Source organism: Phyllobacterium sp. TAF24 (genome assembly GCF_052113785.1).
Classification (GTDB): domain Bacteria; phylum Pseudomonadota; class Alphaproteobacteria; order Rhizobiales; family Rhizobiaceae; genus Phyllobacterium.
In genome coordinates this window covers 1-115,343 of sequence record NZ_JBFRDN010000013.1, presented here as the reverse complement: position 1 = coordinate 115,343, position 115,343 = coordinate 1, and the positions used below count along the sequence as shown (strand labels likewise).

The 115,343-nt window shown below is 54.0% G+C and carries 85 protein-coding genes and 5 pseudogenes (1 of these 90 running past the window's edge); 43 read left to right on the top strand and 47 right to left on the bottom strand.

What is annotated here, in order from left to right; all coding sequences use genetic code 11:
- Positions 1–675 carry the 5' portion of an alpha/beta hydrolase gene (locus AB4Y96_RS13375; protein WP_441917963.1) on the bottom strand. The gene continues 84 nt to the left of window position 1, outside the view, so 675 of the gene's 759 nt are visible here — the first part of the coding sequence; it begins with the start codon at positions 673–675; the stop codon falls past the left edge of the window.
- Between the two features lie 150 nt (positions 676–825).
- Between AB4Y96_RS13375 and AB4Y96_RS13370 the strand changes: the two genes are divergently transcribed.
- From AB4Y96_RS13370 to AB4Y96_RS13360, 3 genes and pseudogenes are all read left to right on the top strand, one after another.
- Positions 826–1,269 (top strand): MarR family winged helix-turn-helix transcriptional regulator, encoded by a 444-nt coding sequence (locus tag AB4Y96_RS13370; RefSeq protein WP_441917961.1) that lies wholly within the window; start codon positions 826–828, stop codon positions 1,267–1,269.
- Between the two features lie 238 nt (positions 1,270–1,507).
- Complete coding sequence (locus AB4Y96_RS13365; protein ID WP_441917959.1) at positions 1,508–2,572, top strand: porin; 1,065 nt, start codon at positions 1,508–1,510, stop codon at positions 2,570–2,572.
- Positions 2,573–2,647: 75 nt separating this feature from the next.
- A pseudogene (locus AB4Y96_RS13360) lies at positions 2,648–2,959 on the top strand (DNA-binding response regulator); the annotation flags it as partial.
- Positions 2,960–3,211: 252 nt separating this feature from the next.
- Here AB4Y96_RS13360 and AB4Y96_RS13355 read toward each other — a convergent pair.
- Positions 3,212–4,114, bottom strand: a complete 903-nt coding sequence (locus tag AB4Y96_RS13355) for a LysR family transcriptional regulator (RefSeq protein ID WP_441917958.1) — start codon at positions 4,112–4,114, stop codon at positions 3,212–3,214.
- A 135-nt stretch (positions 4,115–4,249) separates the two neighbouring features.
- Here AB4Y96_RS13355 and AB4Y96_RS13350 point away from each other — a divergent pair, with 135 nt between their 5' ends.
- The 4 genes and pseudogenes from AB4Y96_RS13350 (at position 4,250) to AB4Y96_RS13335 (ending at position 6,194) form a co-directional block, all read left to right on the top strand.
- Entirely contained in the window at positions 4,250–4,678 is a 429-nt protein-coding gene (locus AB4Y96_RS13350; RefSeq protein ID WP_441917956.1) for a YybH family protein, read from the top strand.
- A gap of 177 nt (positions 4,679–4,855) precedes the next feature.
- On the top strand, positions 4,856–5,797 hold the full coding sequence (locus tag AB4Y96_RS13345; protein ID WP_441917954.1) for an alpha/beta hydrolase: 942 nt from the start codon (positions 4,856–4,858) through the stop codon (positions 5,795–5,797).
- A 21-nt stretch (positions 5,798–5,818) separates the two neighbouring features.
- A pseudogene (locus AB4Y96_RS13340) lies at positions 5,819–5,989 on the top strand (WGR domain-containing protein); the annotation flags it as partial.
- Between the two features lie 25 nt (positions 5,990–6,014).
- Positions 6,015–6,194 (top strand): hypothetical protein, encoded by a 180-nt coding sequence (locus AB4Y96_RS13335; RefSeq protein ID WP_441918001.1) that lies wholly within the window; start codon positions 6,015–6,017, stop codon positions 6,192–6,194.
- A gap of 191 nt (positions 6,195–6,385) precedes the next feature.
- Here the strand turns inward: AB4Y96_RS13335 and AB4Y96_RS13330 are convergent, their stop codons facing one another.
- From AB4Y96_RS13330 to AB4Y96_RS13290, 9 genes are all read right to left on the bottom strand, one after another.
- On the bottom strand, positions 6,386–6,805 hold the full coding sequence (locus AB4Y96_RS13330; protein ID WP_441917952.1) for a hypothetical protein: 420 nt from the start codon (positions 6,803–6,805) through the stop codon (positions 6,386–6,388).
- Between the two features lie 29 nt (positions 6,806–6,834).
- Entirely contained in the window at positions 6,835–7,671 is an 837-nt protein-coding gene (locus AB4Y96_RS13325) for an SDR family oxidoreductase (protein WP_441917950.1), read from the bottom strand.
- A 53-nt stretch (positions 7,672–7,724) separates the two neighbouring features.
- Positions 7,725–8,954 (bottom strand): alanine racemase, encoded by a 1,230-nt coding sequence (locus tag AB4Y96_RS13320; RefSeq protein WP_441917948.1) that lies wholly within the window; start codon positions 8,952–8,954, stop codon positions 7,725–7,727.
- The gene (locus AB4Y96_RS13315) at positions 8,944–10,230 is read right to left on the bottom strand and encodes a D-arabinono-1,4-lactone oxidase (protein WP_441917999.1); all 1,287 of its coding nucleotides are present in this window, start codon (positions 10,228–10,230) and stop codon (positions 8,944–8,946) included. The genes AB4Y96_RS13320 and AB4Y96_RS13315 overlap by 11 nt, the downstream gene beginning before the upstream one ends.
- A gap of 80 nt (positions 10,231–10,310) precedes the next feature.
- A complete protein-coding gene (locus AB4Y96_RS13310) occupies positions 10,311–11,507 on the bottom strand; it encodes an MFS transporter (protein ID WP_441917947.1) in 1,197 nt (398 codons plus the stop codon).
- 98 nt (positions 11,508–11,605) lie between these two features.
- On the bottom strand, positions 11,606–13,360 hold the full coding sequence (locus tag AB4Y96_RS13305; RefSeq protein WP_441917945.1) for an aldehyde dehydrogenase family protein: 1,755 nt from the start codon (positions 13,358–13,360) through the stop codon (positions 11,606–11,608).
- A gap of 268 nt (positions 13,361–13,628) precedes the next feature.
- On the bottom strand, positions 13,629–14,399 hold the full coding sequence (locus AB4Y96_RS13300) for a class II aldolase/adducin family protein (RefSeq protein WP_441917943.1): 771 nt from the start codon (positions 14,397–14,399) through the stop codon (positions 13,629–13,631).
- A 116-nt stretch (positions 14,400–14,515) separates the two neighbouring features.
- Positions 14,516–16,006, bottom strand: a complete 1,491-nt coding sequence (locus tag AB4Y96_RS13295) for an amidase family protein (protein ID WP_441917941.1) — start codon at positions 16,004–16,006, stop codon at positions 14,516–14,518.
- A 35-nt stretch (positions 16,007–16,041) separates the two neighbouring features.
- On the bottom strand, positions 16,042–17,268 hold the full coding sequence (locus AB4Y96_RS13290; protein ID WP_441917939.1) for an OmpP1/FadL family transporter: 1,227 nt from the start codon (positions 17,266–17,268) through the stop codon (positions 16,042–16,044).
- Here AB4Y96_RS13290 and AB4Y96_RS13285 point away from each other — a divergent pair.
- The 4 genes from AB4Y96_RS13285 to AB4Y96_RS13270 all read left to right on the top strand — a co-directional run bounded on the left by AB4Y96_RS13285 (position 17,246) and on the right by AB4Y96_RS13270 (position 22,016).
- Positions 17,246–17,911 carry a TetR family transcriptional regulator gene (locus AB4Y96_RS13285; RefSeq protein WP_441917937.1) on the top strand — a complete coding sequence of 222 codons (666 nt, stop codon included), beginning with the start codon at positions 17,246–17,248 and terminating at the stop codon, positions 17,909–17,911. The two genes, AB4Y96_RS13290 and AB4Y96_RS13285, sit on opposite strands and share 23 nt — an antisense overlap.
- Before the next feature lie 28 nt (positions 17,912–17,939).
- Positions 17,940–18,311 (top strand): A1S_2505 family phage non-structural protein, encoded by a 372-nt coding sequence (locus AB4Y96_RS13280; RefSeq protein ID WP_441917935.1) that lies wholly within the window; start codon positions 17,940–17,942, stop codon positions 18,309–18,311.
- A gap of 125 nt (positions 18,312–18,436) precedes the next feature.
- Positions 18,437–21,316 (top strand): autotransporter family protein, encoded by a 2,880-nt coding sequence (locus AB4Y96_RS13275; RefSeq protein ID WP_441917933.1) that lies wholly within the window; start codon positions 18,437–18,439, stop codon positions 21,314–21,316.
- 427 nt (positions 21,317–21,743) lie between these two features.
- Positions 21,744–22,016, top strand: coding sequence for a helix-turn-helix domain-containing protein (locus AB4Y96_RS13270; protein ID WP_441917931.1), 273 nt, complete (start codon positions 21,744–21,746; stop codon positions 22,014–22,016).
- A gap of 163 nt (positions 22,017–22,179) precedes the next feature.
- Here the strand turns inward: AB4Y96_RS13270 and AB4Y96_RS13265 are convergent, their stop codons facing one another.
- The 3 genes from AB4Y96_RS13265 to AB4Y96_RS13255 all read right to left on the bottom strand — a co-directional run bounded on the left by AB4Y96_RS13265 (position 22,180) and on the right by AB4Y96_RS13255 (position 26,727).
- A complete protein-coding gene (locus tag AB4Y96_RS13265) occupies positions 22,180–23,484 on the bottom strand; it encodes an MFS transporter (protein ID WP_441917929.1) in 1,305 nt (434 codons plus the stop codon).
- 158 nt (positions 23,485–23,642) lie between these two features.
- Positions 23,643–24,800, bottom strand: coding sequence for a porin (locus tag AB4Y96_RS13260; RefSeq protein WP_441917928.1), 1,158 nt, complete (start codon positions 24,798–24,800; stop codon positions 23,643–23,645).
- A gap of 445 nt (positions 24,801–25,245) precedes the next feature.
- The gene (locus tag AB4Y96_RS13255) at positions 25,246–26,727 is read right to left on the bottom strand and encodes an amidase family protein (RefSeq protein WP_441917926.1); all 1,482 of its coding nucleotides are present in this window, start codon (positions 26,725–26,727) and stop codon (positions 25,246–25,248) included.
- A gap of 601 nt (positions 26,728–27,328) precedes the next feature.
- Between AB4Y96_RS13255 and AB4Y96_RS13250 the strand changes: the two genes are divergently transcribed.
- The 6 genes from AB4Y96_RS13250 (at position 27,329) to AB4Y96_RS13225 (ending at position 36,599) form a co-directional block, all read left to right on the top strand.
- Complete coding sequence (locus tag AB4Y96_RS13250) at positions 27,329–29,026, top strand: AMP-binding protein (protein WP_441917924.1); 1,698 nt, start codon at positions 27,329–27,331, stop codon at positions 29,024–29,026.
- 86 nt (positions 29,027–29,112) lie between these two features.
- Positions 29,113–32,331, top strand: a complete 3,219-nt coding sequence (locus tag AB4Y96_RS13245) for an autotransporter domain-containing protein (protein ID WP_441917922.1) — start codon at positions 29,113–29,115, stop codon at positions 32,329–32,331.
- 72 nt (positions 32,332–32,403) lie between these two features.
- Entirely contained in the window at positions 32,404–32,751 is a 348-nt protein-coding gene (locus tag AB4Y96_RS13240) for a DUF2147 domain-containing protein (RefSeq protein WP_441917921.1), read from the top strand.
- A gap of 40 nt (positions 32,752–32,791) precedes the next feature.
- On the top strand, positions 32,792–33,973 hold the full coding sequence (locus tag AB4Y96_RS13235) for a lactate 2-monooxygenase (RefSeq protein WP_441917919.1): 1,182 nt from the start codon (positions 32,792–32,794) through the stop codon (positions 33,971–33,973).
- 144 nt (positions 33,974–34,117) lie between these two features.
- Positions 34,118–35,425: a spinster family MFS transporter gene (locus AB4Y96_RS13230; protein WP_441917917.1), complete on the top strand. Its 1,308-nt coding sequence runs from the start codon at positions 34,118–34,120 to the stop codon at positions 35,423–35,425.
- 286 nt (positions 35,426–35,711) lie between these two features.
- Positions 35,712–36,599 carry an alpha/beta hydrolase gene (locus tag AB4Y96_RS13225; protein ID WP_441917915.1) on the top strand — a complete coding sequence of 296 codons (888 nt, stop codon included), beginning with the start codon at positions 35,712–35,714 and terminating at the stop codon, positions 36,597–36,599.
- 68 nt (positions 36,600–36,667) lie between these two features.
- Here the strand turns inward: AB4Y96_RS13225 and AB4Y96_RS13220 are convergent, their stop codons facing one another.
- From AB4Y96_RS13220 to AB4Y96_RS13190, 7 genes and pseudogenes are all read right to left on the bottom strand, one after another.
- The gene (locus tag AB4Y96_RS13220) at positions 36,668–37,096 is read right to left on the bottom strand and encodes a hypothetical protein (protein ID WP_441917913.1); all 429 of its coding nucleotides are present in this window, start codon (positions 37,094–37,096) and stop codon (positions 36,668–36,670) included.
- 55 nt (positions 37,097–37,151) lie between these two features.
- Positions 37,152–40,481: a mechanosensitive ion channel domain-containing protein gene (locus AB4Y96_RS13215; protein ID WP_441917911.1), complete on the bottom strand. Its 3,330-nt coding sequence runs from the start codon at positions 40,479–40,481 to the stop codon at positions 37,152–37,154.
- Between the two features lie 94 nt (positions 40,482–40,575).
- A complete protein-coding gene (locus AB4Y96_RS13210) occupies positions 40,576–41,913 on the bottom strand; it encodes an aspartyl protease family protein (protein WP_441917910.1) in 1,338 nt (445 codons plus the stop codon).
- Between the two features lie 108 nt (positions 41,914–42,021).
- Positions 42,022–42,687, bottom strand: a complete 666-nt coding sequence (locus AB4Y96_RS13205) for a hypothetical protein (protein ID WP_441917908.1) — start codon at positions 42,685–42,687, stop codon at positions 42,022–42,024.
- A gap of 18 nt (positions 42,688–42,705) precedes the next feature.
- The gene (locus tag AB4Y96_RS13200) at positions 42,706–45,342 is read right to left on the bottom strand and encodes a hypothetical protein (protein ID WP_441917906.1); all 2,637 of its coding nucleotides are present in this window, start codon (positions 45,340–45,342) and stop codon (positions 42,706–42,708) included.
- A 465-nt stretch (positions 45,343–45,807) separates the two neighbouring features.
- Positions 45,808–47,175 (bottom strand): alpha/beta hydrolase family protein, encoded by a 1,368-nt coding sequence (locus AB4Y96_RS13195; protein ID WP_441917904.1) that lies wholly within the window; start codon positions 47,173–47,175, stop codon positions 45,808–45,810.
- A gap of 260 nt (positions 47,176–47,435) precedes the next feature.
- Positions 47,436–48,243 (bottom strand): annotated as a pseudogene (locus AB4Y96_RS13190) (ISKra4 family transposase); the annotation flags it as partial.
- Positions 48,244–48,653: 410 nt separating this feature from the next.
- Here AB4Y96_RS13190 and AB4Y96_RS13185 point away from each other — a divergent pair.
- On the top strand, positions 48,654–49,073 hold the full coding sequence (locus AB4Y96_RS13185; protein WP_441917902.1) for a GNAT family N-acetyltransferase: 420 nt from the start codon (positions 48,654–48,656) through the stop codon (positions 49,071–49,073).
- Between the two features lie 454 nt (positions 49,074–49,527).
- On the opposite strand, the gene AB4Y96_RS13180 is transcribed toward AB4Y96_RS13185, so the two are convergent.
- Positions 49,528–49,995: a hypothetical protein gene (locus tag AB4Y96_RS13180; protein WP_175540637.1), complete on the bottom strand. Its 468-nt coding sequence runs from the start codon at positions 49,993–49,995 to the stop codon at positions 49,528–49,530.
- 545 nt (positions 49,996–50,540) lie between these two features.
- On the opposite strand from AB4Y96_RS13180, the gene AB4Y96_RS13175 reads away from it, so the two are divergent.
- The 5 genes from AB4Y96_RS13175 to AB4Y96_RS13155 are packed head-to-tail and all read left to right on the top strand — an operon-like array spanning position 50,541 to position 59,641.
- Positions 50,541–52,943 carry a type VI secretion system Vgr family protein gene (locus AB4Y96_RS13175; RefSeq protein ID WP_441917900.1) on the top strand — a complete coding sequence of 801 codons (2,403 nt, stop codon included), beginning with the start codon at positions 50,541–50,543 and terminating at the stop codon, positions 52,941–52,943.
- Positions 52,944–52,951: 8 nt separating this feature from the next.
- Positions 52,952–54,082: a DUF2169 family type VI secretion system accessory protein gene (locus AB4Y96_RS13170; protein ID WP_441917899.1), complete on the top strand. Its 1,131-nt coding sequence runs from the start codon at positions 52,952–52,954 to the stop codon at positions 54,080–54,082.
- Between the two features lie 11 nt (positions 54,083–54,093).
- On the top strand, positions 54,094–54,498 hold the full coding sequence (locus AB4Y96_RS13165; protein ID WP_441917897.1) for a PAAR-like domain-containing protein: 405 nt from the start codon (positions 54,094–54,096) through the stop codon (positions 54,496–54,498).
- Positions 54,499–54,521: 23 nt separating this feature from the next.
- Positions 54,522–59,027, top strand: a complete 4,506-nt coding sequence (locus tag AB4Y96_RS13160; protein WP_441917895.1) for an RHS repeat-associated core domain-containing protein — start codon at positions 54,522–54,524, stop codon at positions 59,025–59,027.
- 8 nt (positions 59,028–59,035) lie between these two features.
- Positions 59,036–59,641: a hypothetical protein gene (locus AB4Y96_RS13155; protein WP_441917894.1), complete on the top strand. Its 606-nt coding sequence runs from the start codon at positions 59,036–59,038 to the stop codon at positions 59,639–59,641.
- A gap of 528 nt (positions 59,642–60,169) precedes the next feature.
- Here AB4Y96_RS13155 and AB4Y96_RS13150 read toward each other — a convergent pair.
- The 3 genes from AB4Y96_RS13150 to AB4Y96_RS13140 all read right to left on the bottom strand — a co-directional run bounded on the left by AB4Y96_RS13150 (position 60,170) and on the right by AB4Y96_RS13140 (position 75,723).
- The gene (locus AB4Y96_RS13150; RefSeq protein ID WP_441917893.1) at positions 60,170–63,997 is read right to left on the bottom strand and encodes a TonB-dependent receptor; all 3,828 of its coding nucleotides are present in this window, start codon (positions 63,995–63,997) and stop codon (positions 60,170–60,172) included.
- On the bottom strand, positions 63,994–74,733 hold the full coding sequence (locus tag AB4Y96_RS13145) for a beta strand repeat-containing protein (protein WP_441917891.1): 10,740 nt from the start codon (positions 74,731–74,733) through the stop codon (positions 63,994–63,996). Before AB4Y96_RS13145 ends, AB4Y96_RS13150 begins: the two co-directional genes overlap by 4 nt.
- 765 nt (positions 74,734–75,498) lie before the next feature.
- Positions 75,499–75,723 (bottom strand): hypothetical protein, encoded by a 225-nt coding sequence (locus AB4Y96_RS13140; RefSeq protein ID WP_441917890.1) that lies wholly within the window; start codon positions 75,721–75,723, stop codon positions 75,499–75,501.
- A gap of 1,051 nt (positions 75,724–76,774) precedes the next feature.
- Here AB4Y96_RS13140 and AB4Y96_RS13135 point away from each other — a divergent pair.
- The 4 genes from AB4Y96_RS13135 to AB4Y96_RS13120 all read left to right on the top strand — a co-directional run bounded on the left by AB4Y96_RS13135 (position 76,775) and on the right by AB4Y96_RS13120 (position 77,903).
- On the top strand, positions 76,775–76,999 hold the full coding sequence (locus tag AB4Y96_RS13135) for a hypothetical protein (RefSeq protein ID WP_441917889.1): 225 nt from the start codon (positions 76,775–76,777) through the stop codon (positions 76,997–76,999).
- Between the two features lie 70 nt (positions 77,000–77,069).
- A complete protein-coding gene (locus AB4Y96_RS13130) occupies positions 77,070–77,294 on the top strand; it encodes a DUF2312 domain-containing protein (RefSeq protein WP_441917887.1) in 225 nt (74 codons plus the stop codon).
- A complete protein-coding gene (locus AB4Y96_RS13125) occupies positions 77,294–77,500 on the top strand; it encodes a hypothetical protein (RefSeq protein WP_441917885.1) in 207 nt (68 codons plus the stop codon). Before AB4Y96_RS13130 ends, AB4Y96_RS13125 begins: the two co-directional genes overlap by 1 nt.
- 1 nt (position 77,501) lies before the next feature.
- Positions 77,502–77,903: a hypothetical protein gene (locus AB4Y96_RS13120; RefSeq protein WP_441917883.1), complete on the top strand. Its 402-nt coding sequence runs from the start codon at positions 77,502–77,504 to the stop codon at positions 77,901–77,903.
- 138 nt (positions 77,904–78,041) lie between these two features.
- Here the strand turns inward: AB4Y96_RS13120 and AB4Y96_RS13115 are convergent, their stop codons facing one another.
- Positions 78,042–78,401: an HVO_A0114 family putative DNA-binding protein gene (locus tag AB4Y96_RS13115; protein WP_441917881.1), complete on the bottom strand. Its 360-nt coding sequence runs from the start codon at positions 78,399–78,401 to the stop codon at positions 78,042–78,044.
- Positions 78,398–78,547: pseudogene (locus AB4Y96_RS13110) on the bottom strand (toxin-antitoxin system TumE family protein); the annotation flags it as partial. The pseudogene AB4Y96_RS13110 and the gene AB4Y96_RS13115, both read right to left, overlap by 4 nt.
- Before the next feature lie 8 nt (positions 78,548–78,555).
- On the opposite strand from AB4Y96_RS13110, the gene AB4Y96_RS13105 reads away from it, so the two are divergent.
- Both AB4Y96_RS13105 and AB4Y96_RS13100 read left to right on the top strand, forming a co-directional pair.
- A complete protein-coding gene (locus AB4Y96_RS13105; protein WP_441917880.1) occupies positions 78,556–78,720 on the top strand; it encodes a hypothetical protein in 165 nt (54 codons plus the stop codon).
- Positions 78,721–78,869: 149 nt separating this feature from the next.
- Positions 78,870–79,142 (top strand): hypothetical protein, encoded by a 273-nt coding sequence (locus tag AB4Y96_RS13100; protein WP_441917878.1) that lies wholly within the window; start codon positions 78,870–78,872, stop codon positions 79,140–79,142.
- On the opposite strand, the gene AB4Y96_RS13095 is transcribed toward AB4Y96_RS13100, so the two are convergent.
- Positions 79,125–79,592: a hypothetical protein gene (locus AB4Y96_RS13095; RefSeq protein WP_441917876.1), complete on the bottom strand. Its 468-nt coding sequence runs from the start codon at positions 79,590–79,592 to the stop codon at positions 79,125–79,127. The genes AB4Y96_RS13100 and AB4Y96_RS13095 overlap by 18 nt on opposite strands.
- Before the next feature lie 91 nt (positions 79,593–79,683).
- Between AB4Y96_RS13095 and AB4Y96_RS13090 the strand changes: the two are divergent.
- Positions 79,684–79,905 (top strand): annotated as a pseudogene (locus tag AB4Y96_RS13090) (ISKra4 family transposase); the annotation flags it as partial.
- Between the two features lie 102 nt (positions 79,906–80,007).
- On the opposite strand, the gene AB4Y96_RS13085 reads toward AB4Y96_RS13090, so the two are convergent.
- Entirely contained in the window at positions 80,008–80,751 is a 744-nt protein-coding gene (locus AB4Y96_RS13085; RefSeq protein WP_441917875.1) for an aspartate/glutamate racemase family protein, read from the bottom strand.
- A 22-nt stretch (positions 80,752–80,773) separates the two neighbouring features.
- Positions 80,774–81,403: a flavin reductase family protein gene (locus tag AB4Y96_RS13080; RefSeq protein WP_441917874.1), complete on the bottom strand. Its 630-nt coding sequence runs from the start codon at positions 81,401–81,403 to the stop codon at positions 80,774–80,776.
- A gap of 125 nt (positions 81,404–81,528) precedes the next feature.
- Between AB4Y96_RS13080 and AB4Y96_RS13075 the strand changes: the two genes are divergently transcribed.
- A complete protein-coding gene (locus AB4Y96_RS13075; RefSeq protein ID WP_441917873.1) occupies positions 81,529–82,206 on the top strand; it encodes a GntR family transcriptional regulator in 678 nt (225 codons plus the stop codon).
- 11 nt (positions 82,207–82,217) lie between these two features.
- Here AB4Y96_RS13075 and AB4Y96_RS13070 read toward each other — a convergent pair whose 3' ends face one another.
- The 8 genes from AB4Y96_RS13070 to AB4Y96_RS13035 all read right to left on the bottom strand — a co-directional run bounded on the left by AB4Y96_RS13070 (position 82,218) and on the right by AB4Y96_RS13035 (position 92,105).
- Positions 82,218–83,213 (bottom strand): ABC transporter ATP-binding protein, encoded by a 996-nt coding sequence (locus AB4Y96_RS13070; RefSeq protein WP_091882191.1) that lies wholly within the window; start codon positions 83,211–83,213, stop codon positions 82,218–82,220.
- Positions 83,210–84,196, bottom strand: coding sequence for an ABC transporter ATP-binding protein (locus tag AB4Y96_RS13065; protein WP_441917871.1), 987 nt, complete (start codon positions 84,194–84,196; stop codon positions 83,210–83,212). The genes AB4Y96_RS13070 and AB4Y96_RS13065 overlap by 4 nt, the downstream gene beginning before the upstream one ends.
- Positions 84,189–85,685, bottom strand: coding sequence for an amidohydrolase family protein (locus AB4Y96_RS13060; RefSeq protein ID WP_441917869.1), 1,497 nt, complete (start codon positions 85,683–85,685; stop codon positions 84,189–84,191). The genes AB4Y96_RS13065 and AB4Y96_RS13060 overlap by 8 nt, the downstream gene beginning before the upstream one ends.
- Positions 85,682–86,875 (bottom strand): amidohydrolase family protein, encoded by a 1,194-nt coding sequence (locus tag AB4Y96_RS13055; RefSeq protein ID WP_441917867.1) that lies wholly within the window; start codon positions 86,873–86,875, stop codon positions 85,682–85,684. Before AB4Y96_RS13055 ends, AB4Y96_RS13060 begins: the two co-directional genes overlap by 4 nt.
- Positions 86,876–86,882: 7 nt before the next feature.
- A complete protein-coding gene (locus AB4Y96_RS13050; protein ID WP_441917865.1) occupies positions 86,883–87,842 on the bottom strand; it encodes an ABC transporter permease in 960 nt (319 codons plus the stop codon).
- A gap of 23 nt (positions 87,843–87,865) precedes the next feature.
- Complete coding sequence (locus AB4Y96_RS13045; protein WP_091882203.1) at positions 87,866–88,834, bottom strand: ABC transporter permease; 969 nt, start codon at positions 88,832–88,834, stop codon at positions 87,866–87,868.
- Between the two features lie 55 nt (positions 88,835–88,889).
- Positions 88,890–90,449, bottom strand: coding sequence for an ABC transporter substrate-binding protein (locus AB4Y96_RS13040; protein WP_441917863.1), 1,560 nt, complete (start codon positions 90,447–90,449; stop codon positions 88,890–88,892).
- Between the two features lie 87 nt (positions 90,450–90,536).
- Positions 90,537–92,105 carry an ABC transporter substrate-binding protein gene (locus AB4Y96_RS13035; protein WP_441917861.1) on the bottom strand — a complete coding sequence of 523 codons (1,569 nt, stop codon included), beginning with the start codon at positions 92,103–92,105 and terminating at the stop codon, positions 90,537–90,539.
- Positions 92,106–92,717: 612 nt separating this feature from the next.
- Between AB4Y96_RS13035 and AB4Y96_RS13030 the strand changes: the two genes are divergently transcribed.
- Positions 92,718–93,080: a hypothetical protein gene (locus AB4Y96_RS13030; protein WP_441917860.1), complete on the top strand. Its 363-nt coding sequence runs from the start codon at positions 92,718–92,720 to the stop codon at positions 93,078–93,080.
- Positions 93,081–93,240: 160 nt separating this feature from the next.
- Here AB4Y96_RS13030 and AB4Y96_RS13025 read toward each other — a convergent pair whose 3' ends face one another.
- On the bottom strand, positions 93,241–94,146 hold the full coding sequence (locus AB4Y96_RS13025; protein WP_441917858.1) for a LysR family transcriptional regulator: 906 nt from the start codon (positions 94,144–94,146) through the stop codon (positions 93,241–93,243).
- Positions 94,147–94,265: 119 nt separating this feature from the next.
- Between AB4Y96_RS13025 and AB4Y96_RS13020 the strand changes: the two genes are divergently transcribed.
- Positions 94,266–94,688, top strand: coding sequence for a DoxX family protein (locus AB4Y96_RS13020; protein WP_441917856.1), 423 nt, complete (start codon positions 94,266–94,268; stop codon positions 94,686–94,688).
- Between the two features lie 45 nt (positions 94,689–94,733).
- Positions 94,734–95,606, top strand: coding sequence for an NmrA family NAD(P)-binding protein (locus tag AB4Y96_RS13015; RefSeq protein ID WP_441917854.1), 873 nt, complete (start codon positions 94,734–94,736; stop codon positions 95,604–95,606).
- Positions 95,607–95,963: 357 nt separating this feature from the next.
- On the opposite strand, the gene AB4Y96_RS13010 is transcribed toward AB4Y96_RS13015, so the two are convergent.
- The 3 genes from AB4Y96_RS13010 to AB4Y96_RS13000 all read right to left on the bottom strand — a co-directional run bounded on the left by AB4Y96_RS13010 (position 95,964) and on the right by AB4Y96_RS13000 (position 98,441).
- Entirely contained in the window at positions 95,964–96,653 is a 690-nt protein-coding gene (locus AB4Y96_RS13010; protein ID WP_441917852.1) for an alpha/beta hydrolase, read from the bottom strand.
- 89 nt (positions 96,654–96,742) lie between these two features.
- Positions 96,743–97,516 carry an SDR family oxidoreductase gene (locus AB4Y96_RS13005; protein ID WP_441917850.1) on the bottom strand — a complete coding sequence of 258 codons (774 nt, stop codon included), beginning with the start codon at positions 97,514–97,516 and terminating at the stop codon, positions 96,743–96,745.
- A 61-nt stretch (positions 97,517–97,577) separates the two neighbouring features.
- Positions 97,578–98,441, bottom strand: a complete 864-nt coding sequence (locus AB4Y96_RS13000; RefSeq protein WP_441917849.1) for a LysR family transcriptional regulator — start codon at positions 98,439–98,441, stop codon at positions 97,578–97,580.
- Between the two features lie 322 nt (positions 98,442–98,763).
- Between AB4Y96_RS13000 and AB4Y96_RS12995 the strand changes: the two genes are divergently transcribed.
- The 7 genes from AB4Y96_RS12995 (at position 98,764) to AB4Y96_RS12965 (ending at position 106,569) form a co-directional block, all read left to right on the top strand.
- Positions 98,764–99,744, top strand: a complete 981-nt coding sequence (locus tag AB4Y96_RS12995; RefSeq protein ID WP_441917847.1) for a 3-hydroxyacyl-CoA dehydrogenase NAD-binding domain-containing protein — start codon at positions 98,764–98,766, stop codon at positions 99,742–99,744.
- Between the two features lie 88 nt (positions 99,745–99,832).
- Positions 99,833–101,335 (top strand): CoA transferase, encoded by a 1,503-nt coding sequence (locus AB4Y96_RS12990; RefSeq protein ID WP_441917846.1) that lies wholly within the window; start codon positions 99,833–99,835, stop codon positions 101,333–101,335.
- Positions 101,336–101,339: 4 nt separating this feature from the next.
- A complete protein-coding gene (locus AB4Y96_RS12985; protein WP_441917845.1) occupies positions 101,340–102,257 on the top strand; it encodes a 3-hydroxyacyl-CoA dehydrogenase in 918 nt (305 codons plus the stop codon).
- Between the two features lie 137 nt (positions 102,258–102,394).
- Complete coding sequence (locus AB4Y96_RS12980; RefSeq protein WP_441917843.1) at positions 102,395–103,393, top strand: HlyD family secretion protein; 999 nt, start codon at positions 102,395–102,397, stop codon at positions 103,391–103,393.
- 1 nt (position 103,394) lies between these two features.
- The gene (locus AB4Y96_RS12975) at positions 103,395–104,609 is read left to right on the top strand and encodes an ABC transporter permease (protein WP_441917841.1); all 1,215 of its coding nucleotides are present in this window, start codon (positions 103,395–103,397) and stop codon (positions 104,607–104,609) included.
- The gene (locus AB4Y96_RS12970) at positions 104,606–105,763 is read left to right on the top strand and encodes an ABC transporter permease (RefSeq protein WP_441917839.1); all 1,158 of its coding nucleotides are present in this window, start codon (positions 104,606–104,608) and stop codon (positions 105,761–105,763) included. The genes AB4Y96_RS12975 and AB4Y96_RS12970 overlap by 4 nt, the downstream gene beginning before the upstream one ends.
- Before the next feature lie 254 nt (positions 105,764–106,017).
- Positions 106,018–106,569, top strand: coding sequence for a hypothetical protein (locus AB4Y96_RS12965; RefSeq protein ID WP_441917837.1), 552 nt, complete (start codon positions 106,018–106,020; stop codon positions 106,567–106,569).
- Between the two features lie 512 nt (positions 106,570–107,081).
- On the opposite strand, the gene AB4Y96_RS12960 is transcribed toward AB4Y96_RS12965, so the two are convergent.
- The 5 genes from AB4Y96_RS12960 to AB4Y96_RS12940 all read right to left on the bottom strand — a co-directional run bounded on the left by AB4Y96_RS12960 (position 107,082) and on the right by AB4Y96_RS12940 (position 112,459).
- Entirely contained in the window at positions 107,082–107,996 is a 915-nt protein-coding gene (locus tag AB4Y96_RS12960; protein ID WP_441917997.1) for an SMP-30/gluconolactonase/LRE family protein, read from the bottom strand.
- 17 nt (positions 107,997–108,013) lie between these two features.
- A complete protein-coding gene (locus AB4Y96_RS12955; protein WP_441917835.1) occupies positions 108,014–108,964 on the bottom strand; it encodes an ABC transporter permease in 951 nt (316 codons plus the stop codon).
- Positions 108,961–109,908 (bottom strand): ABC transporter permease, encoded by a 948-nt coding sequence (locus tag AB4Y96_RS12950; RefSeq protein ID WP_441917833.1) that lies wholly within the window; start codon positions 109,906–109,908, stop codon positions 108,961–108,963. The genes AB4Y96_RS12955 and AB4Y96_RS12950 overlap by 4 nt, the downstream gene beginning before the upstream one ends.
- Positions 109,905–111,365, bottom strand: a complete 1,461-nt coding sequence (locus tag AB4Y96_RS12945; protein WP_441917831.1) for a sugar ABC transporter ATP-binding protein — start codon at positions 111,363–111,365, stop codon at positions 109,905–109,907. Before AB4Y96_RS12945 ends, AB4Y96_RS12950 begins: the two co-directional genes overlap by 4 nt.
- Positions 111,366–111,442: 77 nt before the next feature.
- Positions 111,443–112,459, bottom strand: a complete 1,017-nt coding sequence (locus AB4Y96_RS12940; RefSeq protein WP_441917829.1) for an ABC transporter substrate-binding protein — start codon at positions 112,457–112,459, stop codon at positions 111,443–111,445.
- Between the two features lie 283 nt (positions 112,460–112,742).
- On the opposite strand from AB4Y96_RS12940, the gene AB4Y96_RS12935 reads away from it, so the two are divergent.
- The gene (locus AB4Y96_RS12935) at positions 112,743–113,972 is read left to right on the top strand and encodes a sensor histidine kinase (RefSeq protein WP_441917827.1); all 1,230 of its coding nucleotides are present in this window, start codon (positions 112,743–112,745) and stop codon (positions 113,970–113,972) included.
- Positions 113,973–113,982: 10 nt separating this feature from the next.
- A complete protein-coding gene (locus AB4Y96_RS12930) occupies positions 113,983–114,702 on the top strand; it encodes a response regulator (RefSeq protein WP_441917825.1) in 720 nt (239 codons plus the stop codon).
- Positions 114,703–115,343: the final 641 nt, after the last annotated feature.

Sequence of the window (115,343 nt, the reverse complement as noted above, 5' to 3'; positions counted from 1 at the left end):
GACGACTGTGGCCTTGGCACGTTCGGCCATCATGCGCTGGGCAGGTGGCGGGATCATGTGATCGTCAGTGGCAACCAGATAGAAGCTTGGCTTGCTCTTCCATGCGGGTTCGCTCACAGCACCGGCCAATGCTTCGACGCCCCATGGAACCTGTGAGTCAGCCATGAATGCAGCGGTTGTAGCATCCACGTCAGCGGCGAACGAGGCAGCAAATTTGGCCTTGTCAAGGAACAGGTAGCCATCAACGGGCGGCAGGATCGGCGGTACCGGCGCACCTGCAGGCGCATTGGCGATCAGTGATGATACGGACTCGCCTTTGTCAGGCGCGAACGCTGCGATGTAGACGACAGCTTTCACCTTCTCGTCGGTGCCGGCTTCACTGACAACGACGCCGCCATAGGAATGGCCAACCAGAATCACAGGACCGTCCTGCTGCGCAATGGTCCGCTTGGTAACAGCCACATCATCGGCAAGCGAGATGGTCGGGTTCTGCACAATGCTGACATTGTAGCCATCGTTTTTCAGGATGTTGTAAACGCCCTGCCAGCCGGAACCATCGACGAAACCGCCGTGGACAAGGACAATGTTCTTGGCACCAGCAGGTGCAGCGTGCGCGGGGGTGAAAGCGGTGGCGGCCATGGCGAGGGTAGCGGCTGCGGTCAGGATCTTGCTCATATGCGTATCTCCTTCGTTGTTTTGTTCGCAATAATCTTTATCGCGATAAAGACTATATAAACGACCGCCGAAATCTTGTAAAGCGATTTCTTTATCGCGATATCATTATTTGTGATAAAGGTTATAAACATCGCCGAACAGGAGACGACAATGACCGATGCCCCCACTCTGCCGCTCGACAGCCAGCTGTGTTTTTCAATCTACTCGGCGTCGATTGCCATTCACCGCGTGTACAAGCCCATGCTGGATGAACTGGGTGTCACCTATACGCAGTATCTCGTCCTCAGTGCTCTTTGGGAACAGGATGGTCTGACCATTACGGTCATCGGCGACAGGCTGGCGCTGGAGCCAAGCACCATTACCCCCGCCGTCAAGCGGCTGGAAAGTGCCGGCTTTCTCACGCGTCGCCGCAGTGTCACCGACGAACGGCTGGTCGAGGTCCATCYGACTCCCAAAGGCGCTGACCTGCACGCCAAGACCGGATGCCTGACCGCAACACTGCTGCAACGCTCCGGCTTCACAATACCCCAGATGATTGATCTCAACCAAAAGGTCCAGCAATTGCGCGACGGTATGACCAAAGCGCCGACATGAGCGTGGTAATATTTCGGGGGGTGGATTTCAGGGCATCTGCAAGTTCGCGCTGGGTGACGGATTCGCGATGTGAGATTTCCCAAAGCGCTTTTGCACGCGGCAACGTAAGGCCAATCGCCCTCATTCCGGAGCGAGAGTGTTTCCACAAGCACCATCGCCTAAAATCCACTGCCATCGAACTGTAATATAAACCTGCCAACATCAAACCAAAATCATTACTCATTTTTGGAGATCGGGCATGGGTATCAAGACATTTCTGATTGGCTCATCTGCGGTCATTTTTAGTGCGTCTTCCGCCCACGCCGCTGACGCAGTCGTCGTGGCAGAACCAGAACCGGTGGAATATGTTCGCGTGTGCGATACCTACGGCGCCGGGTTCTTCTATATTCCCGGTACGGAAACATGCCTGAAGATTGGCGGATATCTGCGTTATGATGTGCGCGGCGGCGATGACCCACTGACAGGTGTCAAGCGGGACAGCTGGTACAAACGCACGAGGGCTTCGCTGCGTTTCGATGCCCGTTCGGAAACGGAGTTGGGTACACTTCGCTCTTACATCGAAACCTATTTCCAGTATACCAATGGCAGCAACAACGCCTATATCCCCAAAGCATATATTGAGCTTGGCGGCTTTCGCGTCGGCGCTGTCGATTCACAGTTCACCTCATGGACCAACTACGCCGGCGACATCATCAACGACAATGTCATTGCCTACGGGCCCGACAAAGATACTGCCACGAACCAGATCAGCTATACGTTTAAAGGCGGCAATGGATTTTCCGCAATGCTTGGCTTTGAACAAGGCAGCACCAGTGATTTCGGTTACAATGATCAAGGCCACACCAAAAACTACCTCATTGACGATTACACGCCGCATATTGTTGGTGGTCTGAAATTCGAACAGGGCTGGGGTAAGCTGTCTGGCGTAGTCGGCTATGACGCCCTTGATGAGGTCTGGGCCGGTAAGGTGCGGCTTGACGTAAAATTCAGCAACACTGTTTCTGCTTTCCTCATGGGCGGCTATCAGTCCGACTGGGACAAATCTACGGGCGTCAATAATTATTATGCCAATTGGGAGGGCGACTACGCCATTTGGGCGGGGCTTTCTGCCAAATTGTCAGATAAGGCCACGTTGAATGGGCAAGTTGCCTATGAGGAATACGGCAACGTATCAGCCGCTCTGAATGTCCGATACAAGCTGGTACCGGGCTTTGATATTATTCCAGAGGTAACGTACACCAGCTACGACGATAATCGCGGTGATCCCGTTGAGGGCCGGTTGCGCCTCCAGCGCAACTTCTGAGATTTCGTCACTAAAACCGACAGATTACGGTTTTAATTGCGTTTGACCGCGCTTTATATCTGCCCCTGCATTCTTCTGCCGCAAAAGAGCCTTGCGCCACTAAAAGGTGTCAAAGAAATCGAGTACGAAATCCTCGTCGACGTCGCCCTTGGATTGACCGATCGGGCCATTGCCGACCGCCGTAACCTTTCCTTGCGCAGTGTCCAGAATCGGCTTCAGCAGTTATATGAGAAACTTGACGTCTATCAAATGTCACGGGACGATCATGACGGACGATTCAACCTTCGTGCCCGAGCCGTTGCAGTTGCCTTCATGCGCAAACTGATCAATTTCCATGGATTGGAGCGTTCCGAAATTGAGTTGAACGAGTGGCTTGATTCACACTGACCGTCAGCATGACGCGGCCACGATGCTTTGCTGATCCACCCGCATCTTTGTTCGGGCGACACTTTCATCAATATTATTTCGCAGGATCGATAAATAGCCCGTATGGGAGATGCGGCCTGGACCATCTGTATCAGGAACACTCCGCACCCATTTGGAACCGACCACGACGACAATGTGACAATTGGCGCGATCAGGTCGGCCGAGATAGACGATATCTGTCGATACGTTTCGCACCCTCACGCAGATACCCCTCTATAAGGCGAGAGACGGCTCCTCAGCGAATATCTCGGTAAGGAAATCGATGAAGACCCGGACCTTGCTGGCAAGGAACCGACCTGACGGCCGAACGGCACTGATCGCAAGCTTGGCAGGCTCATAGTCTGTAAGAACGGGCAGGACAGTGCCTGAGGCGATCTCTGACGCGAAGAGCCAGCCCGGTGTATGGGCGATACCGAGGTTTGCCAACACAGCAGTTCGAATTTGTTCGGCGTCGTTGGTACGAAAAGCCCCTTTGGGCTGATGGGTGATCGGGCCGAAACGGCCGTGAAAACTCCATATGCGCGGTGCGCCTTGCGGAGCGTAGATGATGCAGGAATGCCGCTCGAGATCAGACGGTATCGCGGGTTCGCCATGAGCCATCAGGTAGGCAGGAGTAGCAACGGTAACGATCGGCGTTTGCGCGATCTTGCTGACAATCAGGCTAGAGTCCGATAGCTCGCCATTGTGCACGCCTAGATCGATGCCCTCCTCGACCAGATTCATGAGACGGTCAGCGACGACCAGTTCGACCGCAACCTCGGGATACCGGAGGAAGAACTCATGCAATCGTGGYACCACATAAAGTCGGCCGAAAACCGGCGCCACGGTGGCGCGCACCAGGCCCGAGGGTGTGATCCGGCCACGTCCGATACGCGACTCCGCTGCTTCGAGATCACCCAAAAGGCGCACACCGGACTCGTAGAAGTCACGGCCAGCCTCTGTGAGGGTCAGGCTGCGCGAGGTCCGTTGTAACAGCTGAGCACCCAGATGTATTTCGAGGGCAGCGATCTGCTTGCTGATGGCTGGCTGACCGACGCCAAGCGTCCGGGCGACAGCAGAAAAGCTGCCGCTGTCGACCACCCGGACAAATAGACTGATGGCACCCATACGGTCCATTTAGACACCCATTCATTCCATATTGGGAATTGATCCTATTCCGAATACCTTTCTACTCTCACTTTTCAGGAAGGGGTAGGTATTTGTCGTTGGGAACGGAAACAGAGCCCTGACGCAATCGAAAAGGAAATCACCATGAAGAACACCAACGACAATCGGCAGCGCGACAAGGAGGTTCTGACTTCCATCGTCAAGGAGATGGCCGAGTCCATGACGGGTGCGCAGAGCACAAGACATTGGGCCGAAGACGCTCTTTGGTTCGATATCCCTGCTTTTGCCTCAAGAGGCATTCAGCCGGCATTGAAGATGTTCGATAGCGTATTCAAGGGTTTCCGTTCTTGTAACATCGAAGTTCTTGAAGAGGCTGTCACGATAAACGGCGATATGGGGATCGTCTGCACAATTCAGAAAGTCCATATCGTGCTTAAGAACGGTGATACCAAGCGCGCATTGGTGCGTCAGACCGATTGCTTTGAACGGCGGGGCGGTGAGTGGAAACTAATCCACGAACATGCCTCTTTCCCCGCGGGCGGGGATTGGGATGGCAAAATTGTAACGGCTTGATTCCACGGCGGTGTTCTCAACTCCGAGGCCATTACTCACCTCGCTATCACCCTCAACAGCATCGTCGCACCGCCTCGCTAGCGGGCTTATCCTGTCCCTTCAACTTCTGCGGATAGTCTCCAATCCCGAAGGTCATCGTGAGCGTGGGGATCGTCGTGCCTTTTTTGGAAAATTCTCATGCCCTATGCCCTTGATCCTGAACTTGCGGGTGCGCTGGCCGTTCTTCCTCCGCCCACCTCACCGCCGCCGGCGCGCGGTGACTGGCAGGCCATACGTGCCATCGGCAATGCCGGTTGGGCGGCCTGGTCCGCCGCGGCCCCTACCTACCCGGATGTGCATACAACATCGTTTTTTGCCGAAACGGTCGATGGCGCAAAAATCGAACTACGTTGGTTCGTTCGGGAAGGATCGAGCCCCGGCTCCGCCGTGGTTTATGCGCATGGTGGCGGCATGATTTTGGCGAGTGTTGATCTCTATGCCTTCGTCATCGCCGAGTATGTGGCCAAGTCCGGCGTGCCATTCCTTGCGGTTGAGTACCGATTGGCGCCCCAAGGCACCGACACCATGCTGGCGGAAGACGTGCTCACTGGCCTAACCTGGCTCACGGCGCATGCCGATGAACTCGGCATCGATCCGAGCCGTATCGCCCTGATGGGCGATAGCGGTGGCGGCTGTCCGGCGGCCGGCGCGGCAATCCTTGCGCGCGACCACGGCATCGCGGTTGCAAAGCAGATCCTCATCTATCCGATGCTTGATGATCAGAACCTCGTTCCCGATCCACGTCTCCTGCCGTTCGCGACCTGGACTTATGACCACAATTTCACCGGCTGGAGTGCGCTGCTGGGTGAACGGCTTTGCGACGTGACTGTCTCTCCGGCAGCGGTGCCGGCACGTTTGAAGGACGCGGCGGGTCTCGCCCCAGTCTACATCGAGGTTGGTGAACTTGACATCTTCCGGGACGAGGACATCCGTTACGCCCAAAAACTCGCTGTGGCAGGCGTACCGATCGAACTGCRCGTGCATTCCGGTGCGAACCACGGTTTCGATCGGCTCGCCCCGAAATCGAAACTGGCGCTGCGGGCGATGCAAGACCGCCTGCGTGTGATCGGAACGATTTAACCTACTTGAGGGGAGCATAACTTGGCGCGGTATTATAGCCTGACGATGCAACCAACCCTGTTTGGTGAGATATCGCTCGTGCGCAACTGGGGGAGAATTGGCACAACAGGACAACAGAAGGTCGACACGTTTCCCCACTATACTGAATTAGAGAGAGCCTATGAAGAGCTCTCTCGACAGAAACGCCGTAAGGGTTACAGATGTACCGCAGATCTAGATGCCTTCCAAAAATGCCCCTACACTGATGCGAGGCTGGTCGCAAAACGAACAGGTGGGCGCTGTGCTCGGGAAGTTCCTCAAAGACAATTCCGACAGGCTCAAGGAAGGTTCATACCGTTCATTTTTCAAAAAGATTGCCTGCATGTACGACTATCTCGCCTTTGGCTTCGACGTATAAGGGGGGCATCAACAGCAATCACTGTCAATTGCTTGAGACCTTGGCGGCTATTGGCGGTCAGGTTACCAACCTAAATCGGGTGGGGCGCGCTTCTGCTGCTGGATGGTGGGTTCTGCGCGAATAACCCGACACTTTACTCGATCGCAGATGCCGTCCGCGCGTATAAGGTGCGGCGCCTCCTCTGCCTCACGTCACTTGTTGTACGTATATAATGCACACATTGTGTCGTCGCCTGTAGGCGCTTTGTCATCCGTGAAAACAGCCAGTGCCAATGATGTTTCAGCAATCCATGTGGCGACATAGGTCACTTTTTTACCGCAAAGTATGTTGCCGCCTTTCAATTTGGGGTCAGATGGTGTTTTGACCTTGTAAATCGAGGCATCAACATGTTCGCCACCCCAACTAAAATCGCCAGTTGTACGCGATGAGAACGCGAGCGTTTTACCATTGGCGAATTTGATGCCGTTGTCATCGATCGAGATGTCACCGGTGATGGCTGACGAGGTTGGGCCATTGGCTTTGTATTTGCGTTCTGCGGCATGTGCCTGAACATTGCCAACGGCAAGCGCGAGGATTGCAAGCATTGGGAGGCTGATAATTTTGTAGTTCATAATATCTCTCCAGGCTCGGGTTAAAGCTTCTAAGCGATCTTGTAATACTTCATGATGAACAGCTGAAACAGCTTTTGCGGCAGCAGTTTCTTGAAGATGGAAACCGAGAGTTTTTGGACCGTTGGCCCGACCATGTACCGCAATTTTGGTGATCGCATATTGACGATCCGCTCAATCATCCTGGCGATGGGTTCGGGGGTAGAACCGCCAAGCTCATCCGCTTCCATGACCTTGAGTGCGGCCTCGCAATGTTTGGAGTATATCGTTGGCTTTAGCGCGTTTGCCACGATCCGCCGTTCAGCCGAGAAACCAGTGCGAAAATCACCCGGCTCGACAAGCACGACATTCACACCCTGTGGTTTAACTTCCGCAGCGAGAACTTCGCTCATGCCTTCAATGGCAAACTTGCTGGCGCTGTAAAGGCCCTGAAACGGGATGCCGATGATACCACCAATAGAGCTGATATTGATCAGATATGAACGTTTCTGGCGACGAAGCAACGGCAAGACATTGCGGCAGACACGAAGTGCTCCGAAAAAGTTGGTATCGAGCTGCGCCTGAGCTTCCGCTATCGTCGTGTCCTCAATGGCTCCCGCAATGCCATTGCCCGCATTGTTGATGACAATATCAATCCGGCCTTCGCGAGCCATGATGAATTCGAGGGCGCTTACGATTGACTGTTCCGAGGTAACGTCCATGGGAATGAGCGTGAAACCGTTTTCGTTGGATCCCGCCACGACCGCACGTCTGCTGGTTCCATAAACACGGTAGCCCCGGCTATGGAGATGCGCGGCACACATCTTTCCGATTCCAGAAGAGGCGCCTGTTATCAAGACAACGCGCGTTTCTTTTCCTGAGTTACTCATCATTTTCCTCCTCGGACCAACGCTGACAGGCCTCGCTCCAGCAAAATATACACTCAGACAAGAGCGGGTCTGGCTTGAGAATGGGCCTTGATATCAGTGCGTTCCTCGATGAAATCCCCAAACGGAATCGTCGGCCACCGATCAATGATTTGATTGCCGGAAAAAACGGCGATCGAACCAAATTGCTGCATGACGAATTCACTTTGCGTTGGCCGGAAGAAGGCGAAGTCATCGGGGGCGATGGTGGAATCGTCAGGCAAGGCCATGAATTGCTGGTTTGTGGAATACCCCATGATCTTGTTGACCTTCATTCCCGTGGGATAGGCGGGTTCGGCCATCCACTTGCCGCCATAGATAAAACAGCCACGGCGCGGAAACAGTCCGAGCATTTGCAGGAACCAGGTTTTGTCATCCAAGCCCGGCATTTTTGCATCAACGACTTTCAGGACAGGTGTGCCGATAAACATTGCGGGCTGCAGATCGGACAGGCTGGGAACATCAAAATCAACAGGGAGGACAAACGCTGATCCCATCGAGGCTTCGTTTGCCGCGATCCATTTGTCGTAGAGTAGCGATGTCGAGCTGCCACCCGTGTTGATGATCTTGCGTTGATCTGCCCCGAGACAGGCCGCGAACTGCCGCAGCAAACTTGTCGACTTTGCCTGTGCTTTCCTGCCACCACCCAAAAATGTTGGCACATGGGTGATATGCGCTTCGTAGGACATGATCCCTTCACAGATCAGCCCCGGAAACTGTTTGAGCATGGCCAACGCTTGTTCGAGAGCCGCTGGCGTTGGATAGCCGCCGCGATGCAAACCGATGTCGACTTCAAAACAGAAGCGCAATTGTATCCCAAGCTCTGCCGCCAGCGCACCGTAGGCGGCCAGCCGCTCATTCGTATCGATCAGCCAAACAATACGTTTGCTTGCCGGTTTATTGCCCGCCAGCACGCCTTCGGTGATTGCATGCCCGACCGCCGCAACCGGCATGGGCTTACCCAGGAGAAGCTCTGCGTCGGGGAAGGCATGCAATACTTCTGCGCTGATTGGCAGGTGAAACGTCATGAACCTGTTGGTCTTGAAGGCGTCACGCACCCGTTCGAGCAGCGGTATGCACGGCAGCGACTTGTCGACAATACGCAGGGCCATGCTGTCAGACAGGCCACGCTTGATCTTCGTGATGTTTCCCGAAAGCCTGTCCAGATCAAGGACTAGGCTCGGTTGATATATGCCCGCGTCGGACAGGGCTTTCGACAGTCTTGGGAAATAGCGATCATCTGGCATTTTCAATTCCAAGCAGGCGAGCAATATAGGGGGACACGAACCGGTTTTGAGGGTCTATGTCGCGGCGGACTTCCATGGCATCATCCCAGCGCGGATAGATGCCTTTCAGATCCTTGGCAGCGAGATTGTGCATTTTGCCCCAGTGCGGACGGCCGCCATAAATGCGGAAGATCGATTCCGCCGCCGCGAAAAATGGCAGCGGGTCCTCGGCGGCGTCGTGATGAACGGCAATGGAACAGGTCCGTCGCTTATAAAACGGGCTGAGCCAGACGTCGTCGGCGGCAACGACCCGTACCTCGATCGGGAAATACACCTCGGGGAATCTCGTCTCAAGCAAGGTAATGATGTCGCGAAGCGCCTTGGCACCCTCTTCGAATGGCAGGTGATATTCCATTTCATTGAACTTGGTCTTGCGATCACTGGGATACACATTCAGCCAATGTTCGACATAGTCTTCGTCGGGTAGTTTGGCGATAGCCGTGCCGATCAGGCGGCGGCGCAACCACGGAAACCATCCTATATAGTTTCGAAGGGTTTTAAGCGTGGCCACTGCGTCGTCGTCACTATCGTGTGGCCGGACACCTGGTTCACCCTCGGAAATATCACTCGCCAGCATCAGCGCCCGACCCGAAAACGGGATGTAGAAGAATTCGGCAGAGCGATGCGCACTCATGACCTGTTCAAATTGGTCAAGCACCTCAGCGACAGGTGCTGTCCAGCGGCGGCGATGCAATTTGTAATCGGCAACATTGCGTATTGTCACTTCCGTGATTGCGCCGAAAGCGCCCAGAGACACACCCATTGCATTGATCACGTCACCGTCTGTTTTCTTGTCATATTCCCTGACAGCACCAAGGCCATCAACGAGCTGGATTGCTTCGAGCTGTGTATGGTAAGCACCGAGCTTAATGCCCGATCCGTGCGTTGCGGTTCCAAGGCCGCCACCAAACGCCTGCCGGTCAATATCGCCCATGTTGGGCAGTGCCTGACCAACGCCGTGCAAGAGCTTGGCAAGGGTTCCAATTTGCGTGCCTGCGCCCACACGTGCCAGCAACTCTTCCGTTTGGTGCGATTTCAGGCCAGAGAATTTTTCGAGCGACACGATCGTGCCCTCGCTTTTGACCAGAGGCGTAAAGGAATGGCCGGCACCGGCGATCCGGATTGGGCCCGGTGCGTTTTTAACGACCATGGCAAGTGCATCCAGATCATCAGGAGCCACGCGCATTTGCGGGTTGGCAGTGACGAAGCCTGACCAGTTTTGCCACTTCGGTTTGATGGTTTCACTCATGGCATTGGCCTGTCCGGGTCGGTTTGCTGCAATCAAGGTTTGGGAGGATGATTTGCTGGTCATTTGCTTCAGGTCCTCAGCGTGACTGGCCTGCGACGCGCTATCAGTATGAACACCATCAGCAGAACCATGCTGCCAAGGGCGACGGAGCTGCTGAAGGGCAGGACCGGACCGACATTTCCATCAACGATAAACACCGAAGCCGCCAAAGGGCCCATCGCTGCACCTGTCAGAGTAGCGGCTGGAACGAGGAGAACCGTGTCCCGCTTGGGGTCTGCATCAAGCGTGAGCGCGACGAAGAATGGAACAATGAATGTCCATATCGAACCAAGAAGGATGACAGCGACCCAACACACGGCAAGTGACGGCTTTTGGCTCAGAACTGCCGCCGACCCGATAACGATCAGTCCACAACCCGCAAGCGCTGCCCGATAATTGAGGCGTTGAGCAACTGATGTTGCCACAAGCGCGGCAACAACCTGAACAGCAAGCGAAGCGGACAACATCACACCCACGGTCTTGCCATCGATGCCATTCTGAGCACCGATCGGTTCGAGAAACGCCCAGATGGCACCCAGACCCATGATCAGAAGAACGATGACAAGCAAAGAGATTATGGCTTTGAGTGAGAGAACGCCGCCTGCTGACCCCGCTTGTTTTGGAAGATCGCCATAATACGACGGCACAAGGGCGGCCAGCGCAAGCGACGCGATGCCAACGATGGCGAGGGCGGAAAAACCTCCATTTGAGCCAAAGTGCGGTATGACCCATAGGGCAAACAGAAGGGCAAGGAGACTCTGCGCTACCGTTTGCAGAGTGACAAAAAGGCCCCCTACGAATTCAGCATGGCGCGACCTTGCGATAAGTTCCATGGCAACGGCGACAGCTCCTCCCTCAATCAACCCTGTCACTGCTCTAATCCCCAGAATTTCGTGGGGCGTATGTGCGTAAAACATCGATTGATTGAGACCAGCGATGAGCAACATCATTACGGCCGATTTGAGCTTCAAATGACGTGTGGATAGAGCCAGCCCGAAAACAACCGAACCTATTCCGATAGTGATGAGCTCAGCGGTCGCGACGAGTGCAAGCTCATCCAGATTGAGACGCGCTTCAGTGAACATCGCGCCCAGCAAGATTGGCTGTAGGCCAAGGATCAACAGACCTATGGACCCCATCCACAATGCGGCCGCCACCTGAACTTTCGTGGGGCTGCCAACAAGCCAATTCGGGTGGCTATTGTGTTGCGACTGAGTATTGATCACGCGTTATTCCCCTCATTTTTCTTTTGATTGCTTATGTTCCCTGAGAGTCATGTGGACGGTAGCACCCGTGCGGCATGCTCTTTGGTATGTCCTCACCACTAGCCACGCAGCGCGTTCAAAAAAATGCGTGGAAGCTTGACGAAACTTGGCCTGTATTCAAATGCGGTCAGCAGCTTGCCGAGAACCCGCGCCTTGCGATTGGTGATGAACCACGGTGGCCGCGGCAGCAGCGACAGATCAAAGCTCAGGAGGTTGCGCGGATGGGGTTGAAACGGTGCTTCGACCACCGTGCGCTCCGGCTTATCGAACATGAAGCTGTTGTGTACAAAGCCGCTGCCGCTCTGGATGTCATCAAGCGTATGCCCCGGAAATGCGCCCCATGGGGTCTGCACGAGCAGAAACCCGAGTGCGGACCATGCGTTGATGGCTATGCCTCCATAGCGCAGCTCGGCAATCAGGGCATCGAAACGATCACGGCCAATCGCCTTGATCGTACGGGGATGAATGAGGATGTTCGCACCAAGCGTGCCATGCAATTTCTCGTTGGCGTATTCAATCGCGGATTTAAGGTAGGTTTCAGCATCGCCGCCAGCCAAGCGCAGAACACTCATTGCCGGAGCGAAAACTTCCGTCTTCTCGAGGTAATCGTCTTGCCCCTGAACAAAGGGAACGATGACACAGGCAGGTGAATTCGGCCGTTCAAAATCAAGGCTCGCTTCCGCGTGACCGGCAAACTCAGCCATACGGTTCTCGGCACCGGGATAGTAGGCAGGACGCCCGGGTGCAGCACCCATAACGGTCTCTATTGCCTTGAGCAGGTCGTCAGATTTGTCCCAGCTTTGCGGAAGGATCAGCATCTGGCATGCAACACAGTTGAACCCCGAATTTTGCAATTTCTGGGTGGCTATGTTCTCAGCCTGAAAGGTAATGTCCGCAGCGGTCCATGGCCCGGGGACAACGATGGTTGGACACACCGCTCCGAGCTCAGATGTAATCCGCCGTCTGTTCTTCGGCGTGCCGTTCGCCTTGTTGCGCTTGCCCTCGTCACCAGCGCCCCAGACAATGACATCATGCGATGCTTCAGATCCGGTAATGTGGATCTCTTCGATCAATCGGTGGTTGCAGAGATACGACCCGACATCGGCTCCTCCCCTAACGATACGCAATGCCCCGAACTCAATCAACGGACGTAGCGCAGGCGTCAAAAACTCGATCAGGTAATCGTTGACCGGGTTCATCTTCAGGATGACGACCTGATGCTCGACAAAGAGCTTTTGGAAACAATCCAGCGGCGCTATGGCCGCGACATTCCCCGCTCCGAGAACAAGCGAGATTGCGCCCGTCCGAAACACGCGCGGTGAATCGTAGCTGGATGCCGTGTGTTGAGCGAGGTTTGATCTGGTGACGCCCTTTTGCATCCAGACTTCGGCCTTCACACCTGAAAGAAGCAAATGATCCCATTTGGTGTGGGGAAGCACGCGGGCTGCAATCTGGCCATTTGGCAGATCACGTATGGGAATATGTTTGAGGAACGTTTTCCCGTTGAGTTGCGAAAGCGTGCGGATGAACACATTGCAAGCGGACATCAGCGCATAAGGTCCGCCGAGCCATTCCTCGCCTTCCAGCGGCGATCCTTCCGGAATTCCTTTTTTGCGGCAGGCCGTTTTGACCCAATCTTCGGCGACGCCGAGAAGATGTGTCTTGATTTCCTCCAGGATCGATATCCGCATGGAAACGGAGGTTCCCGCCCATGCATCTTTCCTCCGGTCTAACTCAAGAAGCGCAACGTCAAGTTCGTCTGTCCACGCTTCAGTTTTGTCCGCGCCAACGGCGCTCAATACTGCCTTCCTCACCTTGTTCTCCCCGCGTTTTTACGACCAGTCGAACCAGAGCAGTCCAACATGATATATGATCATATTATTATCTGATACTTAATCATGTTTTGAGTCAAGCGATGATTTCAAGCAGCGATAGATGCGATGAATAAGATTGCGAAAACAGACTGGTGTACCTACTTCGTCTGCCCAGGAAACGAAGCCTGCCGGGTGTATTCAAAACTGATCATCCAGACCCTGAAACAATAAAGCCGGTATTGATTGGTTCAACACCGGCTTTCATTTGCTACTGCCGGAAACCCGGGTTCACACGATCGAGCTTTCGCAACACTGCTGGCCAGACAAGTTGATTGGCAAGCTTCGTAAAGCCCTCTGATCTACCGAGTTCCGCGTTGCTCTCGATCACAGGTTTTTCTGTTGGATGTTGTTCACCGCCCTGCATGAGCGTGCGAACCTGCATGGTGCACGCACGCTCCAGATAGTACATGCGGGTGAATGCTTCTGCTGCGGTGCGCCCAACTGCCAAAGTACCGTGGTTGTGCAACAACATGAGATTTTTGGTGCCAAGATCATTCTGAATACGCGGCCGCTCATCATGATCCAAAGCGACACCCTCATAGTCATGATACGCGAGATCACCGAGAATAAGTTGCGCTGTCTGATTGAGCGGCAAGAGACGGCCCTCATAGGTTGAAACCGCTGTACCATCAGGCGTGTGAAGATGAATGACACATCCCGCATCTTCACGAACCTCATGCACCGCCGAATGGATGGTAAACCCGGCAGGGTTGACTGGAAATGCGGATTTCGTCACGGGATTACCATCCATATCCACTTTGACCAGGCTGCCAGCCGTGATCTCCTCAAACATCATTCCATAGGGATTGATCAGGAAATGGTGTTCCGGGCCGGGCACGCGGGCTGAAATATGGGTGAAGATAAGATCATCCCATCCATATAGGGCAACGGCACGATAGGCCGCAGCAAGGTTGACGCGCACCTCCCACTCCTCATCGGAAATCGAGTTGCGCACTGAAACATCGGCTTTATTTGACATGTTTTCCTCCATTTAACCTAACAAGCGAATGATGAATTCTTTCGACTGCTGGTCGCCGAAACGACCAATATGCGGGCGACACCCGGAAGCAAGATCGGGTGCCATCGTGAACCACCTCACCCCTGCCTGAAAACATTGACGGGTGGTGCACGAAGAGCCCACGGCCGGGCATCTTCGAGTTCATAGGCAATCTCGAACAATGTCCGCTCATCGCCCTTTCGCGCTGAAAAATGCATACCGACCGGAAGACCGGCTTCGGTCCAATGAAGCGGAACGCTCATGGCTGGATTACCAAGCATGTTATCAATCGCGGTATACATCGCGTAATCCAACAGCCGCTCCCAAAGAACTTCGAACGGAAGATTACCCGCGATGTGGCCCGTTTTAACCGGCGGCGTGCGCAGAACGGGAGACAGGATCAAGTCATAGGACTCGAACCATTGATTATGGAGGCCTTCGACCTGTCTGATGTGATCTTTTATCCGCTTTGATTCTCCCCGTGGAAATGCAGCAGCGTTCTTAGCCATGGCCAAAGTGAACTCTTCCACCATTGTCGTGTCTGGCATGGGGCCGATACCGGCAGGTGCCAGACCAGAGACCTGTAGCAGTAGCGACATGAGACCCAACGGCTTTGGGGCGAGCGCTGCCCGTGCCATACCAATAACTTGCTGAGCACCCAACATGAAGAGGTGGGAGAAGCTCACCATTAGAGCAGCACTGTCGAAAGGCCAGCGCGTCAGCTCAACGGTATGTCCGAGACTCTCCAGGAGTCTGACCGTTTTCTCAACGCCGGCCTGCACCTCTGGATCAGGTGCACGGCCGTTACAGTCGTTCTCCATATACCCGATGCGCAAACGTCGCTTTGAAGCACCTGTAACTGATCCTACAAATGGCATTGCGCCTGTCTTGTCAGTCTGTTCCATCAAGGCAAACAGCGCCGCGGAATCACGAACCGTCCGCGATACGCAGTGCTCTGCAGTCAAAAGCACGCCACCGGCCGGTAGGTTTTCTCCAATCAGCCGCTGACGCGACGGCTTTAATCCGAACAGACCGCAGGCGGATGCAGGGATTCGGATCGATCCACCGCCATCGAAGGCGTCTGCCATCGGCAGAATTCCGGCAGCAACGGCCGCTGCCGCACCACCAGATGACCCACCCGGACTATGTTCGATATCCCATGGATTATTTGTTGGACCGAATTCCACCGGCTCTGTCGTCGGCAAAAAGCCTATCTCACTTAAGGTCGTCTTGCCGATCATGACCAAACCGGTCGCCTCCAGAGCCTGCACCTGCTGACTATTTTTAGTTGCAACAGGCAATCTGGCGGTGAAACGTGAGCCCCATCCCGTGCGGGTACCTTTCACATCTGTCATATCCTTCATCATATAGGGCACACCCGCAAACGGGCCAATCAAACTGGTTGATTTTGCTCTTTCACGCGCCTGCTCAAACAGGGACGTTACCATGAAATTCAAAGTCGGCTGCAAAGCTTCAGCGCGAGCAATTGCCTCGTCCACGGCTTCAAGCGCTGTAATATCCTTGCGCCGGATCATTGCGGCAGTCTCTGTCGCGTCTGCGAGTGGCCAGGTTTCCGTTGTTGCAGACATGGATAGGTCCTCTCGAGATTGCAATTGCATCGTCATCACCATTTGGTTTTATAGGACGCTTGGAAGGCATAACCCCAATCGTTATTCAGCGACGCGTTCATCGGACCGTGCTCGGTTTCTTCAAGTGAAGAGAGATAAAGCAGCCCAACGCCCGCACGCAGTTCACCACCCCGCTTGTCAGTGTAGGAAACCTGCGTCTGTAAAATATAAGATTCGCTGCCCGAGAGTTCCCAGCCCGTGGATGTGGCTCTGTCCCAAGTCAGCGCTACGGCGCCGGCAATACTCGGAGTGAACTGATGACCGACGCCGCCGGTAATAGTCCAGCCGTCACGCCAGTGATAGGGATCAGCGGAATCGCCCAGCGGAGATTTGACGCGCAATGCGTCGAACGAACTCCAGCCAGACCAATTCACCGCTCCATAGGCCAGCCAACCGGGCGCTATGCCTGTCTGAACTGTAAAATCAACCTGCTGGGGGAAGGATGCTTCGGCACTTCCCGGTACCGTTGCCGTCGCCGCCGGACTACCCAGCAAAAATCCAGGTACCGTAAAAACTCCGTCGGCGTTGTACTTTGTACCCGAGCGATACATCAGTGAGGTACGAAAAGCGATCTCGGGAATATCGTAAGCTGCACCAAGACGATAGCCGAATTCCTCGCCATTCAAAGTGAGATCAGTGGTGACGCCGGGCATAATATCGGCCCGATTCTCGTATTTGAGATTCTCCCGAAACCCACCACCGAGCAAATAGAAATTGCCCTTTCCAGTGGGAAATTTGAGCGCGCATGTCAGACCAAACTCATCAATCGTAAAATCAGTGTTCCGGGTTCCGTCCAGTTTTGGTATGGGGAAGCTGCCTGCCCCGCCATAGGGCTGAGTATATGTTCCCGCACATGTCAACCGATCGACGATCTTCATTTTCATGGCAAAGGACGGCATCATAAAAGCCGGCGACCAGTTATATCCGACAAGGCCGGGAACCGGATTGGTCTTATATGTGCGCGGCGCATTGACGTAGGTTGCGCCCATACGCAAATTCATATTCCCCTCCTCATAGAGAATATCAATATCTGCATTGCTGCGCGCAAAACCACCGGCTTGCGCTGCAGTGGTGCCTAGCAATAATGTGGCGACGACAAATTTTATTCTTCTTGCATTCATGTCTTGCTTTCCCCAATATGACATGTAATCACATCGTAAACATGATACATATTCAGATTTGGAGTCAAGAGTAAAAACCATGAAGCCGAAAGAGCAAGTCATTCTGCCGTTTCCGGAATCGACAGACGATGACGCGGAAACACGGCGTCGGCCGCAGCAAAAGCGCAGCAAACAGCGTGTTGATGCCATTCTTGAAGCTACCTTCTCCCTCATCGGCGAGAAGGGCATCGACGCTGTTACGATGAAGGAAATTGCAACGAGGATCGGCAGCCCGATCTCGACGCTCTATCAATATTTTCCGAACAAATCGGCGATTCTGGCATCGCTTTATCAGAATTATGCCGTAGAAACGCGCGAAACAATTCTGAACGCGGTCCGGGATTTCAAGAATTTCGATGATATGATGAATATCATTTATGATCTTCTCGATCGGTACTACGAGCGGGTACGGAACAACCCTGCAATTCAGGATTTGCTGAATGCCGTTGTGGCAGACAAAACGTTACACCACATTGATATCGCAGATAGCCGGGACAATGCTGAAATCATTGCCAAGGCATGCGCCGGGATCGTTCAGCCCGAACAATCTGAAATGTTTGATCGCGCCATATTCATGATCGCCCATCTCAACAGCAGCGTCGCGCGGCTGTCACTGGGGGTCGATGACGACGAGGCAAAGCGCGTGCTCGACGACTACAAGCTCCTCGTTCGCATCTACATGAAGCATTTCATGAAAAACGGATAGCGCAACCGGGTTTCCGTGGGGCAGTCTGATGACGGACAAGACATCTATATTTGTTTTTGGTTCCAACCTTGCCGGGCGGCATGGGAAAGGCGCCGCTCTGTTTGCACGCCAAAAACACGGCGCGATTTATGGGCAGGGTACCGGCTTACAGGGTAGCAGCTACGCTATTCCCACAAAGGACCGGAACGTAAAAACACTGCCCTTGGAGGCTATAAGGCCCCATGTCGAAAGGTTTTGCCGGTTCGCAAGGGAACATCCCGATCTGACTTTCCAGCTGACGCCTATCGGCTGTGGCTTGGCTGGATACAAGCCATCGCAGATTGCTCCCATGTTCATCCGCTTGCCTTCCAACGTTGAAATACCGCCGGAGTTTTTGCCGTATCTGAACGACGCTGAATAACTGACATCACGTTTTGAGAATACACATGTCGCGGCGCGAAAGCGTTGGGCGCTGGGGATGGCTTTTGCTGAATAATGGATGGGCAAGAGCGAGGATTGCGAAATAGCATTTAAAGGAGATGAGGGATGCCAAACCAAAGCAACACGATATCTGAAAAACGTACCTGCCTAGGGTTAAAGCGTCTAAAATCAAGTCGCTACCATACATACCTCTTAACCACGGCCTCAACGTCAATATTACTCGGCATGCTGGCTCTGCCGCAAACAGCCGAAGCTGGATGTGACATTCCGCAACCAGGTTCCAATCAGACTGTGACATGCAGCGCATCTGCGCCCAATCCAGACACGTTTGGCGTCGAGGCTCAGGCTGGCAGCACAAACGTCACGGTAAAGATCGAACGTGACGCGATCATCAATGAAACCACCTTTAATCCTGTTTACGTTGTTGGCAATAGCGTGGTGGTCAATGATGGCACCCTTGCATCTATCGGACAGAAAACCAACGGCTCTGGTATTTATGGCAATGCTGGCGGAAACACCTTTACCAACAATGGTAGTATCTCAACGATCGGAGACGACGGTGCAGATGGCATTCAAACCAATGGGGACAACAACGTCGCTATCAACAATGGCAGCATCAACACGGTTGGATCTGATCGCGCTGCAGGCTTGGCAGTGGGCGGAAACAACAATAAGCTTACCAATAACGGCACCATCGTCACTAAAGGCAATAAGTCAGATGGAATTAACGCCAACAGCGGAACTGGCAATACGTTCGTAAACAACGGAAATATTTCCACTGGCGGAATTTTTTCAGATGGCATTTATGGCGTTCAGGGTAAGAACATCCTCACCAACGCAGGAACCATTACCACGACCGGCAATGATTCAGTTGGCTTGGACAGCCTTGCCGGCAGCAATACGCTTAACAATAAGGGCACCATAACAACGTCAGGTTCACGTTCAAATGGCGTGGCTATGGAGGGCGCGGCAAATCAGTTCGTTAACACTGGTGCAATCACCGCCACAGGGGACGCGGGCAACGGCGTTGCGATATTAAGTGATGCTGGTCAAAACAACTCTGTCACAAACTCGGCGGCGGGCAAAATCAACAGTAAGGCTGCGGCGGCTATTCTCGGCGGAGACGGAGCAGATACCGTTGACAATAGTGGTGAGTTGAGGAGCGATGCGGGGACCGCTGTTGATCTCCGTGGCGGGGATGACTCGCTCGTCCTGCATTCATCAACGAAGCTTACCGGCTCTCTTGATGGTGGACTTGGAACAGACACGCTCACTTTCGATGGTTTTTCCCGCACAGGTGGTAACGACATCCTGCAGTGGGAAACGTTCAATCTGACCCATGGTAGCGCGTTTAATCTCACCAGCGATTTGATCATGGGAGACGCTGGCAATCGCAATGGTCAGGTCAACATAGAAGCAGGTAGCCAAATCACTGCCGCCGGAGTTTTTACTATTGGAGGTTCAGTTGCCAATAGCGGTGTTATCCAACTCGGCGATGGAAAAGCCGACAGCCGGCTGACAATTACCGGCAACTACACCGGGAACAGCAGTACGGTCACGCTCGATACATTTCTAGGCAATGATACTTCTGCATCTGATTTATTGCATGTCCAAGGAAACACGGCGGGAACGACATCGCTGAAAGTGGCCAACACTGGCGGCCCCGGCGCGCAAACTGTGGCCGACGGAATCAAGCTCGTTCAAGTTGACGGCACATCAGATGGTCAGTTTTCTCTTGTCGGTGACTACCAAATCCAAGGGCAACAGGCGGTTGTAGCTGGCGCACATGCCTATACTTTATGGCACAATGGCGTTGCTGATCCCAAGGATGGAGACTGGTATCTGCGTTCTCAGCTCCAAAACCCAACACCTCCCGTAGTCCCACCAGTACCACCGGTTCCGCCAGTACCTCCGGTGCCACCGACAACATCCGTCCCGGTCATTCCGCTGTACCAGCCGGGCGTTCCGCTTTACGAGGCCTATGCCCAGACACTTCTGGGTCTGAACGGACTACCGACCTTGCAACAGCGCGTCGGCAACCGGTACTGGATGGGTGCGGGCAATGCGGCGATCGCTCAAGGGGACGGACCGGGCACGCCGGAAGCCGAGCTCCTTCCCTCAAATGGTGGAACGACCCGCGTCGACGGCAGAGGCATCTGGACCCGCATCGAAGCTGCGCATGTAAATGTCGAACCAAAGAATTCGACCAGTGCCACCGATTACAAATACGATGTCTGGAAGCTCCAATCGGGCCTTGATGGGAAACTCTTTGAAAACGATAGCGGCACACTTGTCGGCGGCATCACCGTCCACTATGGCAATGTCTCCGCAGATATTTCGTCCGTCTACGGCAAGGGCAAGATCGACACTGATGGTTATGGTTTCGGCGGTACGCTGACATGGTATGGCCAGAATGGCCTCTATGTGGACGGTCAGGCACAAGCCACGTGGTTCGATAGCGATCTGACCTCCGATACAGCCGCACGGCGCATGACCGATGGCAATAATGGTTTTGGGTATGCATTCAGCCTCGAAGCTGGCAAAYGCATTTCGCTCAATCAGAACTGGACACTGACGCCACAGGCTCAACTCTCCTATTCTGCCGTGGATTTTGATGGTTTCAACGATTCATTCGGTGCACGAATATCGCTGGACAGCGGCGACAGCCTGAAGGGCCGCCTCGGACTTTCTGCCGATTACCAGAATGCCTGGGCGGATAAGTCAGGCAAAATGGTGCGAGCCAATGTGTATGGAATTGCCAACCTCTACTACGAATTCCTCAACGGTACACAGGTCGACGTTTCCGGCACAAAATTTGTCAGCGAGAATGAACGGTTCTGGGGTGGTGTCGGTGCGGGCGGCAGCATCAACTGGGCCGATGACAAGTATTCCATCTATGGCGAAGTTTCTGTGAACACCAGCCTTACCAATTTCGGTGACAGCTACAGTCTCAACGGAACTTCTGGGTTCAGGATTAAATGGTAATACAACTGGCTATGTGAGACTGGCAGTCAATCTCCGAAGCATACTGAAAGCTGCACTTAAACGTTGGCATTCAAACTCCAAGAGCATTAGCCCTTGGAGCTTATCCACGCGCCTGTATGGCAAGAAGCAGATCACTCCACCAAGTACTCCATCATTTTTGTATATTTCTTTGATGCGCGCACAACTGCCGCTTCATATATTTTGACAATAGTCATGATCGAAAGGCTTTAAGATATACTACAGTAACTCAATTATTTATCTTATTTACAACAGATTTTATCGTTTTTCTTGACTGGAAACATGAATGTGTATCAAGTAAATAATATGATCATGTATCACATTAGAACATTGATATAATTGCGAGTATCCCGGATAAGGAGATGCTCCACGGGGAATGAATTACGAGCCTTGTGCTTAGTATTATATCTTGGGAGGACTGAATGGTTCGAGGGAAAAGCGGGTAACTGACAATAATGAGCGAATAAGGGCCTCCATAAATGGTCTTGGCCAGCGCATCAAATCCGCACGGTTAGCGATTGGCTACACGCAGATTCAGCTTGCTCACGTTGCTTGTATATCGTTGTCTAGTCTTGAGAATTTTGAGTATGGCCATAACCGGCCGTCTTTTGAATCCATTCTCGCCTTAAGCGATGCACTGAATGTTTCCCCGAATTATCTGCTCGGTTATGAGGTCATTTAGAGACTTCCCTGCTTAAATGGAAGCAGTTCTGTGTAAGCGGAAATACCGTTAGCTTATCATGCCGTACGTACGGCCCGAAGTGACCCGGATCCAGCACCCCATGACAAAGCCGGTCAGACACGACAGTTTCTGACCGGCTTTATTTAACGCAGATAACTCAGCTCTACCGAACACTGCGGATCTTGTTCACCAGTATGGCGCTCAGCCCGACGATCGCGGCGGCAATCGTATAGAGGGTTCCATAGCCAAATTGCGTAACGAGAAAACCAGCAATCACCGGGGCCAAAGCGTAGGGGCCGGCGATGGCAAAATTGATCACCCCCAAGTCTTTGCCCCTGTCTCCAGCCGATGGCAGTACTTGTGTAATCGTGGCCTGATCCACAGCTATGTAGCAGCCATATCCCAAACCAACGACACCGGCGGAGACCATTATCATGGTCCAGGAGTCCGATACGAGGGCGAATAGAAGTATGCCTGTGGCCTTTATGAGCCCGCCCAAGATGACGAAAGCTTTTCGCCTACCACTGCGGTCGGATAGCCAACCGCACGTAACGCCTGAAATCACCGTGCATAAAGTGTAAATAACGACCAGCAGCACCAGACCATCTTCCGAGCGTTTGCCCGGGAAAAGAAGTTCATAGTGCAGTTTGTCGCGCAAAAAATACAACAGATACAATGTGAACATTGCAGCACCGAGTTGCATAAGAAAACGCGTTATCCAAGCCCAGGCAAAATCGGGGTATTTTTTGGGGCTGATCCAGAAACCGCCAATGAATTCCATCACATTGAAAGGCCGTAGAGCTGATTTTGGCAGGATTGGATCGCGGGATGAAATAACAAAGGATATGGCAAACAACACGAGGATGAACGCAAAGGAATAGTAGGCAGACGAGACTGCAGAGATGAAAAATGCTGCTACCAACGCGCCGATGATCGTGCCGAGAGCGGGAGCACCTCCGATAAAGGCTCCAACAACGGCGCGCTGCTTTACGGGTACATGATCAGGAATTTCCGCCCCCAGGGATGCAAGCATGCCATTGAGGCAGGCAGCGGCGATGCACCAGGCCATAATGAGTTGCCAAATCGCGGTGGCAAACCCCTGAGATGACAAAGCCAGGGCACCGATTATCGCACATCCGACTGTCCACACATGGCGTCTGCCATAGCGCGATGTCGTTCTATCGGACAAGGCTCCGACCAAAGGATTTGCAACGACCGAAGCCAATGCCCCCAGCCCTGAAACCAGCGCGAGCATGGATTCCTTTTGGCCCGGAGCGATCACTTCAATCTGTTGGGGCAGCAATACAGCCATAGACCCGAAGAGGCTGGTGAAAAGGCCAAGATGTGCCAATGTCAATGTGCCGACAAACCGTTTGGATACGGTCTCAACCGGTTCCGAGAGTGCAGTCAGGGGCGCCGCCTCGTTGCTCACCCTCGTCCCAGAAATGGCGTTTTCTATCTGTGTCATAACTGTACCCGCTCTTGGAACTGGAGACTGCATCGCAGCATGCGCCGCGTCCAAGCATGGACGTCAACGTTCATTGCAAAATTACGCGTCGTATAACTGGGCTGAAATTCGTGGCTCCGGAGCCTTAACTCCGGAGCATACCGTCATAGCCTTGATGATCAAAAGTCCATCTGAATGCCGAGCAAGCCGCCGAAGGAGTGGTCTTTGCCAAACCCGCGATTGCTGTCTCCATATGAGGTATAGACAAATTCAGGACCCACCGTCAGATTGGGAACAGGCCGATAGAGCAGGTTCAGGGAAGCGGACGTGGTTCCGGCAGACTCGTAGGCGACCTGCAAATTGACCATCGCTTTGGTCGAGATGAATGAGGAGACCCCTCCCCAGACCGCATAATCTCCGTTCCACTGCGCGAACCAGTTTGGCTTCTTGAAGAAGGTCGGGCCGAATTTGGTTGTGTCGCCATCACTCTGATAGCCGACCATCACAAATGCCGATACGATCTGGTTAAACTTCAGATCCAGACGAACTTTGGCAGCCCATTCTTCCTGTTTGGAGTCGTAACCGGCAACAGCAGAAATACCACCCCATTCCTGCTTGTACTTCAGACCGCCAAGAATATGGGGGGTATAACCATCGATCTCGTAGGGCGTGCTGTCGATGACCGGAGCACCTGTCAGGGGATTAATTCCCACAATCCGATCATATGAGCCTGAACCCTGCTCCGCGCCAATCATCGCCGAGAAACCCTTGCCATTGTCATAGGTGTAGCTGATCTGGTTCGAGTATCCCGACTGATAGTTGATGACGTCGTCAATGACCACGCCTCCAGCGTCGCCGGTCCATGTTCCGAAGATTTCGTCTGCTACACCAATGCGAAAGCCACCCAGTTCAATGTAGGCCGTAAGCTGCTTAAATATGTTGTCGCCGTTCGTGTAGTTGAACTCCGGTTCAATGAAGGACCGCAACGTTCCCAATTCCGTTTCGGTGCGGGCATCAAAGCGGAGCTTGGTCTGATTTCTGACATACCAGGTTTTTAGTTCAGCACCCGTACCAGGATCTTCACCAAAGCCGTGAAGGATTCGGATATAGCCATCAACTTTCAGGCAGGTTTCTGTTCCCGGAATGAAGAAAAAGCCGGCGCCATAAGCGTCACAGACGCGCACATATTCGACGGGCTCGGCCTCAACCGCGTCCGATTTCGACTGTGCTGACGCCATGGAACCAAGGCCCAACAGCATGAGCGAACCGAGAAGGCCGACACCTAGCGGCGACGCGGCTTTACGGAGCTTGGAATTATCTTGTTTGACTGCATGCATTACGAAATCCCCTTTTATTTTTTTAAGCTGCAGCTCTCTCAAAACCATTCGGGCCTGAAAGGTACTGCGCAGGAATGCATTTCAAATCGTGTTGGCCTCTCCTAAAGACCGTCCTGTTTATTTCATCGCCCAGCTTGTCTGGATTTGACGATGACGTTGGGTCGCACAGGTCCCAACAATTGCTTTTGTATTTTGATCCTTCGCCAGTATCCGCCCATCCGAACACAAGCAGGATTTCAATCCCCACAAACATGATTACCAATCATATTAAATTTTATGATATGTAATCATATTTCTGTCAAGCCCAGAAATGCCGAAAACTTGTTGACGGGGTTGTTAAGTCGTTTTGCTGGTATGATACGCAGCGTTTGGTCTGCCGCGCGGACCGCGTGGCGACTTGATTGCTCGCCGCAACCGTCACCACGCAGGATTATTCGCACAATACTCAGGCAAAGACCGGTGGGCGACGATGGGCCCACGGCTTTGCTGCCTCGAGCTCAAAGCCAAGTTCAAACAATGTTCGCTCCTGCCCCATACCGGCGGCAAATTGCATGCCAACAGGCAGATTGTCTTCTGTCCAATGCAAAGGGATGCTTGCAGCAGGTGCCCCAATGTAATTTTGCAGATACGCGCCGTTGATGAAATGCACGGTCCGATCCAAAGCTTCGTCGGCCGAGAGATCACCGGTTATTTCACCCAAGGGAATTGGCGGCGTCAGAAAAACAGGCGATAGAATAAGATCGAACTGTTTCAGCCAGGCCTCATAGATCACCATATTGGCCTGTCGACGCTCGAGAAGCGCCGCTATGTCATCAGAAGTCAGTTTAAGGCCCATCTCACGCAGACCCAGCGTCGTCGTTTCGAACATCGTGGTGTTGGGTTCGACCCCCGTGAGTTGACGGAACATCTCTGTTCCCTCTGCCACTGCTTTGGCGTAACAATCGATGAAGTCTCTGGTCAGAACTTCACCATCGATGGCCCAACTCGTTTCTTCAACATGATGTCCCAGTTCCTGCAGCAGACGACAGGTGTCATCCATGCCGCGTTGAACGTCAGGATGTGCCTTATTGCCGGTGACGCCTCCATTGACAAAACCGATCTTGAGCCGCCGGTTTGCCGGGCCTTCTATTTTGCCGATGGGCGGATGAACCGCGTCGTCCCCTGTTCTCTCGGTTGCAGCAAACATGGTGGCCGAATCCCGGACGCTCCGCGTCAGGCAATGTTTGACAGTAATGTCGATCGGGCCAGAGACAGGCGTCGGCCCCACAAGCCGTCCTTGGCTCGGCTTCAGACCAAACAACCCGCACGCAGAAGCGGGATGACGGATAGAGCCACCCCCATCACTTCCATCCGCGAAAGGCACAATCCCGGCAGCGACCGCAGCACCAGCGCCACCCGAAGAGCCGGATGTACTTACATTCGTATTCCAGGGATTGCGGGTTGGGCCAAACGCCAGGGGTTCAGTGGTCGGGAGGAGACCGAACTCACCTAGCGTTGTTTTTCCGATCACCACCACGCCCAAATTCTCGACTGCCTGGACATAGGGGATGGACGCTTTTGCTGGCGGGAAATTTCTGGTGGCATTGGAACCCATGCGGGTTACCTGCCCCGCATAATCAACCATGTCTTTGATGAGATAAGGTACTCCAGCAAATGGTCCTGATAGTTCTGGTGCTTTAGCCCGCTCGCGCGCTTGGTCAAAACAGGAGGAAACCAGAAAGTTCAATTTTGGCTGCAGCGCTTCAGCCCGAGAAATGGCAGCCTCTACGGCTTCAAGCGCAGTGATATCCCCGCGCTGGATCATTGCCGCCGTTTCTGTTGCATCGGCAATAGGTTCCACCTCACCACCTGTAACGCCGGTTTGGACCGCATCCGTGTTATTAGCTCCGGATGTCTGAAGCAATTCCTGTGTATTCGCAGAACTCATGCAATCTCTCCCTATCTGCCGACGCGGTATCTGATCACTCACAGTGAAAAGACAAAACACAAACGTGATATACTGTCATGTTTGTAAAATGATACGTATTCAGATTTGAAGTCAAGAGCAAATTGTGGAGCTACCCAACCCAAGTTGTGCTCCTCCTCCGTTGACCGCCACAACCCGCGATCAGTTGTTTCGTCGCCGTAAGATTTACGCTTGACATAAAATATGAATGTGTATCATGTTCTAAATATGATTACATGTCATATTGTGGAGGACTTGACATGCAAGCAGACATTTTGCGCACCGCGTTCATCATAACGCGGCCCGGACGCTTCGATTTTTTCGACATTCCATTGTGCGGTCAGCTCCCCGCAGGCTGCGCAAACTTCCCCCCGCGTCCAAACACYCGTGGAGGCTCCCTCAGCCCACACGAGGGATGCCGGGGGAAGCCATATTTGGATGACCACGCATAGGTCACTTTTCAAGAGGGGCGTCTAACAACGCCAAACCGCGGGGAAAGCGCGGGCACGGGCCTGCCAGCGGAACAGTAATCGCCCCGCCGCAATGGACCTTGTCCAAACGGCAACAATTGGGAGAACGTTAAATGGATCGAATCTGGACCAAGCAGTATCCAGCCGGAGTGCCTGCTGAAGTCGATATCCACCAATATTCATCTGTCGTCGACTTGTTTGAAGCAGGCTTTGAAAAACATCGCGGCAAACAGGCTTATGTGCTGGCCGACAAGGCATTGACCTATGGAGATATAGACCGCTTCTCGCTTGACCTTGCTGTATATTTGCAGGCGCTGGGTCTGCGATATGGGGATCGTGTCGCGATCATGCTGCCCAATGTGCTGCAATACCCGATAGCGACCGCTGCAATCCTGCGGGCTGGTTTTATCATTGTAAACGTCAATCCGCTTTATACGCCTCGAGAACTTGAGCACCAGCTAAAGGATTCAGGCGCCAATACAATCATCGTTCTCGAACAGTTTGCAGGGACACTGGAGCAAATCGTCAAGAACACGGCGATCAAGAACGTTGTGCTTGCGGGACAGGGAGACCTATTTGAAACTTCCGACGCTGGAGATACCAATCGGCTGGTCGGGCATCCCGGATTGCCCAATCTGGTTCGCTTCAACAAGGCTGTGGCAATCGGGCATCTTGGTACTCTCGTCAAACCGCAGACCGGCCCTGATGATATCGCTGTTCTGCAATATACCGGTGGCACAACTGGGGTTTCGAAAGGTGCTGTCCTGCAGCACCGCGCGATTATTGCAAGTGCCCTGATCCATGATGCATGGCTGGAAGCCGGCTTTACCAAAGAGGATAATTCAGAACAGAGAACCGTTCTCTGTGCACTGCCGCTTTATCATATTTTCGCATTTATCATGTGTGGAATGCTCGCAATGCGATGGGGCAGTTTGAATGTCCTTATTCCCAATGCCCGGGATATCCCGGCCGTGGTCAAGGAAATTTCCCGACACAAAGTTCATTGCATCCCAGGTATAAATACATTCTTCAAAGCCCTGATCAATGACCCCAATTTTGCTGATGTGGATTTTACAAACCTGCAGCTATCCATCGCTGGAGGAATGGCAGCCGATCAGGCAGTGGCCCGGAAATGGCTGGAGGTTACCGGTTGTCCGATCACCGAGGGATATGGACTGTCGGAAACTACATGTGCCGTTGTCTGCAACGTGGTTGATAGCAAACACTTCACCGGTACAATTGGTGTTCCGGTCCCAAATGTCGACGTGAAGTTGATTGACGATAATGGCGACGATGTTACAGCTGGCGAAACGGGCGAAATCGCCATTAGAAGCCCACAATTGCTGGCTGGATACTTTAACCGCCCGGAGGAAACCAAGGCAGCAATGACTGCCGACGGTTTTTTCAAATCCGGTGATATCGGCTCAATGGACGAGCATGGCTACATCAAGATCGTCGACCGGAAGAAAGATATGATTTTGGTATCCGGCTTCAATGTCTTTCCAAGCGAAATTGAGAGTGTGGCACTGCTCCACCCGGCCATACGGGATTGCGCCGTCGTTGGGATACCGGACGAACGCTCAAGTGAAGCCGTCGTTCTCTTTGCCGTTCGCAGCGATCCGGCACTGACTGAAGATGAACTCAGATCCTTCTGCGCCCGAAACCTCACTGGCTACAAGCGCCCCAAATACATTCAGTTCTGCACAGACTTGCCGTTGTCCAACGTGGGGAAGGTTTTACGCCGCCAGCTGCGCGACGAAGCAGTGAGCAGAATGCAGGACAGCGCCTCGGAATTATCCCGATCGGCCTGAAGCAATTCAACGACCTCACATCGTTTCAAGAGCAAAAAATCGTGGAACGGACGATGCGAGGTGTCAAACTCAAATGGGAACCTTCAATGAGCATTGTTCGAAACAGCATCACACGTTCTCTGACTTCGGTCGCGCTAACCCTTGTTTTGGCAGCCCCTTCATGGGCTCAGCCGGTCCAATCAGGCGATTTTCCGTTTCGCCGATCCATCATTTTCGGGGATAGCCTGTCCGACAATGGCGGGCTCAAGGAGGCAACTAACGGCCTATCGGGGGCGATCATCGGTGCGTTCCTCGAAATAGCCAAGCACGCGACTGACGGACGGATAAGCAATGGATCTGTCTGGGATGAATATCTGGTCCCAAATCAGGACAGAGGAATGACTGTCTCATTTGGCGGCGTTGCGGCAGCAGCACTCGGCTTTACGGGTTGGGCTGTCGCGGGGAATTATGGTGCAACAGGGCCCAATGGCGGAAAAAGCATAAACTACGCGGTGGCCGGCGCGAAATATCTCACTCCCGACGGGATAGAGGGCCGGGTGATTCCTACCCCGGGCGCCCAAGTTGACGCTTTCCTGAAGGCGACGGGATATGCCACCAATTCCATCGACAAGAATGACCTTGTGACATTCTGGGCCGGTGCCAATGATGCATTTGAGGTTGTTGGCAAAGGCGACCAGGTTCAGACGTCAGCGGATGCGTCAAAGCAGGAAGCGCTCAAGAGCCTGAATAAGCTCTACGCGGCGGGTGGACGCAAATTCCTCATTCCCAACTTACCAACCTTCGGATCAACTCCCCGCTATAATATGAACGGACAGACRATAGCAGCCGGCAATGAGGCTACAGACATTTTCAATAAACGCGTAGCCGCAGCCATCAGTGAGTTTCAGGCTTCACATCCGGATGTCACAATATTCGCCCCCAAGATCGGACCGCTTCTCGATACAGMCATAAAATATGGCGCTGATTTCGGATTCACGAATGTTACGCAAGGCTGCTATTATACGGACTGTTTCAAACTCGAACGTGGTTCAGAGGCACAAAACGCTTATCTTTTTTGGGATGATGTTCACCCGACAACGCGCATGCATGCCTATCTTGCCAATTATATCAAACAGTATTGGCTCAATCCTGATCTTGCCGGTTTTTACACTGTTTCGCCAAGCAATCTCTTCAGCACGGTGCGGCATTACTTTTTCCCGGATGATGCACGAACCCTTGCCGGCTATCTGACCGGCGATGCCGCTCTCTACAAGCTCAATGGCGGCACCCTCACCGTAACAGGTGAGAACACCTACACTGGTGGTACGTTTATCAGAGATGGTGGCTTGCGCATCGGCAATGGCGGAACAACCGGCTCCATCATCGGCAATGTTGAGATGGGAGACCAGGCGCTGCTGCAGTTCGATCGCTCGAACACCTATGTTTTTGATGGTGTTATTTCCGGTAAAGGCAGCGTCGAACAGAATGGTTCCGGGCGAACGGTCCTGACAGGCGCCAGCTCCTATACCGGCGATACCATCGTCAACAATGGCATGCTGTCTGTGAATGGCTCGCTCGTATCGAAGGTGACGGTGAATAATGGCGGCATCATCGGCGGTACGGGTACGATCGGTGGTTTGTCAGCCAAGAGCGGCGGTCTGGTTTCACCCGGCAATTCCATTGGCAAATTGACAGTTAATGGTGACGCATCCTTTGAAAAGGGTAGTGGCCTTGCCGTTGAAGTTGCAGGCGACGGACGCAGCGACAAGCTGACAGTGACAGGTACAACCACACTTAATGGCGGCACGGTTTATGTGCAACCTGAAAACAGCACGTCCCTGTTGACGGAAGGTCAGGTAAAAACCCTTGCAGGCAAAAGCTACGTCATTCTGACCGCAAATGGCGGCGTCAATGGCAGGTTTGATAATGTCACACCGTATTACAGGTTTTATGGTGCAAATCTCAGCTACAACCCTGATGACGTGATCCTCACCCTTGCGCGTAACGGGACGTCCTTTGCCTCAGCAGGAATAACGGCGAACCAGAAAATGGCTGCCGCAAGCATCCAATCCATGATGGTGGCGGCGCCTGAAGCCAACACCGCTCCAACAACCGTCAGTGGCGAAAGCGCAGCGAAGGACCCGGCCAATAATACGGCGCAAGCCCAACAGCCACAACCTGCGGCCACTCAACAGACAACGACCGGAAAACAGTTGGCAGTCGCGCCATCCACGGCGGACAGCGGGAATGGTGATACCAAGAAGCCGACGATCACACTCTATAATGAGGTGGCCGCCTCAACCATCAACGACAATTTGCCCATAGCTCTGACAGCCCTTTCCGGCGACGTGCATGCTTCCCTGAGAGGCATGCTCCTTGAGGACAATCGCTTCGTGCGTGATGCTGCAACCAACAGGGTGCGAGAGGCCTTTGATGGCATTTCGGTCAAGCCGGATACCGTTCCCAACAGCGCCGACAAGTCAGGCGCAGCAAATCCTGATGCAGCAACCATAGCAATGTGGGGTCAAGCATACGGTTCATGGAACCACGTCGACAGCAGTGGCAATGCCATCGAACGCAACCGTTCAATCGGTGGGTTTGTAACCGGTATTGATGGCATCGTTGCCGATAACTGGCGACTCGGCATTCTGGCGGGCTACGCCAATTCCTCAATGAAGGGAGCCGGTTCATCCGCCTCGGTCGATAGCTATCAGGTTGGTATCTATGGCGGCACGCAATGGGATGCACTTGGCCTGCGCTTTGGCGGCACCTATGCGCATCATCAAATCGACACTGATCGGTCGGTGACCTTTGGCGGCATCGCGGACTCAACCAATGCCAGCTACGATGCCAACAGCTTGCAGATATTCGGCGAAGCGGGTTACGAAATCAAAACCTCCATTGCTTCGTTCGAACCATTTGCCGGGCTTTCCTATACCCGGTTGAAGACTGACAGCTTCACGGAGACTGGTGGCGTCACTGCGCTATCGGGCTTTAGCGGTTCGACAGAGGCCACCACCTCCACGCTTGGTCTTCGCGCCTCCCGCCAGTTCCACCTCGGCGATACGACGACGATGACCGCCAAGGCTATGGTCGCGTGGCAGCATGCCATGGGCGACACGACGCCGGAAGCTAAACTTGCATTTGCTGGCGGCACTTCATTCTCGGTCGAAGGTCTGCCCATCGCAAAGGATGCGTTGGCACTTGAGGCAGGTCTGGATTTCAACCTGAGCCGCAACACTTCGCTCGGCATTTCATACCGCGGCCAGATCGCTGATCACATGAATGATCACTCCATCAAAGCTGATCTCAGCATCAAATTCTAAAGAGACGATTGGCCCTCCCCCCTTATGGGTAAGGCGCCAAAGCATGAGCTTACAAACAAAAAGGGGAATAAAATGAAACTAAAATATTCATCAATGATCGCTGCACTTTTGATGACCGCGACCCCGGCTCTCGCCAGCGAGCCAATTGTCGGGTCGTGGAAAATGGATGATGGAACAATTATCCAGTACGCTTCGTGCAATCAGAACGCATTCTGCGGCACCGTCGCAAGCGGTCCCGACAAGGGAAAATCGGTTGGTACAATGGCCGGAACCGGTAGCGCCTATACCGGCAAAGTCATCAGCTTCAAGGAGGGGAAAACCTATGACGGCAAAGCAACTGTAAGTGGCAATGAGATGTCCCTGAAGGGCTGCGCGCTTGGTGGACTGATCTGCAAAAGCCTGAAATTGTCGCGCCAGTAGCGAGCCTAAAACGGGTCATGTTAGGGAGAGGAATATTTGGATGAATGAAACAACACCTCGGCGAAACTTCTCCGAGTATCAGAATGGCATCTATCAGGAGGGTATGTTCGGAAATAAAGTTCCTGACATCACCACCAATCTGGCCGATCTTGAAGAGCATGCGAAGCGTCATTTATCGCTGGATGCGCTTGGCTACGTTTTGCCGAGTGCAGGAAGTGGTGCAACCGCGAAAGCGAACAGAGCCGCATTCGAGAAATGGCGCATCGAGCCTCGCATGCTGCGCGGAAGCCCTCAAAGGGATTTGTCTTGTACCGTCCTTGGGACGCAAATGCCGGCTCCCCTCATGATTGCGCCAATGGGTATCCAGACTTTGGCCCATCCCGATGGAGAACTGGCAACGGCCCGCGCAGCAGCGACGCTTGGAATCCCTTACATTCACTCGACGCAAGCCGCACATTCTTTTGAAGAAGTTGCAGATGCCAGCGGATCTGGACCGCGTTGGTTTCAACTCTATTGGCCAACCAACAAGGCTGTTTGTATCAGCTTTCTGAAGCGCGCCAAGGCAAGCGGTTTTTCCACACTTGTTCTCACACTTGACACTGTTCTTATGGGATGGCGGCCCGCTGATCTTGATCGCGGATTTTTGCCTTTTCTGCACAACAAAGGTCTCGCCAACTGGCTCACTGACCCTGCATTCCTTGCCGGACTGGCCAAACCCGTTGAGGATGACCCGGTAGCAGCGGCCCTTCATTGGGTAAAGATGTTTCCCAATCCCGGTTTGAGCTGGTCGGATCTGCCCTTCCTGAGAAAACATTGGGATGGTCCGATCGTTCTGAAGGGAATTGTTTCCCCTGCCGATGCCATACTGGCGGCCGAGCATGGGATGGATGGGATCGTGGTGTCGAACCACGGCGGGCGACAGGTCGACGGTGCTGTTGCAGCGTTGGATGCCTTGCCTCTGATTGCTGAAGCGGTTCGCGACAAACTTACAATATTGTTCGATTCTGGCACGCGCACCGGCGTTGACGTAACCAAGGCCCTGGCGTTGGGAGCTCAGGCTGTCCTGTTGGGTCGTCCGGTGCTTTACGGCCTTGCACTTGGTGGACAGTCCGGTGTCGAACATGTGCTGCGCTGCTTTTTAGCCGAACTCGATTTGACGCTCGCCCTGTCTGGCTATGCAACCCATCGTGAACTGAAGAGAAGCTCGTTGCGATCGGTTTAAGTACGGTTTTTAAAGTCTCCAGCACACTCTCAACTATGCGTCATCAATGATGCCGAAAGACTAGTCGCTATTTGCTCTTGACTTAAAACATGATTGTGTATCATGTTTATAATGTAGGGATATGTCATACTGGGGGAGATTGACATGAATGAGGGGAAACAAGCCAATAACGCGTGGAGAGTGCTCTGCCTGCTCTTTCTGGCCAACCTGTTCAACTTCTTTGATCGTGCCATTCCGGCCATCCTTAATGAGCCGATCCGGCACGAATGGGGGCTGACAGATTTTCAGCTTGGTCTTGTCGCTTCAGCCTTTACAGTTGTCTATGCCATCGCCGGGCTGCCGATGGGACGACTTGCAGATACGGGCTCGCGCAAGAAGATCATGGGCTGGGGTCTCATTGTCTGGAGCGCTTTCACGGGCTTGAACGGATTGGTCTGGAATTTTTCTTCCTATCTCGCTGTGCGTATTGGCGTGGGAATTGGCGAAGCAAGCTATTCTCCGGCAGCAAGCGCACTGATCGGAGATCTGTTTCCGTCGAACAGACGCTCTCGAGCTCTCGGGATATTCATGCTGGGACTGCCGCTGGGCCTGATACTCGCCTTCTTCACCACTGGCGCTGTGGTACGCGCTTTCGGCTCCTGGCGGGCGCCTTTCTTCCTTGCCATGGTTCCAGGCATTGTCCTTGCAGTACTCATCTTTTTCATCAAGGAGCCACGGCGCGGCGCAGCCGAAGAACAGCAAGTTGTGCAAGCGACTGTCACGCGCCCCATACGCAAAGTGCTCAGTATCCCAACCATGTGGTGGCTCACGCTTGCGGGAATTGCAGCAAATGTCGCGGCCTATTCCACCAACTTCTTTATGGTTCCTTTGTTACAGCGCTATTTTGGCCTTCCACTTGAAAAGGCAGCCATAATCACTGGCGTGATCGTAGGTGTCACCGGCTTGATTGGCCTGACATTTGGCGGCTGGATTGCCGACAAGATGCATCAGCGCTCCGAACGAGGCCGACTATTGTTCGGGGCATTGGGCCTGCTGGTATCAGCAGGTGCAACAGCTTATGCCCTGACGCTCGGCGGCACCCAGATTGCGTTGTTTACGGCCGTGTTCAGCTTTGGTTGGCTGCTTCAATACAATTATTACACCTGCGTCTATCCGGCCATTCAGGATGTTGTGGAACCGCGCCTGCGCGCAACCGCCGTGGCTGTTTTCTTCGCGGCACTTTATCTGCTGGGAGGAGCCTTCGGACCGATTGTCGTTGGATTACTTTCCGATCACTTCTCAGCCACCGCCATGCTGGCGGCTGGCGCATCACAAATGACCGAAGAGTTTAAGGCAGACGGTCTCCATGCGGCAATGTTTGTCATTCCCGTCGCTCTGTTCATAACAGCTATTGCCATGTTCGTAGCTGCGCGCACGTTCACAAGGGATGCCAACGCCATGAAAGCAGCATGATGCAACACATCCATCCATGACCGAAATTGCCCGGGAAATTATTTGGTGATCGCGACTTGAGAAGGAGGATGGAGCTATGACATCGACGACCCTGCGCGGCCGCTTGGAAGCAAAAATAGTCCGGGCAATTATACGTTCTCCCAAATGGCTCATGCGGGCCATATGTGGCCCCGCGATTATCCGTGATGGACAGACACTCGACCTTCAGGTCCAGTTCCTCTTGCATCTGTTCAAGCGGAAGGACGGACCTCCAACTGTCCAAATGGCGAGGCAGGAGTTGGAAGCAATGGGCGGTTTGCTTGCTCATCCTGCAACTTCAAATATCACCATCGCATCATTGGAACTTACCGGACCGACCGGGGCCATACCGGCACGAAGTTACCGGCCGCGCAACATGCGTGAACCGGCTGCGGCGCTGGTTTACTATCATGGTGGTGGATACGTGGCGGGATCACTCGATTCCCATGACATGCATTGCCGCCAAATAGCTCTGGATGCCAACTGTCTGGTCATCTCCGTTGATTACCGGCTGGCGCCCGAGCATCCATTTCCGGCCGCTATTGATGACGGCGTGGCGGCTTTCCGGCAGGTTACGATCCGGGCAGGTGAATTGGGTGTGGACGTAACACGCGTAGCCGTTGGCGGCGACAGTGCCGGTGGCAATCTGGCCGCCGTTGTCGCCCAGCAAACAAAAGATGATATTAACAAACCATGTTTCCAGTTGCTGTGGATACCATGGGTCGACATGAGCAGGCAGCGTCCGTCCTATACGCTTTTTGAGCGTGGCTTTGGTCTTGAAAGAATTCATATGGAGTGGTTCACCGAACTATACCTGCCCAGAATATCCGATAGCCTCGATCCGAGAGCATCCCCCATACTTGGCGATGTAGCAGGACTGGCCCCGGCAGCAATTCTGATTGCGGGCTTTGATCCGCTGCGCGACGAGGGGGAGGAATATGCCCGCAAGCTGGAGGCAGCCGGGATCGACGCATTCTGCAAACGTTACCCCAGCCTCCCACATTCTTTTTTGGGTGCCGGAGGCTATATTCACGATGCCGCGGTATCATTTGACGATGCAACCCGCCAGTTGCGTGAAGCCTTTGCGCGCGATGACGCCACCCCATCCAATGTGCTCAGATTTAATCAGGCGAATGCCGGTGGGCAGTCACAATGAACAGGCCAAAGGGCCAGAAACGTCTCGCTTGGTTAGCCAAAGCCCGCTGCGGAGTAATCTTGGTTGATCTAATGTTCTACGAGCAACCCGCCATCGCCGCGGCGGGTGACCTTGAATCTTGCATCAGCCCGATCAAAGCATTTTCCCGTCAGTTCCGAAAAATCGCCACTCTTTCGCGGGTAATCCACGTAGGCCGCCATCCGGTTCTTAACGACAAACATGAGCAGAGTAGCTTCTTCATTTGCCGTGATTGCCGAACGTGAAGCTATACTCCAACCGAAGCCCAGCATCTGGCGAACACTTTCTTCGGTCGAATACGGCCCGGCTACACAAACCTTCTCCCATTGTGACGGAACAGCGACTGAAAGATCCACCGAGCTATTATTTGAGGCCGCAAAATTCTTTTCAATCATGGCCACCGAGTTCGAATTGCCGGTGCAGGACGCAATCAAAAGCACCGCGAATGGAACTAACCCACGCCAACCATATCCGTTCATGCCCGAAAAGCTCCTGCCGTTTGCTTGATCGTGATATTCGAGTTTAAGAATTTCGTCAGGGGATAACCGGTGTAGGTTGCAGGGCGATTACGCCGTCAATGTGCACGCCGACTTGCGGATTGGCGATGTGGATGCCCGCTTTTGCAAACGCTTCGGCAATTCGAGCATTGAGTTCGTTGATTGCGTTCATCCTGTCTTCGATCGACCGAACGAACACTCTGAGTTCGAAGTCCAAGCCTCCGCTCGCACCAAACGCCACGAGAAAACTGCGGGGTGGTGGACGGGCTAATATCAACGCATGTTCTGTGGCTGACTGACAAAGAATCCGGTGCACTGCTGATATGTCCGTATTTTCCGCGACACTGACTTTGATCACAAGACGCGTGCTCGTATCATTGAGTGTCCAGTTGCTTAATCTATCCGTGATGAAGCTCTTATTCGGTACCAGTACTTCCTTGTTATCGGCATCAACCAAAGTGGTGGCGCGGGCGCGTATCTTGCTCACTGTTCCGGTATACTCGCCGATAGTGACCAGATCGCCGACACGCAACGGGCGCTCGAACAGTATGATGAGCCCCGATACAAAATTTGCAAATATCTCCTGCAAGCCAAACCCCAGGCCCACGGTCAGCGCTGCGACCAGCCATTGCAGTTGATCCCATCGCACGCCGAACAGGCTGAGACCGGTGACAAGTCCGCCAATGATAATGACATACCGACTGATCGAGGTAATTGCATATCGCGTTGGCGCATCGACACCGGCGCGCGCATGCAGTCCTATCTCGACAATACCCGGCAAACTCTGTGCGGCCACGAGTGACAACACAAGCGCCGCAGATCCAAGCAGCACAGATTTCGAGGTTACTGCGTCACCCCAGATGTGAACTTCATCAAACCACTCCAATGCCGGGAACAACCCCGACCACAACCAGATAAATCCCGCAAGCAGCAGCATCCCGGTTACGGCTTTCAACAACCGTTGACTGTGCTCACTGAGAGTTTGCCAGCGAGCATCTGTGCCACCGGGTTCCAATGAACCGCCACGTATATTTATCCTTTCCTGCCGTAACACATCTGTTTGCAGCAAACGTTGCTCCAGCCGGGCCTCACGCAGTTCACGAAGCATGAACCAGCGTTTAAGCAATCCCCTGACAATACATACGAACAAGACAGCAAAAGCCGAGTTTTCAATCAGGGAGATGAGCGTTATCACTGTGAGGAGATAACCAGAGACGACCAGTCCGAGAAGAAAAATAATACCGCCGAGTAGCGATAGCCGAAGCAGGAAATACCCTAGATTAAAGCCCTGCCCCTCAGCATCTCCAGCATTCGTCCGATTGACAGCCAATAGCCGCCATACTGCGAAACCTGCAATACCCAGCCAGAATAAAAGCAGATCGCGGCCTGCGATGTCCCAGCTTGCTTCCTGTCCCGGAACAAATACCAATGCAAACCCAATTTCCACTGCCAGCAGCACCCATAGGAAAGGTCGCAACCGCTGGATTTTTTCGCAATTTTGCTGCGTCCAGCCAAAATGGCGGTGCGCCAAGCCATTTACAGCTGTCAGAGGTTTGATAAGGCCTATCACGAACAGCAGCGGAGCCATCCCCTGCAACATTCTCGGTAGCAGTTGGCCGAATTCCCCGGGGATCTCAGCGCCTCTGATCAACCAGCTCGCCCCCAGAGCCAATACTGTCAACGGCGTAGCCGCAACGAATGTGCAAATCAACGCAACAAGTGTCGAACGATAATTATTATCAGCGATGTGTTCCGATGGGCTGGGGTAACGAGCCAAAACCCGGGGAAGACCAATCCGCACCGACATACCGAAAGCCAAGCCAAGAAACACCGTCAACAATAACGGCCATTGTCGCAGCAAGGCCTGCCACAACAATGGCGATGGCTTCAGATATACGAGAGACGGCAGCAACATACCCCAGCCTTGCGATTGGCCTGCGACCCAGTTTTCATCAATTGATGCGTGGCTAGGCGTCCACGGCAGTCGTCGCTCCAGCAAGTCTTCGAGTTCGGTGGACGCTTGCAGCTGTGTTTTGAGGCTCCGCTCCTGTCCGCTTAATGCGGTCAGGAGTTGTGCGTTAAGCGACATTAACGCTGGTAGAGCTTTAGCCCGAGCGTCCAACAATTGTTGCGCTTCGCTTTGAAGTTTCGGCGTATCAAAGGGAAGTCCAGCCAAAACATTTGCGTTCACGGGCATCGCTTCAGTGGCACTATCCCATGCCTCGCCTATTTCGATCTGCTGCAGCCGGGCAGCGTTTGACTGGTGACGCACCTCGCGAAGTCTGGTTGTGATTGTGGACAGCGCATCGAGGTCGAACGTTGGCTGGATAAGGGACAGCGCCTGCGCGCTGTTGTCATTGACGGCCAGACGAGCCCTGACGCTTTGCGTAATTGCTGCAACCTTGCGCGCTCTTTCGGCGTTGCTTTCGGCGGCATCCTCGGCAAACCCCAATGCCTTGTCGGTATCATTCAACAGACCGCCGTAAGCCAGATTCTTCTGTGCCAAAGCTGCCAGAGCTGGATTTCTATCCTGTGACGAGTCTGGTGCGACGCGAGACAACGCGCCGCTTTCAAGTTGGGATCGAATTGAGGTTGTTTGCGCCGAGCGGAGACTGACCAGACGCTCTCTCACAATGCCAAGTCTTTTCTCCGTCACTGCAAGCCGGTTCGCCAGATCGCGATATTTCAGATCGAGTTGAACACGGCGTACAGGTGCCGCTGCCAGATCGCGATTTTTCGATTGTTGGCCGGCAATCGCCCGACGCAGTTTTGCGACACTCACCACATAGAGCAGATCGGCCTGAAAACTTGTATCGTCGAGGCGCCGACGGAGTGCATCGTCAACGGCTTGACGATAAGAAGAAACGACGTCCTCGCCAGTACTGATCAGCGCATCAATCGACAATGTCGACCGGGCACCTGCAACAGCATCGGCCTCGGATCTTAGTTCGGTAATCTCAGTGCGCGCCTGATCACGCAGGTGTTCAAGCGCGACAAGATCGGGGGCATGTTCAACTTGCAGCCGCCAGGCTTCCAATGTCTGTTGTGCGTCGCTGCGGGTCGGGTTCCTGTATTCAATCGTGTCTGTAAACTGGTCGGACTTTGTACCGATAGCCCGCATAATATCAGCGGTCACAGCTTCATCCCGCGCAGCTTCATCCAAACGCGTTTTTGCAACTTTGCGCTCTGTTTCATCCAGATCCGCGCCATCGAGGCTATCCCGCAGCCGCGCGATATCAGTGGATACGGATGGAATGCTCAGGGTTTGCGCACCCAACAATACCGGAGAACCAAACAACACCCAAAAGACGACAACCGCGATGCCAAGGCATCGATTGAGTGGAACTACAGTTTCTAGCACTGTCATCGATCGTCACTTTCAAAAGTGTGATCCACCTGAAGTCAAATCGTCTGACTTCATCAGGTTCGATTGGCCACGACCCGGCGCCGCCTAAGGGTCTTCATGGCTGGACGCTGAATGTTCTATTGCGGAAATCGAGTGTATAGCTCGAGAAATTCGTCAGGAGGTCCTGACCGATTACGCCGAAGTAATTCTCGGCTTCGCCGTCCGTCGGCTTGGTGAGGACATGTGGTCCATTGAGGAATATGGGTTCATCACCGACAAAGAGTGGCAGATCACGTGCACCGAAGGCGGGAATTTCCTTAATGCCGCCTGCCCCGGCCAGACGAGCGACCTCCCGTGGCTTTCCGCGGAAGACATTGGTGTGTTCGGCGAAATAGTGATCGGTGAGGTAAGAACTTCCGGAGCCGGTGTCGAGCACGAAGAGTCGCGGCTCTTTGTTACCGACAAGTTGGTTGTGATCTATGACGGGAACGGTGCCAAGCGGAACGAGCAGAGCGTGACCTGCGAACCACAATTGGACGTCTGTGCGAGGATCAACGGCGGGGGATTGCTTGGATACGGCAAGCCCACCATCTTTGGAAAAGGTGAGACGCCCCAGCGCCGTGATAACGGGAAAGCCAAGGAGTGCATTGGTCTGACGCTTGATTTGAGCGATATAAAGATTCTGATCTGCAGTGACATAAACAGCGACGTTGTGAAGCTCGGCCTTACCTATGGTAAGACTGGGAATAAAACCGGGCTGCGCAGTAAACGCGCCACCACCAAAGCCTTGAAAGGTCGCCTCGCCATCGAGCAAAGTTACGCCCCAACGTTTTGCAGTGGTTGCAGAAAGGACCGAGATTTCCGCGCCAGTATCAAATTGCGCCGAAAACGCCTCACCGCCAACACTGACTGGATATTCAAGGCCGGTGCGCGCAAAACTAAAGTCATCATTGATCTGGATCGTCTGTACAGGCACCTGCTGCAGCAGCCTGGCAACCTGASGTTTCTCCTGTGTGCTTTTGCCTCCATCGGGCATCTGCGCGCCCCATGTTTTGTCAATCATATCGTACATTTGAGCTGAGACGCCGTATTGCGACTGCTTCATGGCGTTCTCGCCAAGTGTCTTCAAAGCTTCTCCGTTTTGTTGTGCATTTAGGGACGCTGTGGTCGAAGTCATTGCCTTGAAAAGAAGCGTCTGTGCCTCATCAAAACGGCCAAGGCGGGAAGCAAGCATGCCGTGGAAATATTCCGTCTGTTCGGAATTGAGATTACGTGCCTGGCCGAGTTGACTCTGAAACTCGATGTAACGGTTCTCATCGAGGAGTCGCTGCAGGGAGGAAGCGGTAACCGTGGGGGCTGACTGGGCGATTGTCGGCAAAAAAACGAACAACAGCGCGATGCAACTACAAAAATAGGCGGATTTTTCGATGCACAGTCGTACTTGCAGCTTCATAAGCGTCCGATCCTATAAATGTTAACGTGTATCAATCCCGAATGTCGGGTAGATTTCCGCTCGAACCAATCAGAACTCTTCACCGGAAATCATCCCTCTCCCACCCGACTACGGAATTGGTATGACTTGCTGCTTCTTGAGAGCGGGCTTCTTTTTCACCACTGGTTTCGTTTCGTTGAAAACCAGCATCGGGTTTTTGTCGAGCATCGCCAGCGCGTCGCTAAATCCCCGCATGTCGGCCGCTACAGCCGCACCATTGCCTGATTTCGTGTATCCAATTCCGAACAGTTCTCCGCTCAGTACACCCTGCTGAACAACGCCATCAAACGGAACGACCGCCCGACAACTCTGATCGCAACTCTGGAACGGAACATTGGTCAAAAACTTACCCATTCGAAGGACCAGACCAGCCTGACGGTCGACCGTATTGTCGACGTCAAAAACCAGATTGGGCTTACCATTCGCCGTGAGGGCAAGCCGCCATACAACGGCTATGTCAGCATTGGTCAGTTTCTGCTCAATGACGCAAACACGACGTTTGGTCGACAAAAGGAAATCGCAGACCAAATTCCACGTACCGAAATAGAATGTCGCTTTGGCGAGATCTCCTGGAGCGACATTTGTCCCGGGTTCTATGACTGCGGCGTATTTATCGGTTTCGGTGTTGGTTTGCTGAGCGCGAGCCGTACCCGGGGCAATCCAACTGAGGACGATCAGGGCTGCGAAGAACAACGCGATCACCCGACGGTTCAAGGACAGCTTCTCAGCATTCATTTGGTATATCTGCCTCACCTAGAATTCGCCCATCATGCCAACGCGAACGCCCACATTGCCTCCGCCGCCCCAGGAGACACCTCCCGTTACCCCAAATGGATTGTCCGTATCAAAACGATGAGCGACGGACGCTCCAAATGCCGCCTCGCCGCGGAAAGTGGCAGCATTGGTAGCCCAGGTTGTGCGGCCGGCTGCAGATGGCATCGGAGCTGAAGACATGGCCATGGCCGCTGCGATGCCCTGACGCGCTTCTGTCCTTGTCTCACGAATGCTGCTGTCCAAACTTGCAAAACCCTTGTCCATATCAGAACGCAATCCGCCGACCTGTGTATCGGTGTAACCACGATCAGCCGTCGAATTGGCGTTCAGTTGGTTGAGGTTCACCGCATCGGTACCAGCAGTACCAGCCCCAATATTATGCAGCACCACTGCCCCACCCCCTCGATTGAACGTCAGGTTCGTGCGATCCACATTGCCCTTGTCGTCGGTATCGTAAGGCAAAGCAGTCGCTTGCACGTTTGAGATGGCGCGATCAAGCTGGCCGCGATTGACGGCGTCCGTAACATTTATGCCCTCCGCAACATTCTTGATCGTCACCGCCCCACCGTTGTTCGCCCCGACCAGTGTCACGTTATTTGTCGCATTCCCACCGGGATCGGCATCATATTTTATGCCAAGATTATTGACCGCTTCGACTGCCCCAATTCTTTGATTGACATCGTAAAGTTGGCCACCATTGACAGCTTCATTGCTTCCTTGAGCAATGGTGCCATTAGCAACTCCAACAAGCTTTCTCGCGCCGTTAGTCCCGGTAAAATTCACGGCAGATCCGCCAACGCCCGCTCCCACGGTGAGCTGCTGTCCTGCCACCTGGACCAGACCGGCCGACCCATTGGCTACATTGGTCACGCCTGCATTCAGCGCATTAACCGCCCCCTGAACGCCTTGAACAGTTTGACCCTGAACAGTGTAGGTAGGACCAACAAATCCACCAGTAGCGGAGTTGAACGCCGCGCCACCTCCAAATATACCTGCCAGATCGTTGCCGGATTGAACGTAACGCGTATTAAAGCCGACCATGTTCTGATCGAGAGCTGTCAGAGCACCACTGACACTATTGTAAGCAGCCGGTGGATTTGCCGGATTGTTGATTGAAGCACTGTTAATAACCTGGCTGAACCCGGTGATTGTCCCGGTTGCCGCATTATAGGCGGCACCGCCGCCAAGCGTCGATGACAGCCCGCCGCCCAGCGCATCCGTCTTGGCACTCGCACCGCCGCTCGCCGCTGTCAGCTGTGACACGTTCACCGCATCGGTCGCCGCCACGCCATTGGCAAGATTGGCGATCTTCACACCGCCGACAGGGGCTCCCGCACCACCGGTTGCACCGAGCGTGATCGTATTGCCGCCAACTGCATCATACTTGACTGCAATGTTGGCCGTGTTCACCGCATTGGTGTTCAACGCTGCCAGAGCACCGGCAACACTTGTCTGTGGTGTTGCTGTTCCATCCACCGCACCCAGCACGCTCACCGCATTGATCGGCTGGCTGAACCCGGTGATCGTCCCGGTTGCCGCATTATAGGCGGCACCGCCGCCAAGCGTCGATGACAGCCCGCCGCCCAACGCGCCGCTGGCCGCATTGAGCTGTGACAGGTTCACCGCATCGCTGCCCGCCGTGCCATTGGCAATATTATGAAGTTTTACCGCTGTAGCCGCACCTGCACCACCGAGCGTAACATCTGTCTTTGTTGTGCCATCACCATCATATTGGACGGCGTTGGCTCCACTGGTCAAAACAAGCTTCTCAATAGCCTGGTTGGACGCATAGAGCTGCGAACCGTTGATAGCATCTGTGCTGTCGCCGGCAAGCCGTCCTGCGGCAACATTTGTGATCGTCCGCTCGGAACCAACACTGCCAATACTCAGTGTGCCAATGGGCGCGCCACCCGCGAAAGTGTAGGGAACACCACCGAGTATCATGCCAGTCGTGGCAACAGCGTCGCCTGCCACCGCGCCAGATCCGAGCGCTATGGATTGATTGCCTGTTGCAACAGCATTATTACCCAAGGCGAGTGAAAATCCGCCATTTGCCTGAGCAGATGGGCCAATGGCCGTGCTGTTCCCACCAGCGGCATGTGCCTGAAAGCCGAATGCCGTGTCTTTGACACCGACAGCTGACGTATACTGGCCAAAGGCCGTTGAATAATCGCCCTTCGCACGCGCACCGGTGCCAACCGCAATGGCTACAAAGCCATCAGCGACAGCACTGTAGTACTGGGTACTTCCGGTTCCCGTAGCTGGGTCTACGCCAATCCCCAACCATATCTTACCGGGATTAAGCGGATCGTCATCGAAAGCAGCCCATGCCAATGAGCTGAGGGCATTTGCGTATCCATTGCCTTGTCCATTACCAGCCCAAGCGACCACAGTGCTCATAGTCCAAAAAGCCAGGATAGCGATTGGGCTGACAGTGATTGCCAGTGCGCCACGCGCTCCCCACGCAATCAGCTTCTTTTTCGACACAACGTTGTATTGGGGTTCGCTCAAACGATCGGGATAGTCGTGTTGCACGAAGTCATCGCACAAATCATTCTGATGAGAGGCTTGGTTGTATACATCACCGAATGCTTCGTCAGTTACACGATTCATCATGATCTATTCCCTCCGCTTCCCGGAACGTAAGGTCAGCCAAGGAGCGTCTAAAAATCGCCCCATGAAACAGTGATCTGTACTTCCAGGAGTTCGACGAATTGTTTTCAAAGGTCTGAAGGCTTGAGGCAGTCCTGACTTGCAACGCTCAGGAAATAACTATCCGCCACTTACATAGACAAAAGTTCAGATAACCAAGAAACCATATGCCGAGAGCAAGCAACATCTCAGCCTAAGCACCTCCTCATCATTAAGAACATCTGGAACAACAAAAAAAGCCAGCGCTCAAATCAAAGACTTGCTTATAACATGACTCGTAGTCATATTTAATTTGGCAAATTATAATGACAATGGCAATCATAATTTCAATCGAATGTTAGTTAGCTAAAGCCGTGCCAACAGGCCACGGAAAACGCGCGCCGGCCGTCACTTCCGCCCAAAACAAAACCACTGCGGAAACGCCTTCACCTAATGCGCGCGGGTCAGCAGGGTGTTCCAGGCATTGGCCAACTGTTCAGGTGTGAAACCACAGTGCGCATAACCATAGATGCCAGTCAAAGGGATCGCTTCTTTTGCTGGCGGAAGCGGGGTTGCCGCCACGAGATTCCTCTGGTTGCCGGAGGCTCTGACAGTGCGCAGGAAGCTCTCAAACTGGCTGTAGCGGACGAGCGAATCCTTTTTCCCATGGATAACAACCAGCGGCGTGGCAAATCGCCCGCTTGCCTCATGCCAACGTTTGGCGTTGGCGACAGCCACCGGGTCTCCCTTGATACGGGCTATGTTCCGATTCAGCGCTTCCGTCTCCTTACGCGTCAATTCCGGCGCGGTGTATCGGTATTTTCTGTTGTCATAGGGCCTCCCGCCATAGGTGGCGATGATGTCATCCATACCGAGCGTGGCCACAAAAAGTGGCGCTGCAAATGATGCAGGATCAGGATCGATCCTTGCCACTGATGATATTTTCCTGATGATCCCGGCCGCATCCCCCTTTGGATCGTTGCCTGCATCTTTGAACAACTTGACGAGCGGATTGCTGATCGCCCGTGCTCGCAGGAGTTGAAAAGCCGTTGTTACCGTGTCGAGCGAAGATGGCGACACCATAGACATTGCGGATGTTCGAAGATCTTTGCCACCAGGCAATTCGTAAGGCGTGCCGCGGGTGTAAAAGTCATAAACAGCTCTTACATCGACCATATCCCCAAACTGGCGCTGCGTACTGTTGGTAATACCACATGCGGATATGGCGCCAACAAACATGCCGGGATGCTGCTCAATCAGCGAAATCACAACAGCGCCGCCCATTGAGGCCCCCGACAAATAAATCTTCTTTATGCCTGCGCTCACGAGCACGCTCCTGAGACCAAGCGTATTGGTAGCACCGCCCTTGATGTCCACTCCAGCTTTGTCATAGGCGCTGTGACCGACAGCAAATCCTTGAGAATAGGCAGCCTTCATCAGTTCCGATGCCTCATTGTGCATCGGGTTTCTGGATACGGCTACTGATGTTCCGGGAAAGGAGTAGCCGTGCGCGTATAGCAATGCTTTTCGATTCCAATTCGCCGGTATCGCCAAAGCGAAGGCTTTGCGTTTGATGGTCCCATTAATAGTAAATCCGCCATCTCGAAGCTGCTCCACATGAATATCCCTCGCACCCGCTGAGCCAAGGCTCCTTTCGAGGGCGCCTGATGATTGTGTCCGTTGATTTTGAGCAATTGAAGCGTTGGCAGACATGGCCAGCAAGGCACTGGCAAGCGGAATGCATTTGAGACCAATAGCCAAGGCGAAGCGCAGCCGATGATTCAGTGCTGAACGAGTAGTCAAAACGCTTACAAACATAGCATACTCCAAAACATGACACATAATCATATTTAATATGAAGCATTATCAGATTTTGTGTCAATGGGCAAAATGCGACTTTGCAGAACCGTGCGTCAGGTGGGTTGAGTGGATGCGAATGACTTCGGAGCCATACTCGAAATTGGTTGACGGAGCGGATCAGCGTGGCGAGTGCCGCCTCCAAGCGGCTCTATTTGCAACGACAATGCGAAAAATGATTCTGCAGAGCAGGTTGGGGAGCATAAGCATTTGTCGGGCGATCAGGCGGCGAGTGCTGCTTCATCGTATTCTTGATTGTCGTTTGCCATGCTCGTGTACCATTGCTGGAAGGTTGAAACGAAGGGAGCCATCAAGCGTCTGAGTGCGGATTTGCAGCAGAAGATGGGCACCAACTTTGCTCCATTGCATTTGCTGCTTCTTGGCGAAACGCTTGGATATGACAGCATTGACAGTTGCCTCGACAAAAGCTGAAGAGATGCGTTCACCAGACCGATAACGCTCGCCGTAATTGATCAGGCTTGCATTGTGGGATCCGATATAGGACCGGAACTCGCCGATGGTGGTCAAGAATTTGCGCATGTTGGGATAGTCTGTTTCAAGAGCTTCCGCATCAAATTGCAGGTCTGCGATTTCGTCGCGCGCACGATAGCCGTTGCCATGCCAGAGATACCATTTGATTTTGCGTAGGTCCTTAAGCAGATCCTGCCCAGCCTGCTCGTCGTAGTTTTCGACTCCCAGCGCGAACTGGCGAAGGACTGTGATGCGCATGGTGATGTGGAACCAGTCCAGGACATGCTCGCTCGCCGGTGCGATCATTTCGGCAAGCGATCGAACCTCTTCGCCGCCGTCGGTGATGAAGGTGATATCCTGATTGGCCTGAACACCTTATTTGATGAGATGATCAATGATGCGGCGTTGCGGCTTGCGATCATGACCTTGGACGAAGCCGATATAGCGCGGTTCACCCTCGTCAGGTAGCGAGCGGCCCACGATCAGTTCGAAATTCTTTCTGCGGTTATCGCGGTCCCTGATGTAGCCGCCATCCAGACCGATAACGATGCGGCCATCCTTCCGCGAATCTGGGGTAAGCCTTGCCAGCGTTTATGGCCCCTGCAAGTTCGTGCATGAGATGGAACATCGCCTTTCTGCGCGAGCGGTTCATGGCGGGCATAAAGACAATTGGCCTGCGCCCTTAAATCTGGCCTGCTTGGGGCGACGTATGATTTGGAACTGATCTTGTCGTCGCCCCTTTTGTCGAATCCGATCGCTGATATAACTCCAATAAAGTCAACCAAAGGACGACCGCTTTGCGCCGCCATTACGGCCGTTAAACCAAGCTACGACATTTCCTTAAAGCTGCCGTTCTGCGTACGGGACCTGGCTGTCCGGTTCGAGGTGGAAAGTGGACTGTCTTCGTTAAGGCAATATTGGATGGATGCGGACCTTGCCTGAACAACGGCGACGATCTAAGGGTGAGTATGCCTTTTCCTTCATCTCACAATTCGGGAATTGCTGAATGGCGGGGAGCCTTCGAGAACGCGGAGGTCAACGCTCTCCACGCGAAATGCTTTGAACACCGGGAGTCGGCGGACGACTGGTGGGCCCAAGTCAATCACTTCAGTCTCGGATGGGTTTGCATTCGTCGATCGGCAAAGTTGGTCGGGTTCATGAACGTGGCGTGGGATGGGGGAGTTCATGCTTTTATCCTGGACACCATGGTCGATCCCGCTTTCCAACGCCAGGGTATTGCGAAGGCCCTGATCAAAGAGGCGGTCGCCCATGCAAGGCGGACCGACTGCGAGTGGCTGCATGTAGACTTCGATCCACATCTCAGGCCGTTTTATTTCGACGCCTGTGGCTTCAAACCGACGAACGCCGGCCTGATCCCATTGAAATGAGATGACAGCTGTTGGGATCGACAGTGCTTCCTATCGGCAGTTGGCGTGAGGTCGGTTGCCGAAGTGCAACTGTTCTTCGAGCAAGACTGAAACCGGACGAGCCATTGTGGGGGCCTCCGGTCATTGTTGGCACAGTTCAATTGCTAACGCCTTGAGAAGATTCGAACCGAAAGCCATGCAATTAACAAAAGGCTTCGCCAAATCCGATGCCACGGATCGCAGTACGGAATTTATGGAACTCAGAGAATTGCGTAAATGTCTACTGCCCTTGCACTTTGCTTTCTTTCGAGCCCACATTTGACTGGGCTTGAGTACATTAGGAGCTGGTGAAACTCAACACCAATAGGCCCGAACGTGCGATTTTGGCCGTTTGAAAGACCAGACGAGGTACGCGGCGCGAATAGACATGTTCGGCGCGCGATATCCCGACGGCATCAATGTGCCACTCGCAGGGTCAAAATATGGGGACTAACCGCCCTCCATAGGCCTCCTTCTCGAATTCAGCACCTGCTTCCCCCGGAAGAGACGTGCCATCCTTGAAATCTCCCCAATGAACCATCTCATGCAGAACCGTGCGTTCAATCATAAGACGCATTGTTTCGGGGTCTTCATATATGCCCGACTTCTCGATACTGTCACAAACACTCAATGCGATAAAAACGGTATTCTTGTACCTATGATCAAACTGGCCTTTCAACATGTGGCCAGGTTTTCGTTTCTGGGGTGTTTGAACCATAGCCCGACAGTCTATCGTGGGCAGGCTGCCGAGTGTCAGAGCAGAGTTGGCGGCCACCTCGCTTAGCTGAGAGTGCCGCATGAACGCCTTGAATATCTTTGTGTTATACTTTGTCTTTGGAATATTTTCGGATATCCATTTTGATAAATTTGGATAGTCTTTAATCATTCGAGATGAAAGTTTCATGCTTTTACCCTGTGGCTTTGATCCGCGGACAATTACACCGGCCATATTAATTGGCAAGCGTGAGGAGATCGCGCGACTAAGGCTCTGTTGCCAATGTCGACTTTGTTTACAATGGTCGGCAGGGCCTCCCCGCCGAGCTATTCCACAATGCTAAGAAGGTTATGACAACTATCAAATGGCGGGTGATCCAGATTTACTAGTATTGTCCACACTCACCCGTGGTCAGAAATCGTTCACTTATATCGGTCGCTGAGACGCATCCCTGCGGACAGGATCAGTTCGTTTGTAAATGCCGATAACGGCCGATTTTCCTCAAATCCGATTGCGGACAAAAAATCTATAATCTCTCATCAAGGCCGTTGAAATTAGCGATGTATGATGACCATCCACGCTCAATCAGCCATGTGATCAGGAGCTTTGTCACTAGTATTGCTTAAACAATAGATTGATATTGCAAATTGAAACCTTGCTAAACACTATTCCTATCGGTAATTTTTGAACAATTCCTAATTGCAAATAATAGTGTGAAGCTGGGTGAGAAACAAATGGTGAGTAACGGTGACGGCATCACTTTTTCGGACGCTGGCCTAATCCAGGCCGACCGTATACTCCGTATTTCCACGCCATTGGGGACGGATATTCTTCTGCCGGAAAAGATGCAGGTTCGGGAAGAAGTTAACGGACTCTTTGAGGTCATAGTTAGCGTGAAATCCAAGCGCATTGATATCAAACCTGAAGAGATTGTTGGCATTCCTGCCRATGTTTCCATCGAGATCGCTTATGGTGAGCGGCGTCCTTGGAATGGTCTTGTCACCGACCTGCACGAGGGCCCGCCAGTGTCGCGCGGCTTGCGCTCCTACCAACTTACCCTTCGCCCACAGTTATGGTTGCTCTCTCAGCGGAGCGATCACCGGATATGGATGGATCAAAGCTCCGTCGACGTGATGCAGACCCTCTTGTCCGAGCATGGAATCAAAGCCGCTGTTACCGGCGGCATTATCACACCGCCACCACCAGAACACTACTCTGTCCAATATGGTGAGACCGATCTTGCGTATCTGACACGCCGTTTGGAGACAGATGGTCTGTTTTATTGGTTTGAGCACAAGGAAGGCGAACATACGCTCCATGTCGCAAGCCATACGTTTGGCTATACGGAGGGACCTGAGACGAATGTTCGCCTATCGGCGGGTTCCACTGATCGCAATCACCTCACCGGGTTTGAACGACACTACCAGTTCACCCCTGGAAAGCGTACCGGCGGCGACTGGAACTTTGAAATGCCGCGCGGGCCGCAGGGTGCCACCACGCCGTCCTTAGTCTCTCTTCCGAAGAATTCAGACTATGAACTCTTTGAGTATCCAGCCAAAGCGCTTGATCAAGCAGCTAACGAACGAGCCTCAAAACTGCGAATGCAGGCCGTTGAAGCCGACCACGAAAAGATATCAGGCGAATCCTCCGTGCGCACTTTGGCCGCCGGACGCAAATTTAAACCTTATGATGTCGCCCATGCCGAACATATCTACGAAGAATATGTTGTGACGGGAATCTTGCACACGATCATCGATCATTCTTATGAGACGATCGAAGATGGTTCGCTCGACTACTCAAACTCATTCATTGCCCTGCCGTCCCGGCTTCCAGCCACGCCCCATCGCACTACGCCACGCCCACGTATCGATGGCGTGCATATTGCGATTGTGTCCGGTCCGCCTGGTGAAGAAATCCACGTCGATGAATATGGCCGCGTGAAGCTGTGGTTCCCATGGCAACGTCAGAGGGCAAAGAAAGATGGTTCCGATACCAAATGGATCGAAGTGGTGCAGAACTGGGGTGGTGGAACATGGGGAGCACGAACCAATCCGCGCGTAGGCATGCAGGCTATCTGCAGCCACGAGAACGGCGATCCTGATAGACCTTATGTGATCGGTCTGGTCGCCAACCCGGACAATATGTCTCCGTATAAATTACCTGATCACAAAACCAAGACCGTCATCCGTTCCAACACTTACAAAGGGGACGGTACCGGCTTTAACGAGTATTCGACTGAAGATGCGCCCGGCCGCGAAAGCCAGTTCTTTCATGCACAGAAAGATCAGGCGACCAAAGTCCTCAACAATCAGACCAGCCGTGTTGATGCCAATGCTGTGCACTCAGTCGGCGCCAACAAATCACTCGAGGTTGGAGCCAATATGAGTCACCAGGTCGGTGGCGGATTGAACATGGTAGTTGGCGGTGTCGGCGGTGTCGTCAATGCGATAGCCGGCGGACAGTTGGCAGGTCTTGCCAGCAAGAGTGCAGGCATGTTGCAGCAAGCAATGGGCATTGTGACGGCAGCTGCAGCCAACAGTCCATCAAGCAGCAACAAGAATGCACAAACGGCTGCCGCGGCTGTTGGAGAAGGAGGTGGAAGCGGGCAGGCCGATGAAAGTTCCGGTTCTCCTGATGAAGCAGGCGCACATGCTGCGGCGATGGCAGCTGGCGCGTTGGGTAGTATGCTTTCCGGTATGGACCAGACCCGCGAAGGCATCAATGCGGCAACTGTCAGAGGGCTACGCACAGAGGGCGGCGCATCAATGAATGACGCGGGTGTGAAACTGGGGTCTCAGGTAGCATCAATGATTGGCAAAGGAATCTTCAATACGCTGGTCAGCAAGATGCAGAATACGAGTGTAGGTATTGCGCAAACCGAACAGGTGGGCGTGGCCAAGGTCGTGACCGTGGGACAGGTCTATAATCAGACGGTCGGCAGCACGAAGAACATCATGATTGGCAAGGAACTTTATGTCGGCGTGGGCGGTGGCACGGACAAGGATGGCAATGAGATCCCTCCAAAATCCATTCTCATCATGAAGGATGATGGCACCATCTTGTTGAAAGGCGTCCGGATTTACATTGACGCGGAAAGTCATGTGCAAATTATCGCGCCCATGCAAGATAATAATTAAGGTGGCACATGCCTAAATTACACAATGTCACCCCCTATCCGAATTTCCGCTACTACAGCCGGAATAACAACGATGACGAGTTTGGCATCGTGATGGTCAAAGCGACCTATGAACTCGCTCCTTCTGGTCGGCTTCTTGCCGCTGAAGAGCAAGCGCCATTGGTTTTTACGGATCTGTGCCATGGAGATGTAAACGTGACGTCGCTCTGGCATCCCTCTGATCTGGTTCCCAACAAACCAGCCACCGACGTCATTGTTAACGCTGTGGCAAGGAGCTCAGATGGGGTTGCCCGGCCATCTTGGGGGTGTGGTGTCAAAATTACCGATCACAAGGGCACAAGGGCCGAGAAGATTTTGCGCGTTACAGGACCGCGGGATTGGATGCCAAAATGGAAGCGGGCGCTTGGCGCTGACGAAGCAAGGAACTGGAAAGAACACAGAAAGCTATTCGATAGGTGGGAACTATCCGAACCGTCTCCGATTATTGAACTGCCGCTCCATTATGAATATGCTTACGGTGGCGAAATCTCCGCTGGCATGCGCGATGATGGTACACCTGCTTATGAAACAGATAATCATAACCCCATAGGAAAAGGTAAAATCAGTCGGGATTGGAGCAACCACACCCTGGCTGTTCCCGCACCGCAGATTGAGGATATTCACGATCCCATTAGCGATCCATTAAAACAATACACACCGCAGAGCTTTGGGCCGATACCGCCAGGATGGCTGCCACGGCGTCCGCTGGGTGGCACGTATGACCAGCATTGGATGGATAGTGTCTGGCCAAAATGGCCGGCGGATTATGATTTTGCCTACCACAATTCCGCTCACCCGGATCTGATCGTAAAACCTTATCTTAACGGGGGAGAGCGGATCACGCTTGTCGGTTTGACCACGGGCGTGTCGCATGTTGAATTTAACTTGCCAAGTGAAAAATTATTCGTGAAGTTTGTCCGAGAAGACGGACCAGTTGATCCTGTTGCGATGAACCTTGATACGGTATTTCTGGATATTGCGGCCCCTACACGTCGTGATTGGCGCGTTTATCTGTCCTGGCGCGTAAATTTCGAACCCAATGTATATGAATTTGCTGAGATTTATCACGACCTAGCTGCACCTTTGACTGTGCCCCAATGAGGAGTTGCCTAGTGACAATCGCCAATGTTTCTGCACGAAAATGTGCATCCAATGTCATTGTATCCACTTCACCCGATGTCTGCTTGACACCGGTTGGATCAAGCATGGTGCCAATCGCGTATTCCTCTATTGCCTTTCTCGATACCGCTATTCGCTATTCAAAGTCGGTTCGCAACAATGGTAAATTTGACTTCCAATTAAATTCGCGGACATCCTGTTCGACAGGTCACGAAGCGGGAACTGGCCGAGGTGTAAAAGTGCCCGGTTATCTCGGTCCAGCTCATGTGGAAGCCGCTGTAGACTTCGTTTATTCCGAAGGTTGGGCGACATGCAGCCATCGCGATCCTGCTTGGATAAACAGACCGGACCCTGGTCCGCTTGAACCGCAAAAGACTGTCGCATCCATAAAAGTTTAAATCACTAATGTGCGGAGCGCTCTATGGATGATGGTGGAGAAACACAGCCAGGCATCGAAACTGGCGACAACCCGAGCCGCAATGCGGTGCCGACGGGCGAACGCACCATTCCCCATACGTATGAGTCGATTGTACCAGACAATGGCGAGGCACAGCTCATTGTTGACGCGACAGCCCCACCTGACCCCTATTATTGTCCGCAATCGGACGCAGAGAAAAAATGGATAGAAAACGCCAACGGTTGGAAGAATAAATACATTTCAGCCATGGAAGCACAGCTAAAAGATAGAAGCTGGCTCGATAATCTATTTTCAAGCGAACAAGATGTACGGGATAGCATCAGTTGGGCCCAGAATAGTCTTCCGTCAGAGTGGATGGGGAGACCGACCCAACATCTGACTTTGACAGGCTGGAAAGATGAGCGTGCCAGCCATCCAGATCATTTCAGAATGAAAATGATCGAAGGCTACTATGCAAAAATGTTTGAGGCACAAAAGAAAGGAGATACGGTCGAGTTCAGCAGACTTTGCCAAGAGAAGAACAAGATCAACGAAAGTACATCAGATGCCGGAGAGCAGGCAAAGTTTTATGGTGGCTTGGTAATAGATGGTCTGATTAATGCCGCGATAGCCAGAGCTATGAGTGGTGGTGGCCGGGGTATCTTCCGCATAAGGCCTCGCGTGACGACCCCGCGGGCTCCGGTAAATACACGACCTACCACAGTTCCGAATACTCAGAGGCCACCCACCCCGCCGGTTACCACAGGGGAGCCTGTTAACATCACAAATGGCGAATATCTCGAGACATGGAATGATTTTGTTATTCCCGGAACATTTACCTTCAACGGTGCGCGCTATATGGGCCTAAACCTCGGCCTTCCCGGTCGATACACCAGCCCCCTCGGACCATGTCAGATTTCGATGTTTGATGAGATCATCTCCAACCCGGAGCGTGGCAAACTTCGTCTTCATGACAGCGACGGCCGGCGGATTGAATTTAATCGCCCGTTCAATTTCCTTCCATCGATCAATCCTGCTTATCCGCATCTGGAATTAAAGGCTCCCTGGCTCAAGGAGTTGCGACTGAAAGACGGTCCAATCACCAAAAGTTTCCGGCAGTATGCCGATGGCTTCTACCGTTTGGAAAAGATCGAAGACCTCAATGGATTCAGCCTGGTTCTGGTGCGATCTGAGACTGGTGTTCTGACGCACGCGAACGGCCCGGACGGACTGTCACTGTCTTTCGAGAATGATGCCAAGAGCCTGCGCAAAAGTATTGTTCTCACTGGAACTGATGGGACAGAGCTGCAACTAGCCACATATGGTTACGACGTGCGAGGGCGCATGATCAGTGCCAATTGCACGTTCGGCATGTCAGTACATTATCAATGGCAGGCTGATCGTGACCTGCTGGAAAGCTGGCACAACTTTACACGCGTGTCAGAAACCCGTTTTTCCTATGACGATGCAGGACGCGTTGTTGACACCCAAACAAACGGCATTTGGAATAACGACCGCTTTGCCTATTTGCCCGGAGAAACCGCTTACGCTCCAGGCGGCGCCGACGTTAGTACACAGCGATTCCGCTACGATGCCTGGCAAAACGTCACTGAGGAAATCGATGCACTTGGCGGTACAGTTGCGCATCGATATGACGGGAGTGGTTTTCGCGTTGCCACTATCAACCAATTGGGAAACGAGACCTCCACACGCTATGATATTCGCGGGAATATCAAGGAGTTTACCGATGCCGAAGGTCGTACCACAACCTATGGCTGGGGCGACGACGGTGAACTTCAAATCGTCATTGATGGAGCGGGAAATCGCAAACGCTATGAGCATGACGACCGCTCCAATGTCATTGTCGAAACGGACTCGGAAGGCAACGCAACAAGACTCGTGCGCGATGCAAAGAGTAGGGTAATCCAGCTACATTTCGCCAACGGCGGTATTGAGCGTCGGACGTGGGACGAATTCAACCGCCTTGTTTCGATTACCGATGCCAAAGGGCGTGCTACTTTATTTGAGTACGACGTTTTTGGTCGCCTCATCACAACAACTGACCCGTCGGGGGGAATCAGCCGACGTGCTTACCACGCCGCCGCTGGAGGATTCTATACGCCAACTGAAATAACCCGCCCGGACGGGGTGTCGATTACCCGAGGATTTGATGAACAGGGATTGCTCTCCATGATGCGTGATGGTGAGGGTCGGGCATGGCGCTACCAAAACGGCGCCTTTGGTGTGTTGGAAGAGATCATCGATCCAAAGGGTGGGAAACTTGCATTCCAATATGATGTCGAAGGACGTGCGATTTCGCTTACCAATGCACTTGGTCGGTCATATAGATTCCGCCGGGACGTTGCTGGTCGTGTCATTGAGGAAACTGATTTCGATGGGCGTACCACATATTATGACCGCGATGCTGCCGGTCAGGTTTTTCGCCTGTTAAAACCCGATGGTTCGAAGCTGGAGTATTCCTACGACAAGTCAGGACTGTTGACACGCATACAAGGCTTCAATTCCGGTGGGGCAACCGAGGATACAACGAGATTTTGGTATGACGCACGGGGTCTCCTCACCCAAGCCGAGAATACGGCTGCTCTCGTCGAATTTGAACGTGATCGCAATGGTCGGATTATTGCTGAAAGCCTGAACGGCTTGCGTTCCAAATCTGGCCACGATTCCATGGGCGCGCGCATCCTTCTCGATATGACTGGGATGGGCGGTGGCATTACGAAATTTATTCGCGATCCTTTGGGCGTTGTCGAAAAGCTCGTGTTGGGCGAGACGAGCTTTTCAATCACGCGCGATGTTCTGGATCGTGAGGTGAAACGCCATTCTGCATCCGGTTTTACGCTTGACCAACAATATGACATTGCCGGACAGCTTGTCACTCAGCGTGCAGGCTCTGCTCATTCCGGTCCGCGTGTGGTCACACCTCTTGGCGCAACAATTGCGAGCGCAGGAACCTCGAAAACGGTAAACTGTCAGCGGTTGTACCAATATGACCGTGCTTTCGCGCCTGTCCGCGTAGATGATGGGCTTTGGGGCGAGACGAAACTTGCCTATGACGACAATGGCCAACTGGCCTCATCGACGAGTGCGGCCGGCGAGGAAAGATTTTCCTACAGCGCTGCCCGCAATATTGCAGGCACCTCGTCACGTGTCCCCGGAGCGGGTTATGGTGGCGCAAGTTTCCGCACACCTCCGCAAGAAACCTGGGTGTCGACACCCGGGGGGGTGGTGCAGATTGCACGCGGTCCGCATGGGGAGCGTGTACGCCTTGTTCATGATGAATGTGGTCGGCTCATTGAGAGACGAGTTGAGCGGGATGGCTTTCGTCCGCAACGCTGGCGATATGGTTGGAATATCCACGATCAACTCGTCTCCTGTATTGATCCAGAAGAAGGCCAATGGCACTATCGTTATGATCCGTTCGGAAGACGTGTTGCAAAAGTGAAGCGGTTTTCACAGAACGAACGACGCCAAGCACATCTGATGTGGCCGAACCTCATCGGCAACGACGACAGTATTACTTGGCCACCGTCACAATCCGTATCAGACAAAGATACGTCTGTCCCGAGTTCCCACGCCCCCTCCGTCGGCACCGCCTATCTCTGGGACGGCGATCATATGGTCGCAGAGGCGCCGCTCCATCTTGATGGGCATATTGCCTGGCATAAGGCCATTCGCTGGCACCACGATGAAGATAGCGCCCACATCCTTTTTGCCAAGCAGCTCCCCGAAGGAGCAACAATGCCGGATGGGACAGTCCTGTCAGAATCAGCGTTGTTTCCCATTATATGCGACCATCTTGGAACACCCAAGGAGATGTTCGATATCCGAGGCGATCTTGTCTGGGCGGCAGACCATTACGTCTGGGGTGCAGTGCGCTCGGCCCGCGCCTTTGGCAGCCATGCTCCAAAACCATCCCATGATCCTAATCCTGTCGAGCTTGATTGCCCGTGGCGCTTTCCGGGACAATATGAAGATCGCGAAACCGGGCTTTATTACAACCGCTACCGTTATTATGATCCACTGACCGGCCAATATGCCTCACCTGATCCTATTGGACTGGCGGCTGGCGACCGGCCACAGGGATATGTTGCGAATCCAGTCCGATGGACCGATCCGTTGGGATTGCAGGCGCGAGGGCCGGATGGAAAGTTTCTACCCGCAAACGGTCTACCGGGACCAGGGAGCACCTTTGCCGGACGAGTAACAAGTACTTTTAGACAACGAGGATATACGGTTTATGAGAACGTGACAGTTCGTATCGACGGCAAGGTCGTTTCTTATGCTGACCAAGTCGCCGTAAAGGGTCGGGAGGTGTTGGTGCTTGAATCGAAGAGCGGAAGGAAGACTCTTTCAAGCGGTCAGCAAACGGTGCAAAACGCTATTCGCGACGGAAAGCCAATTGAATTTAGTGGACCTAATGCTCCTAATCTAAGTGGAGTAATTACTCCCAACAAACCTATGGTGTTGCCGAGTGGTAGCTATATACGTGTAACCCCAGACAGCTTTTAAGGTAAGAAATGTCACGTGAATCGGAAACAATAGTCAACGCCATTCGAACCGAATTTCTTTCTTCCGGCTGCAAGAAAGCTGGGCATATCGATTATTTTATAGGTGCAGACGATAGTTTAATGGTCTGCTTCTTCACCAAGATTGTCGGCAAACAACAAAAGATTGAAACCTCCATTGATTTACGAGTGAGGGCTTTGAATGAATTATCATTTTTCATTTCAGAATATGGCACCACTTACAGGGGAAAAGAGATATCCGGGCCTTTCCCAGGGCGGTTTAAAATCGGCGAGACAATGCACGTGTCCGGACCTTGTTCTTTTAGCATGTTTAGATATGGCCAAGAGGTAGTGCTTGCAGGAAGCATCAATGAACATGTTGTAAAGTGCATGAAAATTGGAAAAGAAATGATTTCGTCTAACGGGAACATCGGAGATCTTGTAGCTAAGAACTTGAACCGCGAGCCGCCTGTTGAAGATGTAGTTGTGAGTGAAATTTTTCTAGAGAATTTTCAGTCGGCTCGGAAAATTGTCGAAAGTAACCGTCTGCCGGACGGTGGGTTTATTCGATCTTTTCTAAAAAAGTCAGATCAATATCTCGCCTCGCTTGGCTGTTAGTATCCAAGATTTTCGTACATTTGAGTGCGGCACCGTCGTTTGACAAGAGATGTCTTTCCAACACTGTCAACTCAAGGGTGCCCAAGACAAGATAATGAAGCATATACATTTCTTTGCAAAAGCAGCAGATATCGTTCCTGTCCTATAGCGCTTTGAACAGAATGAACCACTCAAGTTCATTGAAATCGGGGCATTTAATACGCCCAATTTGGAGCCGAATTGGTAGGCGAGAACCAATATTACTAAACCGTGCATCCCCTGCCTTATCCCGGTATCTTCCCGCCCGGCCGATATTGCATCATTGTAAAGTTGGATGAGAGTGATTGAAGGAATAACGGCCAAAAACCTTTCGTACATTGCGTATTCCAGCTCGATGCGTCGATCAGGATGTCCGTTAGCCAGTCACGGCGCTGCAACAGATATGATATCTCTCCCATCAAATACACATCGTCGCAAGGATGATTCACCTTATCGATGATCCGGCTACGGCTTGATTTAAGGCACTTGGTTTTCCGCATTGCATATTCCCTAGAACTTTCCGATGACATTAAGGAAGACGCCCTGATCGTTGAGGGTCAGGTCTCTGAGGTCATCGGAGAAGTTGCCGAAGTTATAGCCGACGCCAACCTTGAAGTTCTCGCCGACATGGCGGTAGAGGGCAACGAGGGCGCCGAAGTCGGTAGTCTGAGCTTCAGGCATGTACATGACCCGTCCTTCCAGAAGGCCATCCCAGTTCTTGACGATGTGCAGATCGGTACGGATGATGCCAAGATGCGCCGATGAGGTCTGCCAGTCGTCGTACTTCTCGCGGTCACCTTCGAGCAGCCGCTGGCGCACCTCGCCGTAGCGGAAGCCGTATTTGCCGCCGACGGACAGCCACGGGAAGAGATCATAGTTAAAATCCGCCGACAGGATATGGCTGCGCTGCGAGGGGCCATATTCATCACCGGTTACGGCACTGACCTGGTTCTGACCGGGCGAGTCGTAAAGCCAGGTATATTTGAACAGGGCGTTCAGCCGGTCATTCTCGACAGGCCGGTAGGCGTAACCGAGTGAAGCCTCGACATAATTGCCATCGCGGAACGAGCCCTCGGAGTTTGAATCCGATAGCACCGCATCGACATTGAACAGGATGCGCCAATTGTCGTTGGTCTTCCAGTTCACACCCGTAGCAAACAGATAGGTATTGCGGTCGCGGGTGTTGTCGTCTGAATCCTCAAAGCGTGCTTCACCACGAATGCGCGCGGTGATCTTGTCATTGTCCTTGTAGCCAATGGACAGGGAGACAGCCTTGCGGTCGAAGTCGGAGCGATCAAGTCCGGTGTCAGGATCAACAGTATCATCTTCGATGGTTCCAGCTTCAAAGCCGCCATCGATTGTCCATTGCTTGTCCGGTGTATAGACCACGCCATAGGACTTGGTCAGCGAATCTCGCCGGCCAAAAAGGTCGTAATTGTTCTCCGCATAGGCAGACCAGTATTCATCGAACTTGCGCCGTGCGCCGATGACGATGGAACCCTTGTCGACGCCGGACAGATCATAGGAGCGTTCCAGATCATAGGCACGGTCGGGATCAAGCCGGTAACCGATATAGTAGCTGTCATCGGCTGTCGGGTTATAGACAATGCCTGCCAGCCCACCCAGACCATTGGTGCCGTAGGAGACCTCGCCTTCCAGATCGATCTTGTCGGTCAGCTTGTACTTTGACCCGACGCCGATGCGATCACCGCGATCGATGTCGCCGGAGTGCGACAGCGTCCCCTGACCAAAGGCATAATAGGTGTGATCGGCATCGGGCGCATATTCCACCCGCACGCCTGCATCAAGACGTGATCCATTATAGCCCGACTTGCGTACCGACGAGGCCCGCGGGTTTGACAGATCCGTATAGGTGACACCGAAGGCGACCTTCCAGTATTCATCCAGCTGCTGCGTAATGGCGGCGCTGCCCTTGCGTTTGGTGCGCCCGCCAAGCTCCCTGCCATCAAATTCGCTGCGGGCATTGGATTCGGTAAAGTCATCATAGGCAAGGTTGAACTTGGTATTCTTGGTAATCTCCACATCCGCATGCGCGCCCCAGATGCGCTGATCAACCGATATCTGGTCGGAAAGCGTGGAGAACCCGGCCTCTTTCTGCTCGTAGTAAGCACCAACAGTTCCCTTGACCCCGCTCTTGGTCAAATCTTCAAGATCAACCTGACCCTTGGCCCGCCACGCCATGGCCGCCCGATCACGCGTGCCTGTGGTGTCGACATCGCTCAGCGTCAGACCACCATCGGTCGAACGCGACGAGCCGAAGCCCGGGCCCTTGGAGTGCGAGACTTCTGCCTCAAGAAACGTCTTTTCCGAATGCCGTATCTGGATATCGGCGCCATAAGCCTGCTGGTTGGCGAGCCCGGTATTCTCGTTCATGCCGGTTACGCCGATGCGCACCTTGTCATCGAACCATTTTTGCGCGCGTCCGCCATAGACATAGCCATCAAGATCACCCGCCACCGGCGTGAACTCATATTGCGAGATCAGGTAGACCTTGTTGCCGCCAAGTGCGCCCTCGCGCACCGGACCTGTTGTTCCCGTCGACGAGGACAATGGGCGCTTCAAGATCACCACGCCCTGCAGATAGTCGAATGAATAGTCTTCGCCATAGCGCAGCGTGCGTCGCTCGATCACCTGATTGGTGGTAGAATCGCGGATCTCCACGGTCACCGTTTCCGAACCGACCGTAATGTCCTGACGGCGCATGAAGTAGGCGGAACCGCCGGTTCCCAGAAACTCGTCGCGCTGCGGCAGCGTATCAGGCTGGGCGGCATAGAGCGTGACCTCTGTCTCGCGCTCGCCAAACGGTGTGGTCGCCTCCGAGCGGTAGACGCCGCTTGCACCATAAAGCGCGCGCTCGGAGCGCATGAACTCCGTGCCCTTGATGATCGCCTTGTAATTGCCCCACATCACATGGCTGTCGCCGCGATCAAGCCGGACAAAGAACTTGCCATTGGTCGGTGCATCGTCGATCACGGTCGAGTCATCGCCATAGATCGGATAGAACTGATTGGGATCGATCCGGCGCAACAATTGCCGCGGGTCCTTTGAATCAAGCCCGCGGAACATGTTCTCCAGCTTGTCCTCACCGGTATCGCCAGCGGCCGTCAAAAGATACTTTCCCTTGATCTTGCCTTTCACATAAAAGGCCAGCCGACCCTTGGTATAGACACTGTCATATTCGCCCTCGCGCACCGTTTCGATGTTCTTGTCACCAAAACGCTTGCCGACGGTAAGGTCCGCAATGGCCACGTAGAACCAGTCATTCTTCGGGATGTTGATCTGCCGCTTGAAGTCAAGCGCACTGCCCTTCAAGGAACCCAGAACCGCCACATCCACATCATGATCGCCGGGCGGCAGAATGCGCTGCATGACAAAGGCATGATCAGGATCAGTCGGGATCGTGTCGCCCAGTGCCCGCACCCGGTAGCCTTCAGGCACATTGCGCCCATAGACGGTAACAGCACCGCCATAGACCTGAATGTTGCGTAAGGCCGTATTGTCATCGCCCATGCCAGGCGCAACCGCATCCGTTACCTTGCCCTGATTTTCTGGAGGCAATTCACGGTCCGTACGCGCCAGCGACAGCGGCGTCGTCTCGTCATAGCGCGCCTTGTCGTCATAGACGCGCAGGACATATTTGAACCGCGTCTCATCGTTCTTTGTCGGCGGCATCACCCAGCCCGCCTCGCCATTGACCGCAACCGGAATGACCGCCACGGGCGTTTCGGTCACCGAATCCTTTGCTTCAAAAATGCGGATTTCCGAACGCGTGATGAAGGCCGGATAATTTGACGTCGCAAGAAAGCGGACCGGTTCTCCCACACGGTAGGAGCGCCGCACCGGTGTTGTCGACACATTCAGCAGCGGCTTTGTATCAAGCCCGTCGAACTTGACCTGAATGTCGACGGCACTCAAACCAACATCGGCCTTGCGCTGAAGATTGGCGGCTTTGTTCGCAACCGCCGGCGTTGATTTTACCGCCTCGGTGGCTGGCTTTGCCGGCTTTTTGCTTTCCACAACAGGCTCGCCGTCGACGCTGATCGAAAAGGGAATGTTTCCAGCCTCTCCAGGCTTCTCCTGTTCGACATTGGGCGCAATACGCGCGCCTTTGACGGCTGTGCTGTTATCCAGAACCTGACCCCGCAGCGCACTGGTGCAAGCCGTATCCAGACATTCCGGCTTGCCCGTCTGTTCCTGCGCAAGGGCCGGGCCAAAACCCGTGCCGAGGAACGCACAACCGGCAAGCAGCAGGCGGTAGCGCAGCTTTGACGACAGGCTGCTATTCTTGTGAGATGAGTTGGCGCGGATCGTTCTCATTTGCCTGCCTCCACGCGTGTCTCAATGTTCAGTTCGTACTCACCTCCGGCCGATTTCCACCGTCTGGCTATTTCCTCCTGAATGGCCTCCATGCGCTCTTGTGTAAGCGGCGTGGCGGAACCGGCGACATAGCTGATGCGCAGCGTTGACGGCTTTTCCTTCAACACCATGATCAATTGGTCGATGCCCTTGTCCCACTGCTCTTTCAGTGTGTTGCCGCCAGCCTCAAAGGCGTCGTCCTTCAGATCAAGCCTGACCACACGGCCCAGCGAAGCGCCAAAGTTCAGCGAGGACATCTTGCCCGCCGTCAACCGGATCACCCGCGGGTTCTCCGTCGTCAGCCGGTATCCCGTCGGCAATGTGCGTGGGTCAAGCTTCATGATGAAGTTCGAACCGATACGGCTGTCGGGAAGATCGGCACAGGCCACATGGAAGCGCCCGAACTTGTCCGTGGTGATCAACAGACCACGCACCGTGACAACCCGCACGCCCGGCAGCCCCGGCTCACCCTGATCCTGATAGCCATTGCTGTTCAGATCATCAAAAACCTTGCCGACGATATCACCGCAATCGAACACCGGCTCGACCACGATCTCCACCGCGGCACTTGCATCCGGCGCAAGCCTGTTGCCGCCCGGACCCGTCACCTGCGCCCGGTTGACATGTTTGCCCGGACCTGCGGAGCTCAACGCGAGCATCTGCAGCCGGATCACAACTTCAGCCTTCGGCCCAAGCGCAATATTCTCGAACAGCACACTCAACCCGTTGATCACAGGCGTCGCCGCAACCCCGTTGATCGTCGCCGAACCATCCACATAGCGGAATCCTGAAGGCATCCGGTCAATCACATTGACCCCGCCAACATTGCTGTTCGTCTTGTTCGTCACCTTGATGGTGAACGGTGCCTTCTCACCGCGCCTGATCTGACGCAACCCTGCCTGCTTCGTGATCGTCACGTCGGAAGGTTGGGCCGCAGGCAGATCCAGAACCGCTTTTGCCTCCGCAGCATCCACGGCAGTCCCGCCGGTAGCCCCGCCCCGGTAATAACCGCGCGCCGTCGCCTTGTTGAGAACACCATCCTTGACACCAGCTGCGTCATCCACATCCGACTGCGCCAGCTTGTAGGTCGCCGTGAATGTATGTGTCTGACCCGGTGCAATGGCTGTGGGACCCGGCGAGAATGCGCTGAGCTTACCTGCTGCAGGCTTCCCGTTGAAGGTCGGCCCCGCATCGACAGGGGCAATGTCATTGACAACCACATTGCCCGTATTCTTCACCACGAAGCTGTAGGTGATTGTATCGTCGGCATCCACAAACCCGTTGCCGTTCACATCCGTGATCTTGCCTGCCTTGGTGACCTCGATTTTCGGATCCTGCTGGATCGGCGTCGTTGTCGCACTTGGCGCACTGGCAACAGGCGTTCCCCCGCTGGACGGTGTTCCCGACGCGGTCGCAGAATTGACGACTTGTCCAGCATCGAGATCCGCCTGAACAAGCGTATAGCGGGCGGTAATCGTTGTGCTGTCCGCCTGACCTGGCGTGAGCAGCGTGATCGGTCCACCGGAAAGAACCACATTCGGCAAGGCGTCCGCTACAGTGACATTCGTCAAGTCCACATTGCCTGTATTGGTAATTGTGAATGTATAGTTGATCGTCGAGCCAACGGTGTTGCCCGATGGCTGTCCGGCGGTCTTGACAACAGTCAACGCGGCAATCGGCGTAACAGGCGTCGTTACCTGACTGGGCGGGCTGGTAACGGTATTGCCGCCAGTTGCCGGCGTGCCGGATACTGTCGCGGTGTTGACAACTTTTCCGGTATTCAGATCGGCCTGGGTCAATGTATAGCGTGCCTTGAACGTCCCCGTATCCTGCGCACCGGGCGCCAAGTCAATCGGCCCACCCGTCAGCACAACGCCGGGAAGACTATCGGCCAGCGCAATGCCCTTTATGGTAACATTGCCGGTATTCTTTACGGTGAACGTATAGTCAATCGTCGAGCCGACCGTATTGCCCGATGGCGTTCCCGCCTTCTTTTCGACGCTCAGCCCGGGGCTCAACGTCGCCTTGACGGTTACCGTTGCAACCGGCGACGTCGTCGTCCCGTCTGTGGCCTTTGCGTTGTTGGTCACAGAGCCGACATCCAGATCGGTTTGCACGATTGTATATGTACCCGTGCAGGTCAGCGTTGCCTTTGGTGCAAGCCCACCCGTTGGCAGCGCCGGACAGGATACTGCCGCAATCTTGTCGTCCGTCACGGCAATGGCTTGCGTGATCGTTACATTGCCGCTGTTGGTCACGACGTAATCATATGTGACCTTGCCACCCACTGCGGTGTACGGATCACCAGAGGTTGCTTTCTTGACCAAACTGAGGGATGGCGTTGCCTTGATCAAGGCGGTTGCCGTGCCTGACCCGGACACAGCCGCACCTGTTGGCGGGTTGCCGGTGACGGTCGCTGTGTTTACGACTTTACCCGCGTCGATATCCGCTTGCTTGAGTTTGTATTGCGCCGTGAAGGTTGTCGTGTCTTCAGCATTTGGCAACAGTTCGGGGATCGGACCACCGGTCAGTACAATGCCGGTAAGCGGATCAGCGAGCGTGATATTCTTGAGGGTTACGTTACCGGTGTTCTTTACCGTGAAGGTATAATCCACCGTTGCATCCACCGTATTGCCCGAAGGCACACCTGCCGCCTTGACAAGCGTAATCGCAGGCGCTGCGGTAATATTTGTGATCACCTGACCATTGGCAGTGACCGGTTTGTTATCCGGAGTGAGGCCGTTTGCGATGACTTTGTTGGTGACAGAACCGTGATCGATATCCGCCTGTGTGAGCGTATAGACAGCCGTGAAGGTTGTTGTATCGATGCCGGCCGGGTTGAGCGAGGCAAGCGGTCCACCGGTCAATACAATACCGGCCATCTGGTCCGCCAATGTAATGGTGTTCAATGTCACATTGCCGGTATTCGTGATCTTGAAGGTATAACCGATCGTTGAACCCACGGTGTTGCCCGAGGGTGTGCCGGCAATTTTCTCAACAGTCATGGCAGGCGCCGACGTTATTGGCGTCGATACCGTCGCGCTATCACCTGTTACCGCCGGGCTGTTGGCAGGTTTGCCTGATACGGTAGCCTTGTTGTCAACCTTGCCGGCGTTGATGTCGGTCTGGGTAAGCGTATAACGCGCCTTGAATGTTGTGGTGTCCTCCTTGCCCGGATCAAGATCGATCGGACCGCCGGTCAATACGATCCCGGCCAACACGTCGGTGAGGGTGATATTCTTCAGAGTCACATTGCCAGTGTTCTTCACCGTGAAGGTGTAGTCGATAGTGGACCCGACAATATTGCCCGAAGGGGTTCCCGCCTTTTTCTCGACTGTAATGGCAGCTGCTGCAGGAATGGGTGTCGAGACAGCGCTCGTATTCGTAACATCAGGCCCGGCAGGCGGGGTGCCTTTTACATCCGCTGCGTTGTCAACCTTGCCGTTGTTTACATCTGTCTGGGTCAGCGTGTAGATGCCGGTGCAGATCGTCGTCGCATTTGGCGCCAGTTCCGTGGCAGCACACACCGGTGGCGACGTCAGCTTGTTGTCGGTTACAGCAATGGTTTTCAACGTCACATTGCCGGTATTTTTGACGGTGAATGTGTAGGTGATCGTCGAGCCAGCCGTGTTGCCTGTCGGCGCCGCCGCCTTTTTGTCGACGGTAATGCTTGCTGCCGATGTGATCGGTGATGTCACAGTGCCATCGCCCTTGACCACTGTGCCATTGGGAGCAGTGCCGGATCCGGTCACGGTGTTTACAACCGAGCCTCTGTCAACGTCTTCCTGCTTAAGCGTGTAGACAGCGGTGAACGTCGTTGTGTTCACGCTACCTGGTTCAAACGTGGCAATCGGACCGCCGGATAGAACCACGCCAGCCAATTGATCCGAGAGCGCAACATCTTTCAGGGTCACATTGCCGGTGTTCTCGACCCGGAAAGTGTAGCTGATCGTCGAACCTACGGTGTTGCCGGATGGTGCGCCTGCAAACTTTTCAACTTTCAGGGACGGTGAAGCGGTGATGTTCACTGTCGCTTCATCACTGGCCGTAATCGCAGAGCCAGTCGGCGGTGTTCCACTTGCCGTTGCCTGATTGACCACCTTGCCAGCGTTCACATCGACCTGCGTCAGAACGTAGGTACCGGTACAGGTCGTGCTGATGCCGGGTTCCACGGTCGTTGCCGCACAGACAGGCGCAGCCGTGAGTTTGGTGTCGCTGATCGCTATTGAGGTCAGCGTGACGTTCCCGATATTCTGGACAACGAACGTGTAAGGAATTGTCGAACCGGCTGTGCTGCCCGACGGCACCCCAGCTGTCTTCTTCAGCGACATTCCAGGTGCGGATGTCACCGGAGTGGACGTGTTGGAGTTGTTGCTGGTGACCGTGGGAGACCCGCGCGTGGGCGTGCCGGTTGCATTGGCAGTGTTGTTGACAACGCCGGCATTCACCTCAGTCTGCGTGATCGTATAGGTACCCGTACACTGGGCCACTTCTTTCGGATCAAGAGTGGTCTTGTCGCACGTGATCGTCGCAATCTTTGCATCGTGGACGACAATACCGGTGATCTTCACATTGCCCGTGTTGGTGACGGTAAATGTGTAGGGAAGTGTCGAGCCTTGCGACTGACCTGACAGGGTTCCGGCATTCTTGACAATGGTCAGTGCGGCGGCGGCAGGAACATTCGTTGTGAAACTGTCAGGCGGGCTGGTAATAATCTTGTCCGTCGGTGTCCTGCCCGAAGCAGTTGCCGTATTGAAAATGGTTCCGTTCTCAATGTCGGCCTGTTTCAGGGTATAGTCAGCAGTGAAGGTCTTGGTCTCCCCCGGCTGCATCGTGTAAGGGCCACCACTCACATCAACGTCAATCCTGTTATCGGCAACATCGACCAATGTAAGCGGTATATTGCCAGTGTTGGTCACCACAAAGGTGTAGTGGACAATCGATCCTGCAGTGTTTCCTGTCGGCGGCGTGGCCGACTTGACGATGACCAGTGAGCCTTCTTCAGGAATGGTCTTTTCTTTTATTGAGGGCGGGCTGACGACGGATTTGCCACCTGCTGTTTGACCGGCCGCCGTTGCCGTGTTTGTCACCTTGCCAGCATTCACGTCGGCCTGGGTCAGGGTGTGCGAGCCGGTACAGGTCGTCTGCGCACCGGGAGCAAGCGCCGTCACTGGGCACGTTGCGGCGGCATCCAATTTGCCGTCACTCACAGAGATATTTGTCAGCGGCAGATTGCCGTTATTCGTTACAACAAAAGTGTAATCGATCTTTGAACCGGCCCTGTTTTGCGCAGGCGTTCCGGCAACGACATCCTTGACAATAACAAGCGACGGCTTTTGCTCAATCGGCGTATCCGTGGAACTCTGCAAGCTTGGAACAGCAACTCCATTGCTATCGGTTCCCGACGCCGTCGCACTGTTGGTGACGTGCCCGCGGTCAATGTCTGCCTGGGTGATCGTATAGACACCGGTAACCGTCTTGGTTTCATTGACAGCAAGCGTGGCGATGGGATTACCGGTCAGGACAACGCCCGCAAGGGATTCCGTTACCGTCACATTTGTCAGCGGAAGATTGCCGGTATTCTGCAAGGTGAAAGTGTAAGGGATGGTCGACCCCACAACACTGCCGGTTGGTGTTCCATGGGTTTTAACCAGGCTGAGTTCTGGAGCCTGTCTGATGCTGACGACGGCGCTGTCATCGTCCTTAACAGTCGCGCTTCCGGATGTTCCAGTGGCCTCCGCCGTATTGACGACCTCACCCTTGTTCACATCCGCCTGGGTGATCGTGTAGGTAGCCGTGAATACATGCGTCGCGTTGGGCGCAAGCGAAACCGGCCCGCCAGGAACGGTGAGAAGCGGATCGGTAACATTGACAGCGGTCAATGGAAGATTGCCAGTGTTTTTAACGGTAAAGGTATAGACGATGGTCGAACCTGCACTGTTGCCCGATGGCGTACCGGCAGTCTTGACAAGGTTGATAGCTGGTGCCGCCGCGATAGGGGTCGTCGTCTGCGATGGATTGCTGACAACCGGCGATGTACCGCGCGAAGGTGTCCCGCTCGCTGTTGCTGTATTGTCAACCCTACCGGCGTTCACTTCCCCCTGCGTGACCAAATAAGTGCCTGTGCAGGTCGTCACAGCCTCCGGTGCGAGCGAGGTTGCATTGCAGGTGATATTTGTCAGCTTCGGATCATTGACGGCAATATTGGTGACGAGCACATTCCCCGTATTGGTAATCTGGAACGTGTAGACAATCGTTGAATTTTCCGTGTTCCCCGACGGCGCGCCTGCCCGCTTGACGAGGGAAAGGGCCGATGCCGCTGTGATGGGTGTGGACGTTGTTGATGGCGCACTGCTCAGCTCCGCTCCACCACCTTGCGGCGTGCCCTTTGCAGTCGCACTGTTGTTGACGACCCCCGCCTCGATATCCGCCTGAACAAGCGTATAGGTAGCCGTGAACGTGGTCGTATCAACGGCGCCGGGCACAAAAGTCGCGATGGGACCACCTGCCAGAATAATGTTCGGCAGAAGATCGGTCACTTTGACATTCGTCAGGGTAACGTTGCCGGTATTCTCCACCCTGAAGGAATAGGTAATAGTGTCGCCAACCCGATTGCCCGTTACGGGGCTGGCTGTCTTGAGGATAGTCAGATTGGGCGTACGCGTGATTGGCGTTGCGGTTGTGTCCGGCGGGCTCGTTACGCCGGATCCAGTTGGCGATGTACCTGTTGCCGTGGCGCTGTTGTTTACCGTTCCGCCATTGACTTCATCCTGCGTAACCGTGTGGGTGCCGGTACAGGTGGTGTCGGCACCGGGGGCGAGCGTCGTGACAGGGCATACCGCCGCTGCATTCAGCTTTGGATCGTTGATCACCAGGCCGGTAAGGGTCACATTGCCTGTGTTGACGACCTTGAACGTATAGCTGATCGTTGCTCCCGCGCTGTTGCCGGTGGGAGTGCCCGCCTGCTTGTCAACGGTCAGGGCCGGGGAACGCGTCAGCGGTGTATCGGTGGTTGATGGTCCACCGGTGATAACCGGACCCGATGGCGGCGTTCCGCTGACAATCGCGGAGTTCGTCACCCTGCCGGCATTCACCTCGGCCTGCGTGATGGTGTGGGTACCCGTACAGGTCGTATCTGCTCCGGGAGCCAGTGTCGTGGTCGTGCAGACCGCGGCTGCATCCAGCTTCACATCGGTGATGGCAATTGCCGTCAATGTGATGTTACCGGTATTCTTCACCGTGAACGTATACGGAATGGTCTGACCGGCCGCATTACCGGTAGGAGTGCCCGCAACCTTGTTGATCGTGATGGACTTTGACTGCGTGATCGGCGTGGTCTTGGCTGATGGCGTGCTGGTAACAGGACCCGTTGGCGATGTACCGGTCGAGGTCGCACTGTTGACAACCTGTCCGGCATCGACGTCCGTCTGGGTGATCGTATAGGTGCCTGTGCAGGTCGTGTTTGTGCCGGGCAGCAGTGTCGTCGTGGCGCAGACCGGGGCTGTGGTCAGCTTGGAATCATTCACGCCGATATTCACGAGCGTCGTATTGCCCGTGTTCTCAACGCGGAACGAATAGGTGATTGTCGAGCCGGGAGTGTTGCCGCTTGGCGCACCGGCCGACTTGTCGATTGTAATCGATGACGTGCGGGTCAGAGGCGTCGATGTACCATCGGGGCTGCTGATGGTCCTCGGACCAGTCGGTGGCGCGCCATTGGCGGTCGCAATATTGTCGGCAGTGCCCGCGTTTACTTCGTCCTGCGTGATCGTATGGGAGCCTGTGCAGGTGGTGCTGTCGCCGGGCTGCAATGTTGTTACCGGACATGTGGCCGGGCTGCTCAGCCGCGCATCATTGATGCCCACGGTTGTCAGTGTCACATTGCCGGTGTTCTTGACGACAAACGTATAGGCAATTGTTCCACCCACAGCATTGCTGGTTGGGGTGCCAGCGGACTTGTCGATCGTCAGTGCCGGTGCACTGGCAAGTGGTGTTGCGGTTGTGCTGGGCGAACTCGTGATGGCGCCACCGGTTGGCGGCGTACCGCTTGCGGTCGCGCTGTTGTTGGATGTCCCGGCATTCACCTCAGCCTGTGTAATCGTATGCGTGCCAGTACAGGTTGCACTTGCGTTTGGAGCAATGCTCGTTACATCGCACACCGCTGCAGCATTCAGCTTGGCATCGTTGATGACCACAGCCGTCAACGTAACATTGCCGGTGTTTCTGACCGTGAACGTGTAGGGTATCGTTGAACCCGCCGTAGCGGCCGTTGGCGTGCCCGCAACCTTGGTAACGCTCAGAGAGGCTGACCGCGTAAGAGGTGTAATGGCCGTCGAATTGGCACTGTTAACAGGATTGCCATCCGGTCCTTTGGTGGTTGCCTGCGCCGTATTGTTCGACGTTCCCGCATCAACTTCAGCCTGCGTGATCGTGTGCGTACCCGTACAGGTGGTCACAGCGTTGGGCGCAAGTGTCGTCTGGGCACAGGTCGCGGCCGCATCAAGCTTTGCATCGTTGATGACAAGATTGGTCAACGTAACGTTGCCGGTATTCCTGACGCTGAAGGAATAGCCAATCGTCGACCCGACCGAATTGCCGGACGGAGCGCCGGCCGTCTTGGTGAACGAAACAGAGCCCGTGCGTGTCAACGGTGTAGACGTCGGGCTTGGCGCACTGGTGATGGGGGTACCCGCAGGCGGCGTGCCGGTTGCCGTCGCACTGTTGTCGACCTTACCCGCATCAACTTCAAGCTGCGTGATCGTATGCGTTCCTGTGCAGATCGTACTCACATTCGGCGCAAGCTGCGTAACAGGACACGTTGGACCCGGCGCAGGGATTTTTGGATCCGTAACGACAATGGAACTCAACGTCACATTACCCGTGTTCCTCACGGTAAATGTGTACGCAATCGTCGACCCGGCCGTGCTGCCTGTCGGCGTCCCTGCCGCCTTGACGACCGTCAGAGCGCCAGCAGCAGCAATAGGGGTGCTCGTCCCACTAGGCGGCGTCGTGATCGGCGTAGCACCACCAGGCGGCGTTCCTGTCGCAGTCGCACTGTTGATGACAACCCCAGCATCCACCTCCGCTTGTGTGATTGTGTGTGTACCGGTGCAAACCGCAGTCGCGCCGGGAGCCACTGTGCTCGGACATGTAGCAGGAGCATTCAACTTCGGGTCTGTGATCGAGAGGGGTGACAGCGCTACATCACCGGTATTGGTAATGGTGAAGCTATACTGGATTGTCGATCCGGCGGTTGTCCCCGACGGAGTTCCGGCGCTTTTTACCATCGTCATCGATGGTCGCTTTGGCGTATTGGTGAAGGTACAGGTAATATCGTCGCCAGCCGTCGGGGTTACCGAGAAGCTTGTTCCCCCCCCCGATGGCAATGTGGTGGTTGCACCAGTTTTGGCGTTTGTACAGGCTATCACGCCACCGTAAAGCGCGATTGGGCTGGAACTGCCGCTGGCCATAGCTTCCGACAGGGTATAGGAGGTGCCGACGGTGATATTGGAAAGCTGCGCCTGGCCGTTCGCCGCCGCACCGGCTCCCGTAGTTGTCGCGCTAATCGGGCCGTTGGCGCCAGCGATCGTCAAGGCAAACTGGTCAGTTGCCGCGACGCGTGTGCCGGTCAGTGCTTTCTTGACAGTAATGCGGGCATCGTCATCAAGGATCGTATAGGTCGAGGTACCATTGGCAGCTGCACCACAGGTTGTCGCGCTGGCGATGGTGTACGACCCCGGATTGGCCGTCATGGTAAACTGAATGGTCTTGTTCGCCTCAATGACCGTATCGTTTACGATCGAAACACCGGTCGCAATGCTCTGCGTTCCGTCATAGTCACCAGCGGGAATGGTGACATTAAACGTGTTCGTCCCGTTTGGTGTTGTATAATCTGTACCGAGCGTGGCTGTGCCGCTCAGTGCTACCTGTACAGTTATTGCCGAGGTCAGCGTCCCTGCGATGCGGAAGGCTGGCAAATTTGCAGTCGCAATGCTTTCAGCACCTGACGCACTACCGGGCTGGAACTCCACGTAAGGCGACAAGGTGATCTGAATGTTATCAAGGAAGTTACCGACACTACCCGCATTACCAGACGCAAAGCCAAGCGTCTGGACACCGGAGTTTCCGTTATAGGTGTAGGTGCCACTGCGATTGAACCAGGAAGAAGCATTCGCCACGGAGGTGAAAATTACACTCGTGTTTGGAGCATTCAGTTCAGGCGTGGGAGCAATGTTGAATATTGCTGTTTCTGTGCCACTCGTTGCACGACGGCGATGCGAAAACTGCCAACTGAACTGTTCGCCCTTGACGAGGCAGATGTTCTGGTAAAGACGCGATTGCACGTTCGCGTTCAATTCAACGAACTGCGATCCCTGCGCAGCAGGAACACCCTGAAAGCCAGTCGCCCACATTTCGATAAGCGGGCCACTCGTCGTGTTGGGCTGAAGAGTACAACCACTGCTCGTCGCGGCGGTGGGGTGCGACGTACTCCAGCCTGGAACCTGACTATCCGACAGAAATGCAAGACAGTTTGTGCTGCCGAGATTTGGGCTCTCAAAACCCTGATTGACGAAACTGCGCTGAACCTGCGCGAAGGCACTGCCCGGCAATGCAGTACTGAAGAGGGCTAATATGAGGACAAAGAGAAGTGAGAGAGGCGAATGGAATTTCCTGATGATGTTTGCGCCACTGTGTCTCAATTAGCCCACCCAATTCAATTTTAAATTGAACATATTATTATGCTCAACCTTGGGTAGTTTAACCGGATACAGCGTTCAGGGCGCTGGAAAGCGCAACAGAACGCAAAAACGAAAAACCCCCAGCCCCACACTGCGCAATCATCAGATCGCACTCTTCTTGTATGCGCCCCAATAAGTTGGGGTCAACACACAAATCGGGCTTTTCCAACAGCATACGGAAGTTGAAAATTAGTGTTCACTCATAATCCGGAGCTATTCACCTGGACATCATTCGGAGTACACCAAATCCTTGTCTGTTATCTTGCCGTATGCTTCTGAAGATAATTCAATTAAATCAATTATTTGGAAACTACACCCGAATTTATTCTATTATAGATATTTTGAACATAAATAATCTTGGAAATACCTTTGTATTGTCGAGGTACGTGTTGCTGAAATAACACGTGATCCGGAATTTCTACGTCCTATTCGCAAAACCTGATAGAAGTTTGTACAGGCAGATTTGATAGTAAAATAATTCATGAAACATGGGCGAATCATAAATGGACAAAAAAGTGGATTAACAGTCTAAAATGCTATCGCGGCAAGTTTGTAAAAACCACCCAGTCAGGAGAAATCAACTGGATTCGAACGGCGCATGTCTAGATTGGGATGCCGGAGTGGATCAGCGATGATACATTCATGATCCAACTCGTATCGGAACGATAGAACGAGAACTAAGTGTAACGCTCATTTCAAATTTGGGCCTCCTGAGCTTTCAAACATTTACCCATTAGAGCCGAATTGGTAGTCGAGAACCGATGTTAGTAAACCGTGCATTGCCTGCCTTATCTCGGCATTTTCCCAACCGGCCGATATTGCATCATTGTAAAGTTCAATGAGACCGATTGAAGGGATAACAGCCAAAAACCTTTCATACATGGCGTATTCCAGCTCAATGCGTCGATCTGGATGGCCGATGGCCAGTCGTGGCGCTGCAACAGATCTCATATCTCTCCATCAAAGATAGTTCACAGCATCGATGTGTCTGCGACCGTTCCTTTCGTTACTCCGGGATAAATATCTCACCATTTTAGACGACTACATATTCCTTCGAACGCCGCATTTGTGCGCTACCATCCGTAAGGAATCTGGGGCGACAAATGGAAACGCTTTCGCCAATTCTTGCCAAGACGAAGCAGGATAAAGCTTACGGAGAAGATCTAGTTCTGTTTCGGTCCACCGATGTTTCTGCCTGCCGGAAGAAAGTCCCAATCGCTGGAATTGATTGCGTATCGCCGACGCTGACCGATGCGGCAACACTTCCGCCATTGCCCTGTAATCCGGATAATGGCGACGGCAAAGAACAATTTCACTTTGCGTCCATTCTCTTATCAAGTCACTCCCCAACACATCCTCCTCCCCTTACGCTCCCAATAGCCCCGGTGACGCCAAACCCGCGATTTGGAATATTGCGTTAATATCGACGCTGCAAAATTGTCGATGATCGTTATAGCTCGATGATCCAGATGGATCGCTCATTTCAGAAAATTGGCAACCAGAGGCGCTCAATCAGAGTTAGGCCAACCTCAAGACTCTCGAGGAAGGTGACGATATTCCCCAGACTGATTTTCTGCAGCGAACAATGACCGCTAATATTCGCGAAGCGAAGAGGGCAAGTCTGATACTTGGAAGAATCCGAGACTATATTGTCTACAAAAGYGCCTCCCCGGAAGCCACCGAACTCAACAGTTCAATCTTGGACATTGTTGAAATACTCAATCCGGAAATCAAGCGCCAAGGGGTTTCATTGATGCTTRATCTTGCTGAACCATCACCCACTGCGAGCATCAATAAAATAGAACTTGAGCAGGTTATCCATAATCTCGTCCGCAATGCAATTGACGCACTTAGCGCATCGCATCAGACAGTAAAACACACCTTATCGTGCTCACGAAAGTGCGTGCGGTAGAGCGAAAGACGACAGCTGCCGCAATCGTGGAAGAAGCGTTGCGAAGATATTTTGAAGATTGAAGACGAACCATTGTCCAAGGAAAATATCATGTCAAAGAAAGTCAACCACAGAATGCCGAAATCAATGGCCACCGATGAGCTGTTGGCAACAGAGACAGCGCTTACCGAAAATGATGTGGATCTTGGGTTGCAACGCCTGCAAATTCAGCTTGACCCTTCCGTCATTGCTGAAACCAAAATCCGCGCTGTTCGTGACCGCACCACGGCGTCCGCAATCGTTACAGCAGCCCTGCAAGCATACCTGAAACTGTAGCCCTCGCATGCGCGTGCGTGCACGCGCGAGGCAACCACTTGGAAATTCCACCTTTTTGGAGCGACGCGAGTTGTCATCGAATAGCAAATTGAAGCAGATTGTCGACAAGATCGAGCGTTTGGATGCGACGATCAAAGACCACAACGAAGAGAAGTCCGACGTCTACAAGGACGCAAAGGGTAGCGGCTATGATGTGAAGGCTTTGCGCAAGGTGATCGCCATTCGCCGGAAGGGTATCGAAAAACATGATGAGGAAGAAGCCGTTGTAACAAATTACTTGGCGGAGTTGGGCTGATGGAAACACCGCCAAGCCCGCGCGAGATTTACCTGAAAGGGTTGCAGGATCTCGCCAAAGAACATGGCAATGACTACGCCATGCAGGCGGCGGCAACCACGATGGCTAATCTGTTGGCCATGGTGAGCATGGCAATGTACCGCCTGTCAGCTCCCCCTTTATTCCTTCCTCCTGAAACGCCACCCACAAAGCGGAAGAAGAATTGAGATGTCGGTGATGACGAAGATCGCCATCTATGGTGGGACAGGCAGCGGCAAATATGTGCTTGCCCTGCAACTGCATCACGACAACCCAATTCTGGGGGAACCGATCCTGATCAAGTCACCCGCAGACTTGAGGCCGTTTTTGAGTTCACCACATACGGGAATTGGCATTGTGAATGCGACAAACGTGCAAAACATCATTTTGAAAGTTCGGTCGATGGACTTGGCGCCTGTCCTGTTCGTTCCAGCTCCGGCAGAGGTCGAAGCTTGGGGCGAGCGCCTGGCGGACGAAGCGGCGGCTTGGGACTGGCTGACAGGCCTGCAGGTCTCGGACACGCAATCCAGTGAGGTGACTGATCACGATGCGTTGAATGAGCCGGTCGTTGTATTGATTAGCTCAAATTGACAAAGACCCCGGCGCGTGAGCGTACCGGGGTCTTTAGCTGAAGACGTGGGAGAGACCCGGCTTCAGCGCAAACGGGTAGTGCGCTGGCTCGATGCCAGCGCGCTGCACGAGGGCGGCTACAGATAGTTCTGGGTAGGTTCAGGCCGCCGCGCTGACATCAAACTCGAAATGAATGCGCTCGTAGGGAAAGCTCACGCCATTGTCGGTCCGGTCGATAATCCCCGCATTGACAAGGGTGGTTATATCCCGGTGAACTGCCTGCACGTCACGATTGACGCGGCGCGCTATTTCTCTGATCGACAGCGAACCTTGTCCAGCCAGCGCCTTAACAATGGCAAGACGCAAAGGAGCGAGCACGCGGTGCATATCGTCATAACTCACAAAATTGACGGTTGGCTCCATTGCAGCCACCTCTCCGGCAAGTGCGCGGCGGCCAGCTTCGACAAAACGGCTTTTGGCATCTGCTATCGTCGCCAGTTTCACAATCAATGTTGTCATTGCAGCATCCTTTCCATGTCGGCCTGAAATGTCTCGAACAAGGCTTCAAGTGAGGTGAATTCTATGAGCTCTTCTTGGTCGCCAATGTGCCGGTGATCGCCCTTGCCTCGCTCATTGTCGTATCGCAGGACACAGACACCATTCACGAAAGAAATTGGCCGAGCTTGCCAGCATCAGCCTAACATCGCTTGAAAATTATGGATATGGCCATCATAAGCCTTCATTTGAAGCCATTTTGACGCTCTGCAGTACCTTGGAAGTTTCGCCTAATCACCTCTTGGGATGGTCCTGCCAAGAAGATGCTGAGAAAACGTCTTGAGGCCTATCTGAAAACATCACCCCAATTTCGTTCTGATAAATCTAATCGTCGCCATTTTGTCGGGTCGCTCACTACCATATATCTCGAGGCAATGACCTGACCGAATATGCAGCCCGTACTACTCATTCATGTATCCAGATTTCTCGACCATGACGGCGCCAACCCTGATCATCGTCGGCGACCGTGATGTGGGCAGGCTTTCGATACGTGGCGCTGAGTGGTGGCATGATGCCTACGATTTGAGTCCCTCACCCAAGGCATTGTTTACGGCCTATGGCGGCGAGCATGCTCTTAGCGGCATCCCCGGTTACGAGGCACGCGAGACGAACGGCCCCAGCGGGTCGGCGCGAATTGACATGTTCGGCGCGCGATATCCCGACGGCATCAATGTGCCACTCGCAGGGTCAAACCATGGGGACTAACCGTCCTCCATATGCCTCCTTCTCGAATTCATGACCTGCTTCCCCCGGAAGAGACTTGCCATCCTTGAAATCTCCCCAATGAACCATCTCATGCAGAACCGTGCGTTCAATCATAAGGCGCATTGTTTCGGGGTTTTCATATATGCCCGACTTCTCGATACTGTCACAAACACTCATTGCGATAAAAACGGTATTCTTGTACCTGTGATCAAACTGGCCTTTCAACATGTGGCCAGGTTTTCGTTTCTGGGGTGTTTGAACCATAGCCCGACAGTCTATCGTCGGCAGGCTGCCGAGTGTCAGAGCAGAGTTGGCGGCTGCCTCGCTTAGCTGAGCGTGCCGCATGAACGCCTTGAATATCTTTGTGTTATACTTTGTCTTCGGAATATTTTCGAATATCCATTTCGATACATTTGGATAGTCTTTAATCATTCGAGATGAAAGTTTCATGCTTTTACCCTGTGGCCTTGATCCGCGGATCAATTACACCGGCCATATTAATTGGCAAGTGTGAGGAGATCGCGCGACTAAGGCTCTGTTGGAGCGGATATCCTCTGCCTTTGTCGAAGCGACGGTGAACACCGTTATCAGCAAGCGTTTCGCCAAAAAACAATAGATGCAATGGACCAAGCAGGGTGCGCATCTGCTATTGCAGACGCGGACAAAGACACTGGACGGATCGCTTAGATCGACCCTCGAGGGTTGGTATCCGGGTATGGCAAACCACACCGATCGGAACCGCCGTCGCAGAGCGGCCGCGTGATGCCCCACAACTTTATACGGTCCCCTAAGAGACCGCTACGCGCCACGCTCCCAACAAACGGATTGTGTGAACTTTTTACACGTACTTTTAAGCTACCCGATCTTAGGCCGAATTGCTTGCCTGCTCCGCACTGGAAGCTGCTGGAAGCGGTTTAATCCGAGGGAATTCATAACCATTTACCTTGGATGTCATATATCCCGCCCCGACCAGCGCTTCGGCAACCTTGACGGCAGCCGTGACGCCGTCAATGACGGGAATACCGGTCGCAACGCTGAGCCGGTCACACAACAGGGACATACCGGCACAGCCAAGAACGATCGCTTCTGCGCGGTCTTCCTGCTTCGCCTTGCCGATCTCCATCACAAGCAGACGCTCTGCCTCGACGGGGTCTTCATCCAGTCCCAGCACCGGCAAATTGATGGCGCGCACATTGCGGCAATGGTGATTCGCGCCGTAAGCGCTGACCAGATCTTCGATGATCGGGATGGAGCGGGGCAATGTCGTGATCACCGTGAAGCGCCGGCTGATGGTCATCGCGACCTGTATGGCCGCCTGACAGATGCCGATCACCGGACCCCGCGCAATCTCCCGCGCCGCATGCAAGCCGGGATCATCGAAACAGGCAATGACATAGGCGTCAACGCCCTGCGCCTGCCCTTTGCGTATCTCGGAAAGCATGGCCGGAACAGCCATGGCTTCGTCGGCCAAGCCCTCGATGCTCACCGGCGTATCCACGGGGTTAACCGCGGTGATGCGCGTTGTCGGATAGGCCACCCGAACCGCACTTTCCAGAACCTGGGAAGTCATGGACGCGGTGGAATTTGGATTGATGAGAAGAATATGCACGGTCGAGTTCCTTCAGCGCCACTCAGTCGCGGCGGGAATTGATAAAATCGGCAATTGGCGGAGGCGACAGAACGAACTGTCGATCAGAGGTGATGTAATTATCGGCGTGGAGACGGGCGATGGGTTGATAGACGTCCGGATTGACGTAGCGCCCCTCCGCATCGAGGCAATCACGGCGCACATGCATGTGGACGACTTCGCCAAGGACAAGCACCCGCTTCGGAAATTCGATCAGGCGCTCGACGCGGCATTCCAGGGCGCAGGGAGCCGTGGCGGCATAGGTGGCATCGATCTGGTTGCATGCGGCTGCCTCCAGACCGGCCATTTCCAGCTCGTCCACCTCACTGTCGAAACCCAACCCGCAAATAAGCATCTGCTGCGCCATACTCATGTCGACCATGTTGACGGCAAACTCACCCGTGCGGCGGATATTGGCGATCGTGTCTTTCTCTTCCCCGGACGGCCGTGGCTGTACGCCGAGGATCAGAATCGGCGGATCATGCGAGAACACATTGAAGAAGCTCATGGGAGCCGCATTGCTGCGACCGGCGCTTGATCTGGTGGTTACCAAGGCGATCGGCCGCGGGCCGACAAAATTCGTCAGCAGACGATATCGGCTCTCCGGCTCAAGCTCTGTAAAATCAAACTGCATTCCGACTCTCCCGTTTCGCTATATAGTATACAATTAATATAATTATTGTCTACAATCATGCAGACAAAACGAGTTGACATTTTCCGTTTGATCGCGATTGTCTGTCATGATCGGGAGACATGCAGATGACTGAACAAGCAGGGGCTTCAACACAGCAGATTGTTGAACGGGTATGGCTTTCTATTGCCGAGCGCAAGCTTCGACCCGGCGTGCAACTGAAGGAAGGGCAACTGGCAGCGATCTTCGACGTCAGCCGCGCCCGCATCCGCCAGGCACTGGCTGCACTTGAACGGGATGGACTTGTCACGATCATCCCGAACCGCGGCGCATTTGTCTGCCAGCCTTCGGTGGACGARGCCCGGGATGTCTTTTTTGTGCGCCGCGCGGTCGAACGCTGCATTGTAGAGCGGCTTTGCAAATCAATCTCCAAGGTCAATGTCACGCGGCTGCAAACCCATGTTTCCAAGGAACGAACCGCCAATGCGCAGGATAGCACAACCGATATCATCAAGCTGTCAGGCGGCTTCCATCTCTTGCTTGCAGAGGTCGCGAATTCGGACTTTCTTTTCGCCACGATGCGCGATCTGATCGCAAGAAGTTCCCTCATCACGGCGGTCTACCGCAACACCAACCGCTTCAATTGCGGGCCGGACGAGCACGCCGAAATCGTCGACGCAATCGCAAACGGCGATCTTTCCAAAGCAACAGGGCTCATGGAACACCACCTTGAGCATGTGGAGTCCGAGCTCGATCTGAGCGAAATCCGTGATCTTCCGCACGATCTGCGCTCGGCGCTCGCCTGAACCGCTGACCATCACCGTGCCGCATGTGCAGCCTGTTCTTCGACCAGGTGGCATGCCACACGCGTGCCGCCCGAAAGGGTGCGGACCTCGGGCACCTCGGCCGAGCAACGCCCGATTGCAACCGGGCAGCGCGGGTGGAAAGTACAACCGGATGGCGGTTTGAGCGGGCTCGGCACCTCACCGCCGCCAACGACCCGGTCCCTGTTCGGCTGCTGCACGTTGGGGATCGTCTGCAGCAGAAGCCGCGTATAGGGATGACGTGGATTGGCAAACAGCTCTTCCGTATCCCCTTCTTCAACGATGCGCCCGAGATACATGACCGCAATGCGATCCGACATGTGCCTGACAACACTCATGTCATGGCTGATGAAGAGATAGGTAAGGCCGAGTTCGTCCTGCAGTTTGCGCATGAGATTGAGAACCTGCGCCTGCACCGACACATCGAGCGCAGATGTCGGCTCATCGCACACGAGGAATTCAGGTTCGCTGGCGAGCGCCCGTGCGATTGAAATGCGCTGGCGCTGGCCGCCCGAAAACTCATGCGGATATTTTTCGCCATCCGAAGCCGACAACCCGACGGTTTCGAGCAGTTCCTCAACGCGTTCGGTAATTTCAACCGAGGTTTTGAGCAGTTTCATCTCGCGCAACGGCTCGGCAACAATGTTCTTCACACGCCAGCGGGGATTGAGGGAGGCATAGGGGTCCTGAAAGATCATCTGCACCGAAAGCGGTGCCCCGTTGCGCCCCAGCGCGAAGCGAAGTTGACCGCTGCTGGGCTTGTGCAGTCCGGTTACAAGACGCGCAACCGTTGATTTGCCGCAGCCGCTTTCTCCGACGATGCTCAGGCATCCACCGGCGGGTACGGTAAAGCTGATATCATTGACGGCCTGCAGAAGCTGCCGCGGTTTGCGCTCGATAACCCGGCTCAGCCATGGTGCCGAGAGATCGAATGTCTTGACAAGACGTTCGGCGGTAAAAGCCGGCTTTTTTTGTCCGGTCCCGGTCATGCGGTTCCTCCCGCGTTGAGCCAGCAGGCGCTTGCGCCATCGCCCGCCGGCCTGAGTTCAGGTTGCTCTCGAATACAGCGCGGCCCGACCGATTTGCAGCGCGGATTGAAGGCGCACCCATCTGGAATCGCGTCGAGCCGGGGCATGGATCCGTCGATCTGGTTGAGCCGCTCCACACGGGCAGCAAGTGCCGGAATGGAGGCCATGAGACCACGGGTGTAGGGATGTGACGACGCGTGCAGAACCTGCTTGACCGGGCCAACCTCGATGAGCCGGCCGGCATACATGACCGCCACCCTGTCGGCTGCTTCTGCAATGACACCCATATCATGGGTAACCAGCATGACGGCCGTGCGCTTCTCCTTGCACAGCCTGCGCAGCAGCGAAATGATCTGCGCCTGAATGGACACGTCCAGCGCCGTGGTCGGTTCGTCGGCGATCACCAGCTTGGGCGCCGCCGCGAGTGCCAGGGCTATGACCACTCTCTGCCGCATTCCACCGGAAAACTGGTGCGGGTAGTGGTTGACCCGTTCGTCCGGGGAAGGAATGCCGACCTCTCCAAGCAATTCGATCGCCCGAGCCTTCGCCTGCGATTTGCTCATGTTGAGATGCTGGCGGATCGTCTCGCCCAGCTGGGCCCCGACGCTAAACAGCGGATTGAGCGAGGTCAGCGGATCCTGGAAGATCGCGCCAATTTTACGGCCGCGGATTTTTTCCATTTCATAGTCATCAAGCGTGTCGATCCGTCGTTTTTCCAGCCAGATTTCGCCGCCGCTGATATGGCCGGGGCGCTCAAGCAGCCCCTGGATGGCCAGGCCGGTCATCGACTTTCCAGCGCCGGATTCACCGACCACACCGAGAATCTCGCCCGCTCGGATGTCGAGGCTCACATCCGAAAGCGCGGCCACCGTCCCGTGGCGGCCGGGAAATTCCACCGTGAGATTGCGAACCTCAAGGATGGGTTGATCTATTGTTTCACCCATGTGCGCTGCTCTCTATTGGATAACTTGGAGGGAATATTTCTGCGACCGGCGGATGCGCCCAGCTTCGCTCGGGATATTTGGCAATCAACCCGTCAAACTGTTTCTGTATCCGTTCCCGCGCAGACGCCATGTCGATGCCCGCAACCTCACCAAACAACATGGAGGGACGCCCGTCGACAAAGGTCGCCCGCGTTACCCTGCCCGAACCGCCTGCAACAAGGGTTGTGATCGGATCGATCGACGGCGCCATGATCACATCATCAAGGCCGAACACCGCAATGTCAGCGCGTGCCCCCGATGAAAGGTGGCCAAGGTCAGTCCTACCGAGCGCTCTCGCGCCGCCAAGCGTTGCAGCATCAAAAAGATCGGCACAGCGTATCCGATCGGGCGCGCCGTCATTGATGCGTGAGGTCATTAGACCAACAAGCAGGTTCATCAGCATGTCAGCCGGCGCCGTATCGGTGCCCATTGCAATGTTGATCCCACGGGTTCTGCATGCGGAAAACGAATTCAGCGTGTTGCCGCCACGGGCTGACACCAGCGGGCAATGCACGATCGACACGCCATTGGCCGCATAAAGACGCAGATCTTCATCCGTTGCATTGGTTGCGTGCGGAGCAATCAGCCGCTCACTCAACAGTCCTGATTTTGCGAGCCAGACCGGTGCAGTCGATCCATGCAATGCGCGGACCGTCTCGACTTCCATGATGCCTTGCGCCATGTGCAGGCGGATCCTGCAACCAAGTTCGCGTGCGACGGCATCGGTGCGTTGCAGTAATTCGGTTGTGCAGGTCTCAACACGGTCCGGAACAAGCATACCCCGCACGAGATCGTCATGACGCCCGGTCTGCCGTTCGATGAAGCGCGCGGCATCTTCCAAGCCGCGCAAACCGCGTTCCTCGTCGAACACCGGTCGTATCTGGCCCGGACTTTCAAGAACCATGCCGCCCGACCGATRGGCAGGACTGAGATAGACCCGCAGGCCGAGGTCTCCAGCCGCATCTGCAGCCGCGTCGAACTCGGATACGGTCTCACCCCATTTGCGATAGAACAGCGATGCGATGGGCGCGGCGGTGGTTATACCGTTCAGCAGAAGCTGACCGAAGGCAAACCGCTTCTGGAAGGCCAGCTCTTCGGGCGTGTACAACTCATAGGGACCGGCATCGACATAGCTGCGGGGCCATATCCGCCCTTTGGCCCAACCGGGATGGTTGTCGATACCGAGGATCGTCGTGTCGAGATCGGAGAGTGCATCGAGGTCGATGAACCCTGGACTGATCAACGACGTCCCGAAATCGATACGGCGTGCCACCTCACCCGGAAAGTCGTGTCCGGCGAACAGAATTTCGCCGTTCTCGAACACGACTTCTCCCTTGTGGATAAGGCGATGGGTTCCGTCACCATGGCCGAGCACCCAATCGGCAGTCAGCAACGTGCGCCCCTCGGGTCTGCGGCCAAGCGTCAGTGTCTCAAATCCGGCTCTGGTCATGGCATGTCCACAATGGCTTGGCCTTGCCGTGCCGTGATACGTCCGCCTTTGATGACCAGCGGACGCGGGGCAATGTCGACAACCGCATGCGCCAGGGTTTCACCCGTCAGAAGAGCCAGGTCGGCCGTGCACCCGATCTGCAGACCATAGCCCTCGATGCGCATGACATCCGCCCCCCCCTGCGAGACGATATGCAGAACATGCTCAAGTTCGCGATCTTTGCGCAGCCCGTTCTTCATGCCGATAATCTTGGCCCTGTCGAGCATGTCGGGCTGCCCCCACGGCCCCCAGGTATCGCGGATACCATCGCAGCCGCAGCCGACGCGTATGCCGGCTTCCTTCAGCCGCATGACCGAGGGAACGGTGGCAGATGGCGCGCCTGTGGTGAGGATCGCCACGTCAAGCGCTGCGAGTTCATCGATCAGCTTTCCAACCCGCAGATAGTCGTTCATTCCAAGCGCGAACGCATGGCTTATGGCGACCTTACCTCGCATGCCGTTTGCACGGATACGCTCAAAAATGAGTTCCATGGTGAATGCGCCGAGATCACCAATTTCGTGCAGATGGATATCTATGGGCCGTTGATGTTTGACGGCAAGCGCAAATATCGTGTCGAGCTGGCCCTTCGGGTCGCGATCTATACCGCAGGGATCGATGCCTCCCAGCACCTCACAACCTTGCCGGAGAGCCTCGTCCAGCAGTTCGGCGGTACCCGGCATGACCACGACACCGGATTGGGGGAAGGCTACGATTTCGATGTCGATGATACCGCGCAGTTTCTCACGGGTTTCCCAGATGCCTTCCACGATGGATAGGCCGTGGGTCGGGTCAATGTCAACATGGCTGCGGATATGGGTTGCACCATGCGCCGCCAGCCCGATCGCGTGGCGCATGGACTGCCGGTGCGGATCAATGCCGATCGCACTGCGGTTCTCACGTTCGAAATCAATGCGCTCACGCAGCACTGCCGCCCGGTTGTTCTCGTGCCACGGCATACCCCATGTCGTCTTGTCGAGATGTGTATGAGCGTCGATAAGACCCGGAATGACAATGGAGTTGCCTCCGTCCTCGACCGGCATGCCAGGCTCCGGCGCAAATTGACCGAAAGCAGCAATCTTCCCATCCTTGATCAGGATATCACAGCTGTCGCCAGCCATGGGCCGTACGTTACGCAGCAATAGATTGGTCATGTGTCGTCTACCTCAATTTCGGGTTTAGGGCGTCGCGCAGCCAGTCGCCGAGCAGGTTCACCGCAACAACGAGAAGGCAAAGCTGGAGCACGGGAAACAGCACGATCCACCACGAGCCGGAAAACAGGAACTGGTTGCCGATGCGGATCAAGGTTCCGAGCGACGGCTGGCTGGGTGGCATGCCTATGCCGAGGAAAGACAGCGTCGCCTCGGTCAGAATAGCCATGCCGAAGTTCAGTGTCGCCGCCACCAGGACCGGTGTGAGCGTGTTTGGCAGGATGTGATTGGCCATGATCCGGCGGGCCGGCACTCTGATGAGCCTGGCTGCGTGCACATAGTCCTTGCCGCACTCCACGATCGTCTGGGCACGGACCGTGCGTGCATACTGAACCCATGCGGACAGTGCAATTGCAAACACCAGCACGGCCGACGCACCCATTTCCCGGAGCTCTGCGGGAAGCATTTGCCGAACGACCGTCGAAACCAGGATGGCCACGAGAATGGTGGGGATCGACAAGGTGACATCGCCGATACGCATCAGAAGATTGTCGACAAAGCCGCCGAAATAGCCCGCCACCAGACCGGCACTCATGCCGATCATCAGGGACAGGGCGACCGACGCTATGCCGATAAAAATGGAAATACGTGTCCCGTAAAGGATAGCCGAGAGCATATCGCGGCCCTGCGTGTCGGTTCCGAGCAAATAGGGCCATTCACCGCCCTGCTCCCAGATGGGCGGCAGCTCCGCTTTCCACATGTCCAGCTGTGCCCCGTCATAGGGGTTTTGCGCCGCGATCAACGGCGCGAACACTGCCGTGAGGATCAGGATTGCCAGAATGACGGCACCTGCGATTGCCACCTTGCTGTGGGTGAACGACCACCAGAGGTCGCTGTTGCGTATACGCCTAAGAAGCGGCGCTCGCGCAGGCCTTGGTACTTTCGGTGTCTTCGATACATCTGTTGTCATCGGACAGGTCCCTAACTCCGGGGCTAGCGTGTGCTGCGCAAACGCGGATCGATGACCGCATAGGCGATATCCACGAGCATGTTCAGAACAACGAAAATGAAGGAGATGATGCACAGATATGCCGCCATCACGGGGATATCGATGAATGTCACCGCCTGGATGAACAGCATACCCATGCCCGGCCACTGAAAGACGGTTTCCGTGATAAGCGCGAAGGCGATCAATGAGCCGACATTCATCGCCGTCATAGTGACAACAGGCATGAGGCAGTTTCTCAGGGCATGGCGGAAATAGATGCGCCCGCGGGGAATACCCCTCGCCCGCGCGAATTTAATGTAATCGGACCGGAGCACTTCCAGCATCTCTGCCCGCACCAGCCGCATGATCAGCGTGATCTGGTAAAGCGATAGCGCGATCGATGGAAGAATGAGAGCAGCCCGTCCCGACGATGTCAGCAACCCCGTTGACCACCAGCCAAGTTTGACGACGTCGCCTCGTCCGAATGCCGGCAGCCACCCCATGCTGACCGAGAACACCAGGATCAGCAGAATACCGACGACGAAGCTGGGCAAGGACACGCCGACAATGGAGAGGAACTGGAGGCCCTCCGTATACCACTTGCCGCGCTTGATTGCCGTCAGAACGCCTAGAGGAATGCCGAACACCAGTGAAATGAGCGTTGCCACCAGCACCAGTTCCAGGGTTGCGGGAAACCGGTCGGCGATGAGCGTCAGCACATCCTGGCCATTGCGATAGGAGATACCAAAATTGCCCTCAGCCGCATGGACAACAAAGCGGATGTACTGGGTGGGCAGGTCGTCGTTGAGACCCAGACGTTCCCGCAGATTGTCGCGATCCGCCTGCGTCATCTGTTCATTCGCCATAAGCTCAACCGGGTCGCCGGCAAGCCGGAAAATCAGGAAGGCGAGCATGGCGACTGCGAGCATCACCAGGATTGCGTTTGCCAAGCGCCTCACAATAAAAACCAGCATCTGTCGCCTCCCTTAATTCTGTCTGCCTTGAACCCGTCGCGGCAAACCGCCACTTCTACTTGGCAAAATGCGTCAACCAGTGACGGGGTTTGTTGTCGGGCAGTTGAACGATATGGTCGATCTTGTCCGTCATCACCCAAGCCATGGGCTGCTGGTGCAAGGGAAGCATGATGATCTCATCCTTGACCATCTGCAGGGCCTTGGTCTGCAGCGCCAGCCGCTTGCTCCTGTCCATCTCCGTCGAGGCCTGTATGACCAGCTTGTCGATTTCAGGATAGCTCCAGCCTCCCCAGTTGAAGACACCGGCTTTGTCCGTCTTCGTCTGAATCATCTGAAGCAGGATGGAATAGCTGTCGAGCATCGGCTCGTTCGCCCAACCGATGAGATAGACATCAGCCTTGCCATTGGTGCGTTTGGGCGTTTGAGCAGCCACCGGTGCAATATCGAGCTGCGGTTTGAAGCCGGCACGGCTCAGCATGTTGACTATACCCTGGCAGAGCTCTTCTTCGTTGACATAAGCGTCTGTCGTGCACACGAGCGTGAAAGCGAAATCTTTTGCTCCAGCCTCTGCCAACAGTTTCTTGGAGAGTTCAGGATCGTAGGACACCGGCTTGTCGAGCGCCTCGATGTAACCCGGAATTTCGGGGGCAATGATCGCACCCGCCGTGCGCGATTTACCGCGCATGATGCGTTTCTGGATCAATTGCGGGTCGAGTGCATGGGCGAATGCCTGCCGCACACGTAGATCGTTGAACTTGTTGTCATCACCGTTGGTGAGCTTCGGCTTGCGATTGAACCCCATCATGACCGTCCTCAGATCAGTCCGCTCCATGACCTTGAGTTCAGGCTGGGCCGAGAGGCGGGGCAGGTCCTGGGAGGGGGCGTTATCGGTGAAGTTGATCTCGCCTGACAGGAGAGCCGCAACACGGGTGGCTGCCGATGTTATCGGCGTGAATTCAATACGATCGACATTGGTTTCGGACTTGTCCCACCAATTCGGATTCTTGACGAGAACCGTCTTGCTGTCCGGTACCCGGCTTTCAATAACGAAAGGGCCGGTGCCATTGGCATGATAGGTCGCATAGCCCTCAAGCTTTGCGCCGACGTCGGTCGGCTTCAGCGAATTGTTGTCGGCGAGCCAAGCCGCATTGAAGATGTGAATGTTGGTCAAATCGTTGAGCAGAAGCGGATACGGGCCCGTCAGCTCGATGTCGATGGTATAGTCATCAACCTTTTTTGCCGATTTGTAGGCGGGCAGATTTCCACGCAGGGGCGAGGTCTTGTCGCTGACGCGGGTGAGCGAGGCCAAGACGTCATCGGCGGTAAAACCCGCACTGTTGTGGAACTTCACTCCCTTGCGCAGATGAAACCGCCAGACCGTGTCCGACACCGTCTCCCACGATGTGGCAAGGGCCGGTTCAATCTTCAGCTTGGCGTCATATCGAACCGGGCCTTCATAGACGTGGTTCAGGAAAGCAAGCGTATAGCTGTCCCCATAAGAATAAGGATCGAGCGAATATATATCATGGGGCGCACCCCATTTGAGTGTTGCGGCTTGGGCCGGAAAAATCAGGCTCATCGCCACCGTGGCCGCGAGACCAAGTTGCTTCAACATTGTGGTTTGCTCCGCTTCTGGACGTTTGCCGCCTCCTTGAACGGAGGTCTTGCCTTGGTTATCAGACAGCGCCAAAGGCGCTGCAGATCAGTCGGTCATGCGCGTCAGCCAAAGCCGCGGCTTGTTGTCAGCCCGAATTACGACGTTCTCGATCTTGCTGGTCATCGCCCATGCCATTGGCTGCTGGTGCAGCGGGATCATGATTGCCTGATCCTTGGCAAATTTGAGCGCGGCGGTTTCAATGGCCAGGCGCTTGTCGCGATCCTGCTCCGTGGCGGCCTCTTTGACCATCTTGTCGAGTTCGGGATAGGACCAGCCGCCATAATTTGCGACACCATCGGCGCCATGACGGGTGGAAAGCACCTGAACCAGGATCGAATAGGCATCAAGCGTGGGCTCGTTGGCCCAGCCCACCATGTACACGTCGGATTTACCGCTCGAGCGTTTTGGTGTCTGCACGGCCCGTGGGCCGATGTCGAGCGTTGGCTTGAAGCCGGCACGCGTCAGCATGTTGACGACACCAGAGCAAACGTCCTCCTCGTTCACGCTTTCATCGTTCATGCAAAGATAGGTAAAGGCAAGGTCGCTCTTCCCGGCCTCGGCCAGAAGCTTGCGCGACAATTGCGGATCATAGGTCGCAGGCTTGTCCAGCTCCGCGCTGTAGCCCGGTATTTCCGGCGCAACCAATGTTCCGGCGGGATGCGCCAGTCCGCGCATGACTTTCTTGTTGATCAGATCCCGGTCAATCGCATGGTCGAACGCCTGCCGCACCCGCAGATCGTTGAACGGATTGTCACGACCGTCCGTCAGCTTTTCCCGGCGATTGAATGCAATGGAAATGGTTCGCAGATCCGAGCGCTTATCGACCTTGATATCCGGCGTTGATTCAAGGCGACTGATATCCTGGATAGGGGCCGCGTCAACCAGATCAACCTCTCCTGACAATAGAGCAGCTACCCGCGTTGCCGCGGATGTAATCGGCGTAAACTCAATGCGATCGATATTATGCTTTTTCTCGTCCCACCAGGCGTCGTTCACGATAAGGATCGTCTTGGCGTCGGGAACGCGGCTTTCGAGCTTGAAAGGCCCGGTTCCGTTGGTGTGATAGGTTGTATAGCCCTCGACCTGCGCGCCCACATCGGTGGGCTTCTCGCTCTTGTTGTCGACCAGCCATTGCGCATTGAACATGAAGATGTTCGTCAGATCGTTGAGGAAGAGCGGCGATGGCGCCGAGACTTCGATATCGACCGTATAATTGTCGACCTTTTTCGACCCGACGTAGAGTGGAATATTACCCCTCAACGGCGAGCTCGGATCACTCACGCGCTTAAGCGATGCAATGACGTCATCCGCGGTAAAGTCCGCCCCATTGTGGAATTTCACGCCCTGGCGGAGCTTGAAACGCCAGTACTTATTGTCGATGAGCTGCCATTCCGTGGCCAGCGCCGGAACAACCTTGAATTCCGGCGTGTAGCGGACCAGGCCCTCATAGATGTGATTGAGAAATGCCAGATTGGAGGTCGAGCCGTAGGAATAGGGATCGAGTGAGAATATGTCCCGTTGCGCGGCCCACCGCAGTGTCGCAGCCTCTGCCGCCGTTCCAAACAATAGCAACGATGTCATTGCCACCAAGACGGATTTTTGCAGTCGCGTCATCGGTATTTCCTCCTCCCGTGAGCGCTGTCGCTAAGCATGGCTGCGACTTTTATTTCCTTCCATAGGCCACAAGGATTCCGCTTTGTCAACTATATTGTCGACAATTTTCTTTATTATTGGCACCAATAAAGTATACAGTTTAAACGGTGGCGAATCTGTTTCTCAGGAAATTGGATAGGTTCCTCGCAAACAACCCCTATCAAGTGCGTCGAGGTAGCTGCGGTCGACGGCATCTATCCCGGTTTAATTCTGCGGGGAAGTCCCGAGTGGACAGAGGTTCTTGCCAAGGAAAAGGCAAGCAATTTTGTAACCACACTCCTGACATCGTTCACCTATGACAAAGTTTGAATCTGCTAACTGCTCCATAAAAGTCCTTGGTAACGTTCAGTTTGACTTGCCGATAGTTGCCTCGCAGCGCGGCATTCCCATCAAAGCATAAGTTTGGCTATTCAGGTGAAGCTCTCTGCATTACCTCTGGATTCACGCGGGACGAAATAGCGAGAATGGAAGGCGGCCTTGAGATTGACGAAGTCAAATTGCATCGCCTTGCTCACGCGGTTGGCCTGAAAGAGACTGATCATTTGCATTGAGTAACAATTCGAGGCAAGAAAAATGCCGTGGTGTGTGCGATACTATGACCGGGATTTTAATCTCGAAGAGAACTTTGATCCAAATGTCGTTGAGGAAATCGAACGTTCAATTGTTGATCGAAGGGATCTGCTCCGCTCTTTTGATATCGTATTTCATGGCGAAGATATAATCTACGACATTACATTTTCTGAATCCGCGGATCCAAACGAATTGCCGTATCACGCAACTCACGGCTCCCATTTGCAGCGATTTGACGAGGTTTATATTTTTCATGCAATTAGGGATGGAAAAATTCCAAACCTGCTTGTTCTTTACGAGAATAGCAACGAGGAGGAAGCTATATATAACGAGGTTAGATTTCCGCTGGCTGTGACGCGTCAATAGTCCTTTCTTCATTCACGTCAAAATACCCTGAATCGCTAGATGGAGAATCGGGTTCGCGAGCATCATTATGGAGCGAAGCTTCGTAAGGATTCTTCTCCGTTTCCTAAGCGCCCTGATCCCCGCGTTCCCGGGCAAAGTGAGTGACTCCGAAAGCGGCCACCTATTCGAGATACGGTGTCAGCACACCTTCGATCCATTTCATGAATGCGCGGACCCGGCGCGACAGATTACTTCGATGCGCTACGACGAGGGACACGGCGAGCGCCCCGCGTCGAAAATCTGGTATGATCTCCACAAGCGTTCCACTCTCTAGGTATCGGCCAATCCCCAACAGCGGCGCCTGAATCAGGCCAAGGCCGGCAAGGGCAGCAGCTTCGTAGGTCTGCGCGCTGTTGACGTGTAGCGCACCTGGTAACTGAAGCGTCGCGTAGCTGTCGCCGTCCGGATATTCCCATCCATAGGGTTTTGCGCCCAATATCGTCGAAAAATGAATTGTCCGATGTTCCTGACGCAGGAGATCTTCAAGCGATCGCGGGACACCATAGCGCGCCAGATAGGCGGGGCTGGCAGCATTGACCATGCGCAACAGACCCAGTGGGCGGGCGATTAGCGTCTCGTCTCTTATGGGTCCAAGCCGCAATACACAGTCGAACCCCTCTTGAACCAGATCGACTTGCCGATCCGTACTCGACACCTCCAGTTCCAACTCGGGGTGAGCCGCCATGAAATCCGGCAAGGCCGGCACGATCATTGTGCGCGCCACCTCGGTCGGAAGATCGACCCGTAAACGCCCGCGCAGTGCCACACGATCGCCTGCAAACATCGAGTGCAGGTCATCGACTTCAGCAAGCAGATCGCGGGCGCGGGCATAAAATGCGCGTCCGTCCTCCGTCAACTGCACGCTGCGCGTGGTCCGGTGCAGGAGCCTGACACCGATATCTTCTTCCAGCTTCCGGACTGCCATTGAAGCCCTTCCCTTTTGGATGCCCAGGCTATCGGCTGCGTGGGTGAAGCTCCCCATTTCCGCTACCCTTATGAAAATGAGGATGGGTTCGAGATTCTGCATTTTCGTGCCTCGCTATTGTTCTCCACAGAGAGAACAGTGAGTTCATTTCCTCCGTGTTTATCATATCCAAGAGACACAGTAAGCTCCGAATACTGGGATCCCCCATCGGAGAATGACAAATGTCCGAAATTATGAACTTACATCAGGTGCCTCAAACTATGACCTTACATCGCGTCCTGTGGGCCGGCCGCATGATGAGCGCGATTGTCGTTATCGCTCTGGTGGCAGACGGTACTATTCAGCTTTTCGCGCCGGCACAGATTGCGGGCATGTTGCAGGAAACCGGGTTCGCGATGGACCTGACCCGCGTCGTGGGTCCGATCGTACTCACCTGTGCCATCCTCTACGCCATTCCGGCCACCGCCGTCCTCGGCGCGATCCTGGTGACAGGCTTTTTGGGAGGTGCCATCTGCGCCCATGTCCGCATCGGTGAATTGGGGTCGCCGCCGGAACTTATCTCCCTGCTTCTAGGCGCGATGACTTGGGGCGGCCTCTATGCGCGCGATCCCCGCATCCGCGCCATTCTGCCGCTCATCCGTTAAATCAACAAGGGCAGTGCTCTGTCCCTCAACATCAGGAGAAAACGCATGTTTTTAGTAATGGGAACTACCGGAAAAGTCGGTGGTGCAACGGCACGACATCTGTTGGCACAAGGCAAGAAAGTACGCGCGCTCGTCCGTAATCGCGAAAAGGCGGCTGGTTGGGCGGACCAGGGTGTGGAGCTGGTTGACGGCGACTGGAATGACTCGGCCGCCATCGAGCGGGCGCTCAAAGGCGTCGAAGGCGCGTATGTCATGTTGCCCCCTGTCTGGGCGCCGTCGCCCGATTACAAAGAAGCAAAGGGCGTGATTGCAAATTATGTCGAGGCGCTCACCAAGGCAGCGCCGCCACGCGTGGTCGCGCTTTCGTCGATGGGCGCGAACAGAACCAGCGGGCACGGGGTGATCATGGCCTTGTCGCTCCTGGAGCAAGGTTTTCGCAACCTGACATCTCCGGTCGCCTTCGTGCGCGCAGGCGGATTCTTCGAAAACTTCCTTTACGGGTTGCACGTCGCCCAGGGCGGAACGCTACCGGCCTTCTACAATCCGACAAACCGGAAATCGACCATGGTCGCGACGAACGACATCGGCGCGGAGGTCGCAACCCTCTTGACCGGGCCAGCGTGGTCGGGGCAGCGCATCGTCGAGCTTGGTTCGATGGTCAGCGCGGATGAAGTCGCCGAGCAATTGGGCGAAGTCCTGAATCTCGACGTGAAAGCCTTTGCAATCCCGCGTGCAGGGTGGGCGGAAGCGTTAGAGCAATTCGGCATTCCGAAAGGCCACACCGGATCTGCTGAAGAAATGTACGAGGCCGTGAATGCGGGATGGATGGACCTCGGAGCCGAGGGTACGGAATATATAGCGGGTACAACGTCCGCACGCGAAGTCTTCGAGACCGCGCAGAACGCCGCCAAGACCTAAGCCCCGGGCAGGATCAGCCATGACAGAGACTACCCGCTCCTGCGTCGAACGCGTCGAGGGGAGCACCCAACAGTTCAAGCCAACACGATGCGCGTCTACTCCTGCCCAATCTTCTGAATCTCCGGATAGCGGACTTTTTGGCTTGGTAAAAATCCGCTATCCGCGTCTCTTCATTTCATAGCGGCCCGACTGCTCCCGGCCCCATCTCGGTCATTCGATGTCATTAGCTCAAATCGCGGTTAAAGCACGCTTGTCCAAGGACATTGGCCATGTGACCACCTCCACTTCTGGCTATTTTACGAGGCAGGCGGATCGACCTTTCTCGCTATCGCAGATGACAATGGATAACCTCTTACATCACTGATATTTGGCAGCATCATCGATAAATGCGGCAACTTCAACGGGTTTTGAAGCCAGCGAAGCATGGCTGGCTTTCAGCGTGATGATCTTCTTGGCGCCAAGGCGGCCCGACATGAATTCCTGATTGGCCGGATGGATCATGTGGTCATCACTGGAAATCTGATACCAGCTGTTTTTGGACTTCCACGCCGGATTGCTGATCTCATTGCCGAATGTGCTGGCAAGCGGCGCTTTCTGCGTCACACCCATCACAAGYCCTTCATCGGCGGTCAGGTCCTGACAGAAACTTTCGTGGAACTTGTCCTGCTTSACCCARAGATAGCCATCGCTATCKGGYGCAAGATTGGCAGCACCAGCCGGWGGGTTCTTTTGCGTGATGCCGCCGGGGCTTTCGCCCGCATCGGGCGCAAAGGCTGCAATATAAACCAGCCCCACCACATTCGGGTGGTTGCCCGCCTCGGTAATGACAGCACCGCCATAGGAATGGCCCACCAGCAGCACGGGACCGCTCTCCTGCGCAATCATTTTGCGCGTGCGCTCCGCATCATCCGCAAGCGACGTCAAAGGCAGTTCCACGGCTTTCAGCGACGTATGGCCGAGCCGTTTCAATTCAACAATAACCTTGCTCCAGTGAGCCGCCCCACCCCAAAATCCATGCACGAGAATAATCGTCGGAGTCTGTGACATCTGGTTTTCTCCCTTGGCTGAAAAGCAATCAAAAATTGTATGAAAAGATGGTTTTCCACCCTACCTTGCGATCCGCTATGCAAATGAAACTACTTGGTCGTATAGCCGCCGTTGACCAGAATAGTCTGGCCTGTCATCCACCACCCGTCGGATACGAGGAAACGAATGTAGGGAACGATATCTTGAATATCGGTAAGCCCTGTTTTCGAGAACTTAGACAAGGCAGCTGCGGATTTATGATAGTCGACCGCATCCGTGCCTTCGGCAGGGTAGAAAAACGGTGTATCCATCGGACCCGGCCCGATCGCTGTAACGGAGATGCCGCGTTCGCCAAACTCTTTTGACGCTGCACGTGTGAAATGTTCGACTGGCGCTTTGGTGCCTGCATAGGCAGAATAGAATGGTGTGTATGCACCCAATAGCGACGTCACGAGTGTAACGATCTTACCGTTGTCATTGAGATGTCTACCCGCCTCTTTTAGGAAGAAAAAAGCTGTCTTTGAGTTTACCGCAGTCATTTCGTCGTATTCTGCCTCGGTGATCTCGACAAATGGCTTTTTTAGAACTTTGCCAACAGTGTTGATGGCAATGTCGGGTTTGCCGACGGCTGCTATTGCATCGGTGAAGAGTTGTTCCACTGCTCCCGCTGTTGTCAGGTCAGCCTGGAAGGCTATGGCGTGGGCGCCTTGTGCTTTCACCGCTGCGACGGTCTCGTCGGCTGCCGCCTTTGTTGCCGCGGTATTGTAGTGAATAATAACAGCCTTGGCCCGGTGCTGAGCTAGATCGCGGGCAATCAATCCTCCCAGATTCTTCGCGCCTCCTGCTATAAGGACGGTTTTCCCCTTGATCGCATGATCGGTCATACCTTGGTCTCCTTAGCTATACGCGGTCACCCGCTGTGGACGCGTTCATAAAAATCGATGATCACAAATCTCGGATGACATTTCGCAGCACATCTGCAAAAGACTTAATCGTGTCGTCCCCACGGCTATTGTGGCGTAAGAAGAATTCTATGTGTCCCGCATCGGGGAGAAGCTTTTGTGCAATATCCGTTGCAAGTACCTCGTCACCCGAAAGTAGAATACGATTGAATAAAGACATTCCCCAACCAGATTGGACGGCCGCACGGGCAGCCATCACATCATCGCTTTCGAAGAATATGGTCCAAGTCATGTTCGCGTTATCCAGAAGCTGGAATATATGATCGCGAAGAAACGTTGGGCGGGGTAACATCACTAAGGGAATTGGTGTATTCGGCTGTAAAATCTGCTCTGCATTTCCGACCCAAAGCAGTTTCTCCCTAAGAAGTGTCTCCCCCCGTTTTTCACCTTCCTGTTGAGCGCCAATAMTCACGTCAAGACTGCCAGCATCCAACTTTGATATCAGATTGACCGTTCTTTCTGTTTCACAAAGCAGCTCAAATCTGGGATGTAGACGCCTGATTTCCGTCAGCAAAGGAAATAGCATAGGAAGACCAAAGCCAGGTGTGAAGCCGAAGCGTATCGAGCCTTCCAATTCAATCGCTGAGAATTGTCGGCGAATTCGTTCTGCTATTCTCAACACCTGTCTCGCATAGATGAGCAAAGTTTCTCCTGCGGTGGTGAGGCAAATATCCTGATGCGATCGTGTGACGATTTGCTGCCCGACCAGGCCCTCAAGGCGCTTCACCTGTGCGCTTATTGCCTGTTGAGAGAGATGCATACGTTCAGCAGCGCCGGTAAAGCTACCTTCTTCTGCCAGGCAAACCAACATATCCATCAGTACTGGATCAATCGCCCGACTGAACATGTTTGAATTCTCCTTGCATTACAATCGTTGCGCGCCGCGCAATATTATTCGTGGCCATGTAAGTTGGAAGACAACGTAATGACCAACATAATTAAACGACTTTCCAAGTGAGATTAGTTCCAAATTTAAATAAGTCCCACAATTTTTGATTGTCGATTCCACAAAGGTTTTTTGTTTCCCACTGCCATCATGCCGATTGCATAACTACCACGGGCCAAGTGGTCATAAGGGAGTTGCAGGTGTCGCATTTTGGTCAGGCTGGCGCGCTCGGTCCACTTTGGGATTTACGGGTAGACGTTAAGCTACCGCTGAAGGAGAAGCTATGCAGTATCAGAACTGTCGGGAAGATCTGCAGGCGAGTGGCGTGCAGAAGGCAACCATCGTCGGCGGCGGTGTTATCGGAGCGTCCTGGGCAGCGTTGTTTCTTGCACACGGTGTGGCGGTAACAATCAATGACCCTGATCCTCTTATTGCCGACAAAGTTAAAGTTTTGATCGACGGTGCTATTCCTGCCCTTTCCGAATTGGGCTGCTGCACAGATGGAATGATGGAAAGATTGTCATTCGAACAAGATTTGGCAATGGCTGTTGCTGACGTGGATCTCATCCAGGAATGTGGACCGGAGCGGATCGATTTCAAGAATGATCTTTGGCGCAGGATTGAAGCCGCTTCGGCAGACAACACGCTGTTCCTGTCTTCCAGTTCCAGCATCCCCGCTTCCGTTCAAAGCGGAAGTATGAAGCAGCCGGAACGACTTATGATCGGCCATCCCTTCAATCCGCCTCATCTGATGCCATTGGTTGAAGTTGTACCTGTCCCCAAATGCGACCGCACGTTGGTTGCGCGCGTCATGGCTTTCTACCGTGGGGTTGGCAAGGTTCCGCTGGAATTGAAAAAAGAAATACCCGGCTTCGTTGCCAACCGGCTTCAGGCCGCAATCTTTCGGGAATGCATGTACTTGGTTCGCGAAGGTATTGTTTCGATACGGGATCTTGACGATATCGTCACCAATTCCCTCGGCATTCGGTGGGCATCAAACGGCCCATTCCTTTCGTTTCATCTCGGAGGCGGATCCGGCGGAATGGCGCACTTTGTCGAACACCTTGGTAAGGGGGGAATGGAGCAGCTGTGGTCCACATTTGGATCTGTATCCTTTGACTTTGAAACCAGCCGGCTCCTCATTGATCAGGCGCAGGAGTTTTATGGCGATCGTTCAATCATGGAACTAGCGGAGAATAGAGACGAGAAACAAGTTGCTATCCTTAAAGCGCTTGATGGCGTCGCGGTATCTGCTGGGACTTGACCGCAACGAACCAATCTTCGCGCTCTCCGAGAGCATTGTGGATGTGATTATGAACATGTTGACCAATTTGAACGAATTGTGAGGGACTATGCTCGACTATCCCATCGTTAAAAATCACGCTGATTTAGCACAGGTTGTCGATCTCATTTTGAACGAAGCAGGATTGGATAGGGCTTTTCAGGGAGGCAATCTCACATTTGCGGGCTTGGACCCCATCCGCAGAACGCACATTAAAGTGGGAGCAATTTCAGCAGCTGTTATTGCAGCAAATTCGATCGCAACCTCAATTCTATGGCGCGAGCGCACTGGAGAAGGTCAAGATATACACGTGGATCTTAGAAAATCATACGTGACCCAGAGCCCTTGGCAGGCAAATCTTGCCCAATATACGACAATGAACGGCACGTCCCAAATGATGGGAGGGAATATTGGCCAATTGGGCGCGCTGCTGCTTCCCACGCGTGACAATCGCTGGGTTATCCTCGCATCACTTTATGCCACCAATACTGAAAGAGTTTGTAAGCTGTTGAATTGCGGCATTCTGCCTGAACAGCTCGAAAAAGCGACGCGTCAATGGGATGCAGCCGATCTGGAAAAAGCCGCGCAAAATGCGGGTGTTCCATTGGCAATATGTCGAACAAGTGATGAATACAGGGCGACGGAACAATACAAATACAATGCTGCCGCGCCTCTTATTCATATTGAGAAAATCGGAGAGAGCCCTGCGGAGCCACTGCCGAGCGGGGAACGTCCTTTATCCGGACTGCGGGTGTTGGGGATGACTCACGTCGTGGCAGGTCCTACAGTGCTGCGCCAATTGGCTGCGCAGGGCGCTGACTGCCTTAATCTGAATTCTTCACATTGGGTCGAATTGCCAGCCATTTATTGGCAGTGTTACGCGGGAATCAGGCAAGCGTTCAAGGACGTCAGGAGCGATGCGAACATTGGCGATATTTACGCGCTTGCGAGAGAAGCGGACGTGTTTGTTCAAAACTTGCGCCCGCACATGGCCTCCCGACGGGGCTTTTCCGCTCAAACCTTAGCAGAACACCGGCCTGGAATTATCTGTGTTGACATGAGTCTCAACGCGCCGAAAGGGCCTTGGGCCGACTGGATCGGATATGACTTCATCGCAGGAGGCCTGACAGGGCTTTTTTGCGATATCGGGTCAGCAGACCAACCCCGATTGCCAAATGATGTCAACGTTGTTTGCGACTTCATGACCGGATATCTGGCGGCCATTGGAGTTCAAGCCGCGCTACTGCGAAGGGCACGCGAAGGTGGCAGTTATCGTGTGTCGGTCAACCTTGCTCAAACGATTATGCTTGAACAGGCAATCGGCCTCATCGATTCCGACACCCTGATGAAACTTGACACACTTGGAGACGACCACAAGCCGCTTCCTCCGCACCTTCAGATGGGCCAGACGGCGTTCGGTGAATTTACACGTCTTGGCTCTCAGGTTGGCATGTCGAAGACGCCGGAGTACTGGTCCAATCCGATTATTAATCCGATCGGATCAAGCCGGGCGGAATGGTTGCCGCGCGAGCCACGTAAGGCATCCAACGTTAAGTGGCTTCGGCGAGACTGAAGTCATGGATAATAGCAACAAAGTTACCCCAGAACGGCTATACATCCTGCAGGCACAGCCGCCTATGATTATCTCCCTCGATCCTGATCGTGGTGTCGCAGAACAGGTGATCTCTAACCTCGCCGGAATACCAGATGGCATTCAGGTAGATGGTCCGGGCAAGATTATCTACTGGACCAATATGGGTGTCAGACCGAAGATCGGTGAGGATTTCATAAATCGCGACGGGTCGATCGAGTGTTGTAGTCTTGACGGACAAAAACATGCAGTGCTGGTCAGTGCTGGCACTATTGTAACGCCGAAACAGCTTCAGCTCGACACGACTAACGGTCTGCTCTACTGGTGTGATCGCGAGGGTATGGCAGTGATGCGCTGCCGCGTGGATGGCAGTGAACTCAAATTGCTCCTGCGCACCGGCAATTGGCCAGAAGATACGCACGACATCCTGCGTCATTGTGTAGGCATCGCGCTCGACATGCAAAACAGGCATATATATTGGACTCAGAAAGGCCCTCCTGATGCCGGACGAGGTCGCATTTTTCGCATGGGCATCGACCTGCCGTTAGGTGCTACAGCAGAAACGCGTGCCGATGTCGAACTTCTCCTTGATGCGTTGCCAGAGCCAATAGACATCGAAATTGATCATGATCGCCACCAGCTTTACTGGACGGATCGAGGCGATTTGGAAGGTGGCAACAGTTTGAATCGTGCCAACATCACGCCGGAAGGACTAATGAACCATCAGGTGTTGGCAACCGGGCTACTGGAAGGCATCGGGCTTGCTTTGGATTTGGAGAGACGGCGTGTTTTTCTCAGCGATTTGAGTGGAGCCATCCGTGTACTGGCAATGGACGGAGGTAACATGGCTACAATTCACCAGAGTGCAGGAGCTACCACTGGCCTTGCCTATTGTGCTGAGTAAGGCTGAGTTTGGGTTCAGGGTGGTATATGAAAGAATGTTTGGTGCAATGATGCTTGCGAAAAACCCTTGTCCGCTGCAGCATATTGGACATCTACGCCTACTCGGTAATCATACCAACACATAATGGAGATTTATTGGTGACAGCTGCTTCCAAGAAATCATCCGCTCTGCGTGCCTCCATCGGCGTTGCAGCCCTCGTGGCTCTCGCTATTGTCTTATGGTTTGCAACAAGGCCCCCGGCGCTTTCCGTGCAGGGGGAGGTGACCGCCAACCGTGTTGACCTGAGCCCAAGGGTGGCAGGCCGTATTGCCAAACTTGCGGTCAATGTTGGAGATAACGTCAAGCAGAACGATGTTATTGCAGAACTTGAAAGCCCGGAATTGGCGGCTGGATTGCTGGCGGCCAGAGCAGCGTTGAATGTCGCCAAGGCTGATTTCGATCGTGTGAACAGCACCCGGCCCGAAACCATTGACGCGCGAAAAGCAGATGTCGCAGCGGCACAGGCTGACGTGATCCTGTATCAGGAAATATACAGGCGGCAGGCACAGCTGGTGAAGACCGGTAATTCGCCCCAACAGATGTTTGATGAGGCGACACGCAACCTTGAGGCCGCCACCCGTAAACTGGAGGCGGCCCAAGCCCAGATGCGATTGGTTGAAAAAGGCGCAAGTGACGAAGAGAAAGCTCTGTCGGCAGCGCAGGTCAAGCAAGCGGAAGCAACACTTGGCCAGCGCATCACTGATGTCGAAGAGCTGACAATTCGCGCTCCGATCTCCGGACAGGTCACTACACGTGTTGCCGAGTTGGGGGAAAACTTTAGCGCCGGAGCTCCGCTCTATTCGCTTATCGATCTCAACGATCTCTGGTTCACCTTCAATTTGAGGGAAGATCTGCTTGCCGGGCTCAAAGTTGGTGACACGTTCGAGGTCTCCATACCGGCCCTTGGTTCAAAGGCCCTTACGGTCAGTGTTTCGACCATTAATGTCCAGGGACAATTTGCGACATGGCGCGCCACCCGCGCTACCGGCGATTTTGACCTGCGCACTTTCGAGGTCAGAGCCAAACCGGTAGTGCGCGTGGGTGGGCTGCGCCCGGGTATGAGTGTTATCGTCGCCTGGAACCGGCAGGCCAGCTGACATGACTGGCGTGGGTCGCATCAGACCGGGCTTTTGGTTGGTATTTTGCAGAGAATTTACCTGGCTGCGGCGTCGGCCTTTTCTGTTGTGTCTGACAACAATTGTCCCGTTGATCCTGATAGGAGTACTGACGCTTACATTCAGCGCCGGGCTTGTGACGCACCTGCCCATTGCGGTGCTTGATCTTGATGGCACAGAATTGTCCCGTCAGGTGATCCGCACCGTCGATGCGACGCCCGATTCAGCTGTCGCGATGCGCGTGACCGACCTTGCAGAAGGCAAGCACGCAATCTTGTCCGGAAAAATCTATGGGCTGCTTCTGCTGCCCCAGAATCTGGAGCGAGACGTTTTTGCGGGACGTCGCCCCGAGGTGGTGTTCTTCTACAATAACCAACTAATGACCCCGGGAAGTCTTGCCGCTCGTGGTATCAACAATGCTGTTCCGGCGGTAGAAGGCGCGGTAAAGGTATCTTTAAGAACAAGCCGGGGCATTGCCCCAGAGGCAGCACAACAGGCAATCACACCGATACCTGTGCAGATGCAGACGCTGTTCAATCCGACCCAGAATTACGCGCATTTCCTTTTGGCAAGTGTCTTGCCAGCCGTGTTGCAGATTGTGATCGTGTTGTCATCTGCATACGCTGCCGGTCTCGATACAGAAACAACGCATCGCCTGCGCATCCTGCGCCGCCTCGGTCATGGTCTGTGGCCAGCAATGGTTGGTAAAATTTTGCCCTATACCTTGTTGTTTTTGGGCGTGTTGGGCGTCGCCGATGCTCTATTGTTTGGTACTTTGGAACTGCCGTTACGCGGCAACCCATTTCTCTTGCTTGCCGCAGGAACACTTTTCATCCTGGCTTGCCAATTCTATGGCTTAGTGCTTGCCCTGTTTATCAAACCGGTGGCATCCGCAATCAGCCTGGCGACATTGATTGTCTCTCCGGCATTCGGTTTTATGGGTATTGGATTTCCTCGCCTTGGCATGAATGCATTTGCCTATTGGTGGGGAGCTACATTGCCAGGCACCTGGTATCTGACGGCCCGTGTTGATCAGACGGTAAGGGGAACTCCCTTTGATCTCTCGCTTCATCCCATTCTGGTGCTGTTGGCATTCGTTATTGGTCTCGCGCTAGTGGCTGGAGTGAAGCTTGAGTTTGTGCGCCGGGAAACCGAGCGCCACAAGCGAGATGTACGTGCGGTGGGGATCGGGACATGAGCGGGGTAGTCGGTGTCTATCGCCATGAACTGAAGCGGATATTTGAGCTCAAGGCGATCTTCTCAACACTCTTTGTAGCAGCATTGATTTATGCTGTTTATTATCCGCAACCGTATCGAAACGAAGCATTGCGCGACGTACCTGTCGCGATCATCGATCTCGATGGTACAACGTCCAGCCGCGAGCTCGCGCGACGCATCGATGCCTCATCTGACGTGGCCGTGGCCATGGTTCTACCCGATTTGGCAACTGCCGAACGAGAAGTCTTCAAACGCACTCTTTCCGGCGCCGTTGTCATCCCGCTTAATTTCGAGCGTGATCTTTTGCATGGTCGCTCCTCGCCAATCTCGCTCTATGCAGACTCCAGCTATTTCCTGATCTACTCACGGGTAGCTGGTGCTGTGACCGGCGTAACGCGCGCCTACGGTGCGGAGGTTGAAACAGCACGTCTGATAGGGCTTGGCATCAACCCGGTGGTGGCTGCATCGGCGGTAGGTCCTATGCCGCTTGTCTCCATTCCACTCTTCAATCCGCAGAGCGGCTACGCGACTTATATACTGCCAGGAGCCTTTGCAATTATCATGCAGCAAACGCTGCTGATTGCAGTATGCCTGCTCGCGACAATTTCCGGTAAGCCGGGCGGTGCAGATCCTGACGTATCCAGTGCCAGCGCAGTATCCTCAGTGCTCGGCAAGCTCGCTGCCTATCTGACAGTGGCAATGGTGATCGTGCCATTTTATTTCATTCTCCTTCCTTATTTCTATAACATTCCGCGATTGGGATCGATCGTCGTCATTCTCGTTGCGGCGATACCCTTCGTCCTTTCCGTCAGTGCACTCGGTCTGGTCCTTGGATCGCTGTTTCGCTCCCCTCTTGCTGTGCAACTCACTGCCGCCGCACTTGGCATGCCTCTGTTTTTTCTCTCTGGCTTTTCATGGCCTATTGAGGCAGTCCCTCCAGTCCTTCGCGCTTTATCCCAACTCATCCCCGGCAGCATTGCTATCGCCGCCATGACTCAGGTGGTGGAAATGGGTGCTTCGATTGCCGACATTCGCAACCAATTTCTTGGGCTGTGGGTGCTCGCTCTGGGGTACACGATGCTTGCCATTCTGCTGGAATGGCGCAGAAGACGTAAGTCCATATCCGCGGTGTAGTCTTCGGAGCGACAGTGCATTGGATGCGGCGCGCTCCCGTTCAGGATCGAAGTCCTTACGTACCCGGATACTCCGTGGCACACTAATACATAGGAAAACGACCTGCGCAGCGTTGTCGTCAAATGCAAAATCTTCCGGCCGTTCCATGAGCTATGATGGCCGCATCGCACACAATACAATGCTCGGGCCTCATGAAGACCTACAGAAAGCCGGGCTATCCTCCTATCATTATCTGGGCAACCGGTTGTGTCTTGATGACAACATCATCCCGCCTTTGGGAAAGCCCGTTCAGTACGGGCATGAACTGGTACTCACTGCGATATCATTCTATGGCTGTTAGGGACGCCTATTCACTGCTCCAGGCGACCAAGCCGCAGACGCTTTCATTCTCCCTCTTAGATAGCCAGATCCGTTTGCTGGGTTGGATAGCTGAAAAATTCGCGAGCTGGTCCGACTGTGACGGCGACCTGGAGACGGTAATATCAGCTGATGAGTTACTGACGAATGTATCAATCTACTGGTTTGGAAACACCATCGACTCGTCCCTTCGGATGTATGAGGAAAATCGGCTGCGGCCTTTTTCGTTTCCCGATGTTTCCAACGTACGCGTGCCGATGTCGTTCGCACGTTTCCCGAAGGAACTACCGACCTCACCCCGTTCATGGGTCGAGCGAGTATTCGATATGCATCGATGGACAGATATGGCGAAGGGCGGGCATTTCGCCGCGCTTGAACAGCCCGAACTGTTAGTCCGCGATATTCAAGATTCATTTCGCGCGTCTGGCGTGCCGCCACACTGCGCTTAACCAGGAGACGTGAATTGTCCCTATTTCAACATGTTAGCGTTGCAGTAAAAAATGAAAGGCTGTGAAGCGTACCAATCTCGATTTTTGGGATGCACCGCTGCCAACTGGGAGCGCATAAACGGCAGCTTTCGAGATCGTCAGAATGTGTTTGAATGACCATTATGGGGCCAAGAACTGTCAACCGCTCACAGAGCTTCCCCGGCAGCTATTTCTCTTAATTCGACAAAAGCTGCCCGACCGCTCCCGGCCCCATCCCGGTCATTCGGTTTAATTGGCTCCGTATCAGTTCGGCTGCAATGACGAACAGATCTGCCCAGGAATTATCACACTCGCCTACCAATTCCCGATGATCGGTGTGAACCAAAGGATGACACCCTATTAGCAGCCTGACTTGGAATATCCACCATGAATGGAATGGAACCTACCCCCTCCGAATTGAAATGCGGCTACGAAACGCAAGTTATGGATTTGACCGGCCACCCCCCTTTAGCCAGACGGGAGAACCTCCTGGTTCACGGCTCTTGCGCACCAGTCGCATTTACAAAAATTGAATAAAGGGATTTTGTGGCGGTAATAAACAGCCGGTTACGGCGAGGACCGCCGAAAGTGAGATTGGATACTGTTTGCGGTATCTTAATCTTACCGAGCAGCACGCCGCCAGGGCCAAAACAATGGATTCCATCTGCGGCGCTTGACCAAAGGTTGCCATCCACATCAACCCGCATACCATCGGGTATCCCGTTATCGATGTGAGCGAACACCCGGCCATTGCTCAACGTTTTTCCATCCACAACATCAAAGACGCGGATATGTCGCGGCGCACCTTCCGTGTGACTTGCACCGGAATCGGCGATGTAGAGCAGACGTTCGTCAGGCGAGAACGCCAGTCCGTTTGGCTGGAGAAAATCGGATACCATGATGGCAATATCTCCTGTTGAAGGATCCAGCCGATAGACATTGCGCGAAGGCTGCTCGGGATCAGATTTATAACCCTCATAATCGGAGAGGATTCCATAGGTGGGATCAGTAAACCACACCGAGCCGTTTGAATGGACAACGACATCGTTGGGTGAGTTCAGACGCTTGCCAAGATAGCGATCCACCAGAACGGTTATAGTTCCATCTGGTTCTGTCCTTGTTACCCGACGCGAACCATGCTCACACGATACGAGGCGTCCCTCCCTGTCGCGCGTATTGCCATTTGTGAAGTTCGACGGCGACCGAAAAACCGTAACTGCGCCGTCGGGTATCCAGCGCAGCATTTTCTGGTTCGGTATATCGCTCCACAACAGACAATTGCTGTCGCCAAACCAAACAGGCCCCTCTGCCCAGCGGCATGAAGAATACAACTCTTCAAGCTCGGCGTTGCCAATAATCAGAGAGCTGAAGCGTTGGTCATGGATTTCATAAAGCGCGGCATGGGTAATTTTCACGGTACACCAGTTTAACGTTGTTCAGAATTGCGACCACCGGCAAGCACGATAACACCGATGATAATGGTACCTGTCATAATCAGGCGAATACCGGCATCGAACCCATAGGTATTGAGCATGGACACGACCAGAAACATGAACAGTGAGGCGCCCCAGATGCCGGGTACGTTGGAATCTCCGCCACCAACGGCTGTACCACCAATCACCACAACTGCGATCGACATGAGAAGATATTCGGACCCCATATTGAGGGCAGCGCCGCCCGAGAAGTTTGCGAGCAGATAACCGCAGACCGACGCCAGAACCGCACAGAGTACATAGGTGGCAATGCGAACACCGTCGACGGGAATGCCGGTCATGCGGGCAGCCGATATGCTTTGGCCAATTGCCGATGCCCAACGGCCGTAAACAGTCCTTTGCAGAAGCAGGTAGGCCACAACGGATAGAACCAGTGCGACCCAGGCAACATTGGGAATTCCCATGGTCATGGCGGTCGTGAAATCGGCGAGAGCGGACGGAGGTTTGATGCGCAAGCCACGGTTGGTCCAGATTGCCGTGGACTGTACGATGAAGCTCATCGAAAGTGTGGCAATGATCGGCGGAATGCGTAATAGTTTAATCAGACCATAATTGCCGATTCCGACCGCGATACCGATTGCAATCGCCACCAGCAAACCGGGCACAATCATAGAATTGTCAACATTCATGACCTTCAGGGCAACTGTGCCAGCCAAAGTCATGGTCGCGGGAACGCTGAGATCAATATTGCCCGGTCCTAACGTGATGACAAACATTTGGCCGATGCCAACAATTATAGAGAACGCCGCAAACGTCAGCGCCGCTTGGCTGAGACCAAGTGTACTGGCACCGCCGGTGAACATGATCGTTACAAACCAGACGATTGCAGCCGCAACAAACGACCATATCCATGGTTTACGAAACAGAAGCGTGATTATCGTCATGAAGCTTTTCCCCGCTTTTCAAGTCGGTTGAACAGCAGTCGAAGGCCCAGAACGAGAACCAGGATTGCACCCTGCGCGCCAATTTGCCAATCCGGCGAGATACGCAGGAATGATAGGAACGAACCTGCCAGTGTCAACGTCAAGGCGCCGATGACCGCGCCAATCGGCGAGACCCTTCCACCTACAAATTCTCCGCCGCCCAAAATAACGCCGGCGATGGAAAGGAGTGTGTAGCGCAGAGCTATATTGGCGTCGGCCGACGTGGTCAGACCCACCAACGCGATCCCGGCAAGAATGGCAAAGAATGCAGCCAGCGCATAAATGGTGGCGCGGGCCCGGATAATTGACCAACCTGCCCGCTCGACGGAACGGGCGTTGCCCCCGACACCTCGCAAGACCACACCAAACGACGAGCGCATGATCAGGTAGTGGGCACAAAGTGCGATAACAATGCTGGCAATAATAGCTATCGGAACAATGGGTGGTTTGGACGTCATGAGCGCTCGTGCCCATATGGGCGCCTGACCACCCGGTGCAGGCAGGATCAGAACCGCCAAGCCACTCCACACAAAACTCATCCCTAGAGTGACAACAACAGACGGCAGGTTCCTCACATAGATAAGAACTCCAAGCGCTCCATATACGAGTATTGCTGCGCCAAGGATCAAGAGTCCGAGCAAAGGATTTGTGTTGAGGAATGTCGCTACAACACAGGCGATAAAGCTGACGAATGTCCCCATTGAGAGGTCAAGATCGTTGACGGTCATGATTAGCATCTGCGCGATTGTCGCAAGCGCAATCGGCACGGCGAGATTGAAAAGTAGATTCAAGCCGGTGTAGCTCATCGCCCTCGGCTGCAGGTAAAAAATGACAATCAGCAGAATGGCGAGTGATAATGCAGGAATTAACAAACGGGCCGCATCTCGCGTGAACAAACTTCTCATGCGGCGGCACCCATGAATGACGCGGCCAAAACGTTCTTTTCAGTGACGTCACCACCTGAAAGTTCCGCAACCATGATACCATTGTTAAACACATAGACGCGATCACACAGGCAGATCTCATCCATTTCCGTGGAGTACCAGATGAATGTGCGTCCATTGTCCGCTTCCGAACGCAGGATCGAATAAACCTCCTGCTTGGTACCGATGTCGACGCCTCGCATTGGATCATCCATCAGAACAACGGATGCCTGTGTCGCCAGTGCACGAGCGAATAACACTTTCTGCTGGTTTCCACCCGATAGCGAAAGAATACGATTTTCAGTATCCTTGGTACGAATTTCGATCCGTGATTTCCAGGATTGAACCAGTTGCACCTCACTTGCGTGATTAACAACGCCATAGGATGAAAGATCCGTCAGACTACCAATGGACAGATTCTTCAGGATGCTCCAGAGCGGAAATACGCCGTTCAGCGTACGGTCTCCAGCTACAAAGGTGACCCGTGGTGTCCGCTCACGCAGCCAGCTGCCACTGTGCCTAAAATAAAGATCAATCAGCGTTTCTGTCTGGCCGTGGCCACCCAGCCCCGCCAGACCAATGATCTCTCCCCTGTGGGCCCGGAACGCAAGCCCCTGCCCCTGGCGCTTGGCCGCCGAAAGAACGGGCTCATCATTGCTGGCGACCCGCGCTACTCGAGCGGCAGGTGCCTTCACCACGCTGCCCATGATTTCAACGAGACCATGTTCGGTGAATTCTGACGCAGGCTTAGTTGCTACCACCTTGCCATCCTTCATGATCACGATGCGATCGCAGGTCGAAAGGATTTCGCCAAGAATGTGCGATATAAAAATCACCGAACCACCGGCTTCGACGAAGGTTCGCACATAGTTCAAGAGTTGTGCCGCAAGACCCGCATCAAGCGATGATGTGGGCTCGTCCAGAATGATTAACTTCACTTTTTGTGCCACTTCGGAAAATGCGGTGGCAATTTCAACCATTTGCCGCTCCGCAATCGTCAAGTCGCCGACAAGCGCGCTTGCCGAAATATGGTGGCCAGGGAAAATCTCGTCGAGCTTGGCACGAACAACTGCGCCTGCCTGTTTGCGCCAGCCCCAACCTTTCAGACTATGGTGCATGACACGTGTATTCTCGGTGACCGTAAGATTCGGACAGAGCGAAAGCTCCTGAAAAACGCAGCGGATTCCGTGATCGCGCGCAACCTTGACACCGTAGTTTCCAACCGGCCGTCCACTGAGCGCGATGCTACCTTCATGCGGCGTAAGACCACCATTGATTACATTGACGATCGTGGATTTGCCTGCACCATTATGTCCGACAAGCCCCACACATTCACCGGGTTGGATAGCAAGCGTTACCCCATCCAGCGCTTTGACCGCACCAAAACTAACTCTGGCATTGATCACATCAATTACAGCATTCTGCACATCAGCCGTCATACCGGAAATCCTCAATATGGTAGAGAAGCTGCCCGACAATCTCGTCAGGCAGCGCTGGCCCTGTCAAAAGGACAAATCTACTTGGCAGATGAGATCACTTTCTGCGTATCTGCGAGTGAGTATTCCACGTTGGCCACGCCCCCCTCCTGCGTTGTGGCCAGACTTGCTTCCAGCTTGTCCTGATCAATCTGGAGCAAYGGTACAACCAGATCTTTTTTTACTTCCTTGCCATCCAGTATCTGCTGGGCAACCCAAAATGCCAGCGTCGATACACCGGAAGCGATCGAGACCGACATGGTTTCGTATTTGCTGGCGTCCTTCTGCTTTTTCCACCAGACGAGTTCATCCTGCCGATTACCCATCACGATGACCGGCATTGGGCGTTTGGCCGCCTCGAATGCCTGTGCCGCACCATAGCCATCACCGCCCTGCGTGACGACACCCGCAATTTCGGGCAAGCTTGGGAGAATGCCCGCAACAGCCCGCTGGGCGACATCTTGCGCCCAATCACCATGCACAGAACCGGCAATCTTGAATTGTGGAAACTGCGTCACACCCTCGTGGATACCTGCGGATATCTCGTCATCCACCGAAACACCGGCCAGCCCGCGTATTTCCAAAAGATTACCACCAGACGGGATTTTCTTCGAAAGATATTCAACCTGTTTGCGGCCCATTTCCTTGAAATCCACCGCAATACGCCAAGCGCAGGGCTCAGTTACAATTCCGTCGAAGGAAACGACTACAATACCCGCATCGCATGCTTCCTTGACCGCGCCATTCAAAGCCGTCGGCGATGCCGCATCAATAACAATAGCGTCATAGCCCTGCAGGATCATATTCTGAATCTGTGCGGCCTGTTCTGTCGCCTGATTTTCCGCCGTGGTGAAAGGGTCCGCGGCGGCAACAATGCCGCTCTTGACTGCTTCACCTGTCACTTTTGTCCAACTGGTCAGCATTGCCTGCCGCCATGAATTACCGGCATAATTATTCGACAGAGCAATTTTCTTGGCTGAAGTATCAGCAATTGCCAGATTTGGAACCGCGGCACATACGAATACAGCCGATGCCAAAAAGATATTGGTAAGTTTCATTATTTTCTCTCCCCATACACATTTGTCATTCCGACTGACCTTTGTCCGGAGTATACTCCACACAAGGCTCCTCCAGTCGAATTCTTCTCCCAACACCCTTACAAGATGAGATACGCTGTCGGGCTTGTACAGGCGCTTTAAGGCAGGCATTTTGCGGGTTGTGCCGCAAATCATGCGGGATCGCGCAAGACGAACGGATCAAGCCTAGCGCCTAATACGGGAGCACACCTGCTATGCGTCGCACCGGTCGATGGGAAAATGAGATTTCAGCAGGAGACACACATTGTTGAAGTTGGCACGGGCAGCACTTCTGGATCACTATATTGGAATTTCGCGACTATTGGCTGGCCAATTGGAGTTCCACTCAGCTATTCGTGCAGTTGCAGCAGAAATCTCCCACATCATTCCTCACAACCATCTTGATGTTTGCATCATCATGCATGGTGGAAAATATCACACGGCCTATGAATCAGGACTGCAAACCGCTTGGGGAAATCATCCACCGGCCTTGGTATCGGCAAGTCCTATCCGGGCTCTTTTCTGGGGCAAGGTGTCGTATTTGCTGACTGAAGACGCACTGGTTGATCCACGATTTAACTTTGCAGGAGCTTTCATACAGCCCGCCTTCGAACACCGATTGAAGAGCCGTATCCATGTACCATTGACGGTCGAAGGCGATATTATCGGCGCACTTAGCTGTTCCTCGTGTGAACCAGCTTTTTACACAATGGAAGATGTAGAAAACGCACGGTCCATCGCTGATCTTTTATCGGCGTACTTCTTTGCACTTCGCGCCGCTGAACAGGCACAACAATCCGCAATCATAGAAGCAGAAACAAAGGTCCGCGAAGAGGCATTACGCCTTGGCGCGCTGGATCTCACTCAAGCTCTGGAACGAGAACGCCAGCGTATCGGCATGGATTTGCACGATCAAACACTGGCTGATCTGACCCGGCTTGCGCGCAGGCTCGAGCGTCTGACACGCGAGCAACATGTTTCGGGCGAAGAACTGGAGCCTCTGGTTCTAAGCCTGCAGCAAAGCATGCACGATTTGCGGCAGATTATAGAAGAGGCAAAGCCATCCGTACTTCAGCTTTTTGGCTTCGGCCAAGCTGTGGAGAACCATCTCGACCGATCGGTGCGGGACAGCGGATTGGGGCTTCTTCAAGAGTTAATTGACGAGACCGGTGGTCTGATCGACCGTCTCGACCAGAGTGTCTCCATTGCGCTCTTCCGCATCACACAGGAGGCTATCAACAATGCCATACGTCACGCCCATGCTAGCCGGATTGTTGTGCGCCTATTTGAACAAAGCGGCGGCATTTCGATTGAAGTGACCGACGATGGATGCGGCCTCAAATCGCGCCAACGTACTGGTGGTGGCATCAACAATATGAAAACACGAGCCCGATTAATCTCGGCAAAATTTTCTGCTGCTTCAAACAAGGACAACTTGGGAACCCGGGTTAGTGTTCACTTGCCATTGGCCGTTTTGCGCGAAATGAAGCTTTGATGAGGGAAAAATGAAAGTTTTAATTGTCGAGGATGATCCGCTCCACCGGTCCTATCTGCACGAAGCAGTGAAGGCCGCCTTGCCGGAATGCAACACCGTACTTGAGGCGGATAACGGTTTGATTGGTGAGAAAATGGCACGAGACAACAAGTCCGCTCATATCGTCATTGATCTCCAGATGCAGACCAGAAACGGGATCGAAGCCGCACGCACGATCTGGAAAGAGCGCCCGGACACACGCATTCTGTTCTGGTCGAATTATTCCGACGAAGCCTATGTACGCGGCGTAGCACGCATTGTCCCCGATGGTGCCGCTTATGGTTATGTGCTGAAATCTGCCTCTGATGAACGATTGAGACTGGCACTACGCAGCATCTTCGTCGAAGCCCAATGTGTTATTGACCGAGAAGTGCGCGGCATGCAGCAAAAAAGCCTTGCGCCACTAAAGGGTGTCAACGAAATCGAGTACGAAATCCTCGTCGACGTCGCCCTTGGATTGACCGATCGGGCCATTGCCGACCGCCGCAACCTTTCCTTGCGCAGTGTCCAGAATCGGCTTCAGCAGCTATATGAGAAACTTGACGTTTATCAAATGTCACGGGACGATCATGACGGACGATTCAACCTTCGTGCCCGAGCCGTTGCAGTTGCCTTCATGCGCAAACTGATCAATTTCCATGGATTGGAGCGTTCCGAAATTGAGTTGAACGAGTGGCTTGATTCACACTGATTGGCACTTCTGCGCGAACCCAATGAATCACATTCAATTCAATGCAATCGCCTAAGGCAGCGGTGTGCTCGAAATCTGGTCCGCTTGTCCCTAACCCAATGAATTTCAACGCTCACTGATGGTCGTTTAATATTGTTTCTATTATATTAATTGTCCTATCACGCATTTATTACGGTAATAGCTTCATCGCTATGGACTACTACAACTCTGTAGCCATCAGACACTTGTTAGCTCCACCATCTCATAAGGTCGATTGCGATCTATGACCGTGCTGAGGGTCAATTTGTTTGATATTGCGCGCTTGCTCGCCACTACAGCTCTGTATTTGTTCAATGTTTTGGGCGTTCCCCTCCCCTACCCACTAACCCATCGTGCCGCCGCTCGCGCCTTATCGGCATATATAACTGTTCGTTTCCCAATAACTTATGTGTTTGTACAAAACCGCTTATGACGAAGATAATGGGTCGATACAATTCGATTTTATCGACCCATATTCGAAAACTGTCACTCCCATCGACACTTTATGCCGACGACGGTAGTTCTTTTAATGGGTTCCACCATTTCACGCCCATTGGATCAAAATGCTTTTCGTTGGCGGTTAACACTGTTAAGCCATTGGCATCCGCTGTAGCTGCAACGGC

Coding starts and splice junctions, on each gene's coding strand:
- AB4Y96_RS13205 (WP_441917908.1), bottom strand. CDS start 42,687: ATGAATGCTGAGAAGCTGTCCTTGAACCGTCGGGTGATCGCGTTGTTC.
- AB4Y96_RS13335 (WP_441918001.1), top strand. CDS start 6,015: ATGCCTTCCAAAAATGCCCCTACACTGATGCGAGGCTGGTCGCAAAAC.
- AB4Y96_RS13365 (WP_441917959.1), top strand. CDS start 1,508: ATGGGTATCAAGACATTTCTGATTGGCTCATCTGCGGTCATTTTTAGT.
- AB4Y96_RS13040 (WP_441917863.1), bottom strand. CDS start 90,449: ATGTTGAAGCAACTTGGTCTCGCGGCCACGGTGGCGATGAGCCTGATT.
- AB4Y96_RS13195 (WP_441917904.1), bottom strand. CDS start 47,175: ATGTTTGTAAGCGTTTTGACTACTCGTTCAGCACTGAATCATCGGCTG.
- AB4Y96_RS13115 (WP_441917881.1), bottom strand. CDS start 78,401: ATGACAACATTGATTGTGAAACTGGCGACGATAGCAGATGCCAAAAGC.
- AB4Y96_RS13330 (WP_441917952.1), bottom strand. CDS start 6,805: ATGAACTACAAAATTATCAGCCTCCCAATGCTTGCAATCCTCGCGCTT.
- AB4Y96_RS13295 (WP_441917941.1), bottom strand. CDS start 16,006: ATGTCTGCAACAACGGAAACCTGGCCACTCGCAGACGCGACAGAGACT.
- AB4Y96_RS12955 (WP_441917835.1), bottom strand. CDS start 108,964: ATGACGATAATCACGCTTCTGTTTCGTAAACCATGGATATGGTCGTTT.
- AB4Y96_RS13030 (WP_441917860.1), top strand. CDS start 92,718: ATGCCGTGGTGTGTGCGATACTATGACCGGGATTTTAATCTCGAAGAG.
- AB4Y96_RS13045 (WP_091882203.1), bottom strand. CDS start 88,834: ATGCTGGTTTTTATTGTGAGGCGCTTGGCAAACGCAATCCTGGTGATG.
- AB4Y96_RS13050 (WP_441917865.1), bottom strand. CDS start 87,842: ATGACAACAGATGTATCGAAGACACCGAAAGTACCAAGGCCTGCGCGA.
- AB4Y96_RS13150 (WP_441917893.1), bottom strand. CDS start 63,997: ATGAGAACGATCCGCGCCAACTCATCTCACAAGAATAGCAGCCTGTCG.
- AB4Y96_RS13235 (WP_441917919.1), top strand. CDS start 32,792: ATGAATGAAACAACACCTCGGCGAAACTTCTCCGAGTATCAGAATGGC.
- AB4Y96_RS13080 (WP_441917874.1), bottom strand. CDS start 81,403: ATGCAGTTTGATTTTACAGAGCTTGAGCCGGAGAGCCGATATCGTCTG.
- AB4Y96_RS13135 (WP_441917889.1), top strand. CDS start 76,775: ATGTCAAAGAAAGTCAACCACAGAATGCCGAAATCAATGGCCACCGAT.
- AB4Y96_RS13180 (WP_175540637.1), bottom strand. CDS start 49,995: ATGAAACTTTCATCTCGAATGATTAAAGACTATCCAAATTTATCAAAA.
- AB4Y96_RS13025 (WP_441917858.1), bottom strand. CDS start 94,146: ATGCAGAATCTCGAACCCATCCTCATTTTCATAAGGGTAGCGGAAATG.
- AB4Y96_RS12965 (WP_441917837.1), top strand. CDS start 106,018: ATGACAACATCATCCCGCCTTTGGGAAAGCCCGTTCAGTACGGGCATG.
- AB4Y96_RS13015 (WP_441917854.1), top strand. CDS start 94,734: ATGTTTTTAGTAATGGGAACTACCGGAAAAGTCGGTGGTGCAACGGCA.
- AB4Y96_RS13070 (WP_091882191.1), bottom strand. CDS start 83,213: ATGACCGGGACCGGACAAAAAAAGCCGGCTTTTACCGCCGAACGTCTT.
- AB4Y96_RS13350 (WP_441917956.1), top strand. CDS start 4,250: ATGAAGAACACCAACGACAATCGGCAGCGCGACAAGGAGGTTCTGACT.
- AB4Y96_RS13280 (WP_441917935.1), top strand. CDS start 17,940: ATGACGGACAAGACATCTATATTTGTTTTTGGTTCCAACCTTGCCGGG.
- AB4Y96_RS13035 (WP_441917861.1), bottom strand. CDS start 92,105: ATGACGCGACTGCAAAAATCCGTCTTGGTGGCAATGACATCGTTGCTA.
- AB4Y96_RS13265 (WP_441917929.1), bottom strand. CDS start 23,484: ATGACACAGATAGAAAACGCCATTTCTGGGACGAGGGTGAGCAACGAG.
- AB4Y96_RS13055 (WP_441917867.1), bottom strand. CDS start 86,875: ATGACCAATCTATTGCTGCGTAACGTACGGCCCATGGCTGGCGACAGC.
- AB4Y96_RS12995 (WP_441917847.1), top strand. CDS start 98,764: ATGCAGTATCAGAACTGTCGGGAAGATCTGCAGGCGAGTGGCGTGCAG.
- AB4Y96_RS13240 (WP_441917921.1), top strand. CDS start 32,404: ATGAAACTAAAATATTCATCAATGATCGCTGCACTTTTGATGACCGCG.
- AB4Y96_RS13155 (WP_441917894.1), top strand. CDS start 59,036: ATGTCACGTGAATCGGAAACAATAGTCAACGCCATTCGAACCGAATTT.
- AB4Y96_RS13325 (WP_441917950.1), bottom strand. CDS start 7,671: ATGAGTAACTCAGGAAAAGAAACGCGCGTTGTCTTGATAACAGGCGCC.
- AB4Y96_RS13230 (WP_441917917.1), top strand. CDS start 34,118: ATGAATGAGGGGAAACAAGCCAATAACGCGTGGAGAGTGCTCTGCCTG.
- AB4Y96_RS13005 (WP_441917850.1), bottom strand. CDS start 97,516: ATGACCGATCATGCGATCAAGGGGAAAACCGTCCTTATAGCAGGAGGC.
- AB4Y96_RS13100 (WP_441917878.1), top strand. CDS start 78,870: ATGACGGCGCCAACCCTGATCATCGTCGGCGACCGTGATGTGGGCAGG.
- AB4Y96_RS13170 (WP_441917899.1), top strand. CDS start 52,952: ATGCCTAAATTACACAATGTCACCCCCTATCCGAATTTCCGCTACTAC.
- AB4Y96_RS13095 (WP_441917876.1), bottom strand. CDS start 79,592: ATGAAACTTTCATCTCGAATGATTAAAGACTATCCAAATGTATCGAAA.
- AB4Y96_RS13120 (WP_441917883.1), top strand. CDS start 77,502: ATGTCGGTGATGACGAAGATCGCCATCTATGGTGGGACAGGCAGCGGC.
- AB4Y96_RS13250 (WP_441917924.1), top strand. CDS start 27,329: ATGGATCGAATCTGGACCAAGCAGTATCCAGCCGGAGTGCCTGCTGAA.
- AB4Y96_RS13125 (WP_441917885.1), top strand. CDS start 77,294: ATGGAAACACCGCCAAGCCCGCGCGAGATTTACCTGAAAGGGTTGCAG.
- AB4Y96_RS12930 (WP_441917825.1), top strand. CDS start 113,983: ATGAAAGTTTTAATTGTCGAGGATGATCCGCTCCACCGGTCCTATCTG.
- AB4Y96_RS13290 (WP_441917939.1), bottom strand. CDS start 17,268: ATGACTTGCTCTTTCGGCTTCATGGTTTTTACTCTTGACTCCAAATCT.
- AB4Y96_RS13300 (WP_441917943.1), bottom strand. CDS start 14,399: ATGTCAAATAAAGCCGATGTTTCAGTGCGCAACTCGATTTCCGATGAG.
- AB4Y96_RS12975 (WP_441917841.1), top strand. CDS start 103,395: ATGACTGGCGTGGGTCGCATCAGACCGGGCTTTTGGTTGGTATTTTGC.
- AB4Y96_RS13260 (WP_441917928.1), bottom strand. CDS start 24,800: ATGCATGCAGTCAAACAAGATAATTCCAAGCTCCGTAAAGCCGCGTCG.
- AB4Y96_RS12985 (WP_441917845.1), top strand. CDS start 101,340: ATGGATAATAGCAACAAAGTTACCCCAGAACGGCTATACATCCTGCAG.
- AB4Y96_RS12970 (WP_441917839.1), top strand. CDS start 104,606: ATGAGCGGGGTAGTCGGTGTCTATCGCCATGAACTGAAGCGGATATTT.
- AB4Y96_RS13160 (WP_441917895.1), top strand. CDS start 54,522: ATGGATGATGGTGGAGAAACACAGCCAGGCATCGAAACTGGCGACAAC.
- AB4Y96_RS13215 (WP_441917911.1), bottom strand. CDS start 40,481: ATGACAGTGCTAGAAACTGTAGTTCCACTCAATCGATGCCTTGGCATC.
- AB4Y96_RS13065 (WP_441917871.1), bottom strand. CDS start 84,196: ATGGGTGAAACAATAGATCAACCCATCCTTGAGGTTCGCAATCTCACG.
- AB4Y96_RS13200 (WP_441917906.1), bottom strand. CDS start 45,342: ATGATGAATCGTGTAACTGACGAAGCATTCGGTGATGTATACAACCAA.
- AB4Y96_RS13140 (WP_441917890.1), bottom strand. CDS start 75,723: ATGAGATCTGTTGCAGCGCCACGACTGGCCATCGGCCATCCAGATCGA.
- AB4Y96_RS13225 (WP_441917915.1), top strand. CDS start 35,712: ATGGGCGGTTTGCTTGCTCATCCTGCAACTTCAAATATCACCATCGCA.
- AB4Y96_RS13255 (WP_441917926.1), bottom strand. CDS start 26,727: ATGAGTTCTGCGAATACACAGGAATTGCTTCAGACATCCGGAGCTAAT.
- AB4Y96_RS12990 (WP_441917846.1), top strand. CDS start 99,833: ATGCTCGACTATCCCATCGTTAAAAATCACGCTGATTTAGCACAGGTT.
- AB4Y96_RS13185 (WP_441917902.1), top strand. CDS start 48,654: ATGCCTTTTCCTTCATCTCACAATTCGGGAATTGCTGAATGGCGGGGA.
- AB4Y96_RS13320 (WP_441917948.1), bottom strand. CDS start 8,954: ATGCCAGATGATCGCTATTTCCCAAGACTGTCGAAAGCCCTGTCCGAC.
- AB4Y96_RS12950 (WP_441917833.1), bottom strand. CDS start 109,908: ATGAGAAGTTTGTTCACGCGAGATGCGGCCCGTTTGTTAATTCCTGCA.
- AB4Y96_RS13020 (WP_441917856.1), top strand. CDS start 94,266: ATGTCCGAAATTATGAACTTACATCAGGTGCCTCAAACTATGACCTTA.
- AB4Y96_RS13220 (WP_441917913.1), bottom strand. CDS start 37,096: ATGAACGGATATGGTTGGCGTGGGTTAGTTCCATTCGCGGTGCTTTTG.
- AB4Y96_RS13285 (WP_441917937.1), top strand. CDS start 17,246: ATGAAGCCGAAAGAGCAAGTCATTCTGCCGTTTCCGGAATCGACAGAC.
- AB4Y96_RS12945 (WP_441917831.1), bottom strand. CDS start 111,365: ATGACGGCTGATGTGCAGAATGCTGTAATTGATGTGATCAATGCCAGA.